We start from the raw sequence: 115,343 nt of genomic DNA, 5'->3' as shown, positions 1-115,343 counted from the left end.
GGCGCCGCCCGGCCTGGTCGCCGTTTCGGCGCTCAGCCGCATCGGCCACCGCCTGCCCGACCTGCTGACCCAGTTCACCGCGCCCGCCCTGATCACGACCGTCGCGCTGTGCGGCCTCTTCCTGCTGCTCCGCCTGTGGGACATGGCGGCGCTGGGCGCAGGCGTGGCGGGGCTGCTGCTTCTAGCCGTCTGGCCGCAGTGGACGCCTGAGAAAGGCCGCGCCGCCGGACCGGAAACCCTGACCATCTATTCCGCCAATCTGTGGGCCCGAAATCAGGATGTGGCGGCCATCGCCCATTCCATCGAACAAGCCGACGCCGACGTGGTCATGCTGATCGAGCTGGGCGACGCCCCAGCCGCGCAGCTGGACACGATCCTGAGCGCCTATCCGCACCGCGTCAGCACCCCGCGCAAGGACCGGCCCAGCGGCGCCGCGCGCTCGGTGATCGCCTCCCGCCTGCCTCTACGCCGTGTGCGTGACGCCGATGGTCAGGGTCTGGCCGCCTTGGTCGCTCAGGCCGAAACGCCGCTGGGGCCGGTCAGCCTGATCGCCGTCCACATGACACGGCCCTGGCCCTTCCAGCATCCCTACGGCCAGATCAGCCAGGCGCAGCGCCTCGCCGGACTGCGCGCCGGGCTGGAGGGTCCGGTCGTCGTGGCGGGCGACTTCAACAGCGTCTCCAGTGGCCGCATCGGTCGTCAGATCAAGGCCGAGACAGGCCTGATCCCCGCCCCTGCCCGGCCCGGCACCTGGCCCTCGGCCCTGCCCGCCTTCCTCGGCATCACCATCGATCACGTCTGGCGCTCGCCCGATCTGGCGCTGGTCGAGCGACGGCTGGGCCAGAAGACGGGTTCGGACCACCGTCCGGTGATCGTGCGCATCAGCCGGGCCGCGTCATAAGGGCCTTCAGCCGCGCCTCATGCCCGTGGTCAGGGAAGTCGTCGGCGATCCAGCTCTCTTCAAAGGCCTTCAACAGCCGCCCCGTCTCAGGCCCCGGCGACAGGCCCTGCCGCGCCAGATCCTTGCCGCCGACCGGCAGCTTCGGCGGCGTCCAGTCCGCCGCCAGCATCAATAGACGCTGCACCGCCCCGACTTCTGCGCCCGATGCCCATGCACGATAGAGCCGATCCTCGACCGCCTGACGCCCGACGCGCCAGATGGCGGCGCGCGCCTGAGCCTCGCTCATTGTCGTGTCGATGCGTTCGGCGACAGCCTCGACCAGTCGGTCCCTCTGGGCGTTCGACAGCCGCAGCTTCAGCGCCGCCTCGCGCACGGCCCCAGCCTCATCCGGCAACAGCGCCGACAGACGCAACACCGGGTCCGGACTGATCCCGACCATCGCCTCGAACAGAGACAGGCTTTTGGGTTGCGGCATGACGCGGCCCAGCACGCCCGCACGATCCATCAGCCGCACCGCCGCGCGCGGATCGGGGGCGGCCAGCAGCTTGAGCAACTCCTTCGACACCCGTTCAGCCGACAGCCGTTCTACGCCCTCGGCCAAGGCGGCGCAGGCTGCGACCGCCGCCGCATCCGGCGCCCCGCGCCCGTACCAGGCGAAAAAGCGATAGAAACGCAGTATCCGCAGATAGTCCTCGCGAATCCGCTGTTCCGGCTCGCCGACGAAGACGATCCGCCCGGCCAGCGCGTCCTCATACCCCGCCCCCGTCGGGTCCAGGATCAGCCCTTCAGCGTCGGCGTAAAGGGCGTTCAGCCGGAAATCCCGCCGCGCCGCATCCTCGGCCCAGTCATCGGTGAAGGCGACCGTGGCGCGCCGTCCGTCGGTCGATACATCCCGGCGCAGGGTGGTGATCTCGAACGGCTGACGCTCCGATATGGCCGTCACCGTGCCGTGCTCCATGCCGGTCGGCACGCTCTTCAGGCCCGCCGCCTTCAGCGCTCTGACCACCGCCTCGGGCGTCAGGACAGTGGCGATGTCCACATCGTCGATCGGCGCGCCCAGCACCGCATTACGCACGCAGCCGCCGACAAAACGGGCGCAGTCCGCCCCGCCCGCCGCCGCCAGCGCGGCCATCACCGCCTGCGTCGCGCTGGCCGTCAGCCAATCCTGGCCCCCAAGCACGCGGCTCATTCCACATGCTCGGTCGCGTCGGCCTCTGCGGCCCGCAACGGCGCGGCTTCCTCGCCATAGAGCCGGTTGAACAGTCCCTTCAGAATGCCCGCCGTCGCCCCCCAGATGTAGCGCTCGCGATAGGGCATGGCCCAGAACCAGCGGCGCGGCCCGTTCTCCTGATCGTAATAGTCACGGCGATGGTTCACCGGGTCCATCAGGAAGTCCCACGGCGCCTCGAACAGCTCGGCCACCTCGGCGGGCGAGGCGGTGACGATCGGCGGCGTCGTCAGCCAGCCCACAACCGGCGTCACCAGAAAGCCCGTGCCCGTCTCATAGGGATCGCCCAGCCCCAGCGGCTCGACCACGGCGGGGTCCAGCGCGATCTCCTCCCACGCCTCGCGCAGAGCCGCGTCCAGCGCCGTCTCGCCCGGCTCGAGCCGCCCGCCCGCAAAGGCGATCTGCCCCGTATGACTGGCCAGACTGTCGGATCGGCGGGTCAGCAGGACGCTGGGCCCGTCCTCCCGCGCGATGATGGGGATCAGCACCGCCGCAGGCCTCAGCTTGACCTTCGGGCGGCTGAAATCGGGGTTCAGGTCATAGTCGGACCGCACCGCCACACGCTGCGGCGACCAGTCGGACACCGGGTCCAGACGCTGCTGCAGGCGCGCCTTCAAGCCGGAACAGGTCAAAGCCCCGCCCCTTCCGGTCCCAGCGGAAACGTCACCCCGCCCGACCGCACGGCCAGTCGCCCGTCCGTCTCCCGCGCTCGCTCGACCAGTTCATAGAAGACGGGCCGCGCGATCCGCGCCCACAGATCGCCTCGCACATGAACGCGCGGCGCAGGCTCGCCGGTCGTCGCGTCTGTTTCGACGACGATGGCGTGGTCAGGCCCGGCGACGGCCTCATCGCCCTGATCCGTGGTGAAGACCAGCGCCGCACCGTCTTGGCGCACAGCCACGGCGCGGAACGGCAGGTCCTCGACCGCGATCTTCAGCTTCTCGACCGGCGTGACCAGATGATAGCCGTCCGGGTCCTTCCTCAGCACCGTCGAGAACAGCCGCACCAGTTCTGCCCGACCGATGGGCGAGCCTTCATGCATCCACACGCCGTCGGCGCGGATCAGGATGTCGATCTCGCCGCAATGTTCCGGATGCCACAGATGCACGGGCGGCAGACCCCGCCCCGGCGCCTGACGCGCGGCCTCGGCCACGCTGGCCAGACCGGAGCCGGACGATGTCGGTGGGTTCGTCATATCCAAACTATGGGATGCGTCGCCCTGCAAAGGAAGGCCGCGCCCGGCTCAAGCGTCGGGTCGAACCGTCCCGACCGGCGCCGCTGCGGTGAAGGGCAGCCACATGACCCGGCGCTGATCCACCGGCCCCGGCAGCACGGCGTCCGGCGCAGGCACGAATCCGAAGCGCGAGAAATAGGGCGGATCGCCGACCAGCAGGATGCCGTCCAGCCCCCGCACCTTGGCCTCTTCGATGCAGGCGCGCACCAGTTCGCCGCCCAGTCCGGTGCTGCGGCTGGCCTTGTCCACGGCGATGGGCCCCAGAAAGACCGACTTCGCCTCGCCCGTCAGGATCGCCCACAGCCGCACCGAGCCGATCAGGCGGCCGTCTTCAAGCAGGCAGAACCCCGCCGCCAACGGCGCACGCTCGCGCAGACGCTCGGCGGTCTTGGCGAAGCGGCCGGGACCGAAAGCCGCGATGACCAGGGCGTCGATCGCCGCGGAATCCTTGGGCGTTTCACGCACAATTCCGCCCGCGAAATGCGGTTCGGCGGAGACGGCGGAGGCGGGCGCGGCGTTCATGCGCGGCCCCTAATCCCCCGCGCCCCTCGAATCAATCGCGATCTTCGGCGAAACGGCGGGAAATCAGCCCAGTTTGGAGAAGTCCGGCGCCCGCTTCTGGCTGAAGGCCATGAACGCCTCCATCGCCTCCGGGCTGCGCATCTGCGAGCCGAAAGCCTGGGCCTCGCGCTGCATGACCGCCCACAGCACCTCTGCGTTACGCATCAGGGCCTTGGTCTTGCGGATGGAGTTGGGCGCCCGCGCCGCCAGCTTGGTCGCCAGATCGGCAGCCGTCGCTTCGACCTGATCGGCCGGAACCGCGCGGTTGGCCAGGCCCCATGCCAGCGCTGTCCTGCCGTCGATCGCTTCGCCCAGGGCGAACAGCTCAAAGGCGCGCTGATGGCCGATATTGGCGCCCAGCAGCAGTGAAGACGCCGCCTCCGGCGCCAGCGCCAGGTTGACGAAGGGCACGGACAGCAGGGCGTCTTCAGCCACCACCACCATGTCGCAATGCAGCAGCAGCGTCAGGCCGATGCCTACCGCCCGGCCGCGCACCGCCGACACCGCAGGCTTGTCCAGATCGGCCAAGGCCTTCAGGAAACGGAATACCCCCATCTCGACCAGATCGCCCTCGGTTTGCCCCAAGGAGATGAAGTCGGCGATGTCGTTGCCCGCCGAGAAGGAATCCCCTTCGCTGCGGAACAGGATGACGCGCACGGCGTCGTCCGCTTTCGCCTTCTCGGTCGCGTCTGCCAGCGCCGTATACATGGCCTGGGTGATGGCGTTCTTCTTGTTCTCGCGGTCGAAGACGACCGTCAGGACGCCGCCGTCCAGTTGGGTCCGGATATGTTCGCTCATTGGCCTATCTCCAAAAGGCTCCACCAGTCGACGCCGTCCTCGTCCCGCGCGCGGCGGACCCGTCCCTGGCGTTCAAGATAATTCAGATGCGCCAGCGCCTCGCCGGTCGCCATGCCCAAAACGGCGTCGCCCACCGGGCGGGCGAACAGGGCGCCGAACACGTCGACGGCGCGACAAGGCGTCCGCAGCGTCTTCTCCAGCCGTTTCAGCGCCACCTCATGCCCGCGCATCAGCGCCCCCAGCCGCAGAGTCACGCCATAGAACGGCTCCCCGTGCGACGGCAGCACCAACAGGTCGCCCGGCAGCCGGTCCTTCAGCGCCGCCAGCGACCGCAGCCAGTCGCCCAGCGGATCCGCGTTCGGCTCCGTCGGCCAGATCGAGATGTTGGACGAAATGCGCGGCAGGATCTGATCGCCCGCGATGAAGACGTTATCCTTCTCGCGCCACAGACAGACATGTTCGGGGCTGTGCCCCTCTCCGACCACCACCCGCCAGCCATCGCCGCCGATGCTCAGCAACTCGCCGTCCTGCACCCTGCGGTAATCGCGCGGAAAATCCTGAACCATACGGCCGAAGCCGCCATAGCCGTCGCGCCAGCGCGCCACCTGCTCGTCCGACCAGCCCGCCGCGCGATAGAAGGCCTCAGCCCCCGCCGGCGGTCCCAGAGCCTCGTCGCCGATCAGCATCCGTCCCGTCACATACTCCGTCCGCGACATCAGCAGCGGCGCGTCGAACCGCGCGCACAGCCAGCCCGCCAGGCCGATGTGATCCGGGTGCATGTGGGTGCAGATCACGCGCGTGACCGGCCGCCCACCCAACACGCCCGCCAACGCCGTCGTCCAACCCTCACGCGAAACATCTGTCGCCAGTCCCGCGTCGACGACGGCCCAGCCCTCTGCGTCCTCGATGGCGTAGATGTTGATGTGATTCAGCGCCATCGGCAGCGGCAGACGCAGCCACAACACGCCGGGCGCGACCGCTATCGCTTCGCCGGCAGAAGGCACGCCCTCAAAGGGATAGGTCAGGCCGCGTTCCGTCCGGGAACTTGTCAGGGTGTCGCCGTCAGCCAAGTCCGTCTCCAATTGCAACCATCCTTTTAGATGGGCTTTGGGGCGGCGTCTATTCTTGACCCGGCCCGATCCCGCCGTCAGGGATAAACTCTCTGTTCAATTGGAGCGTCCCCGTGTCTCGCAATGCCCGCACCTTCGTCGCCCTGAGCGCGGCGGTCCTCATCTCCGGTCTCGCCACCCCGTCATTCGCCCAACGCACCTCGCAAAACCCTGACGGCCCTCAGGTGACTGAAAGCAGCGGAAGCCGCGCCTCGCGCGGCCGCCAACGCCAACCTCGCGCGCCTCAGCCGCCCAGCGCCGAGGAAATCCAGGCCGCCGCTCAGGGCGTGCTGACCGCCACCAACACCAACTGCCAGATCACCGTGTCTGTGCTGCTGGGCCAGTCGGCGAACAAGGAGTCGCTGTATGAAGTCGCCTGCGCGAGCGGACCCGGCTACCTGTTGCTGACCTCGACGCCGCCGCAAGCAACCGATTGCATGGTGCTGGCCTCGTCGGCGGAACAGGCGCGCGCCCGCGACCCCAACGCCGATGTCGGCTCGCAGTGCTCGCTGCCCGCCAACGACAACGCCATGGCTGTCTTCACCGCGTTCGCCAAGGAAGCCGGCCTGCCCTGCACCGTCGATCAGGGCGCCATCATCGGCGCCAAGCCTGGCGGCGCCATTGTCTATGAAATCGGTTGCACCGGCGTCGAAGGCGCCCAGATCAACAAGGCCGCCGCAGGTTGGGAAATCTCCTCCTGCATGGAGCTGGTCTCGGCCAACGCCTCGTGCCGCTTCACCACGCCGGCCGAACAAGTCGCCACGCTGAAGGGCTGGCTGACCGGCTCCGAAGCCGCCGCCTGCGACGTCAGCCAGGCCCGCTACATGGGCAAGAACGCCAACGGCTCCTTCTATGAAGCCGCCTGCAACGGCGCCGACGGCGTCATCGTCCGCTTCGATACGGCCAAGGCCGTGCAGCAGGTCTACCCTTGCGCTACCGCCCAGCAAGTCGGCGGCGGCTGCAAGCTGACGACCACGGCTCCGGCCGCTGCGCCGAACAGCTGATCCCGATTTCAGCCTGAGCTTTTAAGACGCCGCCGGATCGCTCCGGCGGCGTCTTTGTTTTGCGCGCCCCTCTTCCCGAACGAAGCGGCTCACCTTAGCCTTGCGTCCCATGCGCATCGCCACCTGGAACGTGAACTCGGTCAACGCCCGCCTGCCCACGGTGCTGGAGTGGATTCGGGCCGCCAATCCCGACATCGCCTGCTTCCAGGAGATCAAGTGCGTGGACGAGAAGTTCCCGCGCGAGGCCTTTGAAGACCTGGGTTACAACGTCGAGACCCACGGCCAGAAGAGCTACAACGGCGTCGCCCTGCTGTCGAAATACCCGATGTCGGACGTGCGGCGCGGCCTGCCCGGCGACGATACGGACGAACAGGCCCGCTATCTGGAGGCCCTGATCGAGGCGCCCCGCCCGATCCGCGTCGCCTCCATCTACCTGCCCAACGGCAACCCGCTGGGAACCGAGAAATTCGCCTACAAGCTGGCCTGGTTCCAACGGCTTCAGAACCATGCACGCGACCTGCTGGCGCTGGAAGAACCGCTGGCCCTGTGCGGCGACTACAACGTCATCCCCGAGGCCGAAGACGCCAAGAACCCCGCCGCCTGGGCCGAGGACGCCCTGTTCCAGCCGGAAAGCCGCGAGGCCTTCCGCGCGCTGAAGTGGCTGGGCCTGGCCGATTCCCACGAACTGGGCCGCGAACCGGCCGGAACCTTCACCTTCTGGGACTATCAGGCGGGCGCCTGGCAGCGGAACCACGGCATCCGCATCGACTTCGCCATGCTGTCGCCCCAGGCCGCCGACCGCTTCCGCGCCATCGAGACGCACCGCGAGGCCCGCGACATGGAAAAGCCCAGCGATCACGTCCCCGTCGTGGTCGATCTGGACCTGGAGGCCTGATCCATGGGCGAGACGTTCAGGGCCATTCTGCTGGTCGCCCTGATCGCCGCCTTCCTGACCACCGGCGTGTTGCTGTTTTCCTGGTGGATGGAGTCCGAGCGGCGACTGCGGCGAGCGATGAAGAAGGCGCTGGGCGCGCCGGCCGACACCCTGGCCCTGTCGGCCCATGAAGGCCGCGCGGCCGGTCTGGATCTGGAGGGCGGCCAGTTGGCGGTCCTGTGGAACCGCGGCGCGATGGGGCTGGTCTACGCCTTCGAGGAAGTGCTCGGCGCCGAGATCATCGTCGATGGGCATGTGATCGCCCGCGTCCTGCGCGGCCAGTTACGCAAGGAGATCGACCTGGACGCGCCCGACGCCGAACTGGTCGTGCTGCGCCTGATCTTCAGCGATCCGCACAATGCGGAATTCGAGCTGGCCCTGTGGAATGGATCGCGCACCGCCCCCGCCTCCGAGGCCGAAAAGACCAGCGGCGCCCGCTCTCCCGGCGAAGGTCTGCGGCTGGGGCGCCGCTGGTTGTCGCACGTCGAAGCCCTGATGCAACGCTGATCGCCCTTCACGGCTTGAGTCTGGGCGGCTAGAAGCCCCCGTTCCTGTTCCTCGCCTCTTTCTTCAGGAGCCCCCGTGGCCCGCCTCTTCGACGCCTACATCATCGCCAACTGGACCGCCGCCGAAGGCAAGAAGCTGGGCGAACAGACCCTGTGGATCGGCGTCGCCAAGCGCGACGTGCGCTTCCGCCTGTATGCCGAGACGCACAACGTCGCCACGCGCGCCGAAGGCGAGAAGCTGATCGCCGACTTGCTGGCGGAACACCGCAAGCGCGGCGACCGCGTGCTGGTGGGCTTCGACTTCGACTTCGGCTTCCCGGCCGGAACGGGTGCGCGCCTGAAACTGGACGGCCGCCCCTGGGACGCCATGGGCAAGTTCCTGGCCGCCAACATCGTCGACAAAGCCGACAACACCAACAACCGCTATCAGGTCGCGGCCAAGATGAACCGTCTGATGACGGACGAGCCCTGGCCGTTCTGGGGCGCGCCCGCCAGCCAGGCCCAGCGCTGGCTGACCACGACCAAGCCGCCGGAAGGCGCCGGCGCCGACATCCCCGAATTCCGCGCCACCGAACTGGCCGCGCGCAAGGACAAGCTGCCGCCCAAGAGCGTCTGGCAGATGCACGGCGCGGGCGCCATCGGCGGCCTGACCCTGGTCGGCGTGCCTATGCTGCGCCGCCTGCTGAACACGCTGGGCGCCTCGGCGGCCGTCTGGCCCTTCGGCACCGGCTGGCGTGAACTGACCGAGGCCGACATCGAGCCCCTGTCGGCCGTCGTCGTCGAAGTCTGGCCGCTGATGTTCGAAGCCAAGCGCGGCGTGAGCGCCGACGGCGTCAAGGAATACAAGACCCAAGCCCAGGTCCGCGCCGCCGCCGAAGCCTTCGCCCGCATGGACGACGCCGGCGACCTGCAGAAGGCGTTTGCACCGCCGGCCGGTGCGGACGAAGCCCTGATCGCCCAGGTGGAGGGCGAAGAAGGCTGGATCCTGGGGGTCTGATCTTTTCCTTCTCCCTCAAGGGGAGAAGGATGGGATCAGCCGATCAGCACTCTCGCCGCCGCCCGCGCTTCATCGGTGATCTCGGCGCCCGACAGCATCCGCGCGATCTCTTCCTGACGGGGGCCTTCCTCCAGCACATCGATGGAGGTGCGGGTGTGGCCTTCAACGTCGGCCTTGCGGACCTTCCAGTGGGCGTGGCCGCGCGCCGCGACCTGCGGGCTGTGCGTCACCACCAGCACCTGAGCGCCGCGCGACAGGCGTTGCAGGCGCCCCCCCACGGCCTCGGCCACGGCGCCGCCGACGCCCTGATCCACCTCGTCGAAGATCATGACCGGCTGGCGCTGGTCCTCGCGGCTGGCCAGCGCCGCCTTCATCGCCAGCGCAAAGCGCGCCAGTTCGCCGCCCGAGGCCACCGTATCCAGCGGCCCGAAGGCGGTTCCGGCGTTGGTCGCCACCTCGAACCGCACCGTCTCGACGCCCAGCGGACCGCGACGGCCCTCGACCGGCTCCAGCGTCACGCGGAACCGGGCGCGTTCCAGTTTCAACGGACCAAGCTCGTCCATGACGGCGGCGACCAGACGGTCCCCCGCCGCTTCACGCGCCGAGGTCAGCAAAAGGGCGGCGACGTCATAGGCCTCCATCGCGACGGCGACGTCGCGGCGGGCCTTGGTCAGCGCCTCTTCGCCGTCTTCGATCAGGCGCAGTTGCTCACGCAGGCGCACCCGCAGCGCCGGCAGCGCCTCGACCGTCGTGTTGAGCTTGCGGGCGGTGGCGCGCAGGGCGAACAGCCGCTCCTCCGCCTTGTCCAGACGGCCCGGCTCGAAATCGAAGGCGTCAGCGGCGGCGTCGACGCAGGCCACGGCCTCGGTCGCCTCGACCAGGGCGCGGTCCACCGCCTCGGCGGCCAGACCCAGTTTGGCGATGATGGGGTTTTCGCCCTCGGCCCCGGCCTGCACGGCCCGCTGGCGCGCGTGCTCCACCGCGCGCAGGGCCGAGGCCAGACGCTGGCTCAGCTTGTCGCCGCCCAGCAGATTGCGGGCGTCCGCCAGGTCGGCCACCGCCTTTTCCGCCGCGCCGAGAAGGGCGCGCTCGCCGGCCAGTTCGGTCTCTTCGTCGGGCTTGGGGTCCAGCGCGTCGAGGTCGGCCAGGTTCTGTGCGATTTCCTCGGCCTTGGTCGCAGCCTCGGCGGCCGAAGCCTCCAACGCGTCCAGATGCAGCTGCGCCGCCTTCAACCGCTCGGCCGCCGCGGCCACGCCCGACAGTTGCGGCTGCAGTCCGCCATAGTTGTCCAGCAACGCGCGGTGCGTCTTCCAGTCCAGCAGGCCGACCGTCTCATGCTGGCCGTGCACCTCGACCAGCAGGGCGCCGATCTCGCGCAGGGCCGTCACCCCGGCGGGCTGGTCGTTGACATAGGCGCGGCTGCGACCGTCAGCCGACACGACGCGGCGCAGGATCAACTCCTCGCCCGGCGCGACCTCGAAGCCGCGCTCGGACAGCAGGGCGATCAGGGCTTCATCATCAGGCGCGGTGAAGACGGCCGTGGCCGAGGCCTGTTTGGCGCCGTTCCGCACCAGCCCGGCGTCAGAGCGTGCGCCCAGCGCCAGGCCCAGCGCGTCGAGGATGATGGACTTGCCCGCCCCCGTCTCGCCGGTCAGCACGGTCAGACCGTCCTCGACCTCCAGGTCAAGGGCGTCGACAAGGACGACGTCACGGATCGAAAGGGTGGTCAGCATGGGCGATCTGATTCGATGTTTCGCCGCATCCTAGCCGGAAACAGAACAAGAACGCAGCGCCTTAATCGCGCCGCGCCCTGCGTTCTGCGACCGGGTCAGGCGCCGCCGGGGATCAGGCGTTGCAACCAGGATTCGCGCTTGCCTTCAGGCTGGACGGCCGGGTTTTCACCACGCTCGCGCAGCAGGGCGAAGGCCTCGGCGTACCAGGGGCTGCCCGGATAGTTGTGTCCCAGAACGGCGGCGTTACGGGTCGCCTCTTCCGTCAGGCCCAGGCTCAGATTGACCTCGACCAGACGATACAGGGCCTCAGGCGTATGCGAGGTGCGCTGGAAGTCGGGGTTGTTGATGACCGCCTTGTAGCGGTTCAACGCGCCCAGCGGCTGGTTGGCGCGCTGATAATAGCGGCCCACGGTCATTTCCTTGCCCGCCAGCTGGTCGTTGACCATGTTGATCTTGACCCGTGCGTCGGTGGCGTAGGTCGAACCGGGATAGCGGCGCACCACGTCGCGCAAGCCCGCCAGTGCGGCCTCGGCGTAGCCCTGGTCCCGGCCCACGTCGACGATCTGCTCGAAGTTGCAGACGGCCTTCATGTAGAAGGCGTAGCCTGCCGACGGATTGCCGGGGAACAGGGCGATGAAGCGGTCAGCCGCCGCGATCGCGTCCTGATAGTTGTTGTTCTGATAGTAGGCGTAGACCTGCATCAGGATCGCGCGACGGGCCCACTCCGAATAGGGGTGCTGACGCTCCACCTCCTGGAAATAGTCGACGGCGTCCATCCAGCGCTTGGACTGCAGGCGCTGGTAGCCGGTGTTGTAGAGGGCCTCGACCGGACGCTCCTCATAGGCCAGCTTCTGGCGCGGCTTGTTGCCTGCGCAGGCGGATAGCGACAGGGCCGCCACAGCGACCGTCAATAGGGCCAGGCCGGAACGAGACTTCGAAGCGAGCAAGAGCGACCTCATCAAGATGCCTTCGGGACGCGGACACGCGCGGCGCCCTCGTTAGCAGGATGCGTCCTCTATAACAGCGCTTGCGCCCAAGCCAATCGGCTGAAATCGAAGATACGACCGGAACACGGCTGGACGCCGCACCGTTCGCCGCCTAGAGAGCGCGTCCAGAAACGCACCCGCAACTATTGGCGGAGCGATGACGGCGAAAGGATGACCGGTCAATGAAGCTGCTTGCTGGCAATTCGAACCGGAGCTTGGCCCAGGCCATCGCTGCTCACCTGGACATGCCGCTGACCAAGGCTCAGGTGAAGCGCTTCGCGGACAATGAGGTGTTCGCCGTCGTCGAGGAGAACGTGCGCGGCGAGGATGTCTTCATCATCCAGTCGACCTCCTATCCGGCCAACGACAATCTGATGGAGCTGCTGATCATGACCGACGCGCTGGTGCGCGCTTCGGCCAAGCGGATCACCGCCGTCATGCCCTACTTCGGCTACGCCCGACAGGACCGCAAGACCGGCGGCCGCACGCCGATCTCGGCCAAGCTGGTCGCTAATCTGATCACCCGCGCCGGCGCCGACCGCGTCCTGACCATGGACCTGCACGCCGGTCAGATTCAGGGCTTCTTCGACATCCCGACCGACAATCTGGTGGCCACGCCCGTCCTGGCCCAGGACATCAAGGATCACTACCCGAAGGGCGACGACCTGATGATCGTCTCGCCCGACGTCGGCGGCGTGGTGCGCGCCCGCTCTCTGGCCAGCCGCCTGAATGCGGACCTCGCCATCGTCGACAAGCGCCGCCCCAAGGCGGGCGAGAGCGAAGTCATGAACATCATCGGCGACGTCGAAGGCCGCCGCTGCATCCTGTTCGACGACATCGTCGATTCGGGCGGCACTCTGGTGAACGCAGCCAAGGCGCTGATCGACCGCGGCGCGACCGAAGTGTCGGCCTACATCAGCCACGGCGTCCTGTCGGGTCCGGCGGTGGATCGCGTCGCCAACGGCCCGCTGAAGGAACTGGTGATCACCGACTCCATCGAGCAGCCTGACGAAGTTTTGAACTGCTCGAAGATCCGCCGCGTGCCCGTGGCGCCGCTGATGGGCGAGGCGATTCGGCGCATCGCCAACGAAGAGTCGGTCTCAAAGCTGTTCGATTAAGGTTCGGCTAACCATTCCCTCCGCGATATAAGGGACATGTCGTTCGGTAGGCGCCTCGCGCCTCCGACACCCCTCCAAGTGCGTATCGCTTAAAAACAAGGGAAGATCGCCGATGCCCCAGGCTTTCTTGCGTCGCGGCCTCTCCGTCGCCGCTGTCGCCGCCGCCGCCGTCCTGGCCAGCTGCTCTACGCCTGAGCCGGAAGCGCCGCCCCCTGCGCCGCCCCCGCCCCCGCCCCCTGCCCTGGCGCTGAACCAGAGCGTGGCCGAGGCCGCGTCCGTCTATGTCGCCTTCGTGCGCGAAGTGGGGTCGATCCAGGCCGGCTTCCCCGACGCCGAATCCATTCAGGCCGCCGTCCGCAAGGGCGCCGCCGTCGAGGCAGGGCAGTTGTCGCGCGGCATGATCGCCTACGGCGCCATCCTGGCCCTGCAATCGCCTGAATACGTCGCCGGCGTGCGCCAATTCGCCTCCGATCCGGCCCAGCGTCAGCAGATGGTGTCGCGAATCGTCGCCGACCCGGCCTACGCGGCCACCCTGCCCGGCGCGGAAGCCGCCGCCGGTCTGATCGCCAGCACCATGGGACGCGACGCCGAGGTCATGGCCGCCCTGGCTGAAGCGGTCGAAACCGACGCCTACACCATCCAGGGGCGCAGCGACCCGCGTCGTCGCTGGGCCACTCAGCCCGTCGCGGACCGCGTCGGCCGACTGGAAGGGGCCAAGTCCCTGTCGGCCGTGCCGCGCCTGCCCTCGGCCGAGGACAGCGCTCGTCTGTTCGCCGCCGCCAACAGCGGCTCGGGCCTGAACCTGACCGCCGCCCAGCGCGGCGCGCCGTTCACGCCCGCCATCGTCAACTCCCTGGCTATCGCGGCCCTGGCGGCCCTGGGCGCCGCAGGCGAGGACGCCAAGGCGAACACCGACGCCCTGACGACCGAATCGAACAATGAGTTCTGCCTCAATCTGTCGAAGCTGATGCTGTTCCAGTGTCTGGCGGCGGCCAAGCCGAACTATGAGGACATCTTCTGCGCCGGTCGTCACGTCGTCCGCGACCTGGCCCAGTGCACCTCGCAGTACACGGGACCGATGCCCACCATCACCGTGGCCGTGCCGCCTGCGGGCCCGCCCACGCCGATGGCCCAGGCCGAGAACCAGCCCGCCTCCCCAAACGGCTAGGGCTGATTATCGCTGCGGGCAGAGCCGGGGCGGTTGCGTCCGCCCCGTGTTCCGTGTAATAGCCCGCGCTCTTGAATTCGAAGGGTTCATGACCCCGCCGCGCGGGACACGGTTCTGCGCAGGCGTTTACTTGTATTGAAGGCGAGCCCGATGGCTGAGATCATTCTGAACGTTGATGTCCGCGAAAACGTGGGCACCGGCGGCGCCCGCGCCGCGCGCCGCGAAGGCGCCGTCCCCGGCGTGCTGTACGGCGGCGACAAGGCCCCGGTGGCCATCTCCGTGAACGAACGCGAGTTCCGCAAGTCGCTGTACACCGGCAAGCTGATCGGTCACCTGGTGACCCTGAAGTACGGCAAGGAAACCCAGCCGGTCATCGCCAAAGACATCCAGTTCGATCCGGTTTCCGATCGCCCGATGCACTTCGACCTGATGCGCGTCGGCGCCAAGGAAAAGATCAAGATCGAAATCCCGGTCGCCTTCGTCAACGCTGACGAAGCCCCCTACACCCGCCAGGGCGGCATGCTGGAAGTCGTCCGTCACACGGTCGAAATCCTGGTCCGCGCCGACCGTATCCCGGCTGAACTGGTCGTCGACCTGAAGGGCCGCGAGATCGGCGAGAACATCCGCATCTCGGACATCCAACTGCCGGAAGGCGCCTCGGCCACCATCACCGACCGCGACTTCATGATCGCCGCGATCAAGAACTCGGCCGCTGGTCAGTCGGACGCCGGCGACACCACGGCCGAAGCCGAAGCCGAAGAAGCCTGATCGGCTTCATGCGTCCCCTAGGGCCCTGCGTACGGCGCAGGACTGCTTGAGGGGATCAGGAAATCAGCCCCGCCGGGTTCGCCCTGCGGGGCTTTTCTTTGTCTGAAGCACGGGGCATGAGGACCGCATGATCATCATCGCCGGCCTGGGCAATCCCGGCCCCAAATACGAAAAGAACCGCCACAACATCGGCTTCATGGCCGTGGACGAGATCGCCAGCCGCTGGCGCTTCGGCCCCTCGCGCGCCAAGTTCCAGTCGATCGTCGCCGACGGGGAGGTCGAGGGGACCAAGGTCCTGCTGATGAAGCCACAGACCTATATGAACGAGAGCGGCCGCGCCGTCGGCGAGGCGGCGCGCTTCTACAAGGTGAAGCCCGAGCACGTCATCGTCTTCCACGACGAGATCGACCTGGCCCCCGGCCGTTTCCGCATGAAGAAGGGCGGCGGCGCGGCGGGTCAGAACGGCGTCCGCAGCCTGATCAGCCACCTGGGCGCCGACTTCCGACGCGCCCGCATGGGCATCGGCCACCCTGGCGAGCCGCAATTGGTCATGCACCACGTCCTGGGCGACTTCCACAAGGCAGACCTGCCTTGGCTGGACCCGATGCTGCAGGCCTGCGCCGACGCCCTGCCCTTCGCCGTGGCGGGCGACGACGAACGCTATCAGGGCGAAGTCATGCGCCTGGCCCCCGCCCCCAAGTTCAGCCCCAGGCAGGCCGCCAAAGGCGAATAGTGCAAACCTCTCCCTCCTCGTCCCGGGGAGGGTGGCTGAGCCGAAGGCGAGGCCGGGTGGGGGCGGCTCGGCTATTCAGACGCAGAGGGCCGATCACCAAGCCCTCCCCACCCGGTCGCTGCGCGACCACCCTCCCCGGGACGGGGAGGGAGAATCACCACCTCAATCCGTCGTCGTCCAGGCGGCGTTCAGCGTCGCCGCGCCGTTCGCGGGCACGCTCAGCGTCCAGACCGGATAGCCGGTGTCGTCCACCCGACTGCGCACCGACTGGCTGCGGATGCGGAAGCCGCGCTGCATGGCGGCCGCGGCGACCAGTTCGACCGTCACCGGCTCGGATCGGGCGTTGGTGACGGTCGTCTCGACTTCGGTGCGTTCAGTCGTGACGGCGCCGCGCGTCGAACTGCCGGACTTCACCAGCCGTGTCTGCACACGCACATCCGGCGATTCGCCGAAGGCCAGCCGCACCGGCAGACCCACGCCCTTGTCCTCGAACCGGTCCTGACCAGCCAGCAGCACGCCGCCCGCCCCGTCCGGCTGCATCACCGCCACCGAGCCGCCCGGCAGAGCCACGCCCAGCCCGGCGCGCGCCTCGTTGCGCAGCTTCATGACGATGGCCGTGGGGCGAGACTCGTCGTCCGGGTTCAGCACCCCGCCCCGATAGACCCGCTCATAGGCCACGCCCTCGCGCTCCAGAAAACGCACCTGCTTGGTCTGGCGCGCCGCGACGGTCGTCGGCTCCGGCAGGGTGTAGATCTTGTAGTCGCCCAGCTCGCCCTGTTCGGCCAGCTTCGGAGCGCGGGCCATGCGGCTGCCGGTGACGACGACATCAGCCGCCTCCATCGCCATTGGCCTCGGCGGCGCCGGAGGCGGCGGAGGAGGCGGCGCGCCGCCATAGCCCGCGAATTGCCCCGAACCGAACGTCGTCGTCCCCTGCGGCCAGCACTGGTTCTGCTGATAGCGGACCAGCGGCTCGACCGGCACGGTGCCTGCGTCCTTCCTCAGCGTGCCCGCCACCACCTGCACCGGCGCGTCGGGGAAGCCCGTACCGCCGAAATTGGCCAGCGTCACCCAGCCGGTCAGGTCCAGCGTCCCGTCCGTCGGGTCCAGCCGCACCACATAGTCGGCCGACCACTGCAGCCCCGTGGTCAGATAGGCCAACGTCACCGTGTGCCGCCCCGCCCGCTCGGCGCGCGTGCGCACAGACAGGGTCGGCTGGTCTCCCAGCCCCTCGGGTACGCGGTCGAAGACGACCCGCTCGGTCTGGCCCGAGCAGTCCAGCGCCTCGAACCGGCCGTCGATCTCCAGCACGGTCCCTTGCACGCCCGCGCGGATGACAGCGGCCTTCTCGACCTGTTCGCCGGTCGCGGGATTGGTGCGGACGACGCGCACCACCTCGCCGATGGACTTCTCCATCAGGCTGGCGGGCGACAGCAGGTCGAAGTCGGCGTTGCGCTCGACCACATGGGCGGGCAGCCCCTCCAGCACCGCGCTCTGCGGCACGACGCCGGTGGCCAGCCCGCGAAAACGGATGATCCCCTCGCCCGCCGGAAGATCGACCGTGCGCGTCTCGACGATCAGGGCCAGCCCCTGACGGTCCAGACGGCTCCACGGCTGGCGCGACTGCGCCATCAGTTGGGCCGTATCGACTGGCTGATCACGATAGATCACCACCGTCGCCCCATCCGGACGCGCGGACACGCTTTCCGTCTGCGCCCAGACTGCAGGCGCCAGAAGGCTCAGCGCAGTGGTGATCGCCAGAAGGCGGCGCATGAGATCAACCGCCTGTGGTGATGGTCGCGGTCAGCTTGGTCTCGCCATTGGCGGGCACCGGCACGCGCCAGACGACGGTGCGCGCGTCGCGCATCTCGCCCGTGATGCTCTGGTCCGTCAGCTCCGTGTCGCGGCCCAGACCTCGCTGGCGCACCTCGACCGTCACCGGCTCCGATCGGGCGTTGCGGACCGTGTACTCCATCGCATAGCGGGTGCGGAAATAGTCGACCAACCGCTTCGACACCCGCTCGGACGACACCAGACGCGGCTGCACCGTCACATCGAAAGCGTCACCGGTCGTCACCACGATCTCGGATCCGGCAGGCGAGTGATCGACCTGGCTTTCGCCGATGAAGCGCGGCTCGCCCGCCTCATCCTTCACATAGACGCGGATCACCCCCGCCGGCAGGGCGCGCGCGGCGGCGCCCGATCCGTTGGCGAAGATGACCCCGACCTCGGCCGCGATCGGCTCCTCGGCGCTGTAGAAGCCGTCGACGACCCGCAGATAGCGCTTGGTCGCGGGCACGCCCGCTGCGTCGATCAGGCCGACCTGCTTGGTCTGGTTGTTGGCGACCGTCACAGCCTCTGGCAGCGGATAGACATAGACGTCGGCCAGCGCGCCCTGGCCGCCCGACTGGGTTCCATTGCCCCGCACGCCGCCGCCACGCATGGGCTGGCGCGGATTATAGCCGCCCTCATTGATCAGATTGACGTCGCCCGCCACCACTCGCGTCTGGGCGTTGCTGAAGGTCGCGCCCGAGTTGTTGGTCAGCGTCACCCAGCCGGTCAGGTCCAGCTTGCCCGCCTTCTCGTCGAAACGGGCGACATAGTCCGCCTTCCACGTCAGACCGCTGGTCAGATAGGAGAGCGTCGTCTCACGACGCCCGGCCCCTTCGGCGTCCAGGGTGACGCTGAGCGTCGGGCGCGGGCGCAGGTTCTGCGGCACCTGGTCGAAGATGACGCGCGTGGGTACGCCGTCGTCGCGCAACACCTCGATGCGGTTGCCGATCTGCAGCACCACGCCCTGATTCGCCGCCAGAACGCGGGCGCGTTCCGTCGTCTGCGCGCCCGATCCGGGGTTGGTGCGGACGATGCCGATCTCATTGCCGACGGCGCTTTCCATCAGCTTGCCCGGCGTCAGCAGGTCATAGTCGAAGTTCTGCTCCACCACCGACAGGCCGCGCCCCGACAGGCCGACCGTCTCGGGCCGGATGCTGGCCGAAACGCCCGGAAACTCCTGACGCGAACGCCCGGCGGGCACGTTCAGGTTCCGCACGTCCTCCACCAGGGCGATGTTCTGATTATAGACCGTCAGAGACACGCGGTCGGGACCGCCCGGCCCCTCCTCCACCTGTTGCGCGGCGGCAGGCGCGGCAAGAAGCAGGGCGAGAGCGAAGGGTCCGATGGCGCGGATCATGCGTATCCTCGATGACTGTCCAAGCGTCACGCTGCACCGCGAAGGCGGTCTTGTCGAGGCCGCGCGCGACGCCGCGTCGCCCCTTGCCGGTCTAGCTTCCCCGCCTGGGAAGGTTTAAGCCCTGCCCCGTGACCCGTTCCCAGGCTGAAAACTGGTCGATCTGGCGCTCGCTGGCCTTCCTGGCCGCGACGTTCGCCATCGTGATCGGCAGCCTGATGCCGTTCGCGGCGCTAGCGGCCTCCACGCCCGGCCAGCCCATCGTCATCTGCTCGGCCGACGGTCCCCAGACCATCCAGTCCGGCGGCGTCGACGGCCCGATCAAGGCCGAGATGGGCGCCAAATGCGCCGCCTGCGTCATGCCTCTGCTGGCCGCCCTGCCCGCGCCCGCCGCGCCGGAACCAGCGCCGGTCGTGCGCCTGACGCAGGCCGTCGTCTACGCCCCCTTCATCGTCAGCCCCCCGCCCCCGGCCCGCGCCCCGCCGCGCCCGCCGTCGCGCGCTCCGCCTCACGCCTGAAAACCAGACCCATCGACGCCGCGCGCCTGCTGAAGGCCTGCGCGGCCGCACATCTGTTTTCAGGATACAAGTTCCATGTCTCTCAAGACCGCTGCGGCGCCGTGCGCCCTGCTCATCGGCGCCTGCCTGACGCCGTCCATCGCCCATGCCTACGACCTGTCGGAGGCTGACAGCCCCACCGTCGTCGACAGCATCATCGTCACCGGCCGTCGCAACGCCGAAGACCCGACCGTCGTGGCCGAGGCTCGTGACCGTCTCAGCCGCACCCCCGGCGCCGTCGCCGTGGTGTCGGCCGAAAGCTATTCCGACCGCTTCGTTCAGGGCTTCTCCGACACCCTGCGCAACGTACCCGGCGTGTTGGCCCAGAAACGATACGGCGAGGAAAGCCGCCTCTCCATCCGCGGCTCGGGCATCGCCCAGGGCTTCCACCAGCGCGGCGTGCTGTTCGCCCAGGACGGCGTGCCCTTTGCCGACGCCGACGGCTTTTCCGACTTCCAGAGCGTGGATTCCCTCAGCGCCCGCTATGTCGAGGTGTGGAAGGGCGCAAACACCCTGCGCTTCGGCGGGGCGCAACTGGGCGGGGCCATCAACCTCGTCACCCCGACCGGCCGCACCGCCCGCCAGCGCGCCCTGATGCAGATCGAGGGCGGCAGTTACGGCTTCGTGCGCGCCCACGGCGCCGTCGCCGAAACCTATGGCGACTGGGATGTCTATGCCGCCGCCACGGCCATGCAGGGCGACGGCTGGCGCGACCACAGCAAACAGTCGCAAGGCCGTCTGACCGTCAATGCCGGCCGCTCCTTCGGCGAGGACCGCGAGGTGCGCCTGATCGCCCAGGCCGCCGACATCAAGCAGGACATGCCCGGCGCACTGACGCTGGACGATGCGCTGAACAAGCCGCGCAAGGCCTCCGCCAGCGCCCTATCCGGCGATCAGGCCCGCGACCTGACGGTCAAGCGGCTGACGCTGCAGACCCGCTGGCGCTTCAATGAATCCACCCTGTTCGAGGGAGCCGTCTGGGGCTGGGAGAAGTCGCTGTATCACCCGATCTTCCAGGTGATGAATCAGGACAGCGCCACGCGCGGCGCCTTCGCCCGCATCGACTGGACGGGCAATATCGGCGGCCTGCGCGCCGACGCCTTCTACGGCTTCTCGTGGCGCGAGGGAGAGGTCGAGGCCCTGCGCTATCTGAATCTGGCGGGCCAACGCGGCGCCAAGACCGCCGATGCGCGTCAGGACGCCTCCGGTCTGGACGTCTTCGCCGAGGGGCGGCTGTTCGTCACCGAACAACTGGCCCTGGTCGCGGGCGGCTCATGGGGGCGCGCCACGCGCGACTATCTGGACCGCATGACCCCGGCCAATAACGCCAGCCGGGACTATGAGTGGTTCTCGCCGCGCATGGGCCTGTTGTGGGAAGCGGAAAGCGGCGCTCAGGTCTTCGCCAACCTGACCCGCTCGGTCGAACCGCCGACCTATGGCGCCCTGGTGCAGGCGCCGCTGACCGGCTTCACCCCGGTCGAGGTTCAGGACGCCTGGACCGGCGAGATCGGCACGCGCGGCCGCCATGGCCCTGTGGCCTGGGATCTGGTCGCCTATCGCAGCCGGATCGAGGGCGAGATGCTGAACTTCATCACCAGCCCCGACATTCCCGCCGCCACCTTCAACGCCAAGAAGACCATCCACCAGGGCATCGAGGCCGGGCTGGACTGGACCCTGCCGCTCGAACTGGCGGACGGGTCGCTGATGTTGCGTCAGGTCTATAACTGGAGCGACTTCCGCTTCGACGGCGACGCGCGCTGGGGCGACAACCGCCTGCCGGTCGTGCCGCAGCATCAGTATCGCGCCGAGCTGACCTGGCGCCACCCGACGGGCGTCTTCGTCACCCCGTCGGTCGAGTGGCGGCTGTCCAGCCCCTATGTCGACTACGCCAACACCATGAAGGCGCCGGACTACGCCGTGCTGGGCCTGACGGGCGGTTTCAACATCAACGCCAGAACCTCGGTCTACATCGACGCGCGCAACCTGACCGACAAGCGTTACGTCGGCGAGTTCTCGGCTGTGACCGACGCCAGCAAGGCGCAGACCGGCGTCTTCTTCCCCGGCGAGGGCCGTTCGGTCTCCGTCGGCCTTCGGCTGGCTTATTGATGGGCCGTTCCGCCTCAACACAGGCCAAGGCGCCGGACGTGATGTCCGGCGCCTATCGGGCCGTCTGGCGCTGGCACTTCTACGCCGGGGTGCTGGTCATGCCGTTCCTGATGCTGCTGACGCTGACGGGCGGCCTATATCTGTTCAAGGACGAGATCGACCACGCCGTCTATCGCTCCATGATCGAGGTTCCCGCCAGCGCCCGGCAGGCCGATCCCGATCAGTGGCTGGCCGCCGCCGCCCGCGCAGGCGAAGGCCGGGCGGCGAACGTGCTGGTCCCTGACCGCGCCGATCAGGCCGTGCGCGTCCGCGTCGACCGGCCCGACGGCGCCCAGCGCACCGTCTTCGTCGACCCGCACACAGCCACCGTCACCGGCGTGACCGCCTATGGCGGCGTGACCGAGACGATCAAGAAGCTGCACTCCCTCAGCCTGTTCGGCGGCCCGATCGGGACGGCGCTGAACATTCTGGTCGAGATCGTCGCGGGCTGGGCCATCATCCTGTGCGCCACCGGCCTCTATCTGTGGTGGCCCCGCCGCCGCGTAGGCGCCGTTCTGAGACCGCGTGAGACGGACGCCAGCCGCCGTCCCTTCTGGCGCGATGTCCACGCCCTGACCGGCTTCTATGTCGGCGGAGTGATTATCTTCCTGGCGGCCACCGGGATGCCGTGGTCGGCCGTCTGGGGCGATCAGTTCATGGGCGTCATGCGCGGCACGGGACTGGGCCGTCCGCCCGCGCCCGCCGCCGCCAGCCCCTGGAGCCACGCCAAGCCTCACGACGCCCCGGCGGGCGTGGGCTGGACGCTGGAGAACGCCGTCCTGCACGCCCATGGTCACGGCCACGGACATGACCATGCGACCCCCAGCCTGAACCGCGTGCTTCAGACAGCGCGCGAACAGGGCCTGCCCCGCCCCTTCACCGTCAGCATCCCGCAGTCGTCCGATCTGGCCTGGACCGTCGCCCGCCAAACCCGCAAGGCCGAGGACGCCCGCAGCCTCTATGTCGACGGCGCCAGCGGGGCGGTGAAGGCCGATCTGCGCTGGAGTCAGTTCGGCGTCATGGCCAAGGGCTTTGAATGGGGCATCGCCGTCCATCAGGGGATGCAATACGGCTGGATCAACCGCATCGTCATGCTGATCGGCTGCATCGCCGTCTGGCTGCTGGCGATCAGCGGCCTGATCATGTGGTGGAAGCGCCGTCCGCCCAGCCTGTCGCGCCGCCGCTCGGGCGCTCCGACGGCGCCGCCCGGCCCGCGCGCAAGAATCGCCGTGCTGTGCATCGTCATCCCCCTGTCCATCCTCTATCCCTTGACGGGACTGAGCCTCATGGCCGCCCTGCTGCTCGACCGAGCGGTGCGGATATTCACGGGGTCCAAGCCCGTCGCAGCCTCTTGATAAGGAGCTTCAACATGAAACGACTGTTCGCCCTGACCGCCCTGTCGGCCGCCGCCCTGACCCTCGTCGCCTGCGGCCAGCCCGCCGAGAAGTCGGCCGAAGCCGCCAAGGACGCCACGGTCGCGCCCGGCACGGTCCAGGTCGCCGACGCCTGGTGCCGCCCCACGCCCAACGGCGCCAAGGCCGGAGGCTGCTACCTGACCCTGACGGCAGGCTCCGACGACCGTCTGGTCAGCGTCTCGACCGCCCTGGCCCAGTCGGCCCAGGTGCATGAGATGAAGATGGAGAACGGGGTCATGAGCATGGCCCACCTGCACGACGGTCTGCCCCTGCCCGCCGGAACCCCGGTCGAACTGAAGCCGGGCGGCAACCACATCATGCTGATGGGCCTGCGCGATCCGTTGGTCGACGGCAGCGTGGCCTCCTTCACCCTGACGTTCGAGAAGGCCGGCCCCATCGGCGTCCACGCGGCCATCAAACAGCCGCCGGTGGTGGATTCGGAGGAGTAAGAGGCTCTCTTAATGGCGCGAGCCTGACAAACCGGCCCGAACCGGCTAAAGGCTCGCGCTCACGAGGAATCCCATGGCCCTTAAAGTCGCGATCGTCGGCCTGCCCAACGTCGGCAAGTCCACCCTGTTCAACGCCCTGACCAAGACGGCGGCGGCCCAAGCGGCCAACTATCCGTTCTGCACCATCGAGCCGAACACCGGCGACGTGGCCGTGCCGGAACCGCGCTTGAACGTCCTGGCGAGCATCGCCGGGTCCAAGGAAATCATCCCCTCGCGGATCACCTTCGTGGACATCGCCGGTCTGGTGCGCGGCGCGTCCAAGGGCGAAGGTCTGGGCAACCAGTTCCTGGCTAACATCCGCGACTGCGACGCCATCGCCTTCGTCGCCCGCTGCTTTGTCGATGACGACATCACCCACGTCGAGAACCGCATCGACCCGATCTCGGACCTCGAGATCATCGAGACGGAACTGATGTTGGCCGACCTCGAGAGCCTGGAACGCCGCCGCGTCCAGATCGAGAAGCGCGCCAAGGGCGGCGACAAGGAATCCCAGCTGAACCTCAAGCTGATCGACGCCGCACTTGAAAAGCTGCGCGACGGCAAGCCCGCGCGCCTGGCCGAGGTGTCCAAGGAGGACAAGAAGGCCTGGGACATGCTGCAACTGCTGACGGCACTGCCCGCCCTCTACGTCGCAAACGTCGAGGAATCCTCGGCCGACAAGGGCAATGAGCTGTCCGACCTGGTGGCCAAGCGCGCCGCCGAGGACAACGCCAACTCAGTGGTCATCTCGGCCCAGATCGAGTCGGAAATCGCCGTCCTGGACGACGAGGAGCAAAAGGAGTTCCTCGAGACCCTGGGTCTGGAAGAGCCCGGCCTGAACCGCCTGATCCGCGAAGCCTACAAGCTGCTGGGCCTGCAGACCTACTTCACCGTCGGCCCGAAGGAAGCCCGCGCCTGGACCATCCCTGTCGGCGCCACCGCGCCGCAGGCGGCGGGCGTGATCCACACCGACTTCGAAAAGGGCTTCATCCGCGGCGAAACCATCGCCTTCGACGATTACGTCGCGCTGAAGGGCGAAGCGGGCGCCAAGGAAGCGGGCAAGATGCGCGCCGAAGGCAAGGCCTATATCGTCAAGGACGGGGATGTGATGCATTTCCTGTTCAACAACTAGGCTACTTCCTCAGGGCGGTTAGAAAATCTGACCGCCCTGATAGAATTACTGAAATTCCATACCCTTGCAGGTATCGCCAAAGCCCTGGATGAATCAGCTCAATTGACGCTGAAAATTCTCCAGGGACGCCATGAAGTTCGATACCCTCGCCGTGCACGCCGGTTATTCGCCGGACCCGACCACCAAGTCGGTCGCCGTGCCCATCTACCAGACCACCAGCTACGCCTTCGACGACACCCAGCACGGGGCGGATCTGTTCGACCTGAAGGTGGCGGGCAACATCTACACCCGCATCATGAACCCGACGTCCGACGTGCTGGAGCAGCGCCTCGCGGCGCTGGAGGGCGGCATCGCGGCGCTGACCGTGGCCTCGGGTCAGGCGGCGATCACCTATGCGATCCTGACCATCGCCGAGGCCGGCGACAACATCATCGCCACCTCGACCCTGTATGGCGGCACCTACAATCTGTTCGCCCACACCCTGCCGCAATACGGCATCACGGTGCGCTTCATCGACGCCGCCGATCCGGCCACCATCGCCGCCAATACGGATGAGCGCACCAAGGCGGTCTTCTGCGAATCCATCGGCAACCCGCTGGGCAATGTCGTGGACTTCGGCGCCCTGGCCGACGCGGCGCACGCACAAGGGTTGCCGCTGATCGTCGACAACACTGTGCCGACCCCCTACCTGACCCGCCCGATCGAGCATGGGGCGGACATCGTCGTCCACTCCCTGACCAAATACATCGGCGGCCACGGCACCAGCATCGGCGGCGCCATCGTGGACAGCGGCAACTTCCCCTGGGCCGAACACAAGGCGCGCTTCCGCCGCCTAAACGAGCCGGAGGTCAGCTATCACGGCGTCGTCTACACCGAGGCGCTTGGCCCGGCGGCCTTCATCGGCCGGGTGCGCACGGTTCTGCTGCGGAACACCGGCGCAGCCATCTCGCCGTTCAACAGCTTCCTGATCCTGCAGGGGCTCGAGACGCTGGGTCTGCGCATGGACCGTCACGTCGAGAACGCCACCGCCGTCGCCCAATGGCTGAAGGCCCATCCCAAGGTGGAATGGGTCAACTACGCCGGGCTGGAAGATCATCCGTCCAACCCGCTGATTAAGAAGTATTTCGGCGGCAAGGCGTCGGGCCTGCTGACCTTCGGCGTGAAGGGCGGTCGTGAGGCGGGCGCCCGCTTCCAGGACGCGGTGAAGATCTTCACCCGTCTGGTCAACATCGGCGACGCCAAGTCGCTGGTCTGCCACCCGGCCTCGACCACCCACCGCCAGCTGTCGCCGGACGAACTGAACAAGGCGGGCGTGACCGAGGACACCGTCCGCCTGTCGGTCGGCATCGAACACATCGACGACCTGATCGCCGATCTGGACCAGGCCCTGGCCGCCGTCTGATTTTCCGACCTGTCCCAGCCAGGCGCCGCCGACGCGGCGCTTGGCTGTCGACACTCGCGATCCGGCTCACTACGGTCCCGCCATCGAATTCTCCGAGGGGTGAGACTGTATGCGTATTTCATCTTCCATCGCCGTCCTGGCGTTCGCCGCGGCCCTGGCCGGCGGCGCGGCCGCCCAGGCCCAGACCGCTCAGGCCCAGACCGCGCCCGCCTTCGACGCCGCGCGCATTTCCGAGGACATCCGCGTCCTGTCGGACGACAGCTTCGAGGGTCGCGGCATCGCCACCCCGGCCGAGCAAAAGGTCATCGACTACCTGAGCCGTCAGTATGCGGCCGCAGGCTTCGCCCCCGGCGGCGAGAACGGCGGCTGGACCCAGGCCGTGGGCCTGAACCGTTTCAGCGTCTCCAACGTCTCGGGCCAGTTGAAACTGGGCGACTGGAGTCAGTCGCTGACGCAGGGTCAGGAAGTCACCATGACCACTCGCCTGCCCGGCGCGACGGTCGACCTGAAGGACAAGCCGCTGGTCTTCGTCGGCTACGGCATCAGCGCGCCCGAGCGCCAGTGGAACGACTTCAAGACCGACGTGCGCGGCAAGGTGATCGTCGTCCTGGTCAACGACGCCGATTTCGAAGATCCGTCGCTGAACACCTTCGGCGGCGAGGCCATGACCTATTACGGCCGCTGGACCTACAAGTTCGAAGAGGCAGCGCGTCAGGGCGCGGCGGGCGTGCTGATCGTCCACGAAACCAAGCCGGCCTCCTATGGCTGGACCACGGTCGCCAACTCCTGGGGCGTGCCGCAGTTCGACATCGTGCGCGCCGATCCGTCGGCCGAGCGCGTGGCCATGGAAGGCTGGATCCAGCGTGATCTGGCCGTCGACCTGTTCCGCCGTGCGGGCCTCGATTTCGAGCAGGAGAAGATCAAGGCGCGCAGCCGCGACTTCCAGCCGGTCGAACTGAAGGGCGCCTCCATCGACGCCCGCATGGACGTGAAGTCCGAGCGCATCGTCACCCACAACATCGTGGCCAAGCTGGAAGGCACGACCCACGCGGACGAGACCATTCTCTACACCGGCCACTGGGACCACATCGGCATGGGCGAGCCGGACGCCAACGGCGACCGCATCTTCAACGGCGCCATCGACAACGCCTCAGGCACGGCGGCCCTGCTGGAGATGTCGCGCCAATGGTCGGCCGGACCGCGGCCTGAACGCACCATCGTCATGATCAGCTTCACCGGCGAGGAAAGCGGCCTTCTGGGTTCGGAATTCTACGCCGCCAACCCGCTGTATCCGGTGGAGAAGACCGTCGGCGGCTTCAATATCGACTCGGCCGCCGTCTTCGGTCGGATGAACAAGCTGGGCGTGACCGGCTACGGCCATTCGGAACTGGACGAGCCGGTGATCGCGGCGGCGGCGGCGCAAGGGCGCGGCTTCGTCGGCGACGCCGGGGCGGCGGCGGGCATCTACTTCCGCTCGGACCACTTCCCGCTCGCCAAGAAGGGCGTGCCGATGGCCTATCTGTCCTCGACGGGCGAGTTCGTCGACGCGCCGATCGAGCCGCGCCTGGCGCGCGCCGCCGACTACCGCGCCAACCGCTACCATCAGGCGGCGGACGAGTGGGAAGCCGATTGGGACTATTCGGGCATGCTCCAGGACCTGGAGGTCATGTTCAAGGTCGGTCAGGATCTGGCCAACAGCCGCGACTGGCCGGAATGGAAGTCCGGCTCGGAGTTCGGCCCGGAACGCGCCAAGAGCGCCGCTCAACGCCGCTGATCCGACCTCTCGGTCGAATATGACGAAAATGTAAGGGGCGGCCTCGCAAGGGGCCGCCCTAAGACTATGGGGAACGGCCTCCTGGGGAAGGTCGAAGGAAACGCCATGCACCATCGCTTCATTCGCGGCGTCGCCGCCGCCGCGCTGATCCTCGTCGCGGGCGCCGCCTCGGCCCAGGACTTCTCGGCCCAGCGCCTGTCCAACGACATCCGCGTCATCAGCGCCGACGACTTCCAGGGCCGCTATCCCGGCACGGAGGGTGAGAAGAAGACGCTGGACTGGCTCCAGGCCCAGTATGAAGCCATGGGCCTGGAGCCCGGCGGCCCGAACGGTCAGTGGCTGCAAATCATCGATCTGAAGCGTCTGACGCCTAGGGGCGAGCCCGCCCTGACCTGGGCCGGAACGACCTCCGGCGGCCGCGCCCTGACGGCTGGCGCCGACTTCACCCTGCGGGCGATGAACGACGCGGCCATGGGCCAGGTGATCGACGCCCCCGTCGTCTTCGCGGGCTACGGCATCCATGCGCCTGAGCGGGGCTGGGACGACTACGGCGATCTGGATGTGACCGGCGCGGTGGTCCTGGTCATGGCGGGCGAGCCCGACGGCGAACTGTTCAACGGCCCCTACGCCACCACCTACCAGTCCGCCGCCTACAAGGCCGACGAAGCCAAGCGGCGCGGCGCCGTGGCGGTTCTGACGGTCGTCGACGGAGGCGCAGGCGCCGCCGCCTGGCGACGCGAGACCTCAGGGGCCGACCGCACCCGCACCCTGACGCCCGGCTCGGCCGAGCTGACCCTCAGCGGCGCCGTGAACCGCGACGTGGCCGCCGAAATGGGCGTAAACCTGGAGACGCTGAAGCCGCGCCTCGAGACCGGCGACTTCCGCGCCTTCCCGCTGGAGGCGCGCATCACCGCCTCGGCCGAGGAATCGGTCGAGATCCTGCGCACCCACAATCTGCTGGCCCGCATCACCGGCAAGGAGCGCCCGAACGAGGTCGTCATCTATTCCGCCCACTGGGACCACGTCGGCGTCAATGAACACGCGGCGGGCGACGACAAGGTGTTCAACGGCGCCTGGGACAACGCCTCGGGCACCATCGGCGTGGTCGAGATGGCCCGCCAGCTGAAGGCCGCCCCGACGCCGAAGCGCACCCTCGTCTTCGCCCATATGGCGGCCGAGGAGATGGGCCTCCTGGGCGCCTACGCCTATGTCGCCGATCCAGTCTATCCGTTGGAGACGACGGTGGCCGACATCAACATCGACATGCTGCCCCTGAGCGGCCCGACCCGCGACGTCCCCATCTTCGGCAAGGGCCAGAACAGCCTCGAGGACGACCTTCAGGCCCTGGCCGAACAGAAAGGCCGCTATGTCTCCGATGACGGTCAGCCGGAACAGAATTTCTACTATCGCTCCGACCACTTCCCCTTCGCTCGCGCGGGCGTGCCGGCCCTGATGCCCTGGCACGGCGTGGATTGGGTCGAGGGCGGCCGCGAGGCGGGCCTGGCCGCGTGGAAGGCCAAGTTCGGCGCCGACTATCATCGCCCCAGCGACGAGTGGTCCGCCGACTGGGATCTGCGCTCGGCGGTCGAGAACCTGACCCTGCTCTATCGTCTGGGCCTGGACCTGGCCAACGGCGACCAGTGGCCCACCTGGAAGCCGACCTCCGAGTTCGGTCAGGTCCGCGATCGCAGCGAAGCCGCGCGACGCTGACCCATCAAAAGGCAAGGGCGGCAACGCCCTCGCCGTCCAGGGCGTTGAGGCAGGGATGATCCGTCTCTCGTCTTCATTGCTCGCCGCGCTGGCGATCCTGCTGGGGGCCTGCGAACCGCCTCGGCCGGTCAATCCGCCGACCGAACCGGCTCAACCCATTCAGGGTCCGGGAACCTCAGCGCCGCCGCCCCAGCGCCCGCCGGGGATGGAGCCGCTGCTGCGTGGCGCAGGCGCGACCAGCTTCATCGGCCGCTGGGCCGCCACAGCCGATTCCTGCGCCCAGGTGGGCGATCAGGTCGCGCTGGAAATCACCACGGCAGATCTGCATGGGCGCGGCCTGCGTTGCGCCATCGAAACCATCAATGAGCGCGGCCAGGGCTACGACGCCCTCCTCGCCTGCGAGACGGCTGCCGGCCGGACCGAGCGGCACGCCCGCTTCGAGGCTACGGACGACACCTTGCGCTTGATGTGGCTGGACCAGCCATCTGAGCAGCCCATGCGCCTGATCCGTTGCACCAGTCTGGCGCGCTGACGCGTAGAACGCCGCCCACGAAAAAACCCGCCGGATCGCTCCGGCGGGTCGTTTCGTCTGCGAGGACAAAGCGCCTTAGTGGGCGACGCCCTTCCAGATGCGGCGATAGCTGGCGTAGGTCACGCCCGCAAAGGCCAGCAGGAAGATGATGACGCCGAAGCCCATCTGCTTGCGCTCGACCATCTTCGGCTCGGACGTCCAGGCGATGAAGGCGGCGACGTCCTTGGACATCTGGTCCACGGTCGCCTCGGTGCCGTCGTCATAGGTGACCTGACCGGCGGTCAGCGGCGCCGGCATGGCGATGAAGCCACCTTCCGGCACATGGCCCTCGCCTTCCCAGAACGGGGTCATGTCGCCCGCCATATAGGGGTTGTAGTGCTGACCCGGCGCCATCTTCAGGCCCGCCGGCGGGGTCGAATAGCCCGACAGAAGCGAATAGATGTAGTTGGCGCCGTCGTGACGGGCCTTGGCCATGACGGACAGGTCCGGCGGCATGGCGCCGCCGTTGGCCGCAGCGGCCGCCGTCGGGTTCGGATAGGGGTTGGGGAAGCGGTCCGCCGTGGTGGCGTCGCGGCGCAGGTCTTCACCCGTTTCCGAGTCGATGTCGGCGACCTGGATTTCCTTGGCCAGGGCCTTCACGACCGGGTTGTCGTTCGGGTTCGGATACTTGGGATTCCAGAACGGCCCGTGCTTGTCGCCCAGGTTGCGGAAGTGCACCAGGTCCATGCCGTGGCAGGAGGCGCAGACCTCACGATAGACCTTGTAGCCGCGCTGCAGCTGGCCCTGATCGAAGGTGCCGAACGGCCCGGCGAAGCTGAAGCCGCCGTCGCGCGGATGCTTGGCGCCCCCGGCGGCCATCGCCGGAGCGGCGATGGCGACCAGGCCGGCAGCGGCCGTCAAGGAGACAAGGATCTTGCGGAAGGACACGGTCTTTTTCTCGTTGCTCATCATCGCGCTCAGGCCTTCTCGGCTGCGGTCGACGGGAGCACGGGCTCCGAGATCGTCGCCGGGATCGGCAGCGGCTTCTCACGCAGGCCGATGACCGGCATCAGCACCAGGAAGAAGACGAAGTAGTACGCCGTCAGCAGACGCGTCAGCCACAGGTAGGAGTTCAGCTGGCCGTCGATCAGGTTGAAGCTGGGCATGCCCGGCACGACCGGCGCGTCCGGCAGCTGCGCGCCGCACCAGCCGAGGCCGAAGCAGACGAACAGGAAGATGATGAAGAAGGTCTTCATCGTCGGGCGGTAGCGCATGGAGCGCACCTTGGACGTATCCAGCCACGGCAGGACGAACAGGACGCCGATCGCCGCGAACATGGCCACCACGCCGCCGAACTTGTCGGGGATGGCGCGCAGGATCGCGTAGAAGGGCAGCATGTACCACTCAGGCACGATATACGCCGGGGTCTGCAGCGGGTTGGCCGGGATGTAGTTGTCGGCGTGGCCCAGAGCGCCCGGGTTGTAGAAGACGAACACCGCAAACAGGATCAGGAACAGGATGATCGCAAAGCCGTCCTTGACCGTGAAGTACGGGTGGAAGGGCAGCATGTCCTTCTTGGCGCGGTCCTTCGGGATCAGGATGCCGACCGGGTTGTTCTGACCGGCGGCGTGCAGCGCCCACAGGTGCAGCACCACGCAACCGGCGATGACGAACGGCAGCAGGTAGTGCAGCGAGAAGAAGCGGTTCAGCGTCGCGTTGTCGATCGCCGGGCCGCCACGCAGCCAGACCAGGATCGGCTCGCCGACGACCGGAATGGCGCCGATCAGGTTGGTGATGACCTCAGCGCCCCAGAAGGACATCTGGCCCCACGGCAGGACGTAGCCCAGGAAGGCGGTGGCGATCATCAGGAAGAAGATCACGCAGCCGACGATCCAGATCATCTCGCGCGGCGCCTTGTAGGAGCCGTAGTACAGGCCCCGCAGCATGTGCAGGTAGACGGCGATGAAGAACATCGACGCGCCGTTGGCGTGCACATAGCGGATCAGCCAGCCGCCGTTCACGTCGCGCATGATGCGCTCGACCGAGGCGAAGGCCATGTCGACGTGCGGGGTGTAGTGCATGGCCAGGACGATGCCGGTGATGATCTGAGTCATCAGGCAGATCGCCAGGATGCCGCCGAAGGTCCACCAGTAGTTCAGGTTCTTCGGGGTCGGCAGGTTCGCATAGTCCATACCGAAACGGATGATCGGCAGGCGCGTGTCCATCCACCGCTCGACGGCGGTTTTCGGGACGTAAGTGGATTCGTGATCGCTCATGGTTCCTCTGTCCGTCCTCAGCCGATCTTCACGCGGGTGTCGGACATGTATTCGTAGTTCGGCACGATCAGGTTCAGCGGCGCCGGGCCCTTACGAATACGCCCCGAGGCGTCGTAGTGCGAACCGTGGCACGGGCAGAACCAGCCGCCGTACTCGCCGGCGTTGAAGGTCGGCACGCAACCCAGGTGGGTGCACGAACCGATGACCACGAGGTACTTTTCGTGACCAGCCTTGGTGCGCTCGGCGTCGGTCTGAGCGGGGCTGCCCACGGCGCCTTCGTCGATGACCTTCTTCAGCTCGGCCGGAGTGCGATAGCGCACGAAAACCGGCTTGCCCTGCCACTTGATGACGACCTGCTGGCCTTCCTGGACCTTCGTCAGATCGAATTCGATCGACGCCAGGGCCAGGGTGTCGGCCGCCGGGTTCATCTGATTGATGAGCGGCCAGGCCACCATCACGCCAGCGCCGGCCGCAGCCGCGCCCGCAGCAATGTGGATGAAGTCGCGGCGAGTGGCGTCGCCACCCCCGTGTTGGCCGTCAGGCCCGTCAGCATTCACGACCGATTCGGCCACGCGTTTCACCTCTGCATCGCCGGTCGCCCGCCCCGAGATGGGACGTCAACCGAATGGAACCCTATCATGCGATGGCAAACCCCTGCCCGTCCGGCCTTGGTTTCAACTGTTCCTGACAAGTCGCGGAAGCGATTTGCGAAACAGTCGCAACAAAAGCCGCGACAAGGCCCCGCCCCGCGCGTATGAGGGCCTTAGAATGCGTCTCGCCCTTTTTCAACCTGACATCCCCCATAATGTCGGCGCCTGCATCCGTCTGAGCGCCTGTTTCGGCGTGGAATTGCACGTCATCGAGCCCACGAGCTTCAATTTCGACGATCGTGCGATGAAGCGGGCGGCCCTGGATTATGGGCCTCTGTCCCATATGACGCGCCATTCCAGCTGGGACGCCTTCCAGCGCGACCGCGCCCCTGGAAGACTGGTTCTGTTCACGACACGGGCGGCTGAGCCGCTGACCGATTTCGTTTTCCAGCCCGATGACGTTCTGTTGTTCGGCAAGGAGAGCGCCGGGGCTCCCGACTACGTCCATGCTGCGGCGGATGCGCGAATCTATATTCCGATCCGCCCGGAGACCCGGTCGCTGAACCTCTCGGTCAGCGCCGGAATCGGCCTGCATGAAGCGTTGCGCCAGATGAACGAACTGCCGCACCGCTGACCCTTCTCCCCTTGTGGGAGAAGGTGGGCCCGAAGGGCTCGGATGAGGGGTGTCGGCAGGCGATTTGAACATGAAATGAGGAGCGCGTGTCTTCGCACCCCTCATCCGTCCGGCTCCGCCGTCCACCTTCTCCCACAAGGGGAGAAGGATTTTATCGGATCACTCCGGCGCGCCGTCGTTCGGCAGCTTGGCCAGGCTCGGCCGCTCTGCGCTCTTGGACGCCGCCACGCGCTCCACCGCGCGCATGACGCGCAGCAGGTTCTCGCCCGAGATCTTGCGGATGTCGGCCTCGCTCCAGCCGCGGCGCATCAGTTCGGCCAGCAGGCGCGGATAGCCGTCCACGCCTTCCAGGCCGACCGGCAGGCTGTCCACGCCGTCATAGTCGCCGCCCAGGCCGACGTGGTCGATTCCCGCCACGTCGCGGACGTGCTGGATGTGGGCGATGACGTCCTCCATCGTCGCCTTGGGCGCCGGGTTGGCGGCGTTCCAAGCGTCCATGCCCGCCTTGACCGCAGCGGGATCGCCGGGGTTGAGGGCCGTCAGTCGCGTCATCTCCGCGCCGCGCGCCGCGCCCGAGGCCCTCACCGCCTCGCTGACGAAGCCCGGCACGAAGGTAACCATGACGATGCCGCCGTTGCCCGCCATCTGGCGCAGCACGGTATCGGGCACGTTGCGCGGATGGGCTGTCACCGCCCGCGCCGAGGAGTGGGAGAAGATCACCGGCGCCTCGGACACGCGGATGGCGTCGACCATGGTGTCTTCGGACACGTGGCTGAGGTCGACCATCATGCCCAGACGGTTCATCTCACGGACCACGTCTTCGCCGAAAGCGTTCAGCCCGTTCCATTTCGGCGCATCCGTGCCGCTGTCGGCCCAGGTCGTGCTCTTGGAGTGGGTCAGCGTCATGTAGCGCGCACCCGAATCATAAAACTCGCGCAGCAGGCCCAGGGAGTCGTCGATCGAATAGCCGCCCTCCATGCCGATCAGGCTGGCGATCTTGCCCGCGCGGTGGATACGGACCAGATCGTCGGCCGTGGTGGCGATCTCGAAGGTCTCGGGGTGGGCGGCGACGATGCGCTTGACCGTGTCGATCTGTTCGAAGGTGGCCTTGGCGGCGTCGACCGGCGCCATGCTGGCGGGGACATAGACCGACCAGAACTGACCGCCCACGCCCCCGGCGCGCAGACGCGGGATGTCCGTATGAAGACGCGTCGATGTCGACAGATTTGCATTCAGATCAACGCCGTGCGGATCATTCCCGAAGCCCTGGCGCAGAGCCCACGGCAGGTCGTTGTGCCCATCAATCAGGGGCGTGCGCTTCAGAATCTGCATCACGCGCGCCTCATGAGGCTGAGACGTTTGAGCCAGGGTCGGTCCCGCCAGGACGGCGATGGAGACAGCGGCCAGCAGGCTGGCGCGCAAGGCGATGCGGATCATGATTTCCCCCTCTAAACTACAGCCCCGCCCGGTCGCCCCACGGCGCCGCTTTGCGGGCGCCGCACGCTGACACAAGCGCGACGCCGTGGGAACTGTCCGTAGGCATCGTTTGCGCCGCGCCTTGTGATCTGGATCAAGGCCTCCTCGCCCGCGCTGCGGCATCAGACCCGCATCCGCACCCCGCCGGACTGTTCAGAAAGGCCGCGTCATGGTTGAAGCCCTCATGATCCAAGCTGACCCCGCCCTGATGATTGAGCGCCGCGAGCGCGCCCGCGTCTGGTTCGAGACCCTGCGCGACAAGATCCACGCCGGTTTCGAGGCGCTGGAAGACGCCGCCCCCGCCGAACTGTTCGCCGGAGAGGCCGGCCGCTTCGTCCGCACGCCGTGGGACCGCAAGGAAGGCGGCGGCGGCGTCATGGGCATGATGAGCGGCCGCCTGTTCGAGAAGGTCGGCGTCCACTGCTCGACCGTCCACGGAACCTTCCCCGCCGACTACGCCAAGAATGTGCCGGGCGCCGAGGAAGACCCGCGCTTCTACGCCACCGGCATCAGCCTGATCTGCCACCCGGTCAGCCCGCGCGTGCCCGCCGTCCATATGAACACCCGCTTGATCTCGACGACCAAGACCTGGTTCGGCGGCGGCGGCGACCTGACGCCTGTGCTGGATGCGGACCGCCGCGACGACCACCCGGACACGGTGGACTTCCACGCCGCCATGAAGGGCGCCTGCGACGCCTTCGATCCCGCCTGGCACGCCAAATACAAGCAGTGGTGCGACGAATACTTCTTCCTGCCCCACCGCAATGAACCGCGCGGCACCGGCGGCATCTTCTATGACCACCACGACAGCGGCGACTGGGAGCGGGACTTCGCCTTCACCCAGACCGTCGGCGAGGCCTTCCTCAAGGTCTATTGCGACATCGTCGCCCGCCGGATGCACGAACCCTGGACCGCCGAGGAGCGCGAGGAGCAGTTGATCCGCCGCGGCCGCTACGTCGAGTTCAACCTGCTCTACGACCGCGGCACCATGTTCGGCCTGAAAACCGGCGGCAACGTCGAGTCGATCCTCAGCTCCATGCCCCCCGTAGTGAAGTGGCCCTAAAGGCCGAGGTTCAGGCCGAGACCTGATCGTTCGTCCGGTCCAAGGCCTCTGCGACGGCCCTGGTCAGGCCCGCCACGCTGAGCGGTTTGGTCAGATGGCCGTCGGCCCCCGCGCGATGACTGGCCTCGACGTGTTCGCTCATGGCGTTGGCGGTCAGCATCAGGATCGGCGTCGGCTCGGCGCCTGTGCGGCGCTCGTGGGCGCGCATCTCGGCCGTCGCGGTCAGCCCGTCCATGACCGGCATCTGCATGTCCATCAGCACCAGATCGAAGCCGCCCTCGCGGAAAGCGGCCAGGGCCTGAGCCCCGTCCTCGACCGTCGTCAGCTCAACCCCCAGCGGCTCCAACATGACCTCAACCACCTTGCGGTTGGCCGGATGATCGTCCGCCAGCAGCACGCGCGGCGCGACTGAGCGATCAGCGCGCGGCAGGGCGGCGGGCGTGAAGGCAGGCTCGTCAATCTGGTCCTCGCCTCCTTCGGCAGGCGGCAACGTCAGTTCGAACCAGAAGCGCGCGCCCTCGCCCGGCGGGGATTCGCAGTCCAGCTCGCCGCCCATCAACCGCACCAGATCATCCGAAATGGCCAACCCCAGCCCGCTGCCGCCGAACCGGCGGGTGATGGAGCCGTCCTCCTGCTGGAAACGATGGAAGATGCGCGACTTGAACTCGGCGTCGAAACCAATGCCCGTGTCGGCCACGGCGAAACGGACGCGGTCCTGCTCCAGCAGATCGACTTCCAGGGTTACTGACCCCGTCTGGGTGAACTTCAACGCATTGCTGATGAGGTTGGTGAGCACCTGGCGCAGCCGCACAGCATCACCGACGACCCGTCGCGCCAGGGCGGCGTCATAATCCAGGCGCAACTCGACCCCCTTGTCCAGGGCCAACGGCGCCCACAAGGCGACCACGTCGCGCGCCGCCTGCTCAAGGTCGAAGGGCGCCGGCTCGATCGCCAACTGGCCCGACTCGATGCGGGCGACATCCAGAATGTCCGACAACAGCCGCTCCAGCGTGACGCCTGACGAACGGATGATGTTCACCAGCTCCCGATCCTGCTCGCGCAGGTCGCGCCCAGCCAGGGCCTCGGCCATGGCCACGACGCCGTTCAGCGGCGTGCGGATCTCATGGCTCATATTGGCCAGGAATTCGCTCTTGGCCCGGTTCGCCGCCTCGGCGTGAAGCTGGGCCCTCTTCAGGTGGCGTGACTGTCGCCTCTGCCACAACAGCACCAGCAGCACCGACAGGACAAAGACCAGGCTGATGGCCAGAATCCAGTTTTGTCCCCGGATCACCGCCTGCTGCAGCTGGGTGTTGGCGCGGGCCGTCTCCAATTGGCGACGACGCTGGGCCAGTTGTTGCTGCATGTCGCCCGTCACCTGGTGAATCCCCGCGCTGAAACGCTGGGCGGTGTGCAGGTCACGCTGCCGCTGATACTCGCGCAGGACCTCAAACGCCTCGCGCGACCGGCCTGAGCTGAACAATAGTTCGGCCTCAACCAGGCGTTCCGTTGGGTCGACCGCCCCTTCAGGCGCCAGTTCGCGCAGACGCTCCAGATCGCTGCGGGCGCCCGCAAGGTCGCCCAACCGCGCCCGCGCCACGCCCCGTATCGGCAGGATGTCCAGCGCCAGAAAGGCCTTGCCGTCGATCAGAGCCTCATGGGGCGCCAGACAGTCCAGCACCCCGCGCGGATCCCGCCGCGCATCGGCGACGAAGGCGCACAAGGCGGCGTCATAGGCGCCGAGGCTGTCCAGGTTCGCGCGCTGGCTCAGGCGATGGTGGGCCGCGTAGTAAAGCTCGGCGTTCGGCAGGTCTCCCACCTGAATCGCCATGCGCGTCAGATTGTAGAGGCTGTCGAAATCCGGGCGCGGATATGCAGGATTGGAATCGTCGATCTCGAAGCGACGAAAGGCGTCGGCTGCGCCCGCCACATCGCTCAGCTTCATCAAGCCCATGCCGGTGACTTCCCAAACCCCGGCTCTCGCGGTGGCGGCATAGGGATCGTGGACAGGGATTTCAGCCTCGACCGTCGTCAGCAGGCGCAGGCCTTCGCCGACGCGGTCCTGATCCATCAGAGCCAAGGCGCTCAACCGGGCCGCATGGGCCATGACGAACCAGTCGCGCGTGGTGCGAGCCGTATGCGCCATCTCATTCTCAACCGACAGGTCGCCCTGATCGTAGAGGATGGTCAGAGTGTTCAGACGCGCAATCGCCAGGTAGCGCTGGTCATTCTGGGCGCGCGCCTGCGCCTCCAGACGACTGTTCCACAAGATCGCCTTGTCGAAATCCCCCTGGTTCAGGACCGTCCAGGCGACATGATACAGCCGGTTCAACCCTTCCCGATCACGGCGCTTCATGGCCTCGAGACCGAAGCTCTCCAGCGCCGCAAAGTTCGTATTGGCGGCCCGCTGCTCGACGGCTCTGGCCAGTTCCAGGCCCTGCGTCGACTTCGCCACGGCAGGCGCAGCGGTCGCCAGCACGGCGACCGCGATCAAGGGCGCGCGAAGGAAGGTCTTGAGGCGTACGGAAGACATCCTCACGACCCTAGTCCTGTGGAAGTTGCCTAAGGCTTAGCGCCGTTCGACGAAGCGCGCCACGCCGAGAGCGATCTTCAGGCCGAAACGCCCAGATAGGCGCGTATCCAGTCGGCCAGAACCGCCCGGTCGTTCGGCTCGGCCAGGGTGGCGTGCGCCTGATCCACCAGAACGTCGTCAATGCGCCCCCGGCGCCCCTCGGTCAGGCGGGCGGCGAAGGCCGGATCGAACTCGGGATGGCACTGGAAGCTGATGGCGTCCTGCCCCCAGGCCAGGCCCGCATAGGGGGTGAACTCGCTGGCGATCAGCACCCGCGCATCGGCGGGCGCGGCCACGACCTGATCCTGGTGCGAGACCGGAATGGCGATCGTCGCCGCAGCCGGCGTCATCCAGGCCTCGTCGCTCAGCACGTCATAGCGGTGAAGGCCGACGCCCCAGCCCTTGTCGGACTTCTCAACCCGACCGCCGAAGGCATGGGCCAGGATCTGGTGGCCGAAGCACACGCCCACCAACCGCGTCTTGCCGCGCGCCCCGCGCAACCAGGCGGACAGAGGCTCAATCCACGGCAGGTCCTCATAGACGCCCGCCGCCGATCCGGTGACGATCGTCCCGACGAAAGCCGACGGGTCTTCGGGCAGTTCGCCCGCCTGAACGTCGAAGCGATGGGTGGTCACGCCCTCGCCCAGCATGGCGCGGAACTGGGCGGTGTAGTCGCCGAACGTCTCAGCCAGATGAGCAGGCGGGCGACCGGTTTCGAGGATGGCGATGGCGGTCATGAAATCCACTTGATCGACAGGAGTGAAGGAAGCCTCAGCCACTGGATTGCGGTAGAAGAAGGAACAACGCAATGAGACGAACCGCCCATGCCTTCCTCCGCCGACGCCCAGGCCGATGCGCCGCTTGAGGACCTGGTCGTCCTGATCAATGTCTTCAAGTGCAATGCGCCCCATCAGGACGAACTGATGGAGCGTCTGGCGGATCTGGTGCGTGTTCAGACCACCCTGCCCGGCTTCGTCTCAGCCACCCTGCATCGCGGATTGAACGGTCGCGTCGCCGCCAACCACGCCGTCTGGGCCGACGCTGACGCCTGGAAGGCCATGACCCGCCATCCGCAGGTCGTCGCAGCCATGGGGCCGATCCTGGCCATCGCGACGTTTGAGCCCCACCTTTACGAGCCGGGCGAGATCATCCAGCCCTAAGGCGTTTTTGCCCTAGCCCGCGCGCCAGACCTCGGCTCGACCGCCCGCGTCGCCCAGCGCCTGAACCGTCCAGCCGCAGATTTCAGCCGCCGCCGCCTCGGCGCCCGACGGGGCGTTGACCACCGTCATGGCGCAACCGTTCATCTTCATCGGATTGTTCAACGGGCGCAGCCGCGCCTCGGCCACTAGCACCCGCGACAGCCCCGCCTGCTCCAGCCGTCGGATGAAGCCGTCGAAGGTCTCCAGATCCTTCAGCGGCGTCCAGATCGCCACGCAGGCCGTCGGATCAGCGCGCAACACCGCCGCCGCCGTCTCGGCCGAGCGGACATAGTCGTCGGGCCGCTCGAACGGCGGGTCGATCAGCACCAGCGGCGCCTTCAGCCCCCGCGCCGCGCGCACCGCCCCTTCATAGCCGTCGCCCGCCTGGCCCGTGGCGTTGGGCCAGTGCGCCAGCGCCTCGCGCAACAGCGCCTCGACCGGCGGGTTCAACTCGAAGCCGCGATAGGAATCTTCAGCCCGCAAGGCCCGCGCCGTCAGCACCGGCGAACCGGGATAGAAGCGCACCCCGCCCTGCGGGTTCAACGCCGCGACCTCGACCGCCAGCGTCTCGATCAGCGGCGGCCGCGCCTCGGCGGTCATAAGCCGCGCCACCCCGGCCTCGGCCTCGCGCGAGCGGACCCCATCGCCCGACAGATCATACAGACCCGCCCCGGCGTGAGTGTCCAGAACCGCGACGGGTCCCAAGGCGCCGCTTCGCGCCTGCCGCTCCTTCAACAGCCACAGCACAAGGGCGTGCTTGACCAGATCAGCGAAATTTCCGGCATGAAAGCTGTGACGATAATTCATGGCCGCTCGTCCCTCGCCCCCGTCATCAGGTCAAGTCGTATAAGAAGGGGCGACGCCCCGGCCTCAGGATACGCCATGCTGATCGACCACCCCATCCTCTCCGACGAGGACCGCACCCCCTCCGCCGCCATCGCCGAGACGGCCGAGGACGGCCTGGCCCTGCGCGAACAGCACGGACGCGGCGGCACCGAGGTCGGGGTCAGGCGCGCCGAACAGCTGATGGCGGGCACGCCGCTCAGCGATCGGGATATCAAGTCGATGTACAGCTATTTCGCCCGTCACGCGGTGGACAAGCACGGCCGCTATTGGGCCGACCCCATCAAGCCGTCGGCGGGCTATATCGCCTGGCGCCTGTGGGGCGGGGACGAGGCGCGCGACTGGATCAACAGCCTGCGCGCCCGCCTTCGCGACGTCGGGATTTAGCGCCCGATCAGTCGGCCCAGTTCAGGACGACCTTGCCCGACTTGCCGGACTTCATGGCCTCGAAGCCCGCCTCGAAATCCTGATAGGACATCTGGTGGGTGATCAGCGGCGTCAGGTCCAGACCGGCCTTCAGCAGGCCCAGCATCTTGCGCCAGGTGGTGAACATCTCGCGCCCATAGACGCCCTTGATGGTCAGCGCCTTCAGGATGATCGCGCCCCAGTCCGTCTCCATCGGCTTGGACGGAATGCCCAGCAGGGCCATGCCGCCGCCCATGATCAGGGTGTCGACGCACTGCTTGAAGGCGACAGGCGAACCCGACATCTCCAGCGCCACATCGAAGCCGACCTTCAGGCCCAGCTCGTGCATGACGTCGCGCAGGTCTTCCTTGGTGGTGTTCACCGTGCGCACGCCCGGCGCAACCTTCTGCGCAAGTTCCAGGCGGAAGTCGTTGATATCGGTCAGAACCACGGTGCGCGCGCCCGCGTGACGCGCCACGGCGGCGGCCATCATGCCGATGGGACCGGCGCCCGTGACCAGCACGTCCTCGCCCAGCAGGTCGAACTGCTGCGCCGTGTGCACGGCGTTACCGAACGGGTCCAGGATCGAACCGATCTCATAGGGCACGTCGTCCGGCAGCTCGATGACGTTGAAGGCCGGGGCCACCACATATTCGGCGAAGGCGCCCTGACGGTTCACGCCGATGCCGCGCGTGTCGGGGTCCAGGTGGAAGTGACCGGCGCGGGCCGCTTCGGAGTTCAGGTCGATGACGTGACCCTCGGCCGAGACGCGCTGGCCGATCTTCAGGCGGCGATCCACGTCCTTGCCGATGGCGACGATCTCGCCGGCGAACTCGTGGCCGGTGATCATCGGCACAGGCACGTTCTTCTGGGACCACTCATCCCAGTTCCAGATATGGATGTCGGTGCCGCAGACGGCGGTGCGATGCACCTTAATCAGCACATCCTCGTCGCCCGCGACGGGAATGGGGGCGTCGATCAGCTCCAGCCCTTCGGCCGGTTTCGTCTTGGCCAGGGCCTTCATCATGTCAGCCATGTCGTTTCCTCAAACGCTTTCTAATTCCGGCACGGCCGGTCGCCGGCCATGACGATACAGGCGAACGCCTATTTGATGACGCCCAGTTCCTTGCCCGCCTGGGTGAAGGCGGCGACGGCGGCGTCGATCTGTTCAAAGGTATGGGCCGCCGACATCTGGGTGCGGATGCGGGCCTGGCCGCGCGGCACCACCGGGAAGCTGAAGCCGATGACATAGACGCCCAGCTCCAGCAGGCGCGCCGCCATGTCCTGCGCCAGCTTGGCGTCGCCCAGCATGACCGGGATGATCGGGTGCTCGCCCGGCAGAAGGCCGAAGCCCGCCTCGGCCATGGCCGAACGGAAGCGCGCGGCGTTGGCGAAAAGTTGGGCGCGCAGCTTGTCGCCCTCATCCCCTGCGGCGATGCGGATGGCCTCCAGAGACGAGCCGCAGACGGCGGGCGCCAGGGCGTTGGAGAACAGATAGGGCCGCGCGCGCTGCTTCAGCAGCTCCACCACGTTCGACCGGGCGCAGATGAAGCCGCCCATGGCGCCGCCCAGCGCCTTGCCGAAGGTGCCGGTGACGAAGTCGACCTCGACCCCGCAGTGCGCAAACGAGCCCTTGCCCTTGTCACCCAGGAAGCCGGTCGCGTGGCAGTCGTCGACCATGATCAGGGCCTGATACTGGTCGGCCAGGGCGCGGATCTGGTCGATCTTGCCGATGTAGCCGTCCATCGAGAAGGCGCCGTCGGTGGCGATGATGATGTTGCGGGCGCCGGCGGCGCGCGCCTCCTTCAGCTTGGCCTCCAGATCGGCCATGTCCGAGTTGGCGAAGCGATAGCGTTGCGCCTTCGACAGGCGCACCCCGTCGATGATGGAAGCGTGGTTCAGGCTATCCGAGACGATGGCGTCCTCGGCCCCGAACAGCGGCTCGAAGATGCCGCCGTTGGCGTCAAAGGCGGCGGCGAACAGGATGGCGTCCTCAAAGCCGAGATAGTCGGCGATGGCGCGCTCCAGCTCCTTGTGGATTTCAAGCGTGCCGCAGATGAAGCGCACCGAGGCCGAGCCCGCGCCCCACTTCTCCTGCGCCTTGATCCCGGCCTGCGCGACGCGCTCGTCGCCCGCCAGGCCCAGATAGTTGTTGGCGCAGAAGTTCAGCACGTCGCGGCCGTTGACGGAGATCACCGGTCCCTGACGCGAGGCGATGACGCGCTCGGGCTTGGTCAGCCCCTGGGCGTGAATGTCGGCCAGTTCGGCGGAGACGCGGTCGTAAAAGGCCAGGTTCGTATCTTGGGTCATGTTTGCTCCGCTACGCTGAATTCGGGCAGGTTTGAACCCCTAGTTTGCGGGCGCCGAAGCAGGCTGAGACGAGGCGTCGGCGACGGACCGCAGGGGACTGACCTCAACCTGCCCGCCGCAGGGGGTAAAGGCCAGCGGCAGGGCGATCGCCGTCGCCGCGCCCGGCGCCGTGACGCGCACCGTCTTGGCCGAGGGGCAGGTCGCCTCGCCCTTGTCCTCATGCGGCACGACGGACCAGGCCAGATCGAACCAGGCGGCCTGCTGCGGGCGGATTTCGACCGGCGCCGCAGCACGGCCCTGAGCGAGGTAGCTCCCCGGCGCCTGAACCGCGCGCACGCCGGTCAGCAGCTTGCCCTCGCCGTCCAGCAGGCTGACGGACGGATAGCCGGTCACGGTACAGGCGTCGGGGCCGGTATTGCGCAGCGCCAGGGTGGTGAGACGATGACCCATGCCCGCATCGCCGCCCTCCACCGTCAGGCGGAGGTTTTCAGCAGCGCACGGCGCGCCCGACGGCGGCGGCGCCACGGCGGCGACCGGGCGGCTGCAACGCTCGATGATGACGCCGCCCGCCTGATCCCCCTGGCCAGCGCGGCTGAGCGCGCCGCTCTCCAGCTCGCCCCGGCTGGCCGTGTGCCATTCCAGCCCTTGCCCCGCATAGCGGGCGCCGCTGGCCGAGACGACGTTGGTCAGGACGTAGTCCTTGCCTTCATAGGACACGCGAGCGGTCTGGGCGTCGGGATAGGCGACGGCGATCGTCTTGCCGCTTTCGCAGGCATAGCCGACGGCGGCGGCGCTCTGAGCCGCTGGAGCCTCGATCGGCGAGGTCGGCTCAGCTGGCTTTTCCTGAGAACACCCGGCGGCCAGCAACCCGAACGCAGCGGTCATGGCGATGGACTGGAACGTGGCGGATCTGGTCATGGCGGCCCCCTTGATGCTGCGACCCTGCTGCAACGTCGAGGGCTTGTGAAGGCTCCGCTTGGGCGAAATCGTCAGGGGCGGTTGCGTAACGATATACTATAACATATCAAACTCTCCACCATTGTAACGGGGATGCGTGACATGCGATTTCGGACCTTCCTGCTGACCGCCGCGGGGGCGGCGGCGCTGACCAGCCTGGGCGTCGCTGCGCCAGCCTCTGCGGAAGAAGTCTTCGCCGAAGACGTCGTGCAGCGTCAGTCACAGGGCGACCCGCATGATCACGCCCCTCGCGCCGCCGACGCCTATGAGGTGGATGAAGTCGTGGTGCGCGCCCTGCCCCTGGGCCGCGCGGGCGACGACGTCGGCTCTCACGTCGCCCTGCTCAGCGGCGACGATCTGGTCCACCGGCGCCAGTCGACCCTGGGCGACACCCTGAACAGCATTCCCGGCGTCAACTCCGACACCTTCGGCGGCGGCGCCAGCCGCCCGGTGGTGCGCGGCCAGACCTCGCCCCGCGTCAAGGTGCTGAGCGAGGGCGCGGGCCTGATGGACGCCTCCGAAGTCTCGCCCGACCACGCGGTCAGCGGCGAACCTCTGCTGCTGGAAGGCGTTGAAATCCTGCGCGGCCCGGCGGCACTGCTCTACGGCGGCGGCGCCATCGGCGGTGCGGTCAATCTGCTGGACAAGAAGATCCCGACCCGCGTCCCGGCCAACGGCGGCGAGGGCGTGGCCGAATACCGTCGCGGCTCGGTCGATGACGAGGAAGCGGGCGTGGTCGGCCTGACGGTCGGCGCCGGTAACTTCGCCTTCCGCGTCGAGGCGGCGGCGCGCAAGTCGGACGACTACAAGGTTCCCGGCTGGGACGAACCGCGCCTGGACGGCTCCTACAACGAGACCTCGACCGCGACGCTCGGCGCCTCCTGGATCGGGTCACGCGGCTATCTGGGCGCGGCCTATACCGAACAGACCAGCCGCTACGGCCTGGCCGGCCACAGCCACGAATATGAGGGCTGCCACCCCCACGGCGACCACCTGCACTGCGGCGGCGGGCACGACCATGGTCACGACGATCATGATCATGGCGACGACGATCACGGGCACGAACATGAGGGCGAGCACGACCACGCCGCCCCCGAGGTCCGCCTGAAGAGTCGCCGCGTCGACCTGCGCGGCGAACTTCGCGACCCGCTGCCGGGCATCGAGAACGTGCGTCTGCGCGCCGGCTACACCGACTATGAACACAGCGAACTGGAAGAAGGCGTCGTATCGACCACCTTCACCAACAAGGGCTACGACGGCCGCATCGAGGCCCAGCACCGCGAGATCGCCGGCTTCCGCGGCGTGGTCGGCCTGCAACTGAGCAAGAGCGACTTCGCCGCCATCGGCGAGGAGAGCTTCCTGGCCCCCAGCACGACCAAGAACACAGGCCTGTTCGTGATGGAGGAGTACGAGATCGGCCTGTGGCACCTGGAAGGCGCCCTGCGTCAAGAATGGCAGGAAACCTCGGCCATCGGTCTGCCGGATACCGAGCACAAGCCCTTCTCCATCTCGGGCGCGGCGGTGTGGCACTTCACCCCCGGCTGGTCCGGCGCCCTGTCGCTGTCGCGTTCGCAGCGCGCCCCCTCGGCCCAGGAACTGTACGCCGACGGCGTTCACCTGGCGACCAACACCTATGAGATCGGCGACACCAACCTGGACATCGAGACGGCCAACTCCATCGAGCTGACCCTGCGCAAGACCGAAGGCGCCCTGACCGGCTCGGTCAGCGCCTACCACTACATCTATGACGACTACATCTTCGCCCGGACGCTGGACCAGTTCGAGGACTTCCGCCTGATCCGCTACAGCCAGGCCGACGCGACCTTCACCGGCATCGAGGGCGAGCTGACGCAACAGTTCACCCCGTGGCTGTCGGGCACGGTGTTCGGCGACTACGTCCAGGGCGAGCTGAAGGGCGACGGCGGGAACCTGCCCCGCATCCCGGCGGCGCGGGCGGGCGTGCGCCTGGCCGCCTTCCAGGGGCCGTGGTCCGGCGACGTCGAATACAGCCGCACCTTCAAGCAGACCGACATCGCCGCCTTCGAGCACGAGACGCCGGGCTACGACATGGTCAACGCCACCGTGGCCTATGACATCGACCTGGGGCCGGTGCGCTCGCAGATCTTCCTGCGCGGGACCAATCTGCTGGACGAGACGGCGTTCAATCACGCCTCCTTCCTGGCCGAGACGGCGCCTCTGCGCGGCCGCAACCTGACGGTGGGCGTGCGCGCCCGCTTCTAAGGTTCTTCGACACTGCAAAAAACGAGGGGCGGGATCCGACGGATTCCGCCCCTTCGTCCGTTGGAGTCTTGTCGGTTCGGACAGGACTAAGCCCCGTATTACAGGAGTTTAATCCGGGAGAGCGAACGCGCCCCTTTTCGGCGCACATCGTTCTTTAATCGAGTCGATGCGATCGACGGGACAGGGCGTCGGTCGCGAGCGTGCCTGTTTTCCGGTTGCCTTTAGGACTCGACATGTCGCCAGTCGCCTTGCTGTTCGCCCTCGCCTCCCTGTCCCCTGCCGACACGGCGGCGCCCGACGCTCCGCCTCAATCCACGCCCGCCCAGACGGCGACCCCGGTCCCGCAGGAAGAGCTGGACGACGGCGCCTATGACCTGGGCACGCTGGAGACCGTCACCACCGCCCGGCGCGGCGCGGCCCTGGGCGACTATGAGCCCGAACTGACCCTCGACGAGGAGCAGATCAAGGCCTACGGCGCCAGCAGCATCGAAGAGCTGATGACCCTGCTGGAGCCGGTGACGCGCAGCTCGCGCGGCGGCTCGCCTGTCTTCCTGGTCAACGGACGGCGCATTTCGGGCTTCCGCGAGATTCGCGGCATCCCGCCCGAGGCCATCGAGCGCACCGAGATCCTGCCCGAAGAAACCGCCCTCTCCTATGGCTACAGCGCCGACCAGCGGGTCGTGAACTTCGTGCTGAAGGCCGACTTCCGCTCCGTCACCATGCAGGCCACCGCCCGTCGTCCCGACCAGGGCGGCCGCACCATGACCGACCTGGAAAGCAACATCCTGCGCATCTCGGGCAAGCAGCGTTGGACGCTGGACCTGGAGTACGAGCGCGACACCCCCCTGTTCGAAACCGAACGCAACATCACCCGCGACGGCGTTCCCTACGACCTGATGGGCAATGTCACCGCGCCCGGCGGCGGCGAGATCGACCCAGCCCTGTCGGCCCTTCTGGGCCAGAGCGTGAGCACCGCCTCGGTCGGGGCGGGTGCGGCAGGCGGCGCCGCCCTGTCCGACTTCGGCGTCGGGCCGCGCACTGACGACCTGACCGCCTATCGCACCTTGGCGCCCAAGCGTGAGAACAGCTCCATCTCCGGCTCCCTGGTGCGCGACCTGAACCAAACCATGTCGCTGACGCTCAGCGGCGAACTGGAGGACACCTCTAGCTTCTCCTACCTGGGCCTGCCGGGCCTCAACCTGGCCCTGCCCTCGGCCAGCCCCTATTCGCCCTTCGCCGGCGACGTTCTGCTGCACCGCTATATTGATGCGCCGGGCGCCATGGGACGGCAGACGGACACCATGTCGGGCCAAATGGGCTTCCTGGTCGACGGCTATCTGGGCGACTGGCGCTGGACGGTGAACGGCGGCTACGACCGCACCGAGACCAAGACTCGCACCGGCCGGGGCCTCAACGACGACGCCCTGCAGGCGGGCGTGACGGCGGGAACCATCGACCCGTTCGGCGATCTGGGCCAGTTGCCGACCAACCCGTTCGACACGGCGCGCTCCATCTCCAGCAAGACCAGCGTCGAGGGCGTCATCAACGGCACGGCCTGGGAAGGCCCGGCCGGATCGCTGACCTCCACCTTCAAGGTCGGCTTCGACAGCCAGTCGCTGGACTCCGAGACCCTGCGCTTCTCCGAGGAGCAGCAGGCCAGCGTCTTCTCTGAACGCTCCCTGTCGCGCGACCGGACCAGCGCCTCGGGCAACTTCAACCTGCCGATCGCCAGCCGCGACCGCGAGGTGTTTGGCGCGCTGGGCGACCTGTCGGCCAATCTGAACCTGGCCTATGAAGACCTGTCCGACTTCGGCGGCCTGTCGGCTTATACGGTCGGGCTGAACTGGTCGCCGTGGGAGCCGGTCAACTTCACCGCCAGCTGGGCCGACGAGCAGAAGGCCCCGTCGATGTCGCAGTTGAACGACCCGACGCTGTCGACCCCGAACGTGCCGGTCTACGACTTCGCCACCGGCCAGTCGGTCAACATCATCCGCATCGAGGGCGGCAACCCCAACCTGTCCGAAGAGACCAAGCGAGTCCTGAAGTTCGGCGTCAACCTGACCCCGCTGAAGGACAAGGATCTGCGCTTCACGGCCAACTACACCCGGACCGAGACGGAAGGCTCCATCGCCTCCTTCCCGACCATCACGCCGGAACTGGAAGCCGCCCTGCCCGAGCGCTTCACGCGCGATCTGAACGGCAACCTGCTGTCGATCGACGCCCGGCCGCTGAACTTCCAGAAGGCCGAGCAGCAGGAAATCCGCTGGGGCCTGAACTTCTCGACTGCCTTCGGCAAGCCCGATCCCGTCGCCATGGAGCGTATGAATGCACGCAGCGGCGGCGGCCAGCGCGGGCCCGGCGGCGCGCCGACCGTCATGCGTGTCGAGGGCGGCCCGCCTCCGGGAGGACACAACGCGGGCGGCCCGCCCCCTGGCGGCGGAATGCGGATGCAGTCAGGCGGCGGGCGCAACCGGGGCGGCGGCATGATGCCGGGTCAGGGGCGGTTCAACGTCTCGCTGTATCACACCTATCGCATCCAGGATGAGATCACGATCCGCGACGGCCTGCCGGTGCTCGACCTGCTGGACGGCGCCGCCATCGGCGCACGCGGCGGCCAGTCCCGCAACGAGGTCCAGCTGCAGATGGGCGCCTTCAAGAGCGGTATGGGCGGCTTCCTGAACGCCACGTGGAAGGAATCCACCCGCATCAACGGCGGCGCCTCGCCCGACGACGACCTGAGCTTCTCGGACCTGACGACAGTGAACCTGAACCTGTTCGCCGACCTGTCGTCGCGCGAGAACCTGGTCTCCCGCTATCCGTGGCTGAAGGGCGCCCGCGTCAGCGTCGGCGTCGAGAACATCTTCGACCAGCGCTTGAAGGTCCGCGACGGCCTGGGCGAAACGCCGCTGTCCTATCAGCCCGACTACCTCGACCCGCTGGGCCGGACGTTCAGGATCAGCCTGCGGAAGATCCTGTACTGATCAATGAAAAGGCCCGGTCTCACGACCGGGCCTTTGTCTTTTAGTGATCGCCCTTCGGCGTCTCCATCAGTTCGATCAGCACCCCGCCCATCTCCTTGGGATGCAGGAACACCACCGGCGTGCCGTGCGCGCCGATGCGGGGCTCGCCCGTGCCCAGAATGGTCACGCCCTTGGCGCGCATTTCGGCGATGGCCGCGTGGATGTCGGCCACCTCGAAGCAGACGTGGTGCTGTCCGCCCTTGGGGTTCTTGGCCAGAAAGCCGGTGATCGGGCTGGTCTCGTCGAACGGCTCGATCAGTTCGATCTGGGCCGTCGGCGTGTCGATGAAGCAGACCTTCACGCCCTGCGCGGGCAGGTCGAACGGCTCGCCGATCTTCGTCGCGCCCAGCACGTCGCGATACAGCTTGATCGACTCGGCGATGGAGGGCGTGGCGACGCCGACGTGGTTCAGATTGCCGATCACTTCTTGGTCTCCACAGGCGTGGGCTGGGCATAGCCCAGGCGCTGATTCAGCTTTTCGATCAGGTCCACAGCCGTCTCGGCGATCACCGAGCCGGGCGGATAGACTGCCGCCGCACCCATATCGAGCAGAGGCTGCACATCCGACGGCGGGATGACGCCGCCGACCACGATCATGATGTCCTCGCGCCCCAGCTTGGCCAGTTCGGCCTTCAGTTCGGGCACCAGCGTCAGATGCCCCGCCGCCAGCGACGAGGCGCCGACCGCGTGGGCGTTCTTCTCGACCGCATCCTTGGCCGCCTCGGCGGGCGTCTGGAACAGGGAACCGGCCGTCACGTCGAAGCCGATATCGCCGTAGCCGGTGGCGACGACCTTCTGGCCCCGATCGTGGCCGTCCTGCCCCAGTTTGGCGATCAGGATGCGCGGCGGGCCGCCGTCGTTCTCGACGAAGGCCGCGACCATTTCGCGGGCGCGGGCGATCTTGGGATCGTTCCCGGCCTCTTTCGCATAGACGCCCGAGACCGTCTTCACCGTGGCGATGTGGCGGCCGAAGGCGGCCTCCAGCGCGTCAGAGATTTCGCCGACGGTGGCCTTGGCGCGGGCGGCCCGCACCGCCAGCTCCATCAGGTTCTCATTGCCGCGCGCGCCCTCGGTCAGGGCGTCGAGCGCGGCTTGCGTCGCCGCCTCGTCCCGCTCGGCCTTCAGGCGTTGCAGCTTCTCGATCTGGCGGGCGCGCACCTCGGCGTTGTCGACCTTCAACATCGGAATGTCGTCGACCACGGGGTTCAGATAATTGTTCACCCCCACGACCGTCTGCTGGCCGGTGTCGATACGAGCCTGAGTCTTGGCGGCGGACTCTTCGATCCGCAGCTTGGGGATGCCCGCCTCGATGGCCTTGGCCATGCCGCCGTAGGCCTCGACCTCTTCCATCAGGGCACGAGCCTTTGTCGCCAGCTCCTGCGTCAGGCGCTCGACGTAGAAGCTGCCGCCCCAGGGATCGATGACGCGCGTCAGGCCCGTCTCGGCCTGCGCCAGAATCTGCGTGTTGCGCGCGATCCGGGCCGAGAAATCGGTCGGCAGGGCCAGCGCCTCGTCCAGCGCATTGGTGTGCAGGCTCTGCGTCTGGCCGCCCGCCGCCGCCATGCACTCGACCATGGTGCGCGGCACGTTGTTGAACACATCCTGCGCCGCCAGCGACCAGCCCGAGGTCTGGCAGTGGGTCCGCAGGGACAGCGACTTCGGATTGACGCCGCCTTCGCGCTTGACCGCCTCGGCCCACAGCAGGCGGCCGGCGCGCATCTTGGCCACCTCCATGAAGTAGTTCATGCCGATGGCCCAGAAGAAGCTCAGGCGCGGCGCGAAGCGGTCGATCTCCATGCCCGCCGCCTTGCCCGCGCGCAGGTATTCGATGCCGTCCGACAGGGTGTAGGCCAGTTCGATGTCCGCGGACGCCCCCGCCTCCTGCATGTGATAGCCGGAGATGGAGATGGAGTTGAACTTGGGCGTTTCCTTCGCCGTCCACTCGAAGATGTCGGCGATGATCCGCATCGAGGGCGCGGGCGGATAGATGTAGGTGTTGCGGACCATAAACTCCTTCAGAATGTCGTTCTGAATGGTCCCGGTCAGCTTGGCGTGGTCGACGCCCTGCTCCTCGCCCGCCACGACGTAGAGAGCCAGGATCGGCAGCACCGCCCCGTTCATCGTCATGGACACTGACATCTGGTCCAGCGGAATGCCGTCGAACAGGGTCCGCATGTCCAGAATGCTGTCGATGGCCACGCCCGCCATGCCGACGTCGCCCTTCACCCGCGGGTGGTCCGAGTCATAGCCCCGGTGGGTGGCCAGATCGAAGGCGACAGACAGGCCCTTCTGACCGGCGGCCAGGTTGCGGCGATAGAAGGCGTTGGACTCCTCGGCGGTCGAGAAGCCCGCATATTGGCGGATCGTCCACGGCGCGCCCGCATACATGGTCGGATACGGCCCGCGCACGAAGGGCGCGAAGCCCGGCAGTCCGTGGATGAAGTCCAGCCCGTCCAGCGCCTCCGGCCCATAGGCCGTCTCGACCGTCAGCCCCTCGGGCGTGGTCCATGCCGCGCGGTCAGGCCCGGCGCCGGTCGCGCCCAGATCAAGGGCGACCTTGGAGAAATCAGGAAAGCTCATTGAGCGGCCTCCTCGAAGGCGGCGGCGAAGCGGACAGGCGCCAAGGCCTCGAACGCACCGGCGACGTCGGGTGCTGCGGGCGCGGGCGTCACCGGCGCCGAACGCACGTCCGGATCGACGAATTTGGTGACGCCGATGATCTGGGCGGCGCCGTCCTTGATGGCTTTTTCGGCCATATCGCGAGCGCGGGCGATGCGAGGTTGGATCACCCCGCCTTCCAGACAGGCGATCACGCCGCCTTCAGCCTCATAGACCTGAAACTCGGCCCAGGCGGCCTCGGCCAATTCGCGCGTGCGGGCGTCCAGATACCAGGAACCGCTTGCCGGATCGTCCACGCGGCCCAGGTTGGATTCCTCCATCAGGATCAACTGGGTGTTGCGCGCCTGACGCTTGGCGAAGTCGTCCGGCAGGCCCGCCGCGCGGGTGAAGCCGTCCAGCACCACCGCATCGGCCCCGCCCACGGCCCCGGCGAACCCGGCGGCGGTCAGGCGCAGCATGTTCGGCCACGGATCGCGCGCCGACAGCATTCGCCGCGACGAGCGCGCCTCGATGATCGCCGGAACCTCGGCGCCGAACGCCTTTGAAACGCTGGCCCAGACCAGGCGCAGCGCACGGATCTTGGCCAAAGAGTCGAAATAGCTCTGATCCACAGCCGCGCCCAGAACCACGCCCTTCAGCGCCGCCTCGGCCGACAGACCCGCTTCAACGGCTGCCTTCACATAGGCCACCGCCGACGACGCGGCGAAGGCCAGTTCCTGCGCGATGGAGCCGCCCGCCTCATGCGCTGCACGACCCGACGCCATGAACAGCGTCGCCTCGGGATAGGTCGCGGCATGGGTCGCCGCCGCCTTGGCCGTCTCAGCCATGACAGCTGCGAAATCGCCCGGCGCCCCGCCCGCCTCGGCATAGGCCGAGATCGGATCGAGGTGGAAGGCCAGCTTGGCGCGGGGCGAACCCTTGGCGACCGCCGACAGGGCCTCGGCCGCCCTCACGCCCTCGAACCCGGCGTCCAGCGCCACCGGCGCCAGCTCCAGCGCCACGCCGTCCAGCGCGCGCGCCAGTCGGCCCGCGTCCGCCGCCACCGGCCCGGCGATCAGAACGGAGGCCGCCCCATTCTCCAGATCGGTCAGGATGGCGCGGTTCAGGGCGTCAGCGTCCTCGCCCTCGTTCAGCGCCCGCACGTCCCACGCCCGGCCTTCGGAATCCGAGGGCCGTGGCGCGAACACCGGCTCGCCGCCGTTCGCCGCCCCATACAGCGGTTTCGTCGCCAGATGATCCGCATCCAGATGGATGAGGCTCTCCAGCGGACGCTCCTTCAGCGCCTTCACGGCGGCTTCGCGCCACTCCAGCGGGGTCGGGACGGCGAACTCGGTCATTTACTCGAACTCCACCAGCACGTCGTCGGCCGCGACCGGATCGCCGGCCTTGGCCTTGACGGCCTTCACCTTGCCGTCGCGTTCGGCCTTGAGGATGTTCTGCATCTTCATGGCTTCGATGATGGCCACGGTCTCGCCGGACTTGACCTCCTGCCCCTCGACCACGGGGATGTCGACCACCAGCCCCGGCATCGGCGACAACACCAGCTTGGAGGTGTCCGCCGCCTGCTTTTCGGGCAGCAGGGCGTAAAGGTGCGCCACGTCGGGGCGCAGCACGCGCACCCGCGCCTTGGCCGCGCGGTGGCGGATGTCGAAGCCGTCGGCGGCGCGCTTCACCTCGGCGGTGAAGGCGTCGTCGTCCAGCACCGCCTTGAACAGCGACAGACCCGGACGCCAGTCGATCTCCGACAGGGAAATCTCTTCGCCGTCGATGGCGACGATCAGGTCTTCGGCCTCGTCATAGCTGACCTCGACCTCATAGGCCGTCTTGTCGATCAGGACGGTCCAGTCGGTGCGCTCGGTGGGGTCGCCGTCCTGTTCGGCGATGACCTCGTTCATGGCCACGGCCGAGGCGATCAGGATCTTCACCTGCTCGGCCGACGGCGCCAGACCGTGGAAGCCCTCGGGGAACTCGTCCTTGATGTAGCTGGTCGACAGTTCGCCGGACTGGAAGCGTTCCTGATCCATGACCGCCGCCAGGAAGGGCACATTGTGGCCCAGACCCGCCAGATGGGTGTCCTCCAGCGCGCGGGCCATGCCGCGCACGGCGTCCTCGCGCGTCTCGCCCCAGGCGCACAGCTTGGCGATCATGGGGTCGTAGAACATGCTGATCTCGTCGCCCTCGCGGACGCCGGAATCGTTGCGGACCGTATAGTCGCCCTGATCGCCCTCTTCCGGCTGCTCATAGCGAACCAGACGGCCGATCGACGGCAGGAAGCCGCGATAGGGGTCTTCGGCGTAGATGCGGCTCTCGATGGCCCAGCCGTTGATCGACAGGTCGTCCTGCTTGATCTCCAGTTGCTCGCCCCAGGCCGAACGGATCATCTGCTCGACCAGATCGACGCCGGTGATCAGCTCCGTCACCGGATGCTCGACCTGCAGACGGGTATTCATCTCCAGGAAGAAGAACGACTTGTCCTGACCGGCGACGAACTCGACCGTACCCGCCGAGTCATAGTTCACCGCCTTGGCCAGGGCGACGGCCTGCGCCCCCATGGCGGCGCGGGTGGCCTCGTCCAGCAGGGGCGACGGCGCCTCTTCGACGACCTTCTGGTTGCGGCGCTGGATCGAGCATTCGCGCTCGAACAGGTGGATGACGTTGCCGTGCTTGTCGCCCAGCACCTGAATCTCGATGTGGCGCGGGTCGACGATGAACTTCTCAAGGAAGACGCGGTCGTCGCCAAAGGCGTTCAGCGCCTCGGCCTTCACGGCGGCGAAGCCCTCGGCCATGTCGTCGTCAGAATGGGCGACGCGGATGCCCTTGCCCCCGCCCCCGGCCGAGGCCTTGATCATGACCGGATAGCCGATCTCACGCGCGATCTTCACCGCCTCGTCCGGCGTTTCGATCAGGCCCATGTGGCCCGGCACGGTCGAGACGCCCGCCTCGGCGGCGAACTTCTTGGACGTGATCTTGTCGCCCATGGCGTCGATCGCCTCGGGGTTCGGCCCGATGAAGGCGATGCCCTCGGCCTTCAGCCGCCGCGCAAAGCTGGCGTTTTCCGACAGGAAGCCGAAGCCCGGGTGCACGGCCTGCGCCCCCGTCTGCTTCACCGCGTCCACGATCTTGTCCTGGATCAGATAGGACTGCGCGGCGGGCGACGGGCCGATGTGCACCGTCTCATCGGCCATCTCGCAGGCCAGCGACCCAGCGTCAGCGTCGGAGTAAACCACCACCGTCTTGATGCCCATGCGACGGCAGGTCTTGATGACGCGAACAGCAATTTCGCCGCGGTTGGCGATCAGAATTTTATCGAACATTTCTGGGCCTTACAGCGGGATGTTGTCGTGCTTCTTCCAGGGATTTTCCTGGGTCTTGTTCTTCAGCGTCTTCAGCGCCTTGATCAGGCGACGGCGGGTGCCGTGGGGCATGATGACGTCGTCGATGTAGCCAAGCCCGGCCGCCACGAACGGATTGGCGAAGCGTTCCTTGTATTCAGCCTCGCGCGCCGCCAGGGCCTCAGGGTCGCCGGCCTCCTTGCGGAAGATGATCTCGACCGCGCCCTTGGCGCCCATGACCGCGATCTCGGCGGTGGGCCAGGCGTAGTTGACGTCGCCGCGCAGGTGCTTGGAGCTCATGACGTCATAGGCGCCGCCATAGGCCTTGCGCGTGATGACCGTCAGCTTGGGCACGGTGGCCTCGGCATAGGCGAATAGCAGCTTGGCGCCGTGCTTGATCAGGGCGCCGTATTCCTGCTTCGTGCCCGGCATGAAGCCCGGCACGTCAACGAACGTCACCAGCGGGATGTGGAAGGCGTCACAGAAGCGCACAAAACGCGCGGCCTTGCGGCTGCTGTCGATGTCCAGCACGCCCGCCAGCGTCTGGGGCTGGTTGCCGACGATGCCGACCGGCTGGCCGTCCAGACGACCGAAGCCGCAGATGATGTTCTTGGCGAAGTCGGCGCCGATCTCGAAGAAGTCGGCCTCGTCGACCGTCTTCAGGATCAGTTCCTTCATGTCATAGGGCTGGTTCGGATTGGCCGGGACCAGAGTGTCGAGGCTGGCCTCGTCGCGATCCGGCTCGTCATAGGTTTCGCGGACCGGCGGCGTCTCGCGGTTCGACAGCGGCAGGAAGCCGATCAGGCGGCGGACCTCAGACAGAGCTTCCAGATCGTTCTCGAAGGCGCCGTCGGCGACACCCGACTTGCCCGCATGGACGCGGGCGCCGCCCAGATCCTCGTGGCTGACGACCTCGTTGGTGACCGTCTTCACCACGTCGGGGCCGGTCACATACATGTAGGACGTGTCCTTCACCATGAAGATGAAGTCGGTGATGGCGGGCGAATAGACGTCGCCGCCCGCGCACGGTCCCATGATGACCGAAATCTGCGGGATGACGCCCGAGGCCAGGGTGTTCTGCAGGAAGATGTCGGCGTAACCGGCGAGGCTCTCCACCCCTTCCTGAATACGGGCGCCGCCTGCATCGAACAGGCCGATGATCGGCGCGCCCGCCGTCAGGGCCATCTTCTGGATCTTGACGATCTTGGCCGCGTGGGCGCCCGACAGCGAGCCGCCGAACACCGTGAAGTCCTTCGAGAAGACATAGACCAGACGGCCGTTGATGGTGCCACGCCCGGTGACGACGCCGTCGCCGGGGATGCGCTGCTCGGCCATGCCGAAGTCGTGGCTGCGGTGCTCCACGAACATGTCGGTCTCTTCGAAGGAGCCTTCGTCCAGTAGGACGCCGATGCGTTCGCGGGCGGTAAGTTTGCCCTTGGCGTGCTGGCTGGCGATGCGCTTCTCACCCCCGCCCAGCTTGGCGGCGGCGCGACGGCGCTCGAGTTCCTCGAGGATGGCCTGGCTCATGGTTGGAGCGACTCCCTGACTTCGTTCAGGGTCCAACAAGCCGCTTCATCGCAGAAAGGCAATCGCAACTTTGCAAAACCTGCGTAAGTGCGTAAGCCTGCCAAGGCGGACAGGCGTTTTTGCAAAGTTGCAATGCCCAACAACCATGGCTGAAAAACTCTACCTCGGGACCAAGGTCCGCAAGCTGCGCGAGACGCGCGGCTGGACGCTGGAGCAGTGCGCCGGGCGGCTGGCGCTGTCGCCGTCCTATCTGTCGCAGATCGAGACGAACCAGCGCCCGGCCACGGCGCGGGTGCTGATCGCCCTGACGCGCGCCTTCGACGTGGACGCCAGCCTGTTCGATCTGGACGGCGACGCCCGCCTGATCGCCGACCTGCGCGAGGCGACCACCGACGTCGCGGGCCACGCCGAGGCGCCGACGGCGGGCGAACTGAAACAGGCGGCCATGAACGCCCCCCGGCTGGCGCGGCAGTTCCTGGCCCTGCACCAGGACTATCGCCGTCTGGACGAGCGGCTGAAGACGCTGAACGAGACGCTGGGCCGCGATGAACACGCCGCCGACGCCGCCCCCGCCCTGCCTTATGAGGCGGTGCGCGACTTCTTCCACTATCGCGACAACTACATCGACGCCCTGGACCGGGCGGCGGAAGATCTGGCCGCGCGGCTGAACCTCGGCGACGGCGTCCACCCTGAGCGCGAGCTTGAGGCCGCCCTCAACGACCTGTGCGGCGTGCGCGTCGCCACGGGTCAGGGGCGCGGCGCCATGAGGCGTTTCGATCCGGGCGCGCGCATCCTCTATGTCGACGCCAGCCTGCCGGGCGCCACCCGCGCCTTCCAGATGGCGCACCAACTGGTGCGTCTGCGGTTCGAGGACCTGATCGAGCACGAACTGGACCGCGCCGCCTTCGACATTCCCGCCGCGCGCGACGTGTGCCGGGTCGGTCTGGCCAACTATGCGGCGGGGGCGTTGCTGCTGCCCTATCGCGCCTTTCTGGAGGCGGCGCGCGAGTTGCGGCACGACGTGGACCGCCTGCGCAACCGCTTCCACGTCAGCTTCGAACAGGCCTGCCATCGGTTAAGCACGCTACAGAGGCCCGGCTGGCGCGGCGTGCCCTTCTACTTCGCGCGCGTGGACATGGCGGGCAACATCACCAAGCGGCACAGCGCGACGCGTTTCCAGTTCGCCCGCTTCGGCGGCGCCTGCCCGCTATGGAACGTGCATGAGGCGTTCAGCGCCCCGGACCGCATTCTGGTCAATCTGTCGGAAATGCCGGACGGCGCCCGCTACGTCTGCCTCGCCAAGAGCGTGTCCAAGCCGGGCGGGTCGTTTCTGGAGCCGGATCGGCGCTATGCCCTGGGACTCGGGTGCGAGATCGAGCACGCGGCCCAGCTGGTCTATGCCGACGGGCTGGACCTGAACGGCCCGCCGACGCGCATGGGCGTGAACTGCCGCATCTGCGAGCGGACGGACTGTACCCAGCGGGCGTTCCCGCCGATCGACCGGACGCTGGTCGTGCCGGAGAATGAGCGGGGGGTGATCCCCTATACGCTGAGCTGACCCTCTCCCCACGCAGGGCAGGGAGAGGGAAAATCAGCGTCAGCCCATCGTCGGGATGACGAAGCTGGAGTCCGCATGCTCCAGATCGCTGTCGGGCCAGCGGGCCGTCACGGTCTTGGTCTTGGTCCAGAAGCGGACGCCTTCCATGCCGTGCTGGTTGATGTCGCCGAAGGCCGAACGCTTCCAGCCGCCGAACGAGTGATAGGCCACCGGCACCGGGATCGGCACGTTGATGCCGACCATGCCGACGTTGACGCGGGCGGCGAAGTCGCGAGCCGCGCGGCCGTTCTGGGTGAAGATGGCGACGCCGTTGCCGTACTGGTGCTTGCTCGGCAGGCTCAGCGCCTCCTCGAAGCTGGCGGCGCGCATGATCTGCAGCACCGGGCCGAAGATCTCTTCCTTGTAGGATTCCATCTCCGGCTTCACGTGGTCGAACAGCGACGGGCCGATGAAGAAGCCCTTCTCGTGGCCCTGCAGGCTGAACTCGCGGCCGTCGACGACCAGTTCGGCGCCTTCTTCCACGCCCTTGTTGATCCAGCCCAGAACCTTGTCCTTGTGGGTCTGGGTGACGACGGGGCCATAGTGGGCCTCGGCGTCGGTCGAGACGCCGACGCGCAGGTTCGGGATTTCCGAGACCAGACGCTCGCGCAGTTCATCGGCGGTGCGCTGACCGACCGGCACCACGACCGGCAGGGCCATGCAGCGTTCGCCGGCCGAGCCGTAGGCCGCGCCGGTCAGATCCTTGATGACCTGATCCATGTCGGCGTCAGGCAGGACGATGCCGTGGTTCTTGGCGCCGCCCATGGCCTGGACGCGCTTGCCGTGAGCCGCACCCTTCTGGAAGACGTAATGGGCGATGTCCGACGAACCGACGAAGCTGACGGCGTGGATCAGCGGGTGTTCAAGGATGGAGTCGACTGCCACCTTGTCGCCGTGCACGACGTTCAGCACGCCCTTGGGCGCGCCCGCTTCCATCATCAGTTCGCCCAGACGGACTGGCAGGGACGGATCGCGCTCGGACGGCTTCAGGATGAAGGTGTTGCCCGCGGCGATGGCCACGCCGAACATCCACATCGGGATCATGCCGGGGAAGTTGAACGGGGTGATGCCCGCGACCACGCCCAGCGGCTGGCGCATGGAATAGACGTCGATGCCCGGACCGGCGCCATAGGTGTATTCGCCCTTCGAGGCGTGCGGGATGCCGCAGGCGAACTCGATCACTTCCAGACCGCGCTGGATATCGCCCTTGGAGTCGGCGATGACCTTGCCGTGCTCGCTGGACAGCAGCTCGGCCAGTTCGTTCATGTTCGCCTCGACCAGGCGCTTGAACTCGAACATGACGCGGGCGCGGCGCTGCGGGTTGGTCGAGGACCAGCCTTCAAAGGCGGCCTGCGCCGACTGAACCGCGCGGTCCAGTTCCGACGGCGTCGCCAGTTGGACGCGGGCCTGAACCTCGCCGGTATTGGGGTTGAAGACGTCGCCGAAGCGGCCCGACGCCCCATCAAAAGCCGCACCGTCGATGAAGTGGCGAATATCGCGCATTGAACGTCTCTCCCGATGATTATGGTTCTTCGTGAGCCTGCCCTAGCAGAGCGGGCCGGTCAGGCCCATTGCAATCTTGCAGGTGATGATGTGCATATCTGCATATGTTCGACTGGGATGATCTGAGGGTGTTCCTGGCGGCCGCCCGCGCCGGGTCGCTGGCCACGGCGGCGCAACGGCTGGGCGTGGACGCGGCCACCGTCGGGCGACGCGTGGCGCGGCTGGAGACAGCGCTGAAGTCGACCCTGCTGGTGCGCTCGGCGGCCGGTCTGCACCTGACGGCCACCGGCGCCCAACTGCTGGAGCGGGCGCTGGACGCCGAAAGCGCCATGGAGGCCGCCGGGCGCGTCACCCAGCCCGACCTGATCGCTGGCGCCGTGCGGATCAGCGCCTCTGAAGGCTTCGGCGGCGCGGTGCTGGCCCCCGCCCTGCCCGGTCTGCTGGCCGCGCATCCGGGGTTGAACGTCGAACTGGCGGCCAGTTCCGGCTTCCTGTCGCCCAGCCGCCGCGAGGTGGACATGGCCATCACCCTCAGCCCCGCCGCCGGGCCGCGCCTGATCGTCGAGCCGCTGACGACCTATCAGCTGGCTCTCTACGCCGCGCCCGAACATCTGGAACGCCACGGCGCCCCTCAGAGCATCGATGACCTAAACCGCTTCGACATGGTCGGATACGTCGACGACCTGATCTATGCGCCCGAGTTACATTATCTGGACGAGATCCGTCCGCACCTGCGCCCGCGACTGGCCTCTTCCTCGATCCGGGCCCAGCGGGACATGGTGGCGGCGGGCGGAGGCATCGGCGTCCTGCCCTGCTTCCTGGCTGAGGGATTGACGCGGGTTCTGGCGGACGAAGTGCTGATCGAGCGCCGCTTCTGGCTCAGCACCCACCGCGAGGTTCACGGCACGGCGCGACTGAAGACGGTTCGCCGCTGGATCAAGGCCCTGTGCCGGGACCAGGCCCTGCGCCTGACCCCCACGCCGGCGTCCCCGCCAAGACGCGCCGAGGGGTGACCATATTTTACATTTTACATTGCTCTAAAGCTGAGCAACCGGGGCTATGACTCCAGCGTTCTCCCCGGAGCTGCGTGACAAGTATGAAGATCGCGATATTAGATGACGATCCCGTCCAGTTGGAGTTCGTCTCCGAGGTCGTTCAGGACGCCGGGTATCGCGCCACTCTGTTTTCGCGTGGGCAGGCGCTGATCTCCGCCCTGCGCAAAGACACCTTCGACATGCTGATCGTCGACTGGAACCTGCCGGACCGTTCGGGTCTGGAGGTGCTGGCCTGGGCGCGCACCAATCTGAAACCCGCCCCGCCCATGCTGCTGGTCACCAGCCGCGCTGAGGATGAAGACGTGGTCGCCGGTCTGGACGCCGGGGCCGACGACTACCTGCCCAAGCCCCTGTCCAAGCCGGTGCTGGCCGCGCGGATCAACGCCCTGATCCGCCGCGCCTACGCCCAACCGACGACGCCGGGCGTCGAGGTCTATGACGGCCTGTCCTTCAACGAGTCCGCCGGGTCCGTGACCCGCGACGGCCAGCCTGTCGCCCTGACGGCCAAGGAATACGCCCTGGCGCTCCTGCTGTTCCGCAACCTGCACCGGGCGCTGTCGCGGACCTATATTCTGGAGACGGTGTGGGGCAATGAGCCGGACCTGAACAGCCGCTCGCTGGACATGCACATCTCGCGCATCCGCAACAAGCTGGAGTTGCGACCCGAGCGAGGCTTCCGCCTGACCCCCATTTACAGTTACGGTTATCGTCTCGAGCGCGTCGCAGGGGCCGAACCCGGCCCAGACGCCTGAACGACGGCGCAGGTGGCGAAATGAAGACGGATTGGGCGGCGGCCCTGGCGATCGCGGCGACCCTGGCCGCAGCGCCGGCCCTGGCGCAGGCTCCAGCTCGCAATGCGCCTGATCCTGCCGCTGAAACGCTCGATTATGTGGTCCGCCGCGGCGACACCCTGATCGACCTGGCGACCGCCTATATGAACCGGCCGCTCGACTATCGCCGGGTTCAGCGCGAGAACCGGGTCGCCAACCCGCGCCGACTCTCCATCGGGCGCACCCTGGCCCTGCCGGTTGATCTGCTGCGCGCCGATCCGGACGAGGCGCGCATCGCCGGCTTCCGCGGCGCGACAAGCCTGAACCAGGACGGCCGCTCCGCCGCCCCCGCCGCCGGCCAAACCGTGCGCGAAGGCGCCGTCCTCAGCACCGGCGCCAACGCCTTCGTCCGCCTGGCCCTGTCGGACGGCAGCCATGTGGTCGTGCCCTCCAACAGCCGCGTGCGCGTCAGCCGCCTGCGCCGCTACGCCATCAACGGCGCCGTCGATCATGCCCTGACGGTCGAGGCGGGCCGGGCCGAGTCGCGCATCACGCCCCGTCGCCGTCCCGGCGGCTTCGCCATCCGCACCCCGGTCTCGGTCTCGGCCGTGCGCGGCACCGACTTCCGCGTCTCCTTCGACGATGACGCCGACCGTTCGACCACCGAGGTTCTGGAAGGCGCCGTCGCCATCGCGTCGGGCGACGCCGAAGCCCTGGCCGCCGCCGATCAGGGCGTCAGCGCCGCCGCCGGCGCGGTGCGCCTGCTGCCCCTTCTGCCCGCGCCTTCCCTGGTTCGCCCCGACGCGCCGCAGACCCAGGCCCAGGTCGCCTTCGACATCCAGTCCCTGCCCGGCGCCGAACGCTATCGCGGCCGCGTCGCCCAGGACGCAGGCATGATCGAAGCCTTCGCCGAGGCCGACAGCGCGCCCGGCGGCCCGCTGGTCTTCGGCGAAATGGAGGAAGGCGCCTACTTCCTGCGCCTGACCGCCCTGTCGCCCGAGGGGCTGGAGGGCAAGGCCACGACCTACAGCTTCATCCGCGCCCGCAACGGCGTCGGCGGTCTGGCCTCGGCGCTGGATCAGCGCGACCGCCGCCGCTTCTACCGCTTCCGCTGGGAGGCCGAGGGCGTCGGCGCGGCGACTTTCCGCTTCCAGCTGTGGCACGAGGCCGAGGACGGGACCGCCGACGGCCCCCTGCTGATCGACCAGCCCGGCCTGACCGACGAGGCCTTCACCCTCAGCGACCTGCCGCCGGGCGTCTACAGTTGGCGGGTGCAGGGCGCGCGCCATCGTTTCGGCCGCCTGCTGGAAGCCTGGTCAGAGCCGCAACAGCTTCGTATCGGGCGATAGGGCCGTGCCCGCGCCCGCAGGGCCGAAAGGCGGCTGGAGAGGCTGGCTCGGCGCCCGCCTGACCGGCCGTCGCGCCCTGGTCGAATGGGGGCTGGTGGCGACGCTGTCCGCCCTGCTGGTCGGCTGGATGGCGCTGACGCCCGTCGCCGACGGCGCCGACCACCTGGTCTATGACGCCCTGATGCGGGCCGAGGCGGGACCGGCGGATCAGGACATCGTCATCATCGCCATCGACGACCGCAGCCTGGAGGCGCTGGGCCAATGGCCCTGGCCGCGCGACCTGCACGCCCGGCTGATCGACCGCTTGGCTCAGGCGGGCGCGGGGCCTGTCGCCTACGACGTCCTGTTCACCGAAGCTTCCCCGCAAGACGGCGCCCTGGCCGCCGCCCTGGCGCGCAACGGCAAGGTCCGCCTGCCCGTGGTGCTGGACGCGCCCGGCCTAAATGGGGCCGCCTTCCGCGAGGACGCCCCCGCGCCCGGCCTGACCGAGGCGGCGGCGGGTCTGGGCCACGTCAATCTGACGGTCGATGACGACGGCGCCGTGCGCCGCCTGCCCCTCTATCTTCAGGCGGGCCAGCAGACCTGGCCGCACCTGATCCTGCCCCTGGCCGCCGCCAGGGGTGTCGTCCCCGCCTCGCCCGCACCGCACGACAACGGCGACCTGTTCGCCGCCGCGCCCGAGGCCCTGATCTATCGCGGCCCGCCCGGCGCATTCCGCACCCTGTCCTTCGCCGACGTGCTCAGCGGCGAGACGCCCGCCGCCTTCCTGAAGGACAGGCTGGTGCTGGTCGGAGCAACCGCGCCGGGCCTCGGCGACCGCTACGCCACCCCGGCCACGCCCCACGGCGAACTGCGCCCCGGCGTCGAGGTGCAGGCCGCCCTACTCCAGACCCTGATCGAGGGCGGCGGCCCGCGCAGCCTGTCGCCCGGCTGGGTTCTGGCCCTGTCCCTTCTGCCGCTCGGCCTGCTGGTCGCCGGCTTCCTGGTGCTGCGCCCTGCGGCCAACATGGCCCTGGGGGCCGGCTTGATCATCGTGACGCTGATCGCCGCCGCTTTCGCCTTCCTGGCTTGCGGCGTGTGGTTTCCGCCTTCGGCCGCCGTGGCCGGGTTGGCCCTGGCCTATCCGCTGTGGAGTTGGCGCCGTCTGGCCGCCGCCTCGGCCTATATGCAGAGCGAAGTCGACGCCTTCGAACGCGACGGCGTGCGCCTGATCGGCCGCGCCCAGGGCGGCGACGTCGTGGCCCGTCAGGTGGACGCCCTGCGCGCCGCCGTGCGCCAGGTGCGCGATCTGGAACGCTTCATCTCCGACGCCCTGCGAAGCCTGCCCGACGCCACGGTGGTAGCCGACCCTCACGCCCGCATCATCCTGTCCAACGACCGGGCCGAGGCCCTGTTCGGCGCGCGGCTGAGGGACGGCGCCGACCTGCCCCTTCTGTTCCAGTCGCTGGGCGAACCGGCCTGGCGCCGCTTCCTTGATCTCGAGGGCGACCCCGGCGACATCACCACGCCCGACGGCCGCATCCTGAAAGCCGCCGCATCCGTCCTGACCGACGCCGAGGGGCAGCCCGTCGGCCACATCGTGCGCTTCGCCGACATGACCCGTTTCCGCGCCGCCGAACGCCAGCGCGCCGAGGCCCTGCAACTGCTCAGCCACGACATGCGCGCGCCCCAGGTGTCGATCCTGACCTTGCTGGACGGCCCCGCCCCGCGCCTGGATCCCATGGTCGAGCGCCGCATCGCCGACTACGCCCGCCAGACGCTGGACCTGGCTGAAGGCTATGTTCAACTGGCCCGCGCCGAGAGCCAGCCCTATCGCTCGGAGCTGCTGGATCTGGGCCAGGTGGCGATGGACGCCGCCGACATCCTGTGGCCCCAGGCGTCGAAGAAGGGCGTCCGCATCCTGACGCCCGACGGCGAAGAAGAGTTCCTGGTTCAAGGCGACCCCGCCCTGCTGCGTCGCCTGACCACCAACCTGCTGGACAATGCGCTGAAATACGGCCCCGAAGGCGGCGTCATCCAGGTCAGCCTGACCGGCGCCGAGGAAGACGGCCGTCCGGTCTGCATCCTCAGCGTCAACGACCAGGGCCCGGGTCTGTCCGAAGAGGCCGCGCGACGCCTGTTCCAGGCCTTCGGTCACGGCGGCGCCGATCATCGCGGCGCGGGTCTGGGTCTCGCCTTCGTTCGCACCGTCGCCGAACGCCACGGCGGCGCCATCCGTCACCAGCCCGGCTCGCCCGGCGCGACCTTCATCCTGACCCTGCCCAGGGTCATGGAAGGGGAATGAAGCTGCAGGCGGCCTGCTCTAGTCCGCCGTTTCCAGCTGCGCCACCGCCGCTTCGGCCAACAGGCCCGGCGCGCTCTCCGCCTGACGCCGCCCCAGGATCGCCACGGCCGAGGCGCGATAGGCTCCCGCCTCATCTCCCGGCCCGGTCAGGATCACGGTCAGGCTGTGCGATTGGCGGCCCTGGCTCCACCATTGCGGCAGACGCGGCGCGTCCGTCCATTCGCCCTGGCGCGCATCGACATCGGTGAAGACGCCGGTCTTCTGGGGCCGCACCGCATAGGCCGTCTCGACCCGCCAGGCGGCCTTGTCGTCCACCTCGCGCCAGCCGCGCGCGGCCAGCGCCTGACGCACCGCCTCAGCCGCCGTGCGGTCGGCCTCGCTCGGCGTCTCGGCCTCCAACAGGCGATAGGCGGTCACGTTCGCGGGCACGGCGGCGGACAGCTGCGTCTCGACGCGAGGCGCAGAAGCGCAACTCGCCAGGACGGTCGCGCTGACCAGGGGAAGAACCAGACGAGAGATCATGGCTGCGATACCTGCCTCGCCGCGCCCTCCAAGTCTACAACGGACGCCCCGCCTCGACCGAAAAGCGCGGCCCGATCAGCCGCCGGACGCCAGCGCACCCGTCACGCCCAGCGTCCCGTCCGGGCTCTCGACCACGCCCAGTTCCTCGATGCGCGCCCCGCCCTGCTCCAGCGCTGCCAACCAGCCGAAGGCCTGGGCCGCCGTCACGCGATCCAACCGGAAGCCCAGCCGCCCGCCCTCGGACATGCCCAGCGTCGGCTGCACCCCCGCCGCCGTCGCGGTGGAGGCGACCAGAGCCTGAAGGTCGACCGCCGCCGTCGGCGTCCCGCCACGCTGGACCACCGCCGTCTCGATCTGCGCCAATTGTCGCTCGGCGGCGACGCGAGCGCGCGCCTGATCCGCCTGCCAGCCGTCCAGCGGCCGCACCACGCCCAGCCAGCCGACGACGCCCAGCGCCAGCGCGCCCATGACCGCCAGCATCCGCCGCTCGCGCAGCGACCGGCCGTCCCACCAGGCGGCGACGGAAGAGAACAGGGCCTTCATCGGGCGGCTCCGATCGTGAGGGTGCTGACCATGCGTCCGGCTTCCTCGGCCGAGGTTTCGTCGACCACCGCCAGACTCGCCTCGGCCAGATCGGCGCGCACGGCGTCCAGATCATTGAACGTCGGATGGGCCAGGGTGACGCGCAGCCCTTCGCCGCCCAGGGTCGCGTCGTCCAGTTCGGCGCCCGGCACACGCTCGACGGCGGCGAAGACGGCGGCCAAGGCGCGCGCGGTTCCGCCCGGCGGCGCTCCGGCGTCGAGGCGGCGCAGGGCCTCCGGCGTCGGGTCGTCCGCCGTCGCCAGTTCGGGATAGAGCTTCACCGCTCCGGCCTTGGCGTCCGCTCCGGCGCGCTCAGCCGCCGCCCGGTCGCGCAGCCCCTCCGCCGCCACCAGCACCAAAGGCGAGATCAGCAGGGCCGCCGCCAAGCCGGCCGCCAGCCGCCAGCCCCTGGCCGCCTGCCCCCGCTCACGCCGGTCATGAACCTGCAACAGGTCGACCGGCGCCGCCATCGCCCCCGCCGCCATCGCCGCGTCCAGCGCCTCGCCCTCCAGCCAGTTTAAAGCGCGCCCGGCCGCGATCGCCTCAGCCAGATCGGGCTGCACGGTCGCGGCGAAGGCGACGCCGCGCAGCGCCACGTCAGCGCCGACCTGCGCGGCGGTCAACGTCTCGGCCTCCAGCGGCGCAGGCAGGCACAGATTATCCGGCACGACGGCGTCTGGACGAATGTCGAAGGTCTCCATCCAACGCAGCCAGGCCTGCAGCAGCTTGGCCGACACCGCCGCCGTCAGCCGCGGGCCGCCGTCCGTAGGCGCGCCCAGCGCCACGTCCAGCCCCTCCACCTCGCCGGCCGCCTGATCACGCAACGCCCAGCGCGCGGCCGCTCTGGCCTGGGCCATATTGCCCGGCGGCAGATCCAGCCAGCGCGTCATGACGTCCGCGCCCGGCGCCACGGCGATGGTCCGCAGCAGCGGCGGCGTCTCGGACTGATGCGGGTCCAGCTCGCCGCACCCGACGACGCGGCCCTCGCGGTCGACCAGCAGAAAACGCGCCGCCAGGGTCGCGTGGGTCGGGATGAACAGGATGCGGGCGTGGCTCATTCTTCCATGCTCATTCTTCAGGCGTCCAGCGACGGATGACGGTGCGCGCCGCGCCGTCGGGCGCGACGTGGATCAGGGCGGTGCGGACGGCGCGGGCGTCGCCGTGCCCGATCTCGACCCTCAGGTCGAAATAACGGGTGGCCAGAGTGACCTGGCCCTTGGTCTCTTCGTCGACGACCACGCCCGACAGGGCAGGCTGGGCCCAGAAGGCGTCGGCGCTGCTCCACCCCGCCGCCGGGCGCGCGGCGATGGCCGCCTTGGCCGCATTCAGCCCCACCACGCCCCGGCTGATCGCGACCAGCAGCACGGCGTCCTGCGGCTCCAACATATTCACGTTCAGGGGCGACAGCCGCGCCTCGGGCAAGGCGCACAGATAGGGCCTCAGACGGCGATAGAGTTGGTCGTCCACCCCCGCCACGGCGCGCAGTTCGCTGACCTCAGCCAGCATGACCCCGCCAGTGCGATACGGCGTCGGGCGGCTGGCGTAGGCGGCGTCCTCGGCCCCCTGCGGCGACACCACATCGTCGCCGTCCATCCAGTCGGTCAGGGCCGCCGCGACCGCCGCCATCCGCCCGCGAGGCGCGCCCAGCGCCTCGCCGAGCGCGATGAACTGCGCCGCCCCTTCGGGCCTCGCGATCAGATCCTCGCCCTGCCCCAGCACCAGACTGTTCAGGTTGAAACAGGCCTGACCGTCGCGGATCACCGCCTGCCCCTCGCCGTCTTCCAACGGCAGGGCGAAGACACGGCCGTTCCACTGCGGCTGCAACGGCGTGCGCGCGGGATCGGCACGAACCAGATCGGACAGCCGCCGCCGCGCCAGCGCCTCGGCCCCCGCCGCATAGGCTTGCGCCTGCGCCTGGCTCTCGGCGTTGGTCGTGCGACGCACGGAAAAGCGCACATCGTCCAGCAGCACCACACACAGCGCCGCCATCACCGCCACCAGCAGCAGGACGGTCAGCAGGGCCATGCCCCGACGATCGCGCGCGCCCGCCTTCATGCGGCGGCGACCAGAAACAGCTGCTCGACCGGACCGAAGCCGTCCAGCGTCAGCGTCACCCGCACCGCGTCCGGCAAGGGCCGATCGCTGCTGGCGGAAAAGGCGGGCGCCTCTGACCCGTTCTGGATGAAGGCGATGCGCGCCTCCTTCACCCCGCGATACAACACCTGCGGCGGTCCGGCCCGCGCCCCGTCCAGATAAGGGGCCACGCGGCGCTCCAGTCGATCCTCCACCAGCCGATATTCGACCCTTTGAACCGAGGCGCGCGGCGCGCCGTCCGGGTTGCTCCAGCCGCTGCGGGCCAGCACCAGCAGCGGATCGCCCGGCGACTGCGGCCCCATGATCGCCTGAGGCGCCGGACGCCCCGTCGGCCCGCGCACCCGCCGCGCCGTCGCCTGCGCCAGATCGGCGCGCAGCAGCGCCCGCGCGCGTTGCAGCGCCGCCACCCGGTCAGCGTTCGCCTTCACCGCGAACCGATTGTCGATCGACTGCCCCAACACCAGCGCGCCAGCCCCCGCCAACAGGGCGAAGATCAGCAGGGCGATCATCACCTCGACAAGGGTAAATCCGGCTCTTTTTCTTCCGCTATCGCTCGCCGCGCGGCGGCTCGCTGCTTGAGCGGATCGGCGATCTTTCCTCATGCCCCCGCCGCCCGAAACAGCACGCGCTCAGCGGCCTGTTCCTCATCGGCGAAGACGCGCACGTCGATGCGGCCGACGCCCGGCATATCCGTCGCGCTGACCACCCGCACCCAGCGCCACTCGCGCCCGCCCAGCGACGCCTGACCGCCCGTGCTGCCGCTGGGCAGGTCGCGCGCGATCATCGCCTCGGCGGCCAAATTGTCGGCGACAATGCCGCCCAGCGTCCGCGTCTCGACTCGCGCCGCCGAACGCGTGCTCTCGCCCGACAGATTCAACAACGCCATCGCCGCCAGACCGAACACGGCCAGCGCCACCAGGCACTCGATCAGGGTGAAGCCCGCGCGGGGTGACCCCTCACTCATGGATCGTCACCTCGCCCGCCCCGTCGATGGCGACGGTGACGGAGCTGCCCTCTCGCTCCAGCCGCACGCTGGCGGCATCGGCCCCGCCCGTCGGGTCGAAGACAGCGCGGGCGGCTCCGGCGACGGCGGCGCCTTCGCCCCATGCCTTGGGCGCCAGCACGCCGGTCAAAGGCGTCCAAACGGCGCCGTCGAAACTCTCGAAACCATAGCCCGCCGCATCGGCGCGCAGGGCCACCGGGCGGTTGGTCATCACCGCCTCCTCCCGCGCCAGCGTCAGACGCGCGGCAAGCCGCTCGGCTTCGACGGCCAGCGTCGGGCGCGGGTCCGGCATGGACAGCATCACCGCCCCCGCCGCCACGCCGATGATGGCGATGACGACCATTAACTCGACAAGGGTAAACCCCATTCTTTGTTCGCTACCGCTCGCCGCACGGCGGCTCGCTGCTTCAGCGCGTTTGGGCGTTTCCACGGCTACCGATGAAGCCGAGTAGGCGTGCGTCTCAGCCCTGCCAGTTGCCGATGTCGGCGTCATTCCCCTCGCCCCCTTCCTGGCCGTCGGCGCCGAAGGACCAGATGTCGAACTGGCCGCCATGGGCGCTGCGGCGGCGGTATTGGTAGGGATTGCCCCACGGGTCTTCCGGCAGGCGGCGGACATAGCCGCCCTGGCGATAGCGTTCCGGCCGCGCCAGATCGGCGGGCGGCGCCGTCAGCGCTTTCAGACCCTGCTGGTCCGTCGGGAAGGTCAGGTTGTCGAGGCGATAGGTCTCCACCGCCTGCTCCAGCACGGAGATGTCGGCCCGCGCCTTGCCGACCATGGCCTTGTCCTGGCTAGGCAGGACGTTGATCGCCACCACCGTCGCCAACAGGCCGATGATGACGATCACGACCATCAGTTCGACAAGGGTGAAGCCCTGACGTTTCTGACGTCTATCTTGGGTGTCTTCGTTGCGCATGGAAGTTCTCCTCACCCCAGGGCCAGGGTGTTGATCTGAAGAATGGGAAGCAGGATCGACAGCACGATCACGGCGACGATCCCGCCCATGACCACGATGATCGCCGGCTCCAGCAGGCTGAGCATAACGGCGGTGAAGTTGGAGAATTCGCGCTCCAGATAGTCGGCTGCTCGCTCCAGCATGGGCTCCAGCCGACCGCTGCTTTCACCGGACGCGGTCATGTAGACGAGGATGGACGGAAAGACGTCGGCACGGCGCATGGCGGCCGACAGGCCCCCGCCCTCGCGCACGGCTTCGGCCATCTGTTCGGTGGCGCGGCGCAGGGCGCGGTTGGAGACGGTGCGGGCGGTGATGGTCAGCCCCTCCAGCACCGGCAGGCCCGCCGCGATCATGGTCGACAGGGTGCGGGCCATGCGCGCCCCATGCAGGTCGCGCGTCAGCCGCCCGACCAGAGGCAGCCTGAGCACCCAGGCGTCCATCTTCAGCCGCACCGCCTCGCGTCGTCGCGCGATCAGCCCTGCGGCGACCACGGCCGCGAGCATCAACAGCATCAGCCAGCCCCAGTCGCGCATCAGGTCCGACAGGCCGATGACCAGTCGCGTCAGCAGCGGCAGGGTCTGGCCCATGCTGTCGAACTGATCGACCACCTTGGGCACGATGTAGGTCATCATGGCGACGATGACGCCCAGCGCCACCACCGCCAGCACGCACGGATAGACTAGCGCCGTCAGCACCTTGCCGCGCACGACCTCATCCCGCTCCAGCCCGTCGGCCAGGCGTTCGAGGATGGGCTGAAGCGCCCCCGACTGCTCGCCCGCCGCCGTCATGCCGCGATACAGCGGCGGAAAGGCCGCGCCCTGCTGGCCCATGGCGTCCGACAGACGCCGCCCCTCGATCACCCCGGCGTGGACACCTTCCAGCACGCGGCGCAGGTTTGGCCGATCGGCCTGAAGCATCAGGTTCCGCAACGCCTCCTCCAGCGGGGAGACGGAGATCAGCGTCGCCAGTTGCCGCGTCGTCAGCGCCAGCGCCTTGGGCGACAGCCGCCCGGTCTTGCCCACCTTCGCCGACGTCGCGACCGTCCCCGAGCGACCGGGCGACAGTTGCAACGGCGCCAGCTGACGCTTCGCCAGCGCCTTGCGCGCAGCCGCCTCGTCGGCGGCGGTCAGTGAGCCGCTGACCGTCCGCCCGGCCGCGTCGGCGGCGATGTAGTCGAAGGCCGCCATCAGGCCGCGACCTCTTCGGCGGCGGTCTCCTGACGCGCCACGCGCAGAGCCTCCTCGACCGAGGTGACGCCCTCCAACACCAGCGTCCGCGCCCGGTCGGCCAGCGTCCCGTCGCGCGCGAAGGCGGCGTCGAACACGGCGTCCTCATCGGCGCCCGAGGCGATCAGGCGCCGCACCTTCTCGTCCACCGTCAGCGTCTCATACAGGCCGATGCGCCCGACATAGCCGGTCGAGCCGCAGTCGGCGCAACCGTGCGGCCGCCAGACGCGCACGCCTTCCTCGGCGCCGATCAGCCGCGCCGTCGCCTTATCCGCCGTCTCCTCGATCCGGCAGTGCGGGCACAACCGCCGCACCAGCCGCTGGGCCACCACCAGCCGCAGGGTCGAGGCCAGCAGGAAGGGCTCGACCCCCATGTCGCGCAGCCGCGTCACCGCCCCGGCCGCGTCATTGGTGTGAACCGTCGACAGCACCAGATGGCCGGTCAGCGACGCCTGAACGGCGATGGCCGCCGTCTCCGTGTCGCGGATTTCGCCCACCATCACCACGTCCGGATCCTGACGCAGGATGGCGCGCAGGCCGGCGGCGAAGGTCATGCCGACCTTGGGATTCACCTGCGTCTGGCCAACGCCTTCCATGGCGTATTCGACCGGGTCTTCGACCGTAAGAATGTTGCGCGATCCGTCGTTCAACAGCGACAGTCCGGCATAGAGGCTGGTCGTCTTGCCTGAGCCGGTCGGCCCGGTGACCAGGATTATGCCGTTCGGCTCGGCCAGCGCATGGCGGAAGGCTTCCAGCGCCGCCGGGTCCATGCCCAGCCGGTCCAGCGTCAGCCCAGCCTGATCCTTGTCCAGAATCCGCAGCACCACCCGCTCGCCCGCCCGCGACGGCAGGGTCGAGACGCGCACGTCCAGCGACTTTCCGCCCAGCGTCAGGGGGATGCGCCCGTCTTGGGGTTTACGTTTCTCGGCGATGTCCAGCCGCGCCATGACCTTGATGCGCGACACCAGCAGCGGCGCCACGCGCGGGTTCAGGCTCAGCGCCTCGCGCAGCACTCCGTCCACCCGCATCCGCACCAGCAGCCGCGTCTCATAGCTTTCCAGATGCACGTCCGAGGCGCCGATGCGGGCGGCCTCGGCGATGACGCCGTTGATCAGGCGGATGACCGGCGCGTCATCCGTGGCGTCCAGCAGGTCCGCCGCCGCCGGAATATCGTCCACCAGACTGTCCAGCCCCACCGGCAGGGACAGGTCGTCGCCGTCGGCGGCCGTCAGTTGCTCGCCCGCATAGACCTCTGACAGCTTGCGATCGAAGGCGGCGGCGCTGAGAGGCGTCGCCTCCAGCGGACGGCCCAGCGCGCGGCGCGCCTCGACCAGCGCCAGCGGATCGGCGCCCTCGCGTACGCCCACCGCCATCACCTCCCCCGCCGCCAGCAGCAGCACGCCGTGGGTCTTGGCGAAGCCGTAGGGCAGACGCGGATCGACGACGGTGATCACCGGGCGGCCCCCGCCACGGGCGGCAGCGGCTGGGCCGCGACCGGCGCCACGGGAGCGATGACCAGAGGTTCGCCCGCCACGGGAGCCGCGGGCGGCTGCGCCTGCATATAGTCACGCAACAGGGCGTCCAGGCTCGGCTCGCGGTCCGGGTGAACCCGCTGCTGCTCGCCGCGCATATAGCCCCAGCGATCCGCCGCCAGACCCTGCGCATCCGCCGTGGTGCGCAGGATGGTCGGGCGAAGGAAGACCATCAGATTGGTCCGCCCCCGCTCGCGACTGGTCGAGCGGAACAGGACGCCGACGCCCGGAATGTCGCCCAGGCCGGGAACCTTGCTCGTCTCCAGCCGGTCGTTCTGATCCAGCAGGCCGCCCGCTACGGCGATGTCGCCGTCATCGACGACCAGCGTCGTCTCCAGCTCGCGCTTGTCCAGGATCAGGTCGTTGGCGCCGCTGGTCAGCAGGCCGTTGATGCTCGACACCTCCTGCCGCAGCGTCAGGGTGATGGAGCCGCCCGCATTGATCTGGGGCCGGACCGTCAGGCGCACGCCGATGTCCTTGCGCTCGGTCGTGGTGAAGGGGTTGGAGTTGCCGTCCAGGATGGTCTGGCCGGTGGTGATCGGCACCTCCTGCCCGACCAGGAAGGTCGCCTCTTCGTTATCCAGCGTCATGATCGACGGGGTTTGCAGCAGGTTGGAGCCCGCGTCCGTCTTGGCCGCATTGATGACGAAACCGAACAGGCCGTCGCCCCATTTGCCGCCCGCCCCGCCGACGAAGCCGTTGGCGCCCAGCAGGCTGTTGAGGGCCAGGTTCTGCAACCGCTCGCGCAGGGGATCGTCCTTGTCCAACTGCCCCGCCGCCGCCCCGCCCGCGATGGGAACCAGCGGCGCCGCACGGTCGGAATAGTTGGTCAGGCCGACGCCGTTTTCGCCCGCCATCAGCCACTGCACGCCCAGATCGCGCACGGCCTTGTCGCTCAGTTCGACAACGATAGCCTCGATCAGCACCTGCTGGCGGCGCACGTCCAGTTGGCGGATCACATCGGTCAGCGTGCGCTGCATATCCGCCGGGCCGGAGATGACCAGGGCGTTCGCGCCGGGAAAACGGGCGATGGTGGCGCGCTGGCCGGTGGCGGTGACGGTGGTCGAGCCGATCGGCCCGCTGTCGCCCTCGTCCGCCGTGGTCAGGCCGCCCTGCCCCATGCCGCTCGTCGTTTGGGTCGCCCCGGCGCGGGCAGTGCGAAGACGCGGCGAGGAGGCCGCCGCCGCATCGGCGGGCTGACCCACGATCTGTTGCAGGACCGGCAGCAACTGCTCGGCGTCGGCGTGCTCCAAGAAGACGACATTGACGTCCTGACTGGCCCGCGCCCGGCCGTCCAGATCGGCGATCAGGCCGCGCACCCGCGCCAGCGCCTGACCGTCCCCGCGCAGCACCAGCGCATTGGAGCTTTCGACCGGCGTGATCGTCACCAGGCCCGGCCCGCCGGGACCGCCCGTCACCTGTTGCAGCACGCCCGCGATCTCGCGCGCCGAGGCGTTCTCCAGCGCCACCACCTCATAGGCCGAACGGTCCACGTCGATGCGGCCGACCAGCGCCCGGATCCGCGACAGGTTGTCGGCGAAGTCGGCCACCACCACGCTGTTGGCGCCGGGATTGGCCAGCACCTGCCCCTGCGCCCCGACCAGAGGCCGGATCGTCTCGGCGGTCGAGGCGGCGTCGATGTGGCGAAGGGTGAAGACCTCGGTCGAGAACCGCTCGGCCCCGACCGTGGCCGGTCCCTGCGCCGCCCCCTGCGCCGGACTGATGCGATAGGCGCCCGAGGACGTCGGCGTCACCACCAGACCATTGGCCCGCAGCGTCGACAGGAAAACCTCGAACAGCTGGGCGCGGGTCAGGGGGCGCGGGCTGGACACCGTCACCGTGCCTGTCACCGCCGGATCGACGATGAAGGTGCGCCCCGTCGTGCGCGCCACATCCTGCACGAAGGCGCGGATGTCGGCGTTCTGGACGTTCAGCGTCTGACGCGCCTCTTGGGCCGTCACCGGCGCGGCGGCCAGCGGCTGGACCGCCAGAACAGCGGCCAGAACGCCGGTGAGCAGTGAACGGTTACGGGCCTTCATGGGCGCGTCCTTACGGTGGTGGAGCGGACTTGGCCGTCGCGCTCGAACTGGATCTGGGCCGAGGGAGCGTCGGCCAGTTGGCCGCGCAGGGCGGCCAGCGCCTGCGGGCTGTTCAGGGCCGTGCCGTTGACGGACAGGATGACGTCGCCCGAGCGCAGGCCGGCGTTGCGAAGCTCGCCCCCGTCGCCCGAGGCGGAAACGGTCAGGCCGTTGACGCCCAGCCCCTGAATGCGCGGCCGCAGCCCCGCCTGGGCGATCAGACGCTGGGGGTCGACCGCCACGCCTTCGGCCGGGGTCGGTTCAGGCGTCGCAACGGCCGGTTGGGCCGTTGTCGCGGGCGCAACAGAAGCTGCGCCGGACATCATGTCGGGAAAATCGAGGCGAAACGGCGCGCCGCCGCGCGACAGCATGACGTGATCGGGGGCGACGGCGCTCAAGGTCAGCCCCGGCTCCAGTTCCTCGCCCGCCCCGACCGAAACCTGACGCCCGTCCGACAGGCCGATAATGGCCGAGCCGCCGCCCGCGCTGTCCGCGCGCACGCCGAACAGGGTCAGGCCGCCGCCGTCCGACGACGCCGCCTCGCCCCCGCCACCGCCGTTGCGGAAGAAGGCGTCGAAGCGCGACAGCACGCCCAGATCGATCTCAGATAAAGGTTGGGCCTGGACGCCGTGCGGCATGGGCGCCGCGAACAGCCAGACCAGTCGCCCGGCCTGCACCAGAAGAAGCAGGATCAACGCCGCCTCGACCACGCGCCGCAGCGGCGGACGGCGAAGGGACAGCCGGCGAAGGGACAGGCCGCCCTCGCCCAACGAAACGGCGCTCAGTTTGCGAAGGCCAGCGAGCAAGGAAGACATCCCCCACGGCCTCTCGCGGCCGCACCGCCTCCCTAGGCGGATGCTCCGTACCCGGCTCGCTCCGAACCATGACAGCGTCGAGAAGTTGTCGCGACAGATGCGGCGGGTTCGGAGAGAATGACGCGAAACATTCACTCTGCCCCGGCGGCAGGCATAAAAAAGCCGGGAGACCGCTGGGGTCTCCCGGCTCAAATGTCAGGCGCAGTCTGCGCTTAGAAACGCGCCGTCAGGCTGACCGAGGCGCTCTGACCCAGGTCATACTGGTTGATGCGGATCTTGTTGCCCTTCTCCTGATACTCTTCGAAGTCCGTCCCCAGCAGGTTACGCAGCTCCAGGGCGAAGCCCAGGTCGCGGCCCTTCAAGGTGAAGTCCTTGCGATAGACGAAGTCGAGAACGGCGCCCGGCTCCTGCAGGTAATCAGGCTCGCGCGCCGTGCCGACGCCCGCGCCGCGTGCGGTGATCCGCTCCGAGACGTAGTTCAGGATGAGGGTCGCCTGCGAGCGAGCCGTGTCGTCTTCCCAGCCCAGTTGCAGGTTGGCGACGTGCTCCGACTGGCCCTGCATACGGCTGCCGTCCTGGATGAAGAAGGACGCCTGTTCGGGACGACCGCCCCCGCCCAGCGTAATGACGGTGTCGCCCTCGCCGACCGAAACCTCGGAGTCCGACCAGGTGTAGTTGGCCTGCACCAGCCAGCGCTTGTTGGAGATGAAGGCCGCCTGATCGGCGAACTCGAAATACTTCTTCACCTCGGCCTCGACGCCCATGACGGTCGCTTCCGGCGCGTTGAGGAAGGTCTGCTGGCGCTGGTTGCCGACATCGACGATCACCGCTTCGACCGGCTTGTCCAGCTTCTTGTAGAAGACGCCCGCCGTGACGAACTGCTGGCGGCCGAAATACCATTCCCAGCGCGCGTCCAGGTTCAGGATCTCGGTGTCGGTCAGATAGGGGTTGCCGATGAAGACGCGGTCGCTTTCCGGGTCGGTATAGGCCTGGGGCGCCAGTTCGCGGAACTGCGGACGGCCGATGGTCTTGGACGCGCCGAAGCGCAGCTGCTGATCCTCGGTGAAGTTCCACGTCGCGGTGAACGACGGCAGCCAGTACTGCTCCTCGATCTCGGTCGCCTCATAGGACGAGGTTCCGCCGAACAGGTCGCGCGGGGTCACGCTCTGCTGACCGTCCTCGAAGCGGACGCCGAAGTTGGTGCGCACGGTCGGCACGAACTCGGCGTCAACCATGGCGTAGACGGCGTTGACCTTGAGGTCGGCATCGTAGGCGTTGGCGCCGTTCGAGCCGGCGATCTCGCGCAGCTGCAGGGTCCACGGATTGATGTTGAAGTCCGAGAACAGATAGTCGATCCGCGAATGCCGCTGGCTATCGGTCAGGCCGTTGACGGCCTCGAACTGCAGGTCGTGACGTTCGGCCGAGCGGGTGTTGTCTAGGGTCGAGGCGCCGACGCTGATGGTCGCCTCACGGCCCGCCGCCATCGGCAGCTTATAGGCCAGGTCCACGCCGCCGGACCAGATTTCGTCGTCCAGCTCGCTGAACGAGATCTGGTTGCCCTGGACGTTGTGGATGAACCGGTCCTGGGCGTCGACGCCGTACTGGAAGCGCGATTCATAGGGGGCGTCGCGCGAGGTCTTGGCGTAGGCCGCGCGCCAGTCCAGCTTCCACTCGCCGTCGGCGCCGAAATAGTGCTCGCCCGCCAGTTGGCTGGTGAACAGCTGACGCACGAACCACTCGGTGTAGTCGTTGCGGATCACGCTGCCGCCGGCGTCGAAGTCCGGCCCGGCCGAGGTGCGCGCGCGCTTGGTCGTGGTGCGGACGTAGAGGTTGGTCCACTTCACCTCATGATCGTCGGTCGTCAGCGACAGGCCGCCCAGGAAGTTCAGGCGCACGTCGTTCTGGTTGGACTCGACGTCGAAGGTCGAGACCGGCACCAGGTCGTCGCCCTGGAACTGGCCTTCTTCCTGGATCGCCTGGCGGGTGCGCCAGGAGTTGTCGTAGCCGGCCACGGCGATGACGCCCAGGTCGCCGATCTCGGTCGGGGTGCGGAAGCCGCCCGCCAGCTCCAGGCTGCCGTCGACCGGCGTCTGCTGACGCTGCATCAGGCGCAGCGGCGCATTGACCATCGAGCGGCCCATCCGCTGCAGCTCGGCGGCCGAGAAGTTGGCCATGTTGATCTGCTTGCCGGTTCGGAAAGCCAGATCGATCGGCCCCGGAACCTTGCGCGTCTCGTCGTCGAAGCCGGTCCAGTCGGTGTCCGAGCCGTAATAGACCAGGTTGTCGCGGCCCGTCGTCTCGGTGTTGCCGCCGATGCCCGCCTTAAAGGTCAGGAAGGGCTCGGCCGGAGCGTCCACGGTGCGCAGGTCGATGACCCCGCCGCCGAACTCGCCCGGATAGTTGGGGGAATAGGACTTCTGAACCGTCACGCCCGCCAGGATACTGGAGGGGAACAGGTCCAGCGGCACCACGCGCTGCAGCGGCTCGGGGCTGGGCAGCGGCGAACCGTTCAGCAGGGCCGAGGAATAACGCTCGCCCAGGCCGCGCACATAGACGAAGCGGCCTTCGACGATCGACAGGCCGGTCACGCGGGTCAAGGCGGCGGCGGCGGTGGAGTCGCCGGTGCGCTGCAGGTCTTCCGACGTCAGGAAAGCAGCCACTTCGGCGCTCTGACGGTTCTGCTGCGGGATATTGCGGCCCAGGACGACGATGTCGCCCAACTGGGTGGCCGGGGTCTGCGACACCTGATCCGGGCTTTCCGGATCGGCGGGCAGTTCATTGCTCAGCGCCACGGCGGCGACGGGGGCGGCCGCCTGGGCGAGCGCGAGGCTGGGCGCGCCGAAAGCGGCGACCAGGGCGCTGCTGGCCAGCAGCAGCCCGTTACGGGTCAGGGTCTTGTTCTTCATGTTCGGCTGCCTTGCGTAGGTCGAGAGAGGCTGGACGCTCAAAGGGTCGGCGGCGGCCCTTTCGGACCGCCGCCTCGCCAGAGGGTTCATCAGCACTTCGCGTTGGCGGTCAGGCCGCAGGTCCAACCCTGCCACCAGGTGTCCGAAGCGTTCTTCACGGCGCCGATGTAGTCGGTGTCGGTGAAGGCGGCGTGGACACTCGAAGCCTTGGCCGGAGTCACGGCGGTTTCGTTGGCGCCGTTGATGAAGGTCAGGACCTGATTGGTGATCGTCACGCCCGCGGCCGGGGCGGTCAGGGTCGAGGTTCCCTTGGCCGTGTTGTTCGTGCCGGCCGTGAAGATCGGCTCCGAACGGGTGGCGTTGCTCGGGCGATACGAAATCCCGCAGGACATGAAGACCGAGTTGAACACCGGGTTCACGCTGGCCGTGTCGGCGTCGGCGATGTCCAGGCAGCCGGCCAGCGAACCGGCGGCGCTGGTGAAGACCGAGTTGACCACGGTCGCCTTCGTGCCCGTGTCGAAGTGGGCGACGGTGTGGGCGTCGGTCGGCGAGTTGCGGCCCACCATCGTCCAGTTGGCGATCTTGGGCTGCGAGTTGTAGCGCTGGGCCAGCGGCGTCGAGGCCGGGGCAGCCGAGAACTCGAAACCGGCCGAGCGGCTGGTCGCGTTCGGGGCGCGCTGGGTCACGATGCCGAACTGGGCGCCGCCGCGCCAGCCGGTGTCGGTGTCGAAGGCGTCGTCGTCGGCGCCGTTGATGACGATGCGCTTCAGGTTGACGTTGCCGCCGAAGATTTCGATGCCGTCGTCCGACGAGTTGTAGGACTGGACGTATTCGATGGTGGTGCCCGCGCCGACGCCGGCCAGGGTCAGGGCCTGCAGCTCATTGCCGGTCGAGATCTCAAAGCCCGAGTAGCGGATCTGGACGTAACGCAGACGGCCCGAGTTGTCGTTGACGTTGCCGCCGCCGTAGAAGGCGTTGGTGCCTTCCACCTGGCCGGTGCAGGTGACCGGCGAGGTCAGCTGACAGTTGGCCTGGGGCGCGCGGCCGGCGATGACGATGCCGCCCCACTGACCGTGCGAGTTCTCGTTGGTCGCGCCTTCGACGTTCTGACGGCTGGTGAAGACGATCGGCTGCGAGGCCGTGCCTTCGGCGTAGATCTGCGAGCCGCGGTTAACCAGCAGATAGTCGCCGCCGCCCGAGGCGAAGATGGTCACGCCCGCTTCGACCGTCAGGATGCCCTGCGTGCCGGTGTTGGCCGAGGCGTCGACGCCGCCGTCCGTGCCGACGGCCGTGCGGCCCGAGATGGAGTAAATGGTGCCGGCGCGCAGCGGCACGGTCAGCGCGCCGTTGATCTGTTGCGGCAGTTGGCAGTTGCGCAGCGTGCCGTTGGCCATGGTGCCGACGTTGGCGAAACCGGCCGGGCAGTCAGCGGCGGCCTGGCCGTTGCCGCCATTGCCATTCCCGTTGCCGTTGCCGTTCCCGTTGCCATTGCCGAAGTCGCCTTCGCCGGGCGAGGCCACCTCGGCCGATCCGCCGCAGGCCGCCAGGGCGAGCGCGCTGGCCGCCACGGCGAGCATGGTCTTGAAGCTGCTGTTCATCGTCATCCACCGGTCTGGTCAAAAGATGCGACAGTGGGCGGCCTATCCGTCACGGATGGCCCTGCTTCCCTCCTGCCTCGGCGGCATGGATAGCGGCTGCGGTTTCCGAAGCTTGCGCGCTTCAGTGACGGATCGGCTTAGGTTTCTTGCCGTTTTATCGCCTCCTGAGTGACAAAATGTCCGGTGACGGAGGTAGTCGCCAGCCCTGCCGCGCCTCAAAGCCGCGCTTGAGACCCGCGTGACGCTTGTATCCAGGGCGCGTCTGGCGCAACACAGCGCGCCGGTCTTCCCGCCGGTCCCGACACACAAGAAGACGAGAGACCGTATGGGCGGCTGGAACGTGCGCAAGCGCATCACTGTCAACGCGCAGGAACGCAGCCTGACCCGCAGCCTCAGCTGGCCGCACCTGATGGCGATGGGCGTGGGCGCCATCGTCGGCACCGGCATCCTGACCCTGATCGGCATCGGCGCGGACAAGGCCGGTCCGGCCGTCCTGCTGTCCTTCCTGATCGCGGGCTTCGTCTGCGCCTGCGCCGCCCTGGCCTATGCCGAGATGGCCTCGACCATCCCCGCCTCGGGCAGCGCCTATACCTACAACTACGTCGTCATCGGCGAGGTCGTCGCCTGGATCATCGGCTGGAGCCTGATCCTGGAATACAGCCTGGTGGTCAGCGCCGTGGCCGTCAGCTGGTCCGGCTACGCCGCGCCCCTGCTGCACGACTGGCTGGGACTGCCCATGGCCCTGATGCAGGGGCCGCACGCGGGCGGCGTCGCCAATGTGCCCGCCCTGTTCATCATCCTGGTCATCGCCGGAATGCTGATCATCGGCACCCGCAAGAGCGCCACGCTGAACCTGGCCCTGGTGGTCGTGAAGCTGTCGGCCCTGGTTCTGTTCGTCTGGTTCGCCCTGCCCCACTTCAACGCCGCCAACCTGGAGCCGTTCAGCCCCTTCGGCTTCGGCCGCACCATGGGCGAGGACGGTGTCGAGCGCGGCATCATGGCGGCCGCGGCCATCATCTTCTCGGCCTTCTACGGCTTCGACGCCATCGCCACGGCGGCCGAAGAGACCCGCAATCCAAAGCGCGACCTGGCCATCGGCATCGTCGGCTCCATGCTGGTCTGCGCCGCCATCTATACGGTGATCGCCACGGCCGCCCTGGGCGCCGCGCCCTTCACCCTGTTCGCCAACAGCCCCGAGCCGCTGGCCCTGATCCTGCGCGAGATCGGCCAGCCGGGCGCCGCGCACTTCCTGGCCGTCACGGCGGTGCTGACCCTGCCGACCGTCATCCTGGCCTTCTTCTATGGTCAGAGCCGCATCTTCTTCGTCATGGCCCGCGACGGCCTGCTGCCGCGCGGCCTGTCGCAACTGTCGGCCAAGGGCGCGCCGCTGCGCATCACCGCCTTCACGGCCGTCGTGGTGGGGACCATCTCCCTGTTCTTCCCGCTGGACGAGATCGTCGCCCTGGCCAACGCCGGAACCCTGGTGGCCTTCAGCTCCGTGGCCCTGTGCATGCTGATCCTGCGCCGCCGCTCGCCCGAGCTGCCGCGCGGCTTCCGCACGCCGCTGGCCTGGATCATCGGCCCCGTGGCCATCGCCGGCTGCCTGTATCTGTTGGCCAGCCTGCCGCAGAAGACCCAGCTGTGGTTCCTGATCTGGAACGTCATCGGCGTCGGCGCCTATCTGCTCTACGGCCGTCGCTTCAGCGTCGCCCGTCGTGAGGCCAAGGAAGCCGAACAGGCCGCCACCGACTGATCCATGTGGGGGCGCTGCAACCGGCGCCCCCTCAAATCCGCAACCGGCCCAGGCGACGTCCGACGTCGCCTGCTATCCAGACGCCTCGCCCCGATGGCCGGATGGCGGAGCGGTTACGCGGCGGAATGCATATCCGCCCAGCCTGGTTCGATTCCAGGTCCGGCCTCCATCGGGGCGCCCCGCCGTTCAGGAGCCGCCTCCATGCACCGTCTCGCCCCTCCGATCGACGCCGTGGAGTGGTTGAACACGCCCGAACCCGTCCGTCTGGAAGACCTGCGCGGCAAGGTCGTCTGCATCGCCTTCCTGCAACGCCTCTGCCCCGGCTGCTCCCACTACGCCCTGCCCCAGGCCCGGCGCGTGGCCGAGACCTTCACCTCCGGCGAGGTCGCCGTTCTGGGCGTCCACAGCGTGTTCGAGCATCACGATCAGCAGTCGGACCGCGCGGGCCTGATCCGATGGCTGGCCGAGCACGGCTGCCGTTTCCCGGTCGCCGTCGATGCGCCTTCGGCCGACACCACAGCGCCGCGCACCATGACCGCCTTCAATCTTCAGGGCACGCCCAGTCTGGTGCTGGTCGACCGGCTGGGCCGGATGCGGATGCGCCGTTTCGGCCCTGTCTCGGACATGATGCTGGGCGCCGAGATCATGGCCCTGCTGCTTGAGCCTGCAACCGCCGCCTAGGCCAAGGTCGAGCGCCTGCTTATTCCGGTTCAGAACGCTCATTTTAATGAGCACCACGAACACAAAATCAGTCACTTAGTTCAAAACCATAAAGGGCTTGGCGCCTGATCCGTTATCGTGCCCACTATCCTGGACGGCGAACCAGAGGGGATCGCCTTCGCAGTGAGCAGACGATATGGCCGCCCCCTTCTCCACGGATAAGGTCTTCATCGGCGGCGTCTGGCGCCCCGCAGGGGGTGACGCGACCCTGCCGATCGAGAACCCGTCGACGGGCGAAGTCATGGGCCGGCTCGCCGCCGGGACCGCCGCAGACGTCGACGCCGCCGTCCGCGCCGCGCGCGCCGCTTTCGAAGGCGACTGGGGCCGCATGACGGTCGTCGAGCGCGGCCGCATCCTGGCCCGCGTGGGGCGCGAGGTCGAAGCCCGCATCGACCTGCTGGCCGAACTGGAAGCCCTCGACGTCGGCAAGCCGCTGAAACAGGCCCGCAACGACGTGATCGCCCTGGCCCGCTATCTCGAATTCTATGCGGGCGCGGCGGACAAGCTGCACGGCGAGACCATTCCCTTCCAGGACGGCTACACCGTCTACACCCTGCGCGAGCCGCACGGGGTGACGGGCCACATCATCCCCTGGAACTATCCGATGCAGATCATCGGCCGCTCGGTCGTGGCGGCCCTGTGCGTCGGCAACGCCGTGGTGCTGAAGCCCGCCGAGCAGGCGTCGCTGACCGCCCTCGCCTTCGCCCACGTGGCCGCCGACTGCGGCCTGCCCGCGGGCGCGCTGAACGTCGTGACCGGCACGGGCGCCGAGGCGGGCGCGGCGCTGGCCGCCCATCCGGGGATCAACCACCTGTCCTTCACCGGCTCGACCGGCGTGGGCGTCGCCATCCAGCAGGCCGCAGCGTTCAACGCCGTGCCGGTGACGCTGGAGCTGGGCGGCAAGTCGCCCCAGCTGGTGTTCGACGACGCCGATCTGGACAAGGCCCTGCCCTTCCTCGTCAACGCAGGCGTCCAGAACGCGGGCCAGACCTGCTCGGCCGGATCGCGCGTGCTGGTCCAGCGCGGCGTCTATGACGAAGTCGTGCGCCGCATGGCCGAACGCTTCGCCGCCCTGACCGTCGGTCCCGCCATGGATGACCGTGATGTCGGACCGCTGGTGTCGAAGAAGCAGCAAACCATGGTCGAGAGCTTCATCGACAAAGGCCGCGCCGACGGCCTGATCGTCGCTCAGGCGACGCTGGCCGACCTGCCTTCAGGCGGCGCCTATGTCGCGCCGACCCTGTTCGCCCATGTCGCGCCCGATCATCCGCTGGCGCAGCAGGAAATCTTCGGCCCGGCCGTCGTCGTCATCCCGTTCGACACGGAAGACGACGCCGTCGCCATCGCCAACGGCACCGATTACGGCCTGGTCGCCGGGGTCTGGACCGCCGACGGCGGGCGGCAGATGCGGCTGGCGAAACGGCTGCGGGCCGGACAGGTCTTCATCAACAACTACGGCGCGGCGGGCGGGGTGGAACTGCCCTTCGGCGGCGTCGGCAAGTCGGGCCACGGTCGCGAGAAGGGGTTCGAGGCGCTCTACGCCTTCACCACCCTGAAGACCGTCGCGGCCCATCACGGATAGCGCAAGGGAGTAGCGTCTTGGGGGAGAACAGATCGAAGCGGCTGGAGGGCAAGCGAGCGATCGTCACGGGCGGAGCCTCCGGCTTCGGCGCCGGCATCGCGCGCCGCTTCGCCGAGGAAGGCGCCCGCGTCATCGTCGCCGACCTGAACGGCGACGCCGCCCGCGCCCTGGCCGCTGAACTGGGCGACGCCGATCTGGGCGTGAAGGTCGACGTATCCAGCGCCGCCGACGTGGCGGCTCTGGCCGAGACTGCTGACCGCCTGCTGGGCGGGGTCGACATCGTGGTCAACAACGCAGGCGTCGGCCATACGCCCCAGCCGCTGGACGAACTGTCGGACGAAGCCTTCGACCGCATCGCCAACGTCAACATGCGCGCCATCTATCTGATGTCGAAGGCCTTCGTCCCGGCGATGAAGGCGCAAGGGTCCGGCGCCATCCTCAACATCGCCTCGACCGGCGGGGTCAGCCCCCGCCCGAATCTGACCTGGTACAACGCCTCCAAGGGCTGGGTCATCACGGCGACGCGGGCGATGGCGGTCGAGCTGGCGCCCTTCCAGGTGCGGGTGAACGCGCTGAACCCGGTGGCGGGCGACACCCCCCTGCTGAAGACCTTCATGGGCGCCGACACGCCCGAGGTGCGGGCCAAATTCCTGGCCTCCATCCCCATCGGCCGCTTCTCGACGCCCGAGGACATGGGCGCCGCCGCCGCCTTCCTCTGCTCCGACGACGCCTCGATGATCACCGGCGTGGCGCTGGAGGTCGACGGTGGCCGTTGCATCTGACCGCGTGTTCAAGCTTCTGGTCCTGCCCGGCGACGGCATCGGGCCCGAGATCATCCGCGAGACCCTTCGCGTCGTCGACTGGGCCCGGAACGCCGGGCTGCGGATTGAGCTGAGCGAGGCGCTGGCAGGCGGCGCCAGCATCGACGCCGTGGGCGCGCCCATCGCCGAGGACGTGGTCGAGCAGGCGCTGGCGTCGGACGCCGTCCTGTTCGGCGCCGTGGGCGGGCCGAAGTGGGACCACCTGCCCCGCGCCCAGCGCCCCGAGATGGGCATCCTGCGCCTGCGTCAGGCGCTGGATCTCTACGCCAACCTGCGCCCCGCCGTCTGCTTCGACGAACTGCTGGACGCCTCGGCTCTGAAACCCGAACTGATCCGCGGCCTCGACATCCTGATCGTGCGCGAGGCGACGGCGGGCGTCTATTTCAGCCTGCCCCGCGCCAATGAAGTGGACGCAGACGGCCAGCGCCGCGCCTATGACACCCAGGCCTATACCGAGGCAGAGATCGCCCGTGTCTGCCGCACGGCCTTTGAACTGGCCCGCCCCCGCCAGCGCCGCGTCTGCTCAGTCGACAAGGCCAATGTCATGGAGACCGGCGCCCTGTGGCGGGCCGTCACAACTGAGGTCGCCGCCGACTATCCCGACGTGGAGCTGTCGCACATGTACGCCGACAACTGCGCCATGCAGTTGGTCCGGCGCCCGGACCAGTTCGACGTCATCGTCACCGACAACCTGTTCGGCGACATCCTGTCCGACGCGGCGGCGGCCCTGACGGGTTCGCTGGGCCTGCTGCCCTCCGCCTCACTGTCCGGCTTAGGAGATGGCGGCAACAGCCGGGGCCTGTATGAGCCGATCCACGGCTCGGCGCCCGATATCGCCGGGCAAGGCGTCGCCAACCCCATCGCCACCATCCTGTCCTTCGCCCTGTGCCTGCGCTGGTCCTTCGACCGCGCCGATCTGGCCGACAGGCTGGAGCGCGCCGTGCGGCAGGTCGTGTCCAGCGGCGTGCGCACCCCCGACATCGCGGAAGCCGGGGTCGCCCCCGTCTCCACCCTTCAGATGACCGACGCGGTTCTGGCCGCGCTGGACGCCCAGTTCGCGTGAGGATCAACCGATGAGCGCCCCTACCATGCAGACCGTCATGGACCTGATCGACGGCCGCACCGACGAACTGGTCGCCCTGACGCAGGACCTGATCCGCTTCCCCACCATCAACCCGCCGGGCGAGGCCTATCGCCCCTGCGCCGAATACATCGGCGAGCGGCTGAAGAAGCGCGGCTTCACCGTCGAATATGTGCGCGGCGAAGGCTCGCCGGGCGACAGCGATCAATACCCCCGCACCAACGTCATCGCCCGCTGGACCGGCTCTGAACCGGGGCCTTGCGTCCACTTCAACAGCCACATCGACGTGGTCGAGGTCGGCGCCGGCTGGACCGTCGATCCCTTCGGCGGCGAGGTGAAGGACGGCCGCGTCTATGGCCGGGGCGCCTGCGACATGAAGGGCGGGCTTGCCGCCTCCATCATCGCGGTCGAGGCCCTGATCGATTCCGGCCTGCCCCTACCCGGCGCGCTCGAAATATCCGGCACGGTGGACGAGGAATCCGGCGGCTACGGCGGCGTCGCCTATCTGGCCGAGCGCGGCTGGTTCTCCGAGCCGAAGGTCAACCACGTCATCATCCCCGAGCCGCTGAACGTGGACCGGGTCTGCATCGGCCACCGCGGCGTCTGGTGGGCCGAGATCGAGACCAAGGGCCGCATCGCCCACGGCTCCATGCCCTTCCTGGGCGACTCCGCCATCCGCCACATGGGCGCGGTGATGGAGGAGTTCGAGAGCAAGCTCTATCCCGCCATGGCCGCCCGCCATTCCGACATGCCGGTGGTGCCCGAAGGCGCCCGCCAATCGACGATGAACATCAACTCCATCCACGGCGGCCAGGCCGAGGGCTTCGACGGCCTGCCCGCGCCCTGCGTCGCCGATTCCAGCCGCATGGTCATCGACCGCCGCTTCCTGATCGAGGAGTCTCTGGAGGACGTGAAGGGCGAGGTGAAAGCCATCCTCGACGGTCTGGCGGCCCAGCGTCACGGCTTCCGCTATGAGATGCGCGACCTGTTCCAGGTTGCGCCCAGCATGGCCGACCGCGACGGCCCGGTGGCCAGCACCACCGCCGCCGCCATCGAGACGGTGCTGGGCAAGAAGGCCCAGTTCGTCTGCTCGCCCGGCACCTATGACCAGAAGCACATCGACCGCATCGGCAAGCTGAAGGACTGTATCGCCTATGGTCCCGGCGTGCTGGATCTGGCGCACCAGCCGGACGAATGGGTGGGCATCGACGACATGACCAACTCGGCCAAGGTCATGGCTCGCGCGGCCTATGATCTGCTGACCCGCAAACGGAGCTAGCGAGATGGCGCGTGGCGATATGGAAGAAGAAAACATCATCGGCCCGCGCCTGCGGGCCCTTCGCGACCGCCTCGGCCTGTCGCAACGCGCGCTCGCCCGCAAGGCCGGGGTGCCGTCCAGCACCGTCAGTCTGGTCGAAAGCGGCCGCACCAGCCCCTCGGTCGGTTCACTGAAGCGCCTGCTGGACGCGGCGGGCATATCGCTGGGCGACTTCTTCAGCTCGGAGTTCGAGACCCCGACCAAATACTTCTATCGCCACGACGAACTGACCGACATTTCGCGCGGCGAGGTTTCCTATCGCCAGCTGGGGTCCAGTCAGGATTCCAGCCTGCAGATCCTGTATGAGACCTATCAGCCCGGCTCGGACAGCGGCCGGGTCATGCTGTCCCACGAGGGCGAAGAGGGCGGCATGATCATCTCGGGCCGTCTGGAAGTCACCGTCGACGGCCAGTCGCGGGTGCTGAAGGCGGGCGAAGGCTATCTGTTTCCCAGCGTCCTGCAGCACCGCTTCCGCAACATCGGCGACGTCCCCTGCGTGGTCATCAGCGCCTGCACGCCGCCCACCTTCTGACAGTGTCGTTGCAAACGATCAGTATTCCGATCATTGGAATATTTTTCCTTTAACCGACAGGGACATAGACAAAACAAGAAACAGCCTTGCTCAATCTTACCCCTGAGCGACTACTAATCCCCAAGGGAAGAGGGTTCCCCGTCGTCGATCATCGCAACCGCACACACGTGCTGCATTGCACAAAGTATCGACAGCGGAGATAGTTCGGCGACCGGGCTGTCCCGGTCGCGACGGCTGAACGCGGCTTCAGACCGCGACGGCCTCATGGGGAGGAAAGACGATGAATCGTCTGATGGTCAGCGTTTCCGCCGGGGCCTTGTTCGCCCTGTCCGCCACCTCCGTCGCCGCGCAACGCGCGCCCGACGACCCGACCGCCACCACGGTCGACGAGGTCATCGTCACCGCCCAGCGCCGTGAACAGGCCGCCCAGGATGTCGGCATCGCCCTCAGCGTCCTCAGCGGCGAAAGCCTGACGCAACAGGGCGTCACCAACGTCAACCAGCTTCAGAACGCCACGCCTAACCTGGAAGTCGAACCGGCCTTCGGCGGCGGCGCGGCCCAGTTCCGTATGCGCGGCGTGGGCTTTCAGGACTACGCCTCAAACAACTCGCCCACCGTCGGCGTCTATGTGAATGAGGTCGCCTATCCGGTCCCGGTCATGACGCAGGGACTGATCTTCGACATCGACCGTGTCGAGGTGCTGCGTGGGCCGCAGGGCACTCTTTACGGCCGCAACACCACCGGCGGCGCCATCAGCTTCGTCACCAAACGCCCGACCGAGGAACTGTCCGCCGGGCTGATGACCGAATGGGGCAGCCACAACCTGTTCCGGGGCGAGGGCTATGTCTCCGGCCCGCTAGCCGAAACCCTGCGCGGCCGTCTGGCTGTCTCGACCGAACAGGGCGGCGCCTGGCAGCGCAACCGCGACACCGGCGAAAGTCTGGGCGACGCCGACCGCACCGGCGCCCGCGCCCTGCTGGAATGGACGCCCAATGAGACCTTCACGGCCCTGCTCGACGTCCACGGCGGCGTCGACAAGTCCGAGAACCAGGGCCTGTATCTGATCAGCGACCTGCACACCCGACTGGGCGCGGGTCCGGTCATCCCCGCCGACAAGGACCGCTCCAAGACCGGCTGGGGTCTGTCGCAGCGTTTCGCCGACGCCATCGGCCGCGATGTGAACGCCAAGCCGGGCCGGGACAACTCCTCCTGGGGCGCGTCGCTGAACGCCAATCTGGCGCTCAAGGGCATGAACCTGTCCAGCATCACCAGCTATGAAACGCTGGAACGCAGCGAATACGGCGACTGGGATTCCAGCGCCTCGGTCGAGGCCGACACCTTCTTCGGCAGCGATGTGAATGTCCTATCGCAGGAACTGCGTCTGGCCTCGGACAACGATAGCCCCCTGACCTGGGTGGCCGGTTTCTACTATTCGAAACAGGATCTCGACGAGCGTTACTTCTCGGACTTCATCGACATCTACGGCACCTACGCCCAGGTCACCTATGACCAGAAGGTCGAGTCCTGGAGCCTGTTCGGTCAGGCCGAATACGCCTTCTCCGAGCGATGGAAGGCCATCCTGGGCCTGCGCTACGAGGAAGAGACGCGCGAGCTCGAAGGCTTCGGCTCGGCCTTCGGCGGCGCCACCGCCCTGCCCCCGACCAGCGTCGACACCAAGATGACCCCGCTAACCGGCAAGGCGGCGCTGGAGTTCAAACCCGCCGACAACGTCCTGATCTACGGCTCGGCCAGCCGGGGCGCCAAGTCGGGCGGCTTCACCACCTACAACACCGGCGACAGCAGCGGCATCGAACCGTTCGACCCGGAAATCCTGTGGGCCTATGAACTGGGCTTCAAGGCCGATCCGTCGCGCGCGGTCCAGATCAACGGCGCGGCCTACTACTACGACTACAACGGCCAACAGGTGCTGTCGGCCGTCTGCGGCGTCAACGGCCCGGTCGGGCGCTTCACCAACGCCGATTCCAAGATCTACGGCGCCGAACTGGAGGGCGTCTTCCGCCCCGCCGCCGGTCTGCGGATCAGCCAGAACCTCAGCTACAAGAAGGGCGAGTACACCGACTTCATCGACCTGGACATCGGCGCCTGCCAGCAGACGCCGCGCGCCACCGTCTACATCGACAAGTCGGGCCAGAAGATTCCCTTCCCTGCCTGGTCCTACGGCGGCTCGGTCAGCTATGACTGGACGGTCGGCGGCTTCGCGGTCACGGCCGAGGCCAACTACAGCTATCGCGACGAATACCCGTCCTGGCTGGGCGCCAAATACGATGTCGAGGCCTATTGGCTGGCCAACGCCAGCATCACCGTGGGGCCTGAAGACGCCGACTGGTCCATCGCCTTCTGGGCGCGCAACCTGTTCGATGAAGACTACGACCTGACGCGCAACTTCTTCACCAGTGCAGACATCGCCCAGCCTGGCCGTCCGCGCACGATCGGGGCGCGGCTGACCCTGCGTTACTGATCGATCAACCCGCTCAGTAAATCGAGCGCGCAGATAAAATATCTCTTTTTATCTGCGCGTTGCGCCCAACAAGTAACAGTCTTCCCTTTCGTCGCGGTTCAGCCGCTACTGGCGAAAGACAGAGGATGACCGCATGACCGCTGCAAACGCCGGCAAGGCCGCAAACGACCTTGATCCTTTCTGGATGCCCTTCACGGCGAACCGCGCCTTCAAGGCGCAACCGCGCCTGTTCGCCTCGGCCAGGGACATGCACTACTTCACGCCGGATGGTCGGGCCGTGCTGGACGGGACGGCCGGTCTGTGGTGCGTCAACGCCGGCCACGCCCGCAAGCCGATCGTCGAGGCGATCCAGCGTCAGGCCGAGATTCTGGACTACGCCCCGACCTTCCAGCTGGGCCATCCGCTGGCGTTCGAGCTGGCGTCGCGTCTGGGGATGCTGCTGCCCGGCGACCTGAACCACGTCTTCTTCGCCGGTTCGGGGTCAGAAGCGGTCGACACCGCTCTGAAGATCGCCCTCGCCTATCAAAGCGCCAGAGGGTTCGAGAACCGCACCCGCCTGATCGGCCGCCAGAAGGGCTATCACGGCGTCGGCTTCGGCGGCATTTCCGTAGGCGGGCTGGAGAACAACAGGCGCGGCTTCCCTACCCTGCCCGGCGTCGACCACCTGTCGCACACGCTGAACCTGGACGAGGCCGCCTTCACGCGCGGCCAGCCTGTCTGGGGCCTGCATCTGGCCGATGAGTTGGAGGCTCTGATCGAGACGCACGGCGCCGAGACCATCGCCGCCGTCATCGTCGAGCCCATGTCCGGCTCGGCCGGAGTGATCGTGCCGCCGATCGGCTATCTGGAGCGTCTGCGCGAGATCACGGCGCAACACGGCATCCTGCTGATCTTCGATGAGGTCATCACCGGCTTCGGCCGCCTGGGCGCCCTGACGGCGGCCGAGGCGCTGGGCGTCACGCCCGACCTGATGACCTGCGCCAAGGGGCTGACCAACGGCGCCGTGCCGATGGGCGCCGTGGGCGTCAGCAGCGCCGTCTATCAGGCCGTGGTCGAGGGCGCGGCCAGGCCGGGCATCGAGTTCTTCCACGGCTACACCTATTCCGGCCACCCGCTGGCGGCGGCGGCGGGCCTGGCTACGCTGGACGTCTATGAGAGCGAAGGCCTGTTCCAGCGCGCGGCCGAGCTGACGCCTTACTGGCAAGACGCGGTGCACAGTCTGAGGGGGCTGCGCCACGTCATCGACATCCGTGATCTGGGCCTGGTCGCAGGGATCGAGCTGGAGCCGCGCCCCGGCGCGCCAGGCGCCCGCGCCACGGAAGTCTTCCACCGCGCCTTCGACGAAGGCCTGCTGATCCGCGTTACCGCCGACGTCATCGCCCTGTCGCCGCCCCTGATCATCAGCCACGCCCAGATCGACGAACTGATCGACCGTCTGGCCGCCATTGTGCGCGACACGCCCTGACGCCGTGGCCGATTTGAGCGATGCTGCGATCAGGACGGGAGGCGTGACCGCGTGACATCGGGCATGGGACGACAGGTTTGGCGACGCGCCCGGCGCGCGCTGGCGGCCGCCGCGCTGATGTTCGGCCTGGCGGCGGCCCTGCCCGGCGCCGTCGAGGCGCAGGCCCCACGCGACCGTCTGATCCTCGGCCTGCCGCTGGAGCCGCCGAACCTCGATCCGACCTCGGGCGCGGCGGCGGCGGTGGATGAAGTCGTCTACGCCAACGTCTTCGAGGGCCTGACCAAGCTGACGCAGAACGGCGCGGTCGCGCCGTCTCTGGCCGAGTCATGGGAAGCCGCGCCCGATGGCCTGACCTGGACCTTCCATCTGCGGCGCGGCGTGACCTTCTCCGACGGTTCGCCGTTCGACGCCGCCGTCGCCCAATTCTCTCTCGACCGCATCACCGCCGAAGGCTCGACCAACGCCCAGAAGGCCCTGTTCGTGCCGATCCGCAACGTCGAGGTCGTCGACCCGGCGACCCTGCGCATCCACCTGTCCCGACCCATGGCGACCCTGCCATACGTTCTGGCCTGGGGCGATGCAGTCATGGTGTCGCCAAAGAGCGCCGCGACCAACGCCGTCACACCCATCGGCACCGGCCCGTTCAAGCTGCAAGGCTGGCAGCGCGGCAGCCAGCTGGCCCTGATCCGCCGCGACGGCTACTGGGGCGCAGCGCCGCGCCTGAACAGCGTCGTCTTCCGCTTCATCAGCGATCCGACCGCCGCCTTCGCCGCCGTCAGCGCGGGCGATGTGGACGCCTTCCCCAACTATCCCGCGCCCGAGAACGTGGCCCAGTTCCAGCGCGACCCGCGCTTCCGCGTCGTCGTCGGCGCCTCCGAGGGCAAGGTCATTCTGGGCATCAACAACACCAGGGCGCCGTTCAACGACGTGCGGGTGCGCCGCGCCCTGTCCTACGCCATCGACCGCGACGCCCTGATACAGGGCGCCATGTTCGGCTTCGGCCAGCCGATCGGCAGCCACTATTCGCGTCAGGCGCCGGGCTATGTCGACCTGACCGGCCTGTCTCCCCACGATCCGGCCAAGGCGCGCGCCCTGTTGGCCGAGGCGGGCTATCCCAACGGCATCGACGTGACGCTGCGCCTGCCGCCCCGCCCCTACGCCCGGCGCAGCGGCGAGGTGCTGATCTCACAACTGGCGCAGGCGGGCATCCGCGCCAAGATCGAGAATCTGGAATGGGCCCAGTGGCTGGATCAGGTGTTCAAGCGCCGCCAGTTCGACCTGACCATCGTCGAGCACGTCGAGCCGATGGATTACGACATCTATGGCCGCAAGGACTACTATTTCGGCTACGACAGCCCGGCCTTCGACGCCCTGCTGGCTCAGGTCAACGCCGCCCCCGACGAGCCGACGCGCAACCGCCTGCTGGGCGACCTGCAACGCCGCATCGCCGATGACGCGGTCAACGGCTTCCTGTTCCAGTCCTCGCGCATCGGCGTGTGGAAGGCGGACGTGAACGGCCTGTGGATCAACGGCCCCATCGCCGCCAATGACGTGACCGGCGCCTACTGGACCGGCGCGGGCGCGGCCTCGGCTGCGACCGCCGAGCGCGCGGGCGGCGGCCTGCCGTGGGGCTGGATCAGCCTGATCGCGGGCGTCGGTCTGCTGGCCTTCGTCGCCTGGCGTTTCGGCGCGGCTTGGCTGCTGAAGAAGCTCGGCGGTCACGCGCTGACTCTGTTGGCGGCGACCGTGGTCATCTTCCTGCTGCTGCAGGTCGTGCCCGGCGACCCGGCCAGCTATATGATGGGGCTAAACGCCAGCCCGGAATCCATCGCCGCCCTACGCCAGCAGATGGGCCTCGAAGGCTCGGGCCTTGAGCGATACTTCGCCTGGCTCGGCGACCTGCTGACCGGAAAATTCGGCACCAGCTACACCTATCAGGTGCCGGTAGGCGACCTGATCGCCGAACGTCTGGCGGTGTCGGCGCCGCTGGCCCTGATGGCCACCGTCCTGTCGCTGCTGGTCGCCCTGCCCATCGGCGTCACCGCCGCTAGCCGCAGGGGAACCGCCGTCGACACCGGCCTGATCGGCGTGACCCAGGTCGGCGTCGCCCTGCCCAACTTCTGGATCGCCATGCTGCTGATCCTGCTATTCTCGGTGAACCTGGGCTGGTTCTCGGCGGGGGGCTTCCCCGGCTGGAGCGTCGGCTTCTGGCCTGCCTTCAAGGCCCTGATCCTGCCCGCCGTGGCGCTGGCCGCGCCGCAGGCCGCCATCCTGGCCCGCGTGCTGAGGACCGCCCTGCTCGACACCATGAACGAGGACTATGTCCGCACCGCCCGCGCCAAGGGGCTGTCGGTCAATCAGGCCCTGTGGCGACACGCCCTGCGCAACGCCTGGATCCCGGTCCTGACCATCCTTGGCCTGCAATTCCCCTTCCTGCTGGCGGGCGGCATCATCATCGAGAACGTCTTCTCCCTGCCCGGCCTCGGCCGTCTGGTCTTCCAGGCCATCACCCAGCGCGACCTGATCGTGGTGCAGAGCGTGGTGGTGGTTCTGGTCTTCGCCGTGGTTCTGGTCAGCTTCCTGATCGACCTCGCCTACCTGTTCGCTGATCCGCGCCAGAGGGGACGCCGCGCATGACCGACGCCCCCGCCATCACCGCCCCCGCCAAGCCCCGCGTGCGCTGGCCTCTGTCGTTGATCGTCGGCGCAGGCCTGACCGCCGTCGTGCTGGCGACCGCCCTGCTGGCGTTGGCATGGACGCCCTACGACGTCGAGGCGGTCGACATCGCCGCCAAGCTGACCGCCCCCTCCGCCGCCCACCCGTTCGGCACCGACCACTTCGGCCGCGACGTCCTGTCGATGATCATGGCGGGGGCGCAGAACTCCCTGATCGTCGCCTTCGTCGCCGTCGGCATCGGCGTCGGCATCGGCGTGCCTCTGGGCCTGACCGCGGCGGCGCGCGGCGGCTGGATTGATGAACTGGTCATGCGGGGCAACGACCTGATCTTCGCCTTCCCCGCCTTGCTGCTGGCCGTGATGATCACCGCCGTCATGGGACCGGGCGCGATCAACGCCGTCATCGCCATCGGCGTCTTCAACATTCCCGTCTTCACCCGCGTCTCGCGTGGGGCGGCGCAAGGCCTGTGGACCCGCGAATACATCCTGGCCGCCCGCACGGCGGGCAAGTCCAAGGCCCTGATCTCGCTCCAGCACATCCTGCCCAATCTGATGAGCCTGCTGGTCGTGCAGGCCGCCATCCAGTTCGCTGTCGGCATCGTCGCCGAGGCGGGCCTGTCCTACGTCGGACTGGGCGCCCAGCCGCCCGCGCCCAGCTGGGGCCGGATGCTGGCCGAGGCCCAGACCATGATCGGTTTCGCGCCGTGGCTGGCCATCATGCCGGGCCTCGCCATCTTCGTGACCGTGCTGGGCCTCAGCCTGACCGGCGACGGCCTGCGCGACCTGTTCGACCCGCGCGTGCGGCGGGAGCGTTGATCATGACCGTCCTCGATATTCGCGACCTCAGCCTGTCGATCGGCCAGACGCCGATCCTGAAGAACGTCAACCTGTCCGTCGCCCCCGGCGAAATCCTCGGCCTCGTCGGCGAGAGCGGCTCGGGCAAGTCCATGACCGCGCTGGCCGTGCTGGGCCTGACGCCGCCACGCGCGACCCTGACCGGCGAAATCCGTCTGAACGGCCAGGTCGTCTCGAACGCCCCAGACGCCGTGATGCAGCAGGTGCGCGGCCGCGACGTGGGCATCATCTTTCAGGAGCCGATGACGGCCCTGAACCCCGTCATGACCATCGGCGATCAGGTCGCCGAGACAGTCCGCCTGCACAAAAAAGCCTCGCGCAAGGAGGCCCTCGCGGTCGCCCGCGCCGTGCTGGAGCGCGTTGGCCTGCCCGCCGAACGCTTCCCCCTGACCCGCTATCCGCACGAGCTGTCGGGCGGCCAGAGACAGCGCGTCGCCATCGCCATCGCCATCGCCCTGACGCCGAAACTGTTGATCGCGGACGAGGCGACGACAGCGCTGGACGTGACGACGCAGGCTCAGGTGCTGGACCTGCTGAAGCGGCTGGTGCGCGAGGACGGCATGGGCCTGATCCTCATCACCCACGATCTCGCCGTCGTGGCCGAAACCGCCGACCATCTGGCGGTGATGAAGGACGGCGAACTGGTCGAGGAAGCGCCGGTCAGCCGCATCCGCTCCGGCATGGCGCATCCCTATTCCCAGCGCTTGCTGGCCAACGCCACCCACGCCCCGACACGCCGCAGCCGCCCACAGGCCGACGCCGCCCCCGTGCTTCAGGTCGAGGGACTGGTGCGCGAATACGGCGGCGCGCCCGCCCTGTTCGGAAGGTCCAAGACCTTCCGCGCCGTGGATCAAGTCAGCCTGTCGATCCAGCCGGGTGAGAGCGTCGGCCTCGTCGGTGAAAGCGGCTGCGGCAAGTCCACCCTCCTGCGCGCCATCCTGGCGCTGGAGACGCCGCAAGCCGGCCGCGTCCGGGTCAAGGGCCGCGACATCACCGCCGCGCGCGGCGCCGCTCTGAAGTCCATCCGCCGCGACATCCAGGTGGTCTTCCAGGACCCCTACGGCAGCTTCGATCCGCGTTGGAAGGTCAGCGATCTGGTCGCCGAAAACTTCCACCTGCTGGACGCCCGCCCCTCCCCCGCCGAGGCCCGCCGCCGCGTCGATGAAATGCTGGAGCGCGTCGGCCTCACCAGCGCCGCCGCCGACCGTTATCCGCACGAGTTCTCGGGCGGCCAGCGCCAGCGCATCGCCATCGCCCGCGCCCTGATCACCGAGCCGTCGGTCATCTGTCTGGACGAGGCGGTCTCAGCGCTGGACGTCTCGGTCCGGGCTCAGGTGCTGGACCTGCTGGCCGATCTGTCGGATCGCCTCGGCCTGTCCTACCTCTTCGTCACCCACGATCTCAGCGTCGTGCGCACGGTGACGGATCGCCTGCTGGTCATGCAGGCTGGAAAGATCGTCGAACAGGGCGACACCGCCGCTGTCTTCGCCGCGCCTTCGCACTCCTATACGCAGAAACTTCTGGCGGCGACGCCGGATCTGGTCCGCAATAAAGCTCTGGAAAAGGAAAACGCCGGATGAACCGCAGAACCGTCCTCGGCTCGGCCCTGATCGGCGCCGCAACCTCCGCAGCAGGAGCCGCCAGCGCCAAACCCGCCGCCCAGAGCGCCGCCCGCGCCTCGGGTCGCACCGGCCGCCTGAACCTGATCACCGACGTCGAGGGCCTCAAGGTCGGTCAGGCCCACGACGCGGGCGTCCGCACCGGCGTCACCGTCATCCTGGCCGAAAAGCCCGCCACGGCCGCCGTGGACGTGCGCGGCGGCGGCCCCGCCGGGCGCGAGACCGACGTGCTGCGCCCTGAAAATCTGGTGCAGGAGGTGGACGCCATCATCCTGTCGGGCGGGTCGGTCTATGGCCTCGGCTCGGCCGACAGCGTCGCGGCCTGGATGGGCATGCGCGGGCGCGGCTACGGCATGGGCGGGGCGCCGGGCGTGCCGCCCTCGCCGATCATCCCGACCGCCTGCCTCTATGACCTGGCCAACGGCGGGAACAAGCAGTGGGAGATGGAGCCGCCCTATCGCCGCCTGTCGGTTCAGGCGCTGGAGGCCGCGGGCGACCGCTTCGACCTCGGCACGGCGGGCGCCGGCTATGGCGCCGAGGCCGGCGCGCTGAAGGGCGGCATCGGCTCGGCATCGGCTGTCATGGCCTCGGGCTGGACCGTCGGCGCCATCGTGGCGGTCAACAGCGTCGGCTCGGTCGTGGCGCCGGGCGGCAAGAGCTTCTGGGCCGCCCCCTATGAGATCGGCGACGAATTCGGCGGCCTCGGCTCGTCCGCCCTGCACGCCTCGGCCGAGGACTGGGGCCTGTCCAAGTTCCGGCCCCAACCGCGCGAGAACACCACCATCGCCTGCATCGCCACCGACGTGGCCCTGACCCGCGTCGAGCTTCAGCGCGTGGCCATCATGGCCCAGGACGGCATGGCCCGCGCCATCCGCCCCGCCCACGCGCCCTTCGACGGCGACACCCTGTTCAGCCTGTCCACCGGCAAAAAGGTCATTGAGAACCCGGCCATGCGTCAGGTCGCGGTGGCCCAGTTGGGCAACGTCGCCGCCGACGTTCTGGCCCGCGCCGTGGCCCGCGGCGTCTATCACGCGACCAACTATGAGGGCGTGACCGGCAAGACCTGGCGGGAGATGTAACCAACGCCCCTTCTCCCCACCGGGGGAGAAGGTGGGCGCCGGAGGCGCTCGGATGAGGGGGACGCCTCAAGGCTCTCGACGTCCGCGTTTGCAGACCTAGCCCCCTCATCCGTCATGCTTCGCCTGACACCTTCTCCCCCGGTGGGGAGAAGGGCCTTTAGATCGGCGCGCCGGGCGGCACAGCCTGCGCCACCGGCAAAGTCTCGCTCAGCGCCTTCAGCCCCTCGACCGGCCCGGTCAGAGCTTCCGCCAGATAGGCGCACTGGGCCGTTTCCAGCCGGTCGCCGCGGCAGCGCTTCAACTGCTCGCCGAACCGCCGCGCGCTGTCGCGCACCGCGCCCTGCGCCGTCGAGGACAGGTCCTTGCCCTGAATCAGCGCGGCCAGATGGGCGGCGTAGCGGGCGCGGGCGACCCGGCGCAGCTCGGCCTGACGCGGGCTCAACGCCGCGCCCGACCCGACGGCGGCCGCCACCCGGTCCAGCGTCTCGACCAGACCCAGCTGGCCCGGATCACGGCGCTCCTGCTCGACCAGACGGTTCAGCCGCTCGGGCGCCAGCAGGGTTTCGAACACCACCTCGGTCGCCGCCGCCGCCGCCGAGGACGGATCGAACACGGCGTCGGTCTTGCCCTCGAACAGCTCGATCTGGGTCTGGCGGTCGGGATTGCCCGACTGGACCGAGGACAGCAGGTCGATCAGGTCGTCGCGCAGGTCCAGTTCGGCCGGCGACAGCGCCAGCATCAGCGCCTCCAGCGCCGCGCGCTGTTTGTCAGCGGGCACGACGTCGGCCCGCTCATGCCCGGCGCCGCTGACGGCGTAGCTGTAGTCGACGCCGCCGATCTGACGTCCGACCGCCGTGGTCTGATAGCGGTGATAGAGGTAGATCGGCACGATCACCCGGCGCAGGTCCGCCGCCGGAGCCCCGGCCGGCAGATTGACCAGACCGAAGCGCGACAGGGCGATGCGCCGCACCGCCAGGGTGTTGGCGAACTCGGCGGTCGGGTCGGTCCCATTGTCCCACATGGCGCCATAGGGCTGCAGGCTGCCCAGCGGGCGGGTGTCGCCGTCGCCGACAAAGCGATAGCCCTTCGCTTGCGCCTCCGCGGCCAGGGCCAGGCGACGCGCTTGCGGATCCTGCCCCGGCGTATCGCCATACAGCCAGTCGATGGCGTAGCGGTCCCAGGCGCCGACGCCGGTCGTATAGGCCTGGCTGAAGTCCAGCCGATCCCCGTCCGCGATCACCCACGGCGCCGGATAGTCCATGACCGAGGCCCGCCCCTCATAGGTCGAGGCGGCGAAGTTGTGGGCCAGGCCGATGGAGTGGCCGATCTCGTGCGCCGACAGGTGGCGCAGGCGGTGATAGGCGAGACGGTCGGGATCATCTTCACCGCCCGTCCCGGCGCGCGCGGCGCCGACCAGGCCCTCGATGATCATCTTGTCCTGCCGGTCCCGCAGCGAGCCCAGTTGCACCACGCCGCGCACGATCTCGCCGGTGCGCGGATCGCTGACAGTGCTGCCGGTGGACCAGCCGCGCGTCTCGCGGTGAACCCAGGCGATGATGTTGTAGCGGGCATCCATCGGATGCGCGCCCTCGGGCAGCAGTTCGACCCGGAAGGCGTTCAGATAGCCTGCCTCTTCAAAGGCCTGCGCCCACCAGTCGCCGCCCTCGATCAGGGCCTCGCGGATGGCGACGGGCGCGGCGCGATCGACGTAGAAGACGATCGGCTTCTTCACCGCCGACCGGGCGGCGGTCGGATCGGTCTTCTCCAGGCGGAAACGGCGCGCCATCCGCTTCATGACCGGCTGGTCCAGCGGCGCGGCGAAGTCCACCGCCATCGCCTGGCTGATGCTGCCGCCGCGCGGATCGTGCGGCACGGTCTGGAAGCCGTCGTCTGGCAGGCGGATGAAGGAGTGCTGGACCGTCAGGGTGACGGCGCGCGCATCCGGCGCGATGCGCGACAGCTCGCCGCCCGGCTCGTCGCTGGTGAAGGTCTGGACGGTCTGCAGCTCGACATTGTTCGGGAAGACCAGGGTCTGATCCAGCGCCAGATGGCCCAGGTCCGGCGCCGCCTTGAACGTCCCCAGGCTCGCCCGCTTCAGCCGCCCTGCGATGTTGACCGCATCGCGCGTCAGGAAGCCTGACAGATCGACGACGACCGAGCCGTCGGCCCCCGTCTCGATCACATCCGTTGCCCAGACGGTCGAGGGGGCGAAGGAGGCGGCGACCGCATTCTGCTCGTCCGCACTGGCGTCGATGGCGCGGAAGCGATGGTTCTCGAACCGGGCGAACACCCGGCCGCCGACCTTGTGGAAGGCGACGATCTGCGCCTGCCCCAGGCCCGAGCGGTCCAGCCCCGCCCCATCCATGCCCAGCCCCGCCGACAGGCCCGGCTGATACAGGTAGCGGCCGATCACCCCCTCCGCGTCTGGGGCCGACAGGCGCGCCAGGACGCGGCCCTTCTCGCGATCCAGCCGAACGTCGAACAGGCCGTCCTGCCACGCCGCCGAGGCGGAGGGACGGCTCGTCGAGCCTCCCGCCTGAGCGTGAACCACAGGCGCCGCTCCGGCGACCAGAACTAGGCCGGCGACGCCCGCCAGCAGAACCTTACGCATCATCGGTATTCCCCCTCCGAGCCCCGATAGTTTTTTAGCGGCCGCCTCCCAGGGTCAGCGAACGCCCAACGCCAGGGCGTCCGGCCGACGGGTGTCGGCGGCGCCCAGGAATCGATCTCCCTCGACCATGATGGACTGGGTGCTGCCCATTGTCATGGACGGACGCACCGTATGGCCGCGCTCGCGCAGCAGACGCTCCACGTCGGGCGAGAAACCGCCCTCCAGCTCCAGAGGGCTGTTCCCGGCGCCCTGGTTCAGGCGCGGGCGCATGGCCGCCTCGGCCACGTTCAGCCGATGATCGATGACGTTGGAGATCAGTTGCACCATGGTGGCGATGATGTAGCCGCCGCCCGGCGTGCCCGTGACCAGCCAAGGCTTGTCGTCCTCGAACACGATCATCGGCGTGATGGTCGAGCCTAGACGCTTGCCCGGCGCGGGCGAGTTCGGCTGCCCTTCGGAGCCCCAGTAGAAGTTGTCCATGTGGTTGTTCAGCAGGATGCCCGTCCCCACCGGGGCGACGTGCGCGCCATAGGAGTTGGACAGGGTGTAGGTGTTCGACACCGCATTGCCGAAGGCGTCCGCGACCGAATAGTGGGTCGTGTCCTTGCTCTCATAGGGATAGGGGTTGCCCTCGGGGATGTCGGCCGCCTTCAGCGTCTTGTCCGGCGAGATCAGCCGGACCCGTTCGGCGGCGAATTCCTTGCTGGCCAGGCCGTGCGCCGGGGTGGTCCACTGCGGCGCCCCGCCGATCAGGCGACGATCCGACGAGGTGATCTTCATCGCCTCGGAGATCAGGTGCAGACTGTCCACGCTGCCCCACCCCATCGACCGCAGGTCGAAATGCTCCAGCAGGTTCAGCGCCTGGGCGACGCTGACGCCCGAGGCCGTCGGCGGCATATAGGCGATCCGGTGGTCGCGATAGCTGCCCCAGATCGGCTCGGACACATCGGCGCGATAGGCGGCCATGTCGGCCATGGTGATGACGCCGCCGCCCGCCTGGACGCCCGCCACGATCTGACGCGCCAGCTCGCCCTTGTAGAACTCGTCCGCCCCGCCGCGCGCTACCTTGCGCAGGCTTTCGGCCAGCAGCGGCTGGCGGAAGATCTCGCCCGCGCGATACGGGGTTCCGTCCGCCTTCAGATAGGCTTCACGCGCTCCCGGATCGGTCGCCAGCACCTGCGCCCGGCCCGCCGTCGCGTCGGCCTCGCCGTCCGACAGGACATAACCTTCCTCGGCCAGCTTGACCGCCGGCGCGACCAGATCGGCCCAGGGCATGGAGCCGAAGCGCGCGTGCGCCTCCCACATGCCCATGACCGTGCCCGGCACCGAGACGTTGATGAAGCCCGACGGCTTGGAGCGGTCAAACCGGCCGCTGTCGTCCAGCAGCAGGTCCGGCGTCGTCGCCGCCGGCGCCGTGCCGTAATAGTTGATGGCGATGGTCTGGGCCGGGCGCTCGGCCGTGGCCGCCATATGCAGGACCATATAGCCGCTGCCGCCGATGTTGCCTGCGCGCGGCAGGGTCACCGCCTCGGCGAAGGCGACTGCGACGGCCGAGTCCACAGCATTGCCGCCCTGGCGCAGGATCTCGACGCCGACGCGGGTGGCCAGGTCGCTCTGGCTGACCACCATGCCGCCGCGGCCCACCACGGGGCTGTGGATCTGGCCGTAGTTGACGATGTCGCCGCCGCTGCCGGTGGCGGGCCGGACCTGAGTCGCCGCCTGCTTCGCCAGAACCGGCCCGCCGACCAACAGCAAGGCCGCCGCCAAGGCGACAAGACTTTTAGGTTTGTTGATGTGCATTGACAGCCCCCGTCACAATCCGCCGCGCGTCCGCTGCAAACAACAGACGACCGGCCCCCGGCGATCGGCTTCAGATCGCAAGAAAAAGCGATAGCATTGCTAAAAAGATGACTTCAAGGGCATATTTTAGTGATTATTGCGCTCATTATTTCGGATATCGGCAATATTTATTCTCAAAAGGTTGACGCCATTAACTGTGGCGCCTTTTAGTCACAAATGCGGCCCGTCATTCGCCGCCGCCAAAAGCCGCATCCGCATCTTCTGCGACGGCCGCTCACAATCAGAATGACGCTCAATCGGAGGGGATGCCGAAGTGGTGAAGAAACACGGGGACGCCAAATCCATGCGCTCAGCTCATGCACATCGCGCCATAAAGGCCGCCATGCTGGCGTCAACCGCCCTGCTCGCCGCAGGCGCAGCCCAGGCGCAGCAGGCGCCCGCTGATCAGGCTACCCAGGTTGACGACATCGTCGTCGTCGGCTCCCAGATCCGCGGGGCCAAGGTCACCGCCGCCCTGCCCGTCACCGTGGTGGGCGAGGAACTGATCCAGGCGACCGCCGCCACCTCGGGCGACGAACTGCTGCGCTCCATCCCCCAGATGGGCGATGTCACGTTCAACTCCGGCTATCTGCCCGCCTCGTCGAACTCAGCGCGCGGCGACACCGGCTCGGTCAACCTTCGCAACCTCGGCATCGGCAACACCCTGGTGCTGCTGAACGGTCGGCGGGTCGTAGGCCACCCGACATCCCAGGCGAACGAGCACCTGGTGCCCGTGCTGACCTACAACACCAACGCCATCCCGGTATCGGGCCTGAAGCGGCTTGAAGTCCTTCGCGACGGCGCGGCGGCCATCTATGGCGCCGACGCCGTGGCGGGCGTGGTCAACACGGTCCTGCGCGACGACATGAACGACTGGACCGTCTCGGCCCAGTACGGCGCCGCTGAAGGCACCGACATGTGGGAGAGCAACTTCTCCTTCTACGGCGGCAAGGACATCGCCGACGGCCGCGGCAACGTCTCCCTGTTCTTCAACTACGACCACCGCGACGAGCTTTCGACGCTGGATCAGGACTACACCGCCTCCGTGGACATCAGTTCCCTGTTCGCCGGAACGGGCTTCGAGAACGACACCACGTTGAACGGCGTCTCGTCGCTGACGCCCTGGGGCTATTTCCGGGTCGCCGACGGCGCGACCTCGATCGGCGGCGCGAACCGATCGGCCTTCACCATCCAGCCCAACACCCTGTCCGGCTGCATCCGGCAGTTGGGCGACGGCTTGTGCATCAAGAACGGCACCACGGTTGACGCTACCTTGCGCGCCGATACTGCCCAGGAAGACCTGACGGTCATTCCCGAGGTCGATCGTTTCAACCTGTTCCTGACCGGCCGTTACGAGATCAACGACAACGTCGAGTTCTTCGGTGAACTGGGCGGCTACTACGCCAAATCCAAGGCGCGGCAGGCGCCGATCAACACCCTGTCGTCCGTGGTCATGACCATCCCCGGCACGAATTTCTACAACCCGACCGGCGAGGATCTGCTGCTCAGCGGCTATCGCTTCAACGACTTCGGGCCGATCGGCGTCGAGGTGACGAACAAGCAGTTCCGCGCCCTGGGCGGCCTGCGCGGCGAATGGCGCGGCTGGAACTGGGAATCGGCGCTCGTCTGGTCGGAAGCCACCGCCGAGGACGTGTCGGCCAACATCTCGACCACCAAGCTGTTCGAGTGGGCGTCCAAGGCCACGCCTGACGCCTACAACTTCTTCAACGGCGGCGACCCGACGCACCCGCGCTATGGCGACTCCACCCCGTCAAGCCAGGCGGCGCTGGACGCCATCGGCGTCGACATGGTCCGCAAGACCAAGACCGAACTGGGCATGTGGGACTTCAAGATCTCGCGCCCCGACCTCTTCACCTTGCCTGGTGGTCCGGTCGGGATGGCCGCCGGCGTCGAGGCCCGCACAGAGACCCAGCTCGACGACCGCGACAGCCGGATCGACGGCACGATCCGCTACACCGACAAATCGGGCGCGACCTACAGCGACCTGATCAACTCGTCCGAAAACCCCGACACCTACGGTGAGCGGGACGTACTGTCGGCCTATATCGAGTTCGCCGCCCCGCTGGTCTCGCCCGAGATGGGCGTCCCCCTGGTCCACAACCTGGAGGTCCAGATCGCCGGCCGCTTCGAGAACTATTCGGACTTCGGCGACGTGGCCAAGCCCAAGTTCGCAGCCGCCTGGGACATCGTCGACGGCTTCCGCGTTCGCGGCTCTTGGGCCCAGGGCTTCCGCGCCCCGAACCTGGAGCAGATCAACGCCACGGTCATCACCCGCTCCAACACCAGCACGGACTGGGCCTATTGCGAGGCCTTGCTGCGTCGCGGCGCGCTGAGCAACATGAACCAGTGCGGCGGCAGCTTCACCCCGCCCTCCGGCTTCGTGGACGCAGATGCCGTCAGCACGGCCCGGATCGCCCGCCTGACCGCCGAGCAGCGCTCCGGCAATCCTGACCTGCAGCCCGAAGAGTCCGAAACCCTGTCCTTCGGCCTGGTGGTGCAGCCGCGCTTCATTCCGGCCCAATACGGCGACTTCACCTTCACCGCCGACTGGTGGCGCGTCGAGCAGACCGGCATGGTCGGCATCTTCCGCGGCCAGAACGCCATCACCCTGGACTATCTGCTGCGCAAGAGCGGCGGCTCGAACCCCAACGTGGTGCGCGCCGCCCCGACGCCGGAGGACATCCGCCTGTTCGCCGGCACCGGCCTCACGCCAGCGGGCGAGATCCTCTACATCAAGGACGCCTATACCAATCAGCAACCCCAGACCGTCGAGGGCCTGGACCTGGGCGCCATGTGGAGCCTGCGCGGCACCCGCTACGGCGACTTCAACCTGAACCTGAACGTCTCGCACTTCCTGAAATACTACCTGGAGCCTTCGCCCGGCGTTCAGGAACTGATGGCGGCGATGGAAGCCGGCGACATCGACCCCACGATCAACTTCTCGGGCAGCGCCGGCGACCTGCTTCGCGACTTCGGCCGCCCGGAATGGAAGTGGTCGCTGTCGGGAACCTGGCGCTACCAGAACATCACCGTCGGCGCCTTCACCCAGTACATCTCGTCGCTCTACGACGACTCCGTCACCAATGCGGCGAACGATCCCTGGACCGTCGACGCCACCCTGACGGGCAATCTGTACGGCGAGTATCAGTTCGAGGACGGCGGCCTTCTGGCCGGCACGGCGGTCCGCCTGGGCGTGCGCAACATCACAGACGAACAACCGCCCCTGTCCAGCGGCGGCTACGTCGGCACCGTCTATCAACCTTACGGCCGCTACTGGTACGCCAGCATCCGCAAGACCTTCTGACCGATCTCTGCTCGGTCCGGGGCGGCAGGCGGCCACGCCTTCCGCCCCCTTTTCTTTTGTTCCTGGAGTTCACCATGAAACCCGTTTCGATGCGCGCTCTCGCCATCGCCGCCGTCCTGGCCGGAATCGGCGCTCCCGCCTTGGCCGGCGAGCTGTCGCCGCAGGCCCAGCAGCAGATCATCTCGACCGTCGACCGCAACCAGGCCGCCCTCGACCACGCTGCGCTGGAAATCTGGAAGTTCGCCGAGCTGGGCTATCAGGAGACCCAGAGCGCGGCGCTGCTCCAGGGCCAGCTGCGTGACGCCGGCTTCACCGTCACACCCGGCATCGCCAATGAGCCGACCGCATTCCTGGCCAGCTTCAAGACCGGCGAAGGCCCCGTGGTCGCTGTCCTGGCCGAGTACGACGCCCTGCCCGGCCTGTCCCAGACGCTCAGCCCGATCCAGGAATCCGCGGGCGGCCATGCGGGCCACGGCTGCGGCCACAACCTGTTCGGCGCCGCCTCCATCCACGCCGCCATCGCGGTCAAGGACTGGATGGTCGCCAACAACATCAAGGGCGAGCTGCGCGTCTACGGCACCCCGGCCGAAGAAGGCGGCTCGGGCAAGGTCTACATGGTCCGCGACGGCCTGTTCGACGATGTCGACGTGTCGCTGCACTGGCACCCCGGCAATGTGAACTCGGCCCGTCAGGGCGACACCATGGCCAATGTCTCGGGCAAGTTCCGCTTCTACGGCACGGCGTCCCACGCCGCCGCCGCGCCGGACAAGGGCCGCTCCGCCCTGGACGGCGTCGAGGCCATGAACGCCATGGTCAACCTGATGCGCGAACACGTGCCCGACCGCACCCGCATCCACTACGCCATCACCGACGGCGGTAAGGCGCCCAACGTCGTCCCGGCCTACGCCGAGGCCTATTACTACGTCCGTCACAACAACCCGGAGATCGTCCGCGACGTGCTGGAGCGGGTGAAGCTGGCGGCCGACGGCGCCGCGCTGGGCACGGGCACCCGCGTCGAGTTCGAGGCCATCGGCGGCGTCTACTCCATGCTGCCGAACGAGGCCCTGATGCACGTCATGGACCGCAACCTGCGCCACGTCGGCGGCATCACCTGGACGGCCGAGGAAACCGCCCTGGCGTCGGAAATCCAGAAGACCCTGACCACCAAGCCGGACCTGGCCTCCGTCGGCCAGATCGAGGACGCCGTGATCGGCGGCGACTTCGGCGGCTCGACCGATGTGTCGGACGTGTCGTGGGTCACGCCGACGGTCGGCCTATCGACGGCGACCTTCGTGCCGGGTTCGGCCGGTCACTCGTGGCAGAACGTGGTGGCGGCGGGCACGAGCATCGGCCTGAAGGGCGCTCATCTGGCGGCCAAGACCCTGGCCCTGACCACCGCCGAACTGTTCCAGAGCCCCGAAACGATCGAGGCCGCCAAGGCCGAGTTCGAGCGCCGTCGCGGCCCGAACTTCGAATACCGCGCCCTGCTGGGCGACCGCGCCCCGGCGCTGAACTACCGCGACTAAGGTCGCCGAGCCGGACGGATGAGGGGTGCGAGGACACGGGCTGGCGACATCCGTTCAAGCGCCGCGCCGACACCCCTCATCCGGCCCTGACGGGCCACTTCTCCCACAAGGAGAGAAAGAAACTCAGCTGCGCGTCTTGTCCCAGGTTCCGAACTCGTGGGCGATGCAGCGGTCGATCAACAGGCGCCAAACTGGCTCGGCGATGTCAGGCGACAGGCCGGCGGGCTGGGCCGCCTTCAGCACCTTTTCCACCACGTCGTCGATGCGGGCCTGATCGAAGACGGCGTCGCGGTTCGGCTTGATGCGAGCGGCGGCGTCCATATAGCGCTGGCGTTCGGCCAGCAGGGTCACCAGGGCGCGGTCCAGGGCGTCCACGCCCTGACGCACGTCGATCATGGTGGCGCAGTCTTCCGGCGCCTTGCGATCATCGATGGCGACGGCGGCGGGAGAGGTCATCAGGTCAGTCGACAAAGGCGCGCTCCAGAACATAGTCGCCGGGTTCGGCGTTCGAGCCTTCTTTCAGGCCGTAGGATTCCAGCAGTTCGCCGGTCTCCTTGATCATGGCCATCGAGCCGCACAGCATGACGCGGTCGCTGTTGGGCGAGAAGCCGATGGGCAGTTGCAGGTCGGCGAAGACGTCGCCCGACTTGATGCGGTCGGTGATGCGGCCCGGCGTCTCGAAGCGCTCGCGGGTCACGGTCGGATAATAGGTCAACTGAGCCTTGGCCTCGTCGCCGACCAGCGGATCGTCGTGGATCTCGTGGCTGAAGAAGTCGCGATAGGCCAGGTCGGCGACGTTGCGCACCGTGTGGCAGACGATGACCTGCTTGAAGCGGGAGTAGGTCTCGGGATCGCGCGCGACCGACAGCCAGGGCGCCAGGCCCGTGCCGGTGCCGATCAACCACAGACGCTCGCCGCCGGTCAATGCATCCAGCACCAGGGTGCCGGTCGGCTTCTTGCCCATCAGGACGCTGTCGCCCGCGACGATCTTCTGCAGACGCGAGGTCAGGGGACCGTCCTCGACCTTGATCGAGAAGAACTCCAACTCCTCGGCCCAGAAGGGCGACGCGATCGAATAGGCGCGCAGGATGGGCTTGCCGCCGTCTTCGCCGGGCAGGCCGATCATGACGAACTCGCCCGAGCGGAAACGGAAATCCTCGGGCCGCTTCACGCCGAAGCTGAACAACTGGTCGTTCCAGTGGCGGACCCACAGGACTTCCAACTCATGAAACGGACTGGCCTTGACGGGCGGCGCGGAGAGGGAGGCGTCAGACATGGCGACTACCTAGGCCGTCGCGGGCGGTTGCGAAAGTCTCACGAGGGTCGCAGCGCGACAAGATTTGCGGATGACGACGGAAGATTCCGCCTCTAGCTTCACCGCCATGCGCACTTTTCTTCTCGCCTCGACGATCCTGATGGCTGCGACCTCGGCCTTCGCCCAATCCTCGCCTCCGCCGGCGGCTCCGTCCGCCGCCATGGCGCCCGCGTCCTCGATCCTGACGGTCGAGCGGGTCTTCGCCAATCCGTCGCTGGCCGGGCCGGTAGCCAAGGGGGTCAGCCTGTCGCCCGACGGCGAACTGGTCGCCTTCCTGCGCTCGCGCGAGGACGACGTGGACGTGCTGGACCTGTGGGCCGCGCCGGTGAAGGGCGGCGAGCCGTTCAAGCTGATCGACGCCCGCGCCCTGGTCCCAGACGCCGGCGAACTGTCCGAGGCCGAGAAGGCGCGGCGCGAGCGGATGCGGATTTCGCAGCGCGGCGTGGTCGAATATTCGTGGGACGAGCAGGGCCGCTACATCCTGGCGCCGCTGGAAGGCGATATCTTCCTGGCCAATCGCGCCGACGGCTCGGTGCGGCGCCTGACCGAGACGGCGGCGGATGAGATCGACGCCAAGGTCTCGCCCAAAGGGGCCTTCGTCAGCTTCGTGCGCGATCAGAACCTGTTCCTGGTCAACCTTGAGACGGGCGCTGAACAGGCGATCACCACGGACGGCAAGGATCTGATCACCTGGGCGACGGCCGAGTTCATCGCTCAGGAAGAGCTGGATCGCGACACCGGCTATTGGTGGAGTCCGAACGAACGCTACATCGCCCTGCAACGCACGGACGAGAGCACCGTCGACGTCATTCCGCGCCTGGACATCACGGGCGGCGGGGCCTCGGTCATCTCGCAACGCTATCCGCGCGCCGGGCGGCCCAACGCCGTGGTCGAGCTGTATGTCCAGGACGTGCAGAGCGGCCAGCGAGTCAAAGTCGATCTGGGCGCCGATACCGACATCTATCTGGGCCGGGTGAACTGGGCGGCGGATGGTTCGGTCGCCTACGCCCAGCGCCTGTCGCGCGACCAGAAGCGGCTGGATCTGCTGAGCATTGATCCGGCCACGGGCGCCAGCCGGGTTATCGCCAGTCAGACCTCGAACGCCTGGGTCAACGTCACCCACGACTTCAAGGCGCTGAAGGACGGCAACTTCATCTGGTCCAGCGAGGAGAGCGGGTGGCGGCACCTTTATCTCTACAACAAGGACGGGCGTCGCCTGCGGGCCATCACGCGCGGCGACTATCCGGTGAAGTCGCTGGACGGCGTCAACCCGGAGACGGGCGAGGTCTTCTTCACCGCCTCCATGCGCGACGGCCGAGAATATCCGATCGAGCAGCAACTGTTCCGCGCCAGCTACAAGCGGACGCTGAACCCGACGGAAGTCACCCCGCGCGGCGGCTGGTGGAGCGCCAAGGTCAACGGCACGGGCACGGCCTATGTCGGCAACTATACCGACGTGAACACCCCGGCTCAGTCGGCGCTCTATTCGATCAACGGCCAGCGCGTGCGCTGGATCGAAGAGAACAGGCTCCAGCCCGGCCACCCCTTCTGGCCCTATGCCGAGCGCCAGCAGAAGCCGACCTTTGGAACCCTTCAAAGCCACGGCGAGACCCTGGTCTGGCAGATGACCACGCCGCCGGGCTTTGATCCGTCGAAGCAGTATCCGGTGGTGATGCAGGTCTATGGCGGTCCTTCGGGGGGCGGAGTGAAGAACGCCTGGCAGCCGGCGACGACGCAACTGCTGACCGAGGCGGGCTATATCGTCTTCCGCCTGGACAACCGGGGCGAGGGCGATCGTTCGGCGGCCTTCAAACAGGCCCTCTATCTGAAGATGGGCCAGCCGGAGATCGCGGATCAGGTCATCGGCGCGGACTATCTGCGCTCGCTGCCCTATGTCGACGACAGCCGCATCGCCATGATGGGTTGGTCTTACGGCGGATTCATGAGCCTGATGGCGCTGACCGAGCCGAAGATGGGTCTGGCCGCCGCCCTGGCGGGGGCGCCGCCGACGGAGTGGAGCCTGTACGACACCGCCTATACTGAGCGGTACATGTCGACGCCGCAGGGCAATGTGGCGGGGTATGCTGCCTCGGACGTGGTGAACCGGCTCGACAATCTGACGGGGCGTCTGCTGCTGATGCACGGCATGGCCGACGACAATGTCATCTTCGAGAACACCACGCGGGTTCTGAACGCCCTTCAGGAAAAGAGCATCCCCTTCGAGACCATGCTCTATCCGGGCCAGCGCCACGGCATCCGGGGCAATGATCGTCAGCTGCATCAGTGGCGGACCTATCTGGACTTCCTGGACCGCACCATCGGGACGCAGGCGGCCCAGAAAGCGGACTGAGGCGACCACTGATCCGGCGGAACCCGGCCCTGCGGCCGCCGTTCCGCCGGAATGGAAAAGCTGTTCAATCATCTGGCGAACGCGACGGCCAAGCTGGCGGGGCGGCCGTGGACCTTCATCGTCTGCGTGGCGGTAGTGCTGGCCTGGGCCGTGACCGGGCCGGTGTTCAGTTTCAGCGAGACGTGGCAGCTGGTGATCAACACCGGCACGACCATCGTCACCTTCCTGATGGTGTTCCTGATCCAGAACACCCAGAACCGCGACGCCGCCGCCATGCACGCCAAGATGGACGAGCTGATCTATGCGGTGAAGAAGGCCGACGCGGGCTTTATCGGCATCGAGCATCTGACCGACAAGGAGTTGGCGGTCATCCTGCAGGAGGTCGAGCGGCGCGGGCGCGACATCCATGCCGGGCGGCCCGCGCGGGCAGTTAGAAGCCGCCCCGCGTCACGCGCCGAGGCCTAACGAGGCGCCGAAAAAACAGAGTCCAATTCGTCTGAATCGTCTGAAATCTCTCCGCGCCGCTGGTGGACCGCGCATCATGGCGAACGAACGAGAGGCGGCGGACTGATCGCGGTAAGACACGCGCAATCGCCATGTTTTACCGGTATTGCAGCGGTGCGATAGGCGACGTTCGATCATTCTCCCCTTGCGGAAGAAGGTGTCTGCGCCGCACGAAAAAGGGGCTGCAGGACACGTCGTCCAGCAACCCCTCATCCGTTCGACTTCGCCGTCCACTTTTTCCCGCAAGGGGCAAAGGGCGCGGCTTCAGCCCTTCAGGCTCTTCAGCGCCAGTTCGTGACGATAGGCCGCCACATCCGCCAAGGCCGCGTCCAGCGCCGTGCGAACCCGCTCCAGCCCGGCGGGCGCAGAAGCCTGTTCGCCGAACTCCACCTCTTCACAGACCTGGGCCAGGGCCTTGGCCCCGATGCCCGCCCCGGCGCCGCGAATGGTGTGAACGGCGTCGCGCCAGCCTTCGCTGGACGCGTCCAGCATGGCCGACCACATGCGGGCCTGTTCTGCGAACAGGCCCAGCACTTCTTCCGTCACATCATCCATGCCCGCCGTCATGGCTTCGAGGACGGTGAAATCCACCGCCCCCGACAGGTCGCGCCTGGCCATCAGGCCTCGGCCTCTTCACCCTTGGCCAGGCGCGAGTTGCGCGACGACCACAGCAGGTAGAGCGCCAGACCAAACAGGTTCCACAGCAGGAAGTAGAGCTGCGTCGAGGTCTTCAGGCTGAAGAAGAAGATGATGCAGCCGACGATGGCGATGCCGCCGACCAGCCACCACAGCGGCGCCTTGAACTTGCGCTCGCGGTTCGGTTCGCGCATGCGCAGCACGATCAGGCTGACGCCCACAGCCATGAAGGCCATCAAGGTGCCGGCGTTGGCCAGCGACGCCAGCTCGTCCAGCCGCATGATGCCGGCCAGGAAGGCGACGACGACGGCGGTGAACACCGTCACCACAGCCGGAACGCCGCGCTTCGAGATCTTGGCGAGGCGGTTGGGCAGCAGGCCGTCGCGCGACATGCCCAGGAAGATGCGGCTCTGGCCGAACAGGAAGGCCAGCAGCACGGTCGGCAGGGCGATCACGGCGGCGGCGGCGATCCACTGGGCGGCGACGCCCTGGCCCAGACCACGCATGATGTGCGCCAGCGGCTCGGGACTGTCGGCGAAGCTGGCGACCGGGGCGGCGCCGATCGCAGCGGCGGCGACGGCGATATACAGAACGGTGCAGACCACCATCGAGCCGACGATGCCGATGGCCAGGTCGCGCTCAGGCTTCTTGGTCTCCTCGGCCGCCGTGGCGATGGCGTCGAAGCCGTAGAAGGCGAAGAAGATGATGGCCGCCGCCGCCATGACCCCCGTCTGTACGAAGGGCGCGCCGAAGCCGTGCGGCATGAAGGGGGTGAAGTTGGCCGTATCGAAGTGCGGCATGGCGATGGCCACGAACACCACCAGGGCGGCGATCTTCACGAACACCAGGATGGCGTTCAGCGTCGCGCTTTCCTTCGTGCCCAGCAGCAGCAGGCCGGTCACGATGGCGATGATGAAGATGGCCGGCAGGTTGATCAGCCCGCCCTCGACATGCGGCCCCACGGTCAGAGCGAACGGCAGGTCGATGCCCAGTCCCGCCAGGAAGGGCACGGCGTAGCCGGACCAGCCGACGGCCACCGTCGACACGACCAGCGAATATTCCAGGATCAGGCTCCAACCCACGACCCAGGCGAAAATCTCGCCCAGCGCGGCGTAGGAATAGGTATAGGCGCTGCCCGAGGCGGGCATGATCGTCGAAAGTTCGGCGTAGGCCAGAGCGGCGCAGGCGCACACCAGACCGGCCAGGGCGAAGCTGATCAGCACCGCAGGGCCCGCCAGACCCGCCCCGACTCCGATCAGGGTCAGGATGCCGGTGCCGACGATGGCGCCGACGCCCAGAGCCATAAGGTGCGGCCAACCCAGGGTTTTCTTGAGCCCCGGCCCCGAATGCGGGGCCAGCATCGCGTCGATCGAGCGACGACGGTTCCAGAACGCCATAATCTTTACTCCCCCTCGCCGCGTCTTTTCGGCGGCTGATTCAAGGCGCGACCTTAGCGCGCGATGCAATCGCGATAAAAGATGCATTTGACGCTTGCACCCGACACCGGTCCTGAGTAATAGGAGCGCCCTTCGCCGAGGCCATCAACGCCGCCGCGAAGGACCGGCGCCACACCAAGGGCGCAGACGACGGTACGGGTGATTAGCTCAGTTGGTAGAGCAGCTGACTCTTAATCAGCGGGTCGTAGGTTCGAACCCTACATCACCCACCATCGTCCCCTTGATTTCATTGAATATTTAGCCATCTCGACCGAGCTCTATCGTCGGGCCATCCTTTAGGACGGCGATTAGGACGGTAGTTAGGACGGTGGATTGCGGTTGGTGTTGCCCGATAATCTAGCCGTCGCGACCCCGGCACGGTTCCGACCGTAAACTCGCGGATGGTCGGAGATGACACAGCCGCTCAAACTTACGCCCCTCGCTTCCGAATCGGAGACCTCTGGTGGCTGCGCACATGGCAAAATCAACTGACTCACCCGCACGCTCTCGCTATCTGAGGACGCCCGAAGCAGGCCACTTTCTGGGCCTTTCAGGGCGAACCCTAGAGAAACACCGCACGTACGGAACTGGACCGACCTACCGAAAGATCGGAGGTCGAGTGATCTATGCAGTGCACGACTTGGAAGCTTGGGCCGATCTCGGTCTACAGAACTCGACTGGGGAGCCCAAGAGTCAGATCCGAGCGGCTAAGCCACAGGATGGAGGACGTGCCGCGATTTGAGGCGCGGGCGTCTGAACCATCCCCACTCGATCCTTCAACAGACCAGAAGGCGCTGA

92 protein-coding genes and 2 tRNA genes (1 of these 94 cut by a window edge) are annotated in these 115,343 nt (G+C 68.0%); 48 read left to right on the top strand and 46 right to left on the bottom strand.

The genetic code is table 11. The features are described 5' to 3' along the window. On the top strand, positions 1-901 hold the 3' portion of the coding sequence (locus AC3IPP_RS05725; RefSeq protein WP_489150677.1) for an endonuclease/exonuclease/phosphatase family protein. The gene continues 47 nt to the left of window position 1, outside the view; the window shows 901 of its 948 coding nt (coding positions 48-948); the start codon falls outside the window, past its left edge; its stop codon occupies positions 899-901. Here the strand turns inward: AC3IPP_RS05725 and AC3IPP_RS05720 are convergent. The 6 genes from AC3IPP_RS05720 to AC3IPP_RS05695 form a co-directional block, all read right to left on the bottom strand. After that, positions 882-2,090, bottom strand: a complete 1,209-nt coding sequence (locus AC3IPP_RS05720; RefSeq protein ID WP_489150676.1) for a CCA tRNA nucleotidyltransferase — start codon at positions 2,088-2,090, stop codon at positions 882-884. The two genes, AC3IPP_RS05725 and AC3IPP_RS05720, sit on opposite strands and share 20 nt — an antisense overlap. Then, on the bottom strand, positions 2,087-2,761 hold the full coding sequence (locus AC3IPP_RS05715; RefSeq protein WP_489150675.1) for an NUDIX hydrolase: 675 nt from the start codon (positions 2,759-2,761) through the stop codon (positions 2,087-2,089). Before AC3IPP_RS05715 ends, AC3IPP_RS05720 begins: the two co-directional genes overlap by 4 nt. Continuing rightward, positions 2,758-3,324 carry a DUF1285 domain-containing protein gene (locus AC3IPP_RS05710; RefSeq protein WP_489150674.1) on the bottom strand — a complete coding sequence of 189 codons (567 nt, stop codon included), beginning with the start codon at positions 3,322-3,324 and terminating at the stop codon, positions 2,758-2,760. The genes AC3IPP_RS05715 and AC3IPP_RS05710 overlap by 4 nt, the downstream gene beginning before the upstream one ends. 48 nt (positions 3,325-3,372) lie before the next feature. Next, positions 3,373-3,885 (bottom strand): GNAT family N-acetyltransferase, encoded by a 513-nt coding sequence (locus AC3IPP_RS05705; RefSeq protein ID WP_489150673.1) that lies wholly within the window; start codon positions 3,883-3,885, stop codon positions 3,373-3,375. 63 nt (positions 3,886-3,948) lie between these two features. After that, positions 3,949-4,722 (bottom strand): enoyl-CoA hydratase, encoded by a 774-nt coding sequence (locus tag AC3IPP_RS05700; RefSeq protein ID WP_489150672.1) that lies wholly within the window; start codon positions 4,720-4,722, stop codon positions 3,949-3,951. Beyond that, a complete protein-coding gene (locus tag AC3IPP_RS05695) occupies positions 4,719-5,792 on the bottom strand; it encodes an MBL fold metallo-hydrolase (protein WP_489150671.1) in 1,074 nt (357 codons plus the stop codon). The genes AC3IPP_RS05700 and AC3IPP_RS05695 overlap by 4 nt, the downstream gene beginning before the upstream one ends. A 113-nt stretch (positions 5,793-5,905) precedes the next feature. Here AC3IPP_RS05695 and AC3IPP_RS05690 point away from each other — a divergent pair, with 113 nt between their 5' ends. From AC3IPP_RS05690 to AC3IPP_RS05675, 4 genes are all read left to right on the top strand, one after another. Then, a complete protein-coding gene (locus AC3IPP_RS05690) occupies positions 5,906-6,835 on the top strand; it encodes a hypothetical protein (RefSeq protein WP_489150670.1) in 930 nt (309 codons plus the stop codon). 109 nt (positions 6,836-6,944) lie between these two features. Next, the gene (gene xth / locus AC3IPP_RS05685) at positions 6,945-7,730 is read left to right on the top strand and encodes an exodeoxyribonuclease III (protein WP_489150669.1); all 786 of its coding nucleotides are present in this window, start codon (positions 6,945-6,947) and stop codon (positions 7,728-7,730) included. A gap of 3 nt (positions 7,731-7,733) precedes the next feature. Continuing rightward, positions 7,734-8,276, top strand: coding sequence for a hypothetical protein (locus AC3IPP_RS05680; RefSeq protein WP_087140813.1), 543 nt, complete (start codon positions 7,734-7,736; stop codon positions 8,274-8,276). A gap of 75 nt (positions 8,277-8,351) precedes the next feature. Then, positions 8,352-9,272: a cobalamin biosynthesis protein CbiG gene (locus tag AC3IPP_RS05675; protein WP_489150668.1), complete on the top strand. Its 921-nt coding sequence runs from the start codon at positions 8,352-8,354 to the stop codon at positions 9,270-9,272. A gap of 35 nt (positions 9,273-9,307) precedes the next feature. Here AC3IPP_RS05675 and recN read toward each other — a convergent pair whose 3' ends face one another. Together recN and AC3IPP_RS05665 are read right to left on the bottom strand one after the other, a co-directional pair. Continuing rightward, positions 9,308-11,005 (bottom strand): DNA repair protein RecN, encoded by a 1,698-nt coding sequence (recN, locus tag AC3IPP_RS05670; RefSeq protein ID WP_489150667.1) that lies wholly within the window; start codon positions 11,003-11,005, stop codon positions 9,308-9,310. 95 nt (positions 11,006-11,100) lie between these two features. Beyond that, positions 11,101-11,964 carry an outer membrane protein assembly factor BamD gene (locus AC3IPP_RS05665; RefSeq protein ID WP_489177448.1) on the bottom strand — a complete coding sequence of 288 codons (864 nt, stop codon included), beginning with the start codon at positions 11,962-11,964 and terminating at the stop codon, positions 11,101-11,103. A 209-nt stretch (positions 11,965-12,173) separates the two neighbouring features. Between AC3IPP_RS05665 and AC3IPP_RS05660 the strand changes: the two genes are divergently transcribed. The 4 genes from AC3IPP_RS05660 (at position 12,174) to pth (ending at position 15,778) form a co-directional block, all read left to right on the top strand. Beyond that, on the top strand, positions 12,174-13,109 hold the full coding sequence (locus AC3IPP_RS05660; RefSeq protein ID WP_200168837.1) for a ribose-phosphate pyrophosphokinase: 936 nt from the start codon (positions 12,174-12,176) through the stop codon (positions 13,107-13,109). Positions 13,110-13,221: 112 nt separating this feature from the next. Beyond that, entirely contained in the window at positions 13,222-14,277 is a 1,056-nt protein-coding gene (locus AC3IPP_RS05655) for a hypothetical protein (protein WP_489150665.1), read from the top strand. A 150-nt stretch (positions 14,278-14,427) separates the two neighbouring features. Further along, entirely contained in the window at positions 14,428-15,045 is a 618-nt protein-coding gene (locus AC3IPP_RS05650) for a 50S ribosomal protein L25/general stress protein Ctc (protein WP_489150664.1), read from the top strand. Positions 15,046-15,172: 127 nt separating this feature from the next. Further along, on the top strand, positions 15,173-15,778 hold the full coding sequence (pth, locus tag AC3IPP_RS05645) for an aminoacyl-tRNA hydrolase (protein WP_489150663.1): 606 nt from the start codon (positions 15,173-15,175) through the stop codon (positions 15,776-15,778). Between the two features lie 162 nt (positions 15,779-15,940). On the opposite strand, the gene AC3IPP_RS05640 is transcribed toward pth, so the two are convergent. Next, positions 15,941-17,548: a DUF4139 domain-containing protein gene (locus tag AC3IPP_RS05640; protein ID WP_489150662.1), complete on the bottom strand. Its 1,608-nt coding sequence runs from the start codon at positions 17,546-17,548 to the stop codon at positions 15,941-15,943. A gap of 4 nt (positions 17,549-17,552) precedes the next feature. Then, positions 17,553-18,965, bottom strand: coding sequence for a DUF4139 domain-containing protein (locus AC3IPP_RS05635; RefSeq protein WP_489150661.1), 1,413 nt, complete (start codon positions 18,963-18,965; stop codon positions 17,553-17,555). A 128-nt stretch (positions 18,966-19,093) separates the two neighbouring features. Here AC3IPP_RS05635 and AC3IPP_RS05630 point away from each other — a divergent pair, with 128 nt between their 5' ends. From AC3IPP_RS05630 to AC3IPP_RS05590, 9 genes are all read left to right on the top strand, one after another. Beyond that, a complete protein-coding gene (locus AC3IPP_RS05630; protein WP_489150660.1) occupies positions 19,094-19,480 on the top strand; it encodes a DUF2946 family protein in 387 nt (128 codons plus the stop codon). A 75-nt stretch (positions 19,481-19,555) separates the two neighbouring features. Beyond that, complete coding sequence (locus AC3IPP_RS05625) at positions 19,556-21,625, top strand: TonB-dependent receptor family protein (RefSeq protein WP_489150659.1); 2,070 nt, start codon at positions 19,556-19,558, stop codon at positions 21,623-21,625. After that, positions 21,625-23,019 carry a PepSY-associated TM helix domain-containing protein gene (locus AC3IPP_RS05620; protein ID WP_489150658.1) on the top strand — a complete coding sequence of 465 codons (1,395 nt, stop codon included), beginning with the start codon at positions 21,625-21,627 and terminating at the stop codon, positions 23,017-23,019. The genes AC3IPP_RS05625 and AC3IPP_RS05620 overlap by 1 nt, the downstream gene beginning before the upstream one ends. A gap of 14 nt (positions 23,020-23,033) precedes the next feature. Further along, entirely contained in the window at positions 23,034-23,528 is a 495-nt protein-coding gene (locus tag AC3IPP_RS05615; protein WP_489150657.1) for a copper chaperone PCu(A)C, read from the top strand. Positions 23,529-23,601: 73 nt separating this feature from the next. Next, on the top strand, positions 23,602-24,699 hold the full coding sequence (gene ychF, locus AC3IPP_RS05610; protein WP_087140200.1) for a redox-regulated ATPase YchF: 1,098 nt from the start codon (positions 23,602-23,604) through the stop codon (positions 24,697-24,699). 130 nt (positions 24,700-24,829) lie between these two features. Beyond that, positions 24,830-26,101 carry an O-acetylhomoserine aminocarboxypropyltransferase/cysteine synthase family protein gene (locus tag AC3IPP_RS05605; RefSeq protein WP_489150656.1) on the top strand — a complete coding sequence of 424 codons (1,272 nt, stop codon included), beginning with the start codon at positions 24,830-24,832 and terminating at the stop codon, positions 26,099-26,101. A gap of 109 nt (positions 26,102-26,210) precedes the next feature. Beyond that, positions 26,211-27,875 carry a M28 family metallopeptidase gene (locus tag AC3IPP_RS05600; RefSeq protein ID WP_489150655.1) on the top strand — a complete coding sequence of 555 codons (1,665 nt, stop codon included), beginning with the start codon at positions 26,211-26,213 and terminating at the stop codon, positions 27,873-27,875. A 105-nt stretch (positions 27,876-27,980) separates the two neighbouring features. Next, a complete protein-coding gene (locus tag AC3IPP_RS05595) occupies positions 27,981-29,585 on the top strand; it encodes a M28 family peptidase (RefSeq protein WP_489150654.1) in 1,605 nt (534 codons plus the stop codon). A gap of 55 nt (positions 29,586-29,640) precedes the next feature. Beyond that, a complete protein-coding gene (locus tag AC3IPP_RS05590; RefSeq protein WP_489150653.1) occupies positions 29,641-30,117 on the top strand; it encodes a hypothetical protein in 477 nt (158 codons plus the stop codon). Between the two features lie 75 nt (positions 30,118-30,192). Here the strand turns inward: AC3IPP_RS05590 and AC3IPP_RS05585 are convergent, their stop codons facing one another. From AC3IPP_RS05585 to petA, 3 genes are read right to left on the bottom strand one after another with little or no spacing between them, the layout of a single operon-like run. Next, positions 30,193-31,068 (bottom strand): cytochrome c1, encoded by an 876-nt coding sequence (locus AC3IPP_RS05585; protein WP_489150652.1) that lies wholly within the window; start codon positions 31,066-31,068, stop codon positions 30,193-30,195. A gap of 5 nt (positions 31,069-31,073) precedes the next feature. Continuing rightward, positions 31,074-32,372, bottom strand: a complete 1,299-nt coding sequence (locus AC3IPP_RS05580) for a cytochrome b (RefSeq protein ID WP_313574632.1) — start codon at positions 32,370-32,372, stop codon at positions 31,074-31,076. 17 nt (positions 32,373-32,389) lie between these two features. Continuing rightward, positions 32,390-32,944 (bottom strand): ubiquinol-cytochrome c reductase iron-sulfur subunit, encoded by a 555-nt coding sequence (gene petA / locus AC3IPP_RS05575; RefSeq protein ID WP_087140266.1) that lies wholly within the window; start codon positions 32,942-32,944, stop codon positions 32,390-32,392. Positions 32,945-33,140: 196 nt separating this feature from the next. Here petA and AC3IPP_RS05570 point away from each other — a divergent pair, with 196 nt between their 5' ends. Next, positions 33,141-33,596 (top strand): tRNA (cytidine(34)-2'-O)-methyltransferase, encoded by a 456-nt coding sequence (locus tag AC3IPP_RS05570; RefSeq protein WP_489150651.1) that lies wholly within the window; start codon positions 33,141-33,143, stop codon positions 33,594-33,596. A 159-nt stretch (positions 33,597-33,755) separates the two neighbouring features. On the opposite strand, the gene AC3IPP_RS05565 is transcribed toward AC3IPP_RS05570, so the two are convergent. Continuing rightward, positions 33,756-35,033 (bottom strand): dipeptidase, encoded by a 1,278-nt coding sequence (locus AC3IPP_RS05565; protein ID WP_489150650.1) that lies wholly within the window; start codon positions 35,031-35,033, stop codon positions 33,756-33,758. Positions 35,034-35,280: 247 nt separating this feature from the next. On the opposite strand from AC3IPP_RS05565, the gene hemF reads away from it, so the two are divergent. Continuing rightward, positions 35,281-36,135 (top strand): oxygen-dependent coproporphyrinogen oxidase, encoded by an 855-nt coding sequence (gene hemF / locus AC3IPP_RS05560; RefSeq protein WP_489151044.1) that lies wholly within the window; start codon positions 35,281-35,283, stop codon positions 36,133-36,135. A gap of 10 nt (positions 36,136-36,145) precedes the next feature. Here the strand turns inward: hemF and AC3IPP_RS05555 are convergent, their stop codons facing one another. Together AC3IPP_RS05555 and AC3IPP_RS05550 are read right to left on the bottom strand one after the other, a co-directional pair. Beyond that, on the bottom strand, positions 36,146-38,665 hold the full coding sequence (locus AC3IPP_RS05555; RefSeq protein ID WP_489151043.1) for a hybrid sensor histidine kinase/response regulator: 2,520 nt from the start codon (positions 38,663-38,665) through the stop codon (positions 36,146-36,148). A gap of 77 nt (positions 38,666-38,742) precedes the next feature. Then, a complete protein-coding gene (locus tag AC3IPP_RS05550; protein ID WP_489150649.1) occupies positions 38,743-39,441 on the bottom strand; it encodes a glutamine amidotransferase-related protein in 699 nt (232 codons plus the stop codon). 87 nt (positions 39,442-39,528) lie between these two features. On the opposite strand from AC3IPP_RS05550, the gene AC3IPP_RS05545 reads away from it, so the two are divergent. Continuing rightward, entirely contained in the window at positions 39,529-39,864 is a 336-nt protein-coding gene (locus AC3IPP_RS05545; protein WP_489150648.1) for an antibiotic biosynthesis monooxygenase family protein, read from the top strand. Positions 39,865-39,876: 12 nt separating this feature from the next. On the opposite strand, the gene rlmJ is transcribed toward AC3IPP_RS05545, so the two are convergent. After that, on the bottom strand, positions 39,877-40,710 hold the full coding sequence (gene rlmJ / locus AC3IPP_RS05540; protein ID WP_489150647.1) for a 23S rRNA (adenine(2030)-N(6))-methyltransferase RlmJ: 834 nt from the start codon (positions 40,708-40,710) through the stop codon (positions 39,877-39,879). A gap of 75 nt (positions 40,711-40,785) precedes the next feature. Between rlmJ and AC3IPP_RS05535 the strand changes: the two genes are divergently transcribed. Then, positions 40,786-41,133 carry a hypothetical protein gene (locus AC3IPP_RS05535; RefSeq protein ID WP_489150646.1) on the top strand — a complete coding sequence of 116 codons (348 nt, stop codon included), beginning with the start codon at positions 40,786-40,788 and terminating at the stop codon, positions 41,131-41,133. A 7-nt stretch (positions 41,134-41,140) separates the two neighbouring features. On the opposite strand, the gene tdh is transcribed toward AC3IPP_RS05535, so the two are convergent. The 3 genes from tdh to AC3IPP_RS05520 all read right to left on the bottom strand — a co-directional run bounded on the left by tdh (position 41,141) and on the right by AC3IPP_RS05520 (position 44,379). Then, positions 41,141-42,187 carry an L-threonine 3-dehydrogenase gene (gene tdh / locus AC3IPP_RS05530; RefSeq protein WP_087140214.1) on the bottom strand — a complete coding sequence of 349 codons (1,047 nt, stop codon included), beginning with the start codon at positions 42,185-42,187 and terminating at the stop codon, positions 41,141-41,143. Between the two features lie 68 nt (positions 42,188-42,255). Continuing rightward, positions 42,256-43,461 (bottom strand): glycine C-acetyltransferase, encoded by a 1,206-nt coding sequence (locus AC3IPP_RS05525; RefSeq protein WP_489150645.1) that lies wholly within the window; start codon positions 43,459-43,461, stop codon positions 42,256-42,258. A 39-nt stretch (positions 43,462-43,500) separates the two neighbouring features. Continuing rightward, the gene (locus AC3IPP_RS05520; protein WP_489150644.1) at positions 43,501-44,379 is read right to left on the bottom strand and encodes a DUF4232 domain-containing protein; all 879 of its coding nucleotides are present in this window, start codon (positions 44,377-44,379) and stop codon (positions 43,501-43,503) included. Positions 44,380-44,520: 141 nt separating this feature from the next. Between AC3IPP_RS05520 and AC3IPP_RS05515 the strand changes: the two genes are divergently transcribed. Together AC3IPP_RS05515 and AC3IPP_RS05510 are read left to right on the top strand one after the other, a co-directional pair. Beyond that, positions 44,521-46,659: a TonB-dependent receptor domain-containing protein gene (locus AC3IPP_RS05515; protein ID WP_489150643.1), complete on the top strand. Its 2,139-nt coding sequence runs from the start codon at positions 44,521-44,523 to the stop codon at positions 46,657-46,659. Positions 46,660-46,892: 233 nt separating this feature from the next. After that, positions 46,893-49,640: a TonB-dependent receptor gene (locus AC3IPP_RS05510; protein ID WP_489150642.1), complete on the top strand. Its 2,748-nt coding sequence runs from the start codon at positions 46,893-46,895 to the stop codon at positions 49,638-49,640. A 40-nt stretch (positions 49,641-49,680) separates the two neighbouring features. Here AC3IPP_RS05510 and mce read toward each other — a convergent pair whose 3' ends face one another. From mce to AC3IPP_RS05485, 5 genes are read right to left on the bottom strand one after another with little or no spacing between them, the layout of a single operon-like run. Next, complete coding sequence (gene mce, locus AC3IPP_RS05505; protein ID WP_119411722.1) at positions 49,681-50,103, bottom strand: methylmalonyl-CoA epimerase; 423 nt, start codon at positions 50,101-50,103, stop codon at positions 49,681-49,683. Next, positions 50,100-52,259, bottom strand: coding sequence for a methylmalonyl-CoA mutase (scpA, locus tag AC3IPP_RS05500; RefSeq protein ID WP_489150641.1), 2,160 nt, complete (start codon positions 52,257-52,259; stop codon positions 50,100-50,102). Before scpA ends, mce begins: the two co-directional genes overlap by 4 nt. Beyond that, the gene (locus AC3IPP_RS05495) at positions 52,256-53,635 is read right to left on the bottom strand and encodes a methylmalonyl-CoA mutase family protein (protein ID WP_489150640.1); all 1,380 of its coding nucleotides are present in this window, start codon (positions 53,633-53,635) and stop codon (positions 52,256-52,258) included. Before AC3IPP_RS05495 ends, scpA begins: the two co-directional genes overlap by 4 nt. Then, entirely contained in the window at positions 53,636-55,612 is a 1,977-nt protein-coding gene (locus tag AC3IPP_RS05490) for an acetyl-CoA carboxylase biotin carboxylase subunit (protein ID WP_489150639.1), read from the bottom strand. It lies immediately after the preceding gene. A 9-nt stretch (positions 55,613-55,621) separates the two neighbouring features. After that, positions 55,622-57,157, bottom strand: coding sequence for an acyl-CoA carboxylase subunit beta (locus AC3IPP_RS05485; RefSeq protein WP_087140222.1), 1,536 nt, complete (start codon positions 57,155-57,157; stop codon positions 55,622-55,624). A gap of 145 nt (positions 57,158-57,302) precedes the next feature. Between AC3IPP_RS05485 and AC3IPP_RS05480 the strand changes: the two genes are divergently transcribed. Next, entirely contained in the window at positions 57,303-58,715 is a 1,413-nt protein-coding gene (locus tag AC3IPP_RS05480) for a short-chain fatty acyl-CoA regulator family protein (protein ID WP_489150638.1), read from the top strand. A gap of 39 nt (positions 58,716-58,754) precedes the next feature. On the opposite strand, the gene AC3IPP_RS05475 is transcribed toward AC3IPP_RS05480, so the two are convergent. Beyond that, positions 58,755-60,257, bottom strand: coding sequence for a CoA-acylating methylmalonate-semialdehyde dehydrogenase (locus tag AC3IPP_RS05475; protein ID WP_003165585.1), 1,503 nt, complete (start codon positions 60,255-60,257; stop codon positions 58,755-58,757). 104 nt (positions 60,258-60,361) lie between these two features. On the opposite strand from AC3IPP_RS05475, the gene AC3IPP_RS05470 reads away from it, so the two are divergent. The 4 genes from AC3IPP_RS05470 (at position 60,362) to AC3IPP_RS05455 (ending at position 65,715) form a co-directional block, all read left to right on the top strand. Beyond that, positions 60,362-61,270, top strand: coding sequence for a LysR family transcriptional regulator (locus AC3IPP_RS05470; protein ID WP_489150637.1), 909 nt, complete (start codon positions 60,362-60,364; stop codon positions 61,268-61,270). A gap of 83 nt (positions 61,271-61,353) precedes the next feature. Beyond that, entirely contained in the window at positions 61,354-62,064 is a 711-nt protein-coding gene (locus AC3IPP_RS05465) for a response regulator transcription factor (protein WP_087140226.1), read from the top strand. 20 nt (positions 62,065-62,084) lie between these two features. After that, entirely contained in the window at positions 62,085-63,431 is a 1,347-nt protein-coding gene (locus AC3IPP_RS05460) for a FecR family protein (protein WP_489150636.1), read from the top strand. A 4-nt stretch (positions 63,432-63,435) separates the two neighbouring features. Continuing rightward, the gene (locus AC3IPP_RS05455; protein WP_489150635.1) at positions 63,436-65,715 is read left to right on the top strand and encodes a CHASE2 domain-containing protein; all 2,280 of its coding nucleotides are present in this window, start codon (positions 63,436-63,438) and stop codon (positions 65,713-65,715) included. Positions 65,716-65,733: 18 nt separating this feature from the next. Here the strand turns inward: AC3IPP_RS05455 and AC3IPP_RS05450 are convergent, their stop codons facing one another. The 14 genes from AC3IPP_RS05450 to AC3IPP_RS05385 all read right to left on the bottom strand — a co-directional run bounded on the left by AC3IPP_RS05450 (position 65,734) and on the right by AC3IPP_RS05385 (position 81,024). Continuing rightward, the gene (locus tag AC3IPP_RS05450; protein WP_489150634.1) at positions 65,734-66,237 is read right to left on the bottom strand and encodes a hypothetical protein; all 504 of its coding nucleotides are present in this window, start codon (positions 66,235-66,237) and stop codon (positions 65,734-65,736) included. 75 nt (positions 66,238-66,312) lie between these two features. Next, a complete protein-coding gene (locus tag AC3IPP_RS05445) occupies positions 66,313-66,780 on the bottom strand; it encodes a type II secretion system protein M (protein WP_489150633.1) in 468 nt (155 codons plus the stop codon). Beyond that, complete coding sequence (gene gspL, locus AC3IPP_RS05440) at positions 66,777-67,877, bottom strand: type II secretion system protein GspL (protein WP_489150632.1); 1,101 nt, start codon at positions 67,875-67,877, stop codon at positions 66,777-66,779. The genes AC3IPP_RS05445 and gspL overlap by 4 nt, the downstream gene beginning before the upstream one ends. Positions 67,878-67,887: 10 nt before the next feature. Next, positions 67,888-68,874 (bottom strand): type II secretion system minor pseudopilin GspK, encoded by a 987-nt coding sequence (gene gspK, locus AC3IPP_RS05435; RefSeq protein WP_489177447.1) that lies wholly within the window; start codon positions 68,872-68,874, stop codon positions 67,888-67,890. Then, positions 68,871-69,422: a type II secretion system minor pseudopilin GspJ gene (gspJ, locus tag AC3IPP_RS05430; protein WP_489177446.1), complete on the bottom strand. Its 552-nt coding sequence runs from the start codon at positions 69,420-69,422 to the stop codon at positions 68,871-68,873. Before gspJ ends, gspK begins: the two co-directional genes overlap by 4 nt. Positions 69,423-69,511: 89 nt before the next feature. Next, on the bottom strand, positions 69,512-69,877 hold the full coding sequence (gene gspI, locus AC3IPP_RS05425; RefSeq protein ID WP_489150629.1) for a type II secretion system minor pseudopilin GspI: 366 nt from the start codon (positions 69,875-69,877) through the stop codon (positions 69,512-69,514). After that, positions 69,870-70,283 (bottom strand): GspH/FimT family pseudopilin, encoded by a 414-nt coding sequence (locus AC3IPP_RS05420; protein ID WP_489150628.1) that lies wholly within the window; start codon positions 70,281-70,283, stop codon positions 69,870-69,872. The genes gspI and AC3IPP_RS05420 overlap by 8 nt, the downstream gene beginning before the upstream one ends. 94 nt (positions 70,284-70,377) lie before the next feature. Further along, on the bottom strand, positions 70,378-70,830 hold the full coding sequence (gene gspG / locus AC3IPP_RS05415) for a type II secretion system major pseudopilin GspG (RefSeq protein ID WP_489150627.1): 453 nt from the start codon (positions 70,828-70,830) through the stop codon (positions 70,378-70,380). 11 nt (positions 70,831-70,841) lie between these two features. Continuing rightward, on the bottom strand, positions 70,842-72,056 hold the full coding sequence (gspF, locus tag AC3IPP_RS05410; RefSeq protein ID WP_489150626.1) for a type II secretion system inner membrane protein GspF: 1,215 nt from the start codon (positions 72,054-72,056) through the stop codon (positions 70,842-70,844). After that, entirely contained in the window at positions 72,056-73,549 is a 1,494-nt protein-coding gene (gene gspE, locus AC3IPP_RS05405) for a type II secretion system ATPase GspE (RefSeq protein WP_489150625.1), read from the bottom strand. The genes gspF and gspE overlap by 1 nt, the downstream gene beginning before the upstream one ends. Then, positions 73,546-75,666, bottom strand: a complete 2,121-nt coding sequence (gene gspD, locus AC3IPP_RS05400) for a type II secretion system secretin GspD (RefSeq protein WP_489150624.1) — start codon at positions 75,664-75,666, stop codon at positions 73,546-73,548. The genes gspE and gspD overlap by 4 nt, the downstream gene beginning before the upstream one ends. After that, a complete protein-coding gene (locus tag AC3IPP_RS05395; protein WP_489150623.1) occupies positions 75,663-76,520 on the bottom strand; it encodes a type II secretion system protein N in 858 nt (285 codons plus the stop codon). The genes gspD and AC3IPP_RS05395 overlap by 4 nt, the downstream gene beginning before the upstream one ends. Before the next feature lie 212 nt (positions 76,521-76,732). Further along, on the bottom strand, positions 76,733-79,426 hold the full coding sequence (locus AC3IPP_RS05390; protein WP_489150622.1) for a TonB-dependent receptor domain-containing protein: 2,694 nt from the start codon (positions 79,424-79,426) through the stop codon (positions 76,733-76,735). Between the two features lie 89 nt (positions 79,427-79,515). Then, a complete protein-coding gene (locus AC3IPP_RS05385) occupies positions 79,516-81,024 on the bottom strand; it encodes a hypothetical protein (protein WP_489150621.1) in 1,509 nt (502 codons plus the stop codon). 325 nt (positions 81,025-81,349) lie between these two features. On the opposite strand from AC3IPP_RS05385, the gene AC3IPP_RS05380 reads away from it, so the two are divergent. The 14 genes from AC3IPP_RS05380 to AC3IPP_RS05315 all read left to right on the top strand — a co-directional run bounded on the left by AC3IPP_RS05380 (position 81,350) and on the right by AC3IPP_RS05315 (position 99,003). Continuing rightward, entirely contained in the window at positions 81,350-82,777 is a 1,428-nt protein-coding gene (locus tag AC3IPP_RS05380; RefSeq protein ID WP_489151042.1) for an amino acid permease, read from the top strand. A gap of 95 nt (positions 82,778-82,872) precedes the next feature. Beyond that, a tRNA-Cys gene (locus AC3IPP_RS05375) sits at positions 82,873-82,946 on the top strand. Between the two features lie 32 nt (positions 82,947-82,978). Continuing rightward, the gene (locus tag AC3IPP_RS05370; RefSeq protein ID WP_489150620.1) at positions 82,979-83,458 is read left to right on the top strand and encodes a redoxin family protein; all 480 of its coding nucleotides are present in this window, start codon (positions 82,979-82,981) and stop codon (positions 83,456-83,458) included. A gap of 175 nt (positions 83,459-83,633) precedes the next feature. Beyond that, positions 83,634-85,079, top strand: a complete 1,446-nt coding sequence (locus AC3IPP_RS05365) for an aldehyde dehydrogenase family protein (RefSeq protein ID WP_489150619.1) — start codon at positions 83,634-83,636, stop codon at positions 85,077-85,079. A 17-nt stretch (positions 85,080-85,096) separates the two neighbouring features. Beyond that, on the top strand, positions 85,097-85,861 hold the full coding sequence (locus tag AC3IPP_RS05360) for a glucose 1-dehydrogenase (protein WP_489150618.1): 765 nt from the start codon (positions 85,097-85,099) through the stop codon (positions 85,859-85,861). Positions 85,862-85,865: 4 nt separating this feature from the next. Continuing rightward, on the top strand, positions 85,866-86,963 hold the full coding sequence (leuB, locus tag AC3IPP_RS05355) for a 3-isopropylmalate dehydrogenase (RefSeq protein WP_489151041.1): 1,098 nt from the start codon (positions 85,866-85,868) through the stop codon (positions 86,961-86,963). Positions 86,964-86,973: 10 nt separating this feature from the next. Continuing rightward, a complete protein-coding gene (locus AC3IPP_RS05350; protein ID WP_489150617.1) occupies positions 86,974-88,260 on the top strand; it encodes an acetylornithine deacetylase/succinyl-diaminopimelate desuccinylase family protein in 1,287 nt (428 codons plus the stop codon). A gap of 4 nt (positions 88,261-88,264) precedes the next feature. Further along, positions 88,265-88,831 carry a cupin domain-containing protein gene (locus AC3IPP_RS05345; protein WP_087140249.1) on the top strand — a complete coding sequence of 189 codons (567 nt, stop codon included), beginning with the start codon at positions 88,265-88,267 and terminating at the stop codon, positions 88,829-88,831. A 280-nt stretch (positions 88,832-89,111) separates the two neighbouring features. Further along, positions 89,112-91,310 (top strand): TonB-dependent receptor, encoded by a 2,199-nt coding sequence (locus AC3IPP_RS05340; RefSeq protein WP_489150616.1) that lies wholly within the window; start codon positions 89,112-89,114, stop codon positions 91,308-91,310. Positions 91,311-91,443: 133 nt separating this feature from the next. Then, on the top strand, positions 91,444-92,775 hold the full coding sequence (aptA, locus tag AC3IPP_RS05335) for an omega-aminotransferase AptA (protein ID WP_489150615.1): 1,332 nt from the start codon (positions 91,444-91,446) through the stop codon (positions 92,773-92,775). A 63-nt stretch (positions 92,776-92,838) separates the two neighbouring features. Next, positions 92,839-95,412: an ABC transporter substrate-binding protein gene (locus AC3IPP_RS05330; protein WP_489150614.1), complete on the top strand. Its 2,574-nt coding sequence runs from the start codon at positions 92,839-92,841 to the stop codon at positions 95,410-95,412. Beyond that, entirely contained in the window at positions 95,409-96,266 is an 858-nt protein-coding gene (locus AC3IPP_RS05325) for an ABC transporter permease (protein WP_489150613.1), read from the top strand. The genes AC3IPP_RS05330 and AC3IPP_RS05325 overlap by 4 nt, the downstream gene beginning before the upstream one ends. A gap of 2 nt (positions 96,267-96,268) precedes the next feature. Then, positions 96,269-97,885, top strand: a complete 1,617-nt coding sequence (locus AC3IPP_RS05320; protein ID WP_489150612.1) for an ABC transporter ATP-binding protein — start codon at positions 96,269-96,271, stop codon at positions 97,883-97,885. Continuing rightward, entirely contained in the window at positions 97,882-99,003 is a 1,122-nt protein-coding gene (locus AC3IPP_RS05315) for a P1 family peptidase (protein WP_489150611.1), read from the top strand. Before AC3IPP_RS05320 ends, AC3IPP_RS05315 begins: the two co-directional genes overlap by 4 nt. A gap of 157 nt (positions 99,004-99,160) precedes the next feature. Here AC3IPP_RS05315 and AC3IPP_RS05310 read toward each other — a convergent pair whose 3' ends face one another. Both AC3IPP_RS05310 and ggt read right to left on the bottom strand, forming a co-directional pair. Then, positions 99,161-101,614, bottom strand: coding sequence for a zinc-dependent metalloprotease (locus AC3IPP_RS05310; RefSeq protein ID WP_489150610.1), 2,454 nt, complete (start codon positions 101,612-101,614; stop codon positions 99,161-99,163). 54 nt (positions 101,615-101,668) lie between these two features. Next, entirely contained in the window at positions 101,669-103,414 is a 1,746-nt protein-coding gene (gene ggt / locus AC3IPP_RS05305; RefSeq protein WP_489150609.1) for a gamma-glutamyltransferase, read from the bottom strand. Positions 103,415-103,796: 382 nt separating this feature from the next. On the opposite strand from ggt, the gene AC3IPP_RS05300 reads away from it, so the two are divergent. Beyond that, on the top strand, positions 103,797-106,778 hold the full coding sequence (locus tag AC3IPP_RS05300; protein WP_489150608.1) for a TonB-dependent receptor domain-containing protein: 2,982 nt from the start codon (positions 103,797-103,799) through the stop codon (positions 106,776-106,778). Positions 106,779-106,852: 74 nt separating this feature from the next. After that, a complete protein-coding gene (locus tag AC3IPP_RS05295; RefSeq protein ID WP_489150607.1) occupies positions 106,853-108,304 on the top strand; it encodes an amidohydrolase in 1,452 nt (483 codons plus the stop codon). Between the two features lie 123 nt (positions 108,305-108,427). Here the strand turns inward: AC3IPP_RS05295 and AC3IPP_RS05290 are convergent, their stop codons facing one another. Together AC3IPP_RS05290 and AC3IPP_RS05285 are read right to left on the bottom strand one after the other, a co-directional pair. Beyond that, positions 108,428-108,760 (bottom strand): chorismate mutase, encoded by a 333-nt coding sequence (locus AC3IPP_RS05290; protein WP_489150606.1) that lies wholly within the window; start codon positions 108,758-108,760, stop codon positions 108,428-108,430. Positions 108,761-108,764: 4 nt separating this feature from the next. After that, positions 108,765-109,580, bottom strand: a complete 816-nt coding sequence (locus tag AC3IPP_RS05285; protein WP_489150605.1) for a ferredoxin--NADP reductase — start codon at positions 109,578-109,580, stop codon at positions 108,765-108,767. Positions 109,581-109,686: 106 nt separating this feature from the next. Here AC3IPP_RS05285 and AC3IPP_RS05280 point away from each other — a divergent pair, with 106 nt between their 5' ends. Beyond that, positions 109,687-111,969 carry a S9 family peptidase gene (locus AC3IPP_RS05280; protein ID WP_489151040.1) on the top strand — a complete coding sequence of 761 codons (2,283 nt, stop codon included), beginning with the start codon at positions 109,687-109,689 and terminating at the stop codon, positions 111,967-111,969. 51 nt (positions 111,970-112,020) lie between these two features. Further along, a complete protein-coding gene (locus AC3IPP_RS05275; RefSeq protein WP_489150604.1) occupies positions 112,021-112,434 on the top strand; it encodes a low affinity iron permease family protein in 414 nt (137 codons plus the stop codon). A gap of 303 nt (positions 112,435-112,737) precedes the next feature. Here the strand turns inward: AC3IPP_RS05275 and AC3IPP_RS05270 are convergent, their stop codons facing one another. Together AC3IPP_RS05270 and AC3IPP_RS05265 are read right to left on the bottom strand one after the other, a co-directional pair. Continuing rightward, positions 112,738-113,091, bottom strand: coding sequence for an Hpt domain-containing protein (locus AC3IPP_RS05270; RefSeq protein ID WP_489150603.1), 354 nt, complete (start codon positions 113,089-113,091; stop codon positions 112,738-112,740). Beyond that, the gene (locus AC3IPP_RS05265) at positions 113,091-114,506 is read right to left on the bottom strand and encodes an amino acid permease (RefSeq protein ID WP_489150602.1); all 1,416 of its coding nucleotides are present in this window, start codon (positions 114,504-114,506) and stop codon (positions 113,091-113,093) included. The genes AC3IPP_RS05270 and AC3IPP_RS05265 overlap by 1 nt, the downstream gene beginning before the upstream one ends. A gap of 196 nt (positions 114,507-114,702) precedes the next feature. On the opposite strand from AC3IPP_RS05265, the gene AC3IPP_RS05260 reads away from it, so the two are divergent. Beyond that, positions 114,703-114,778 (top strand) — tRNA-Lys (locus AC3IPP_RS05260). Positions 114,779-115,343 lie beyond the last annotated feature (565 nt).

Source organism: Brevundimonas sp. KH_060 (assembly GCF_057838275.1).
The sequence above is the reverse complement of the archived record's forward strand: the minus strand, read 5'-3'. Positions and strand labels throughout refer to the sequence as shown.

Excerpts from the sequence above, each read along its gene's own strand:
- AC3IPP_RS05720 (WP_489150676.1), bottom strand. The coding sequence starts at position 2,090 with ATGAGCCGCGTGCTTGGGGGCCAGGATTGGCTGACGGCCAGCGCGACG.
- AC3IPP_RS05710 (WP_489150674.1), bottom strand. The coding sequence starts at position 3,324 with ATGACGAACCCACCGACATCGTCCGGCTCCGGTCTGGCCAGCGTGGCC.
- AC3IPP_RS05705 (WP_489150673.1), bottom strand. The coding sequence starts at position 3,885 with ATGAACGCCGCGCCCGCCTCCGCCGTCTCCGCCGAACCGCATTTCGCG.
- AC3IPP_RS05700 (WP_489150672.1), bottom strand. The coding sequence starts at position 4,722 with ATGAGCGAACATATCCGGACCCAACTGGACGGCGGCGTCCTGACGGTC.
- xth (WP_489150669.1), top strand. The coding sequence starts at position 6,945 with ATGCGCATCGCCACCTGGAACGTGAACTCGGTCAACGCCCGCCTGCCC.
- AC3IPP_RS05680 (WP_087140813.1), top strand. The coding sequence starts at position 7,734 with ATGGGCGAGACGTTCAGGGCCATTCTGCTGGTCGCCCTGATCGCCGCC.
- recN (WP_489150667.1), bottom strand. The coding sequence starts at position 11,005 with ATGCTGACCACCCTTTCGATCCGTGACGTCGTCCTTGTCGACGCCCTT.
- AC3IPP_RS05665 (WP_489177448.1), bottom strand. The coding sequence starts at position 11,964 with ATGAGGTCGCTCTTGCTCGCTTCGAAGTCTCGTTCCGGCCTGGCCCTA.
- AC3IPP_RS05660 (WP_200168837.1), top strand. The coding sequence starts at position 12,174 with ATGAAGCTGCTTGCTGGCAATTCGAACCGGAGCTTGGCCCAGGCCATC.
- AC3IPP_RS05655 (WP_489150665.1), top strand. The coding sequence starts at position 13,222 with ATGCCCCAGGCTTTCTTGCGTCGCGGCCTCTCCGTCGCCGCTGTCGCC.
- AC3IPP_RS05650 (WP_489150664.1), top strand. The coding sequence starts at position 14,428 with ATGGCTGAGATCATTCTGAACGTTGATGTCCGCGAAAACGTGGGCACC.
- pth (WP_489150663.1), top strand. The coding sequence starts at position 15,173 with ATGATCATCATCGCCGGCCTGGGCAATCCCGGCCCCAAATACGAAAAG.
- AC3IPP_RS05640 (WP_489150662.1), bottom strand. The coding sequence starts at position 17,548 with ATGCGCCGCCTTCTGGCGATCACCACTGCGCTGAGCCTTCTGGCGCCT.
- AC3IPP_RS05635 (WP_489150661.1), bottom strand. The coding sequence starts at position 18,965 with ATGATCCGCGCCATCGGACCCTTCGCTCTCGCCCTGCTTCTTGCCGCG.
- AC3IPP_RS05625 (WP_489150659.1), top strand. The coding sequence starts at position 19,556 with ATGTCTCTCAAGACCGCTGCGGCGCCGTGCGCCCTGCTCATCGGCGCC.
- AC3IPP_RS05620 (WP_489150658.1), top strand. The coding sequence starts at position 21,625 with ATGGGCCGTTCCGCCTCAACACAGGCCAAGGCGCCGGACGTGATGTCC.
- AC3IPP_RS05615 (WP_489150657.1), top strand. The coding sequence starts at position 23,034 with ATGAAACGACTGTTCGCCCTGACCGCCCTGTCGGCCGCCGCCCTGACC.
- ychF (WP_087140200.1), top strand. The coding sequence starts at position 23,602 with ATGGCCCTTAAAGTCGCGATCGTCGGCCTGCCCAACGTCGGCAAGTCC.
- AC3IPP_RS05605 (WP_489150656.1), top strand. The coding sequence starts at position 24,830 with ATGAAGTTCGATACCCTCGCCGTGCACGCCGGTTATTCGCCGGACCCG.
- AC3IPP_RS05600 (WP_489150655.1), top strand. The coding sequence starts at position 26,211 with ATGCGTATTTCATCTTCCATCGCCGTCCTGGCGTTCGCCGCGGCCCTG.
- AC3IPP_RS05595 (WP_489150654.1), top strand. The coding sequence starts at position 27,981 with ATGCACCATCGCTTCATTCGCGGCGTCGCCGCCGCCGCGCTGATCCTC.
- AC3IPP_RS05590 (WP_489150653.1), top strand. The coding sequence starts at position 29,641 with ATGATCCGTCTCTCGTCTTCATTGCTCGCCGCGCTGGCGATCCTGCTG.
- AC3IPP_RS05585 (WP_489150652.1), bottom strand. The coding sequence starts at position 31,068 with ATGATGAGCAACGAGAAAAAGACCGTGTCCTTCCGCAAGATCCTTGTC.
- AC3IPP_RS05580 (WP_313574632.1), bottom strand. The coding sequence starts at position 32,372 with ATGAGCGATCACGAATCCACTTACGTCCCGAAAACCGCCGTCGAGCGG.
- AC3IPP_RS05570 (WP_489150651.1), top strand. The coding sequence starts at position 33,141 with ATGCGTCTCGCCCTTTTTCAACCTGACATCCCCCATAATGTCGGCGCC.
- AC3IPP_RS05565 (WP_489150650.1), bottom strand. The coding sequence starts at position 35,033 with ATGATCCGCATCGCCTTGCGCGCCAGCCTGCTGGCCGCTGTCTCCATC.
- hemF (WP_489151044.1), top strand. The coding sequence starts at position 35,281 with ATGATTGAGCGCCGCGAGCGCGCCCGCGTCTGGTTCGAGACCCTGCGC.
- AC3IPP_RS05555 (WP_489151043.1), bottom strand. The coding sequence starts at position 38,665 with ATGTCTTCCGTACGCCTCAAGACCTTCCTTCGCGCGCCCTTGATCGCG.
- AC3IPP_RS05550 (WP_489150649.1), bottom strand. The coding sequence starts at position 39,441 with ATGACCGCCATCGCCATCCTCGAAACCGGTCGCCCGCCTGCTCATCTG.
- AC3IPP_RS05545 (WP_489150648.1), top strand. The coding sequence starts at position 39,529 with ATGCCTTCCTCCGCCGACGCCCAGGCCGATGCGCCGCTTGAGGACCTG.
- rlmJ (WP_489150647.1), bottom strand. The coding sequence starts at position 40,710 with ATGAATTATCGTCACAGCTTTCATGCCGGAAATTTCGCTGATCTGGTC.
- AC3IPP_RS05535 (WP_489150646.1), top strand. The coding sequence starts at position 40,786 with ATGCTGATCGACCACCCCATCCTCTCCGACGAGGACCGCACCCCCTCC.
- tdh (WP_087140214.1), bottom strand. The coding sequence starts at position 42,187 with ATGGCTGACATGATGAAGGCCCTGGCCAAGACGAAACCGGCCGAAGGG.
- AC3IPP_RS05525 (WP_489150645.1), bottom strand. The coding sequence starts at position 43,461 with ATGACCCAAGATACGAACCTGGCCTTTTACGACCGCGTCTCCGCCGAA.
- AC3IPP_RS05520 (WP_489150644.1), bottom strand. The coding sequence starts at position 44,379 with ATGACCAGATCCGCCACGTTCCAGTCCATCGCCATGACCGCTGCGTTC.
- AC3IPP_RS05515 (WP_489150643.1), top strand. The coding sequence starts at position 44,521 with ATGCGATTTCGGACCTTCCTGCTGACCGCCGCGGGGGCGGCGGCGCTG.
- AC3IPP_RS05510 (WP_489150642.1), top strand. The coding sequence starts at position 46,893 with ATGTCGCCAGTCGCCTTGCTGTTCGCCCTCGCCTCCCTGTCCCCTGCC.
- scpA (WP_489150641.1), bottom strand. The coding sequence starts at position 52,259 with ATGAGCTTTCCTGATTTCTCCAAGGTCGCCCTTGATCTGGGCGCGACC.
- AC3IPP_RS05495 (WP_489150640.1), bottom strand. The coding sequence starts at position 53,635 with ATGACCGAGTTCGCCGTCCCGACCCCGCTGGAGTGGCGCGAAGCCGCC.
- AC3IPP_RS05490 (WP_489150639.1), bottom strand. The coding sequence starts at position 55,612 with ATGTTCGATAAAATTCTGATCGCCAACCGCGGCGAAATTGCTGTTCGC.
- AC3IPP_RS05485 (WP_087140222.1), bottom strand. The coding sequence starts at position 57,157 with ATGAGCCAGGCCATCCTCGAGGAACTCGAGCGCCGTCGCGCCGCCGCC.
- AC3IPP_RS05480 (WP_489150638.1), top strand. The coding sequence starts at position 57,303 with ATGGCTGAAAAACTCTACCTCGGGACCAAGGTCCGCAAGCTGCGCGAG.
- AC3IPP_RS05475 (WP_003165585.1), bottom strand. The coding sequence starts at position 60,257 with ATGCGCGATATTCGCCACTTCATCGACGGTGCGGCTTTTGATGGGGCG.
- AC3IPP_RS05470 (WP_489150637.1), top strand. The coding sequence starts at position 60,362 with ATGTTCGACTGGGATGATCTGAGGGTGTTCCTGGCGGCCGCCCGCGCC.
- AC3IPP_RS05465 (WP_087140226.1), top strand. The coding sequence starts at position 61,354 with ATGAAGATCGCGATATTAGATGACGATCCCGTCCAGTTGGAGTTCGTC.
- AC3IPP_RS05460 (WP_489150636.1), top strand. The coding sequence starts at position 62,085 with ATGAAGACGGATTGGGCGGCGGCCCTGGCGATCGCGGCGACCCTGGCC.
- AC3IPP_RS05450 (WP_489150634.1), bottom strand. The coding sequence starts at position 66,237 with ATGATCTCTCGTCTGGTTCTTCCCCTGGTCAGCGCGACCGTCCTGGCG.
- AC3IPP_RS05445 (WP_489150633.1), bottom strand. The coding sequence starts at position 66,780 with ATGAAGGCCCTGTTCTCTTCCGTCGCCGCCTGGTGGGACGGCCGGTCG.
- gspL (WP_489150632.1), bottom strand. The coding sequence starts at position 67,877 with ATGAGCCACGCCCGCATCCTGTTCATCCCGACCCACGCGACCCTGGCG.
- gspK (WP_489177447.1), bottom strand. The coding sequence starts at position 68,874 with ATGAAGGCGGGCGCGCGCGATCGTCGGGGCATGGCCCTGCTGACCGTC.
- gspJ (WP_489177446.1), bottom strand. The coding sequence starts at position 69,422 with ATGATCGCCCTGCTGATCTTCGCCCTGTTGGCGGGGGCTGGCGCGCTG.
- gspI (WP_489150629.1), bottom strand. The coding sequence starts at position 69,877 with ATGAGTGAGGGGTCACCCCGCGCGGGCTTCACCCTGATCGAGTGCCTG.
- AC3IPP_RS05420 (WP_489150628.1), bottom strand. The coding sequence starts at position 70,283 with ATGGGGTTTACCCTTGTCGAGTTAATGGTCGTCATCGCCATCATCGGC.
- gspG (WP_489150627.1), bottom strand. The coding sequence starts at position 70,830 with ATGCGCAACGAAGACACCCAAGATAGACGTCAGAAACGTCAGGGCTTC.
- gspF (WP_489150626.1), bottom strand. The coding sequence starts at position 72,056 with ATGGCGGCCTTCGACTACATCGCCGCCGACGCGGCCGGGCGGACGGTC.
- gspD (WP_489150624.1), bottom strand. The coding sequence starts at position 75,666 with ATGAAGGCCCGTAACCGTTCACTGCTCACCGGCGTTCTGGCCGCTGTT.
- AC3IPP_RS05395 (WP_489150623.1), bottom strand. The coding sequence starts at position 76,520 with ATGTCTTCCTTGCTCGCTGGCCTTCGCAAACTGAGCGCCGTTTCGTTG.
- AC3IPP_RS05390 (WP_489150622.1), bottom strand. The coding sequence starts at position 79,426 with ATGAAGAACAAGACCCTGACCCGTAACGGGCTGCTGCTGGCCAGCAGC.
- AC3IPP_RS05385 (WP_489150621.1), bottom strand. The coding sequence starts at position 81,024 with ATGAACAGCAGCTTCAAGACCATGCTCGCCGTGGCGGCCAGCGCGCTC.
- AC3IPP_RS05380 (WP_489151042.1), top strand. The coding sequence starts at position 81,350 with ATGGGCGGCTGGAACGTGCGCAAGCGCATCACTGTCAACGCGCAGGAA.
- AC3IPP_RS05370 (WP_489150620.1), top strand. The coding sequence starts at position 82,979 with ATGCACCGTCTCGCCCCTCCGATCGACGCCGTGGAGTGGTTGAACACG.
- AC3IPP_RS05365 (WP_489150619.1), top strand. The coding sequence starts at position 83,634 with ATGGCCGCCCCCTTCTCCACGGATAAGGTCTTCATCGGCGGCGTCTGG.
- AC3IPP_RS05350 (WP_489150617.1), top strand. The coding sequence starts at position 86,974 with ATGAGCGCCCCTACCATGCAGACCGTCATGGACCTGATCGACGGCCGC.
- AC3IPP_RS05345 (WP_087140249.1), top strand. The coding sequence starts at position 88,265 with ATGGCGCGTGGCGATATGGAAGAAGAAAACATCATCGGCCCGCGCCTG.
- AC3IPP_RS05340 (WP_489150616.1), top strand. The coding sequence starts at position 89,112 with ATGAATCGTCTGATGGTCAGCGTTTCCGCCGGGGCCTTGTTCGCCCTG.
- aptA (WP_489150615.1), top strand. The coding sequence starts at position 91,444 with ATGACCGCTGCAAACGCCGGCAAGGCCGCAAACGACCTTGATCCTTTC.
- AC3IPP_RS05330 (WP_489150614.1), top strand. The coding sequence starts at position 92,839 with ATGGGACGACAGGTTTGGCGACGCGCCCGGCGCGCGCTGGCGGCCGCC.
- AC3IPP_RS05325 (WP_489150613.1), top strand. The coding sequence starts at position 95,409 with ATGACCGACGCCCCCGCCATCACCGCCCCCGCCAAGCCCCGCGTGCGC.
- AC3IPP_RS05320 (WP_489150612.1), top strand. The coding sequence starts at position 96,269 with ATGACCGTCCTCGATATTCGCGACCTCAGCCTGTCGATCGGCCAGACG.
- AC3IPP_RS05315 (WP_489150611.1), top strand. The coding sequence starts at position 97,882 with ATGAACCGCAGAACCGTCCTCGGCTCGGCCCTGATCGGCGCCGCAACC.
- AC3IPP_RS05310 (WP_489150610.1), bottom strand. The coding sequence starts at position 101,614 with ATGCGTAAGGTTCTGCTGGCGGGCGTCGCCGGCCTAGTTCTGGTCGCC.
- ggt (WP_489150609.1), bottom strand. The coding sequence starts at position 103,414 with ATGCACATCAACAAACCTAAAAGTCTTGTCGCCTTGGCGGCGGCCTTG.
- AC3IPP_RS05300 (WP_489150608.1), top strand. The coding sequence starts at position 103,797 with ATGCTGGCGTCAACCGCCCTGCTCGCCGCAGGCGCAGCCCAGGCGCAG.
- AC3IPP_RS05295 (WP_489150607.1), top strand. The coding sequence starts at position 106,853 with ATGAAACCCGTTTCGATGCGCGCTCTCGCCATCGCCGCCGTCCTGGCC.
- AC3IPP_RS05290 (WP_489150606.1), bottom strand. The coding sequence starts at position 108,760 with ATGACCTCTCCCGCCGCCGTCGCCATCGATGATCGCAAGGCGCCGGAA.
- AC3IPP_RS05285 (WP_489150605.1), bottom strand. The coding sequence starts at position 109,580 with ATGTCTGACGCCTCCCTCTCCGCGCCGCCCGTCAAGGCCAGTCCGTTT.
- AC3IPP_RS05280 (WP_489151040.1), top strand. The coding sequence starts at position 109,687 with ATGCGCACTTTTCTTCTCGCCTCGACGATCCTGATGGCTGCGACCTCG.
- AC3IPP_RS05275 (WP_489150604.1), top strand. The coding sequence starts at position 112,021 with ATGGAAAAGCTGTTCAATCATCTGGCGAACGCGACGGCCAAGCTGGCG.
- AC3IPP_RS05270 (WP_489150603.1), bottom strand. The coding sequence starts at position 113,091 with ATGGCCAGGCGCGACCTGTCGGGGGCGGTGGATTTCACCGTCCTCGAA.
- AC3IPP_RS05265 (WP_489150602.1), bottom strand. The coding sequence starts at position 114,506 with ATGGCGTTCTGGAACCGTCGTCGCTCGATCGACGCGATGCTGGCCCCG.